The organism is Shewanella sp. MF05956 (genome assembly GCF_059758055.1).
The window spans coordinates 1-115,343 of sequence record NZ_JCAYNV010000003.1 but is presented as its reverse complement, the minus strand read 5'-3'; the positions used below and the strand labels follow the sequence as shown (position 1 = coordinate 115,343).

Annotated in this window: 95 protein-coding genes, 1 other RNA gene and 2 pseudogenes (1 of these 98 running past the window's edge); 55 read left to right on the top strand and 43 right to left on the bottom strand. The window is 42.6% G+C overall.

All coding sequences use genetic code 11. From position 1 onward, the window contains the following. On the bottom strand, positions 1–297 hold the start of the coding sequence (norR, locus tag AC19MX_RS04185; RefSeq protein ID WP_498296613.1) for a nitric oxide reductase transcriptional regulator NorR. The gene continues 1,254 nt to the left of window position 1, outside the view; the window shows 297 of its 1,551 coding nt (coding positions 1–297); the start codon lies at positions 295–297; the stop codon falls past the left edge of the window. Positions 298–631: 334 nt separating this feature from the next. On the opposite strand from norR, the gene AC19MX_RS04180 reads away from it, so the two are divergent. The 3 genes from AC19MX_RS04180 (at position 632) to AC19MX_RS04170 (ending at position 3,332) form a co-directional block, all read left to right on the top strand. Continuing rightward, the gene (locus tag AC19MX_RS04180) at positions 632–1,096 is read left to right on the top strand and encodes a MarR family transcriptional regulator (RefSeq protein ID WP_498296611.1); all 465 of its coding nucleotides are present in this window, start codon (positions 632–634) and stop codon (positions 1,094–1,096) included. A gap of 33 nt (positions 1,097–1,129) precedes the next feature. After that, positions 1,130–2,188: an HlyD family secretion protein gene (locus tag AC19MX_RS04175; RefSeq protein ID WP_498296609.1), complete on the top strand. Its 1,059-nt coding sequence runs from the start codon at positions 1,130–1,132 to the stop codon at positions 2,186–2,188. 115 nt (positions 2,189–2,303) lie between these two features. After that, the gene (locus tag AC19MX_RS04170) at positions 2,304–3,332 is read left to right on the top strand and encodes a DUF2955 domain-containing protein (RefSeq protein ID WP_432400131.1); all 1,029 of its coding nucleotides are present in this window, start codon (positions 2,304–2,306) and stop codon (positions 3,330–3,332) included. Positions 3,333–3,352: 20 nt separating this feature from the next. On the opposite strand, the gene AC19MX_RS04165 is transcribed toward AC19MX_RS04170, so the two are convergent. Genes AC19MX_RS04165 through AC19MX_RS04155 form a run of 3 tightly spaced genes read right to left on the bottom strand, consistent with a single transcriptional unit; the run spans position 3,353 to position 4,839 of the window. Then, positions 3,353–3,568 (bottom strand): TIGR02450 family Trp-rich protein, encoded by a 216-nt coding sequence (locus AC19MX_RS04165; RefSeq protein WP_498296607.1) that lies wholly within the window; start codon positions 3,566–3,568, stop codon positions 3,353–3,355. A gap of 46 nt (positions 3,569–3,614) precedes the next feature. Continuing rightward, on the bottom strand, positions 3,615–4,202 hold the full coding sequence (locus AC19MX_RS04160; RefSeq protein ID WP_498296605.1) for an HAD family hydrolase: 588 nt from the start codon (positions 4,200–4,202) through the stop codon (positions 3,615–3,617). A gap of 34 nt (positions 4,203–4,236) precedes the next feature. Then, positions 4,237–4,839, bottom strand: a complete 603-nt coding sequence (locus AC19MX_RS04155) for a CIA30 family protein (protein ID WP_498296603.1) — start codon at positions 4,837–4,839, stop codon at positions 4,237–4,239. Positions 4,840–5,233: 394 nt separating this feature from the next. On the opposite strand from AC19MX_RS04155, the gene AC19MX_RS04150 reads away from it, so the two are divergent. Then, complete coding sequence (locus AC19MX_RS04150; RefSeq protein WP_498296601.1) at positions 5,234–6,370, top strand: endonuclease/exonuclease/phosphatase family protein; 1,137 nt, start codon at positions 5,234–5,236, stop codon at positions 6,368–6,370. Between the two features lie 95 nt (positions 6,371–6,465). On the opposite strand, the gene AC19MX_RS04145 is transcribed toward AC19MX_RS04150, so the two are convergent. Continuing rightward, positions 6,466–6,915 carry a GNAT family N-acetyltransferase gene (locus AC19MX_RS04145; RefSeq protein ID WP_498296600.1) on the bottom strand — a complete coding sequence of 150 codons (450 nt, stop codon included), beginning with the start codon at positions 6,913–6,915 and terminating at the stop codon, positions 6,466–6,468. 486 nt (positions 6,916–7,401) lie between these two features. Between AC19MX_RS04145 and mdh the strand changes: the two genes are divergently transcribed. From mdh to AC19MX_RS04125, 4 genes are all read left to right on the top strand, one after another. Further along, positions 7,402–8,337 (top strand): malate dehydrogenase, encoded by a 936-nt coding sequence (gene mdh, locus AC19MX_RS04140; RefSeq protein WP_432399898.1) that lies wholly within the window; start codon positions 7,402–7,404, stop codon positions 8,335–8,337. A gap of 269 nt (positions 8,338–8,606) precedes the next feature. Next, positions 8,607–9,593: an extracellular catalytic domain type 1 short-chain-length polyhydroxyalkanoate depolymerase gene (locus tag AC19MX_RS04135; RefSeq protein WP_498296598.1), complete on the top strand. Its 987-nt coding sequence runs from the start codon at positions 8,607–8,609 to the stop codon at positions 9,591–9,593. Positions 9,594–9,823: 230 nt separating this feature from the next. After that, on the top strand, positions 9,824–12,103 hold the full coding sequence (locus tag AC19MX_RS04130; protein ID WP_498296596.1) for a TonB-dependent receptor: 2,280 nt from the start codon (positions 9,824–9,826) through the stop codon (positions 12,101–12,103). Positions 12,104–12,238: 135 nt separating this feature from the next. Further along, entirely contained in the window at positions 12,239–12,919 is a 681-nt protein-coding gene (locus AC19MX_RS04125; protein ID WP_498296855.1) for a response regulator transcription factor, read from the top strand. A 416-nt stretch (positions 12,920–13,335) separates the two neighbouring features. Here the strand turns inward: AC19MX_RS04125 and AC19MX_RS04120 are convergent, their stop codons facing one another. After that, positions 13,336–16,830: a hybrid sensor histidine kinase/response regulator gene (locus AC19MX_RS04120; RefSeq protein WP_498296595.1), complete on the bottom strand. Its 3,495-nt coding sequence runs from the start codon at positions 16,828–16,830 to the stop codon at positions 13,336–13,338. 168 nt (positions 16,831–16,998) lie between these two features. On the opposite strand from AC19MX_RS04120, the gene AC19MX_RS04115 reads away from it, so the two are divergent. Next, positions 16,999–18,171, top strand: a complete 1,173-nt coding sequence (locus tag AC19MX_RS04115; RefSeq protein ID WP_498296593.1) for an MFS transporter — start codon at positions 16,999–17,001, stop codon at positions 18,169–18,171. Continuing rightward, positions 18,171–19,109, top strand: a complete 939-nt coding sequence (locus tag AC19MX_RS04110) for an alpha/beta hydrolase (RefSeq protein ID WP_498296591.1) — start codon at positions 18,171–18,173, stop codon at positions 19,107–19,109. The genes AC19MX_RS04115 and AC19MX_RS04110 overlap by 1 nt, the downstream gene beginning before the upstream one ends. 101 nt (positions 19,110–19,210) lie before the next feature. Here the strand turns inward: AC19MX_RS04110 and AC19MX_RS04105 are convergent, their stop codons facing one another. The 3 genes from AC19MX_RS04105 to AC19MX_RS04095 all read right to left on the bottom strand — a co-directional run bounded on the left by AC19MX_RS04105 (position 19,211) and on the right by AC19MX_RS04095 (position 21,430). Continuing rightward, complete coding sequence (locus tag AC19MX_RS04105) at positions 19,211–20,011, bottom strand: 3-hydroxybutyrate dehydrogenase (protein ID WP_498296589.1); 801 nt, start codon at positions 20,009–20,011, stop codon at positions 19,211–19,213. A gap of 157 nt (positions 20,012–20,168) precedes the next feature. After that, entirely contained in the window at positions 20,169–21,029 is an 861-nt protein-coding gene (locus tag AC19MX_RS04100; protein ID WP_498296588.1) for an SDR family NAD(P)-dependent oxidoreductase, read from the bottom strand. Between the two features lie 11 nt (positions 21,030–21,040). After that, positions 21,041–21,430: a thiol-disulfide oxidoreductase DCC family protein gene (locus AC19MX_RS04095; RefSeq protein WP_498296587.1), complete on the bottom strand. Its 390-nt coding sequence runs from the start codon at positions 21,428–21,430 to the stop codon at positions 21,041–21,043. Positions 21,431–21,602: 172 nt separating this feature from the next. On the opposite strand from AC19MX_RS04095, the gene folX reads away from it, so the two are divergent. The 4 genes from folX to AC19MX_RS04075 all read left to right on the top strand — a co-directional run bounded on the left by folX (position 21,603) and on the right by AC19MX_RS04075 (position 25,030). After that, complete coding sequence (gene folX, locus AC19MX_RS04090) at positions 21,603–21,965, top strand: dihydroneopterin triphosphate 2'-epimerase (RefSeq protein WP_160052566.1); 363 nt, start codon at positions 21,603–21,605, stop codon at positions 21,963–21,965. A 21-nt stretch (positions 21,966–21,986) separates the two neighbouring features. Then, positions 21,987–22,655 (top strand): GTP cyclohydrolase I FolE, encoded by a 669-nt coding sequence (folE, locus tag AC19MX_RS04085; RefSeq protein ID WP_498296586.1) that lies wholly within the window; start codon positions 21,987–21,989, stop codon positions 22,653–22,655. 188 nt (positions 22,656–22,843) lie between these two features. After that, positions 22,844–23,572, top strand: a complete 729-nt coding sequence (gene folM, locus AC19MX_RS04080) for a dihydromonapterin reductase (RefSeq protein WP_498296584.1) — start codon at positions 22,844–22,846, stop codon at positions 23,570–23,572. 165 nt (positions 23,573–23,737) lie between these two features. Next, entirely contained in the window at positions 23,738–25,030 is a 1,293-nt protein-coding gene (locus AC19MX_RS04075) for an O-acetylhomoserine aminocarboxypropyltransferase/cysteine synthase family protein (RefSeq protein ID WP_498296853.1), read from the top strand. A 513-nt stretch (positions 25,031–25,543) separates the two neighbouring features. Here the strand turns inward: AC19MX_RS04075 and AC19MX_RS04070 are convergent. From AC19MX_RS04070 to AC19MX_RS04045, 6 genes are all read right to left on the bottom strand, one after another. After that, positions 25,544–26,239 carry a 5-formyltetrahydrofolate cyclo-ligase gene (locus AC19MX_RS04070; RefSeq protein WP_498296583.1) on the bottom strand — a complete coding sequence of 232 codons (696 nt, stop codon included), beginning with the start codon at positions 26,237–26,239 and terminating at the stop codon, positions 25,544–25,546. A 150-nt stretch (positions 26,240–26,389) separates the two neighbouring features. Next, positions 26,390–28,282: a hypothetical protein gene (locus AC19MX_RS04065; protein WP_498296581.1), complete on the bottom strand. Its 1,893-nt coding sequence runs from the start codon at positions 28,280–28,282 to the stop codon at positions 26,390–26,392. Positions 28,283–28,383: 101 nt separating this feature from the next. After that, positions 28,384–30,849: a peptidase associated/transthyretin-like domain-containing protein gene (locus AC19MX_RS04060; protein WP_498296579.1), complete on the bottom strand. Its 2,466-nt coding sequence runs from the start codon at positions 30,847–30,849 to the stop codon at positions 28,384–28,386. Positions 30,850–30,897: 48 nt separating this feature from the next. After that, positions 30,898–32,358, bottom strand: coding sequence for a glycerophosphodiester phosphodiesterase (locus AC19MX_RS04055; RefSeq protein WP_498296577.1), 1,461 nt, complete (start codon positions 32,356–32,358; stop codon positions 30,898–30,900). 295 nt (positions 32,359–32,653) lie between these two features. Then, positions 32,654–32,835, bottom strand: a non-coding RNA gene (ssrS, locus tag AC19MX_RS04050) — 6S RNA. A 45-nt stretch (positions 32,836–32,880) separates the two neighbouring features. After that, positions 32,881–33,189, bottom strand: a complete 309-nt coding sequence (locus AC19MX_RS04045) for a cell division protein ZapA (RefSeq protein WP_188953784.1) — start codon at positions 33,187–33,189, stop codon at positions 32,881–32,883. Between the two features lie 222 nt (positions 33,190–33,411). Here AC19MX_RS04045 and AC19MX_RS04040 point away from each other — a divergent pair, with 222 nt between their 5' ends. The 6 genes from AC19MX_RS04040 to gcvP all read left to right on the top strand — a co-directional run bounded on the left by AC19MX_RS04040 (position 33,412) and on the right by gcvP (position 41,613). Next, on the top strand, positions 33,412–33,987 hold the full coding sequence (locus AC19MX_RS04040; RefSeq protein WP_498296575.1) for a UPF0149 family protein: 576 nt from the start codon (positions 33,412–33,414) through the stop codon (positions 33,985–33,987). A 31-nt stretch (positions 33,988–34,018) separates the two neighbouring features. After that, a complete protein-coding gene (locus AC19MX_RS04035; protein WP_498296573.1) occupies positions 34,019–35,401 on the top strand; it encodes a UbiH/UbiF/VisC/COQ6 family ubiquinone biosynthesis hydroxylase in 1,383 nt (460 codons plus the stop codon). Between the two features lie 24 nt (positions 35,402–35,425). Continuing rightward, on the top strand, positions 35,426–36,649 hold the full coding sequence (locus tag AC19MX_RS04030; RefSeq protein WP_432399870.1) for an FAD-dependent oxidoreductase: 1,224 nt from the start codon (positions 35,426–35,428) through the stop codon (positions 36,647–36,649). A gap of 219 nt (positions 36,650–36,868) precedes the next feature. Next, the gene (gene gcvT, locus AC19MX_RS04025) at positions 36,869–37,963 is read left to right on the top strand and encodes a glycine cleavage system aminomethyltransferase GcvT (protein ID WP_498296571.1); all 1,095 of its coding nucleotides are present in this window, start codon (positions 36,869–36,871) and stop codon (positions 37,961–37,963) included. 141 nt (positions 37,964–38,104) lie between these two features. Further along, on the top strand, positions 38,105–38,494 hold the full coding sequence (gene gcvH / locus AC19MX_RS04020) for a glycine cleavage system protein GcvH (protein ID WP_432399866.1): 390 nt from the start codon (positions 38,105–38,107) through the stop codon (positions 38,492–38,494). Between the two features lie 230 nt (positions 38,495–38,724). After that, positions 38,725–41,613: an aminomethyl-transferring glycine dehydrogenase gene (gene gcvP, locus AC19MX_RS04015; RefSeq protein WP_498296569.1), complete on the top strand. Its 2,889-nt coding sequence runs from the start codon at positions 38,725–38,727 to the stop codon at positions 41,611–41,613. An 813-nt stretch (positions 41,614–42,426) separates the two neighbouring features. Here the strand turns inward: gcvP and AC19MX_RS04010 are convergent. Further along, positions 42,427–42,899 (bottom strand): annotated as a pseudogene (locus AC19MX_RS04010) (IS4 family transposase); the annotation flags it as partial. Between AC19MX_RS04010 and AC19MX_RS04005 the strand changes: the two are divergent. Both AC19MX_RS04005 and AC19MX_RS04000 read left to right on the top strand, forming a co-directional pair. Next, positions 42,898–43,092, top strand: coding sequence for a hypothetical protein (locus AC19MX_RS04005; RefSeq protein WP_498296864.1), 195 nt, complete (start codon positions 42,898–42,900; stop codon positions 43,090–43,092). The pseudogene AC19MX_RS04010 and the gene AC19MX_RS04005 overlap by 2 nt on opposite strands. Positions 43,093–43,175: 83 nt before the next feature. Beyond that, positions 43,176–43,607 carry a hypothetical protein gene (locus AC19MX_RS04000; protein WP_498296567.1) on the top strand — a complete coding sequence of 144 codons (432 nt, stop codon included), beginning with the start codon at positions 43,176–43,178 and terminating at the stop codon, positions 43,605–43,607. 194 nt (positions 43,608–43,801) lie between these two features. Here the strand turns inward: AC19MX_RS04000 and AC19MX_RS03995 are convergent. From AC19MX_RS03995 to AC19MX_RS03980, 4 genes and pseudogenes are all read right to left on the bottom strand, one after another. Next, positions 43,802–43,992: pseudogene (locus AC19MX_RS03995) on the bottom strand (hypothetical protein); the annotation flags it as partial. 129 nt (positions 43,993–44,121) lie between these two features. Then, on the bottom strand, positions 44,122–46,443 hold the full coding sequence (locus AC19MX_RS03990; protein ID WP_498296565.1) for a P-loop ATPase, Sll1717 family: 2,322 nt from the start codon (positions 46,441–46,443) through the stop codon (positions 44,122–44,124). A gap of 36 nt (positions 46,444–46,479) precedes the next feature. After that, positions 46,480–46,962, bottom strand: coding sequence for a hypothetical protein (locus tag AC19MX_RS03985; protein WP_498296563.1), 483 nt, complete (start codon positions 46,960–46,962; stop codon positions 46,480–46,482). Positions 46,963–47,398: 436 nt separating this feature from the next. Further along, positions 47,399–48,979 (bottom strand): isocitrate lyase, encoded by a 1,581-nt coding sequence (locus tag AC19MX_RS03980; RefSeq protein ID WP_498296561.1) that lies wholly within the window; start codon positions 48,977–48,979, stop codon positions 47,399–47,401. Positions 48,980–49,088: 109 nt separating this feature from the next. Between AC19MX_RS03980 and AC19MX_RS03975 the strand changes: the two genes are divergently transcribed. From AC19MX_RS03975 to AC19MX_RS03955, 5 genes are all read left to right on the top strand, one after another. After that, positions 49,089–50,039 carry a LysR family transcriptional regulator gene (locus AC19MX_RS03975; protein WP_498296559.1) on the top strand — a complete coding sequence of 317 codons (951 nt, stop codon included), beginning with the start codon at positions 49,089–49,091 and terminating at the stop codon, positions 50,037–50,039. Between the two features lie 340 nt (positions 50,040–50,379). Further along, positions 50,380–52,560: a malate synthase G gene (locus AC19MX_RS03970; protein ID WP_498296557.1), complete on the top strand. Its 2,181-nt coding sequence runs from the start codon at positions 50,380–50,382 to the stop codon at positions 52,558–52,560. 284 nt (positions 52,561–52,844) lie between these two features. Next, entirely contained in the window at positions 52,845–53,570 is a 726-nt protein-coding gene (locus AC19MX_RS03965; RefSeq protein ID WP_498296555.1) for a CBM9 family sugar-binding protein, read from the top strand. Between the two features lie 65 nt (positions 53,571–53,635). After that, positions 53,636–54,106 carry an acyl-CoA thioesterase gene (locus tag AC19MX_RS03960; protein WP_498296553.1) on the top strand — a complete coding sequence of 157 codons (471 nt, stop codon included), beginning with the start codon at positions 53,636–53,638 and terminating at the stop codon, positions 54,104–54,106. Between the two features lie 115 nt (positions 54,107–54,221). Beyond that, on the top strand, positions 54,222–54,644 hold the full coding sequence (locus tag AC19MX_RS03955) for a CBS domain-containing protein (RefSeq protein WP_498296552.1): 423 nt from the start codon (positions 54,222–54,224) through the stop codon (positions 54,642–54,644). A gap of 92 nt (positions 54,645–54,736) precedes the next feature. Here the strand turns inward: AC19MX_RS03955 and AC19MX_RS03950 are convergent, their stop codons facing one another. Beyond that, a complete protein-coding gene (locus AC19MX_RS03950) occupies positions 54,737–55,930 on the bottom strand; it encodes a serine hydrolase domain-containing protein (protein WP_498296550.1) in 1,194 nt (397 codons plus the stop codon). 566 nt (positions 55,931–56,496) lie between these two features. Between AC19MX_RS03950 and AC19MX_RS03945 the strand changes: the two genes are divergently transcribed. Further along, on the top strand, positions 56,497–57,246 hold the full coding sequence (locus AC19MX_RS03945) for a putative porin (protein ID WP_498296548.1): 750 nt from the start codon (positions 56,497–56,499) through the stop codon (positions 57,244–57,246). Positions 57,247–57,370: 124 nt separating this feature from the next. Here AC19MX_RS03945 and AC19MX_RS03940 read toward each other — a convergent pair whose 3' ends face one another. From AC19MX_RS03940 to AC19MX_RS03930, 3 genes are read right to left on the bottom strand one after another with little or no spacing between them, the layout of a single operon-like run. After that, complete coding sequence (locus AC19MX_RS03940; protein ID WP_498296547.1) at positions 57,371–57,910, bottom strand: GDYXXLXY domain-containing protein; 540 nt, start codon at positions 57,908–57,910, stop codon at positions 57,371–57,373. Then, positions 57,907–59,109, bottom strand: coding sequence for a DUF4401 domain-containing protein (locus AC19MX_RS03935; protein WP_498296545.1), 1,203 nt, complete (start codon positions 59,107–59,109; stop codon positions 57,907–57,909). Before AC19MX_RS03935 ends, AC19MX_RS03940 begins: the two co-directional genes overlap by 4 nt. After that, positions 59,102–60,232, bottom strand: a complete 1,131-nt coding sequence (locus AC19MX_RS03930) for a DUF2157 domain-containing protein (RefSeq protein ID WP_498296543.1) — start codon at positions 60,230–60,232, stop codon at positions 59,102–59,104. Before AC19MX_RS03930 ends, AC19MX_RS03935 begins: the two co-directional genes overlap by 8 nt. Positions 60,233–60,560: 328 nt before the next feature. On the opposite strand from AC19MX_RS03930, the gene AC19MX_RS03925 reads away from it, so the two are divergent. Together AC19MX_RS03925 and AC19MX_RS03920 are read left to right on the top strand one after the other, a co-directional pair. Then, positions 60,561–60,809 (top strand): DUF3297 family protein, encoded by a 249-nt coding sequence (locus AC19MX_RS03925; protein WP_432404306.1) that lies wholly within the window; start codon positions 60,561–60,563, stop codon positions 60,807–60,809. A 223-nt stretch (positions 60,810–61,032) separates the two neighbouring features. Then, positions 61,033–61,674 (top strand): LysE family translocator, encoded by a 642-nt coding sequence (locus AC19MX_RS03920; RefSeq protein ID WP_498296851.1) that lies wholly within the window; start codon positions 61,033–61,035, stop codon positions 61,672–61,674. 92 nt (positions 61,675–61,766) lie between these two features. Here the strand turns inward: AC19MX_RS03920 and AC19MX_RS03915 are convergent, their stop codons facing one another. Continuing rightward, positions 61,767–62,387: a protein-disulfide isomerase gene (locus AC19MX_RS03915; RefSeq protein WP_498296541.1), complete on the bottom strand. Its 621-nt coding sequence runs from the start codon at positions 62,385–62,387 to the stop codon at positions 61,767–61,769. Between the two features lie 315 nt (positions 62,388–62,702). On the opposite strand from AC19MX_RS03915, the gene AC19MX_RS03910 reads away from it, so the two are divergent. Continuing rightward, positions 62,703–63,506: a polysaccharide deacetylase family protein gene (locus AC19MX_RS03910; RefSeq protein WP_498296539.1), complete on the top strand. Its 804-nt coding sequence runs from the start codon at positions 62,703–62,705 to the stop codon at positions 63,504–63,506. 35 nt (positions 63,507–63,541) lie between these two features. Here AC19MX_RS03910 and nqrM read toward each other — a convergent pair whose 3' ends face one another. Then, positions 63,542–63,739 (bottom strand): (Na+)-NQR maturation NqrM, encoded by a 198-nt coding sequence (nqrM, locus tag AC19MX_RS03905; RefSeq protein ID WP_498296537.1) that lies wholly within the window; start codon positions 63,737–63,739, stop codon positions 63,542–63,544. 330 nt (positions 63,740–64,069) lie between these two features. Between nqrM and AC19MX_RS03900 the strand changes: the two genes are divergently transcribed. After that, positions 64,070–64,579, top strand: a complete 510-nt coding sequence (locus AC19MX_RS03900) for a PaaI family thioesterase (RefSeq protein WP_498296535.1) — start codon at positions 64,070–64,072, stop codon at positions 64,577–64,579. Between the two features lie 136 nt (positions 64,580–64,715). On the opposite strand, the gene trmH is transcribed toward AC19MX_RS03900, so the two are convergent. After that, positions 64,716–65,417, bottom strand: a complete 702-nt coding sequence (gene trmH, locus AC19MX_RS03895; RefSeq protein WP_432404328.1) for a tRNA (guanosine(18)-2'-O)-methyltransferase TrmH — start codon at positions 65,415–65,417, stop codon at positions 64,716–64,718. A 535-nt stretch (positions 65,418–65,952) separates the two neighbouring features. On the opposite strand from trmH, the gene AC19MX_RS03890 reads away from it, so the two are divergent. The 5 genes from AC19MX_RS03890 (at position 65,953) to AC19MX_RS03870 (ending at position 71,495) form a co-directional block, all read left to right on the top strand. Next, entirely contained in the window at positions 65,953–66,339 is a 387-nt protein-coding gene (locus AC19MX_RS03890) for a ribosome recycling factor family protein (protein ID WP_498296849.1), read from the top strand. A gap of 437 nt (positions 66,340–66,776) precedes the next feature. Beyond that, positions 66,777–66,986: a transcription antiterminator/RNA stability regulator CspE gene (gene cspE, locus AC19MX_RS03885; protein WP_160055822.1), complete on the top strand. Its 210-nt coding sequence runs from the start codon at positions 66,777–66,779 to the stop codon at positions 66,984–66,986. 242 nt (positions 66,987–67,228) lie between these two features. Beyond that, positions 67,229–67,462 (top strand): hypothetical protein, encoded by a 234-nt coding sequence (locus AC19MX_RS03880; protein WP_498296533.1) that lies wholly within the window; start codon positions 67,229–67,231, stop codon positions 67,460–67,462. A 500-nt stretch (positions 67,463–67,962) separates the two neighbouring features. Then, positions 67,963–68,979 (top strand): hypothetical protein, encoded by a 1,017-nt coding sequence (locus AC19MX_RS03875; RefSeq protein ID WP_498296531.1) that lies wholly within the window; start codon positions 67,963–67,965, stop codon positions 68,977–68,979. 329 nt (positions 68,980–69,308) lie between these two features. Then, positions 69,309–71,495 (top strand): OsmC domain/YcaO domain-containing protein, encoded by a 2,187-nt coding sequence (locus AC19MX_RS03870; protein WP_498296529.1) that lies wholly within the window; start codon positions 69,309–69,311, stop codon positions 71,493–71,495. A 102-nt stretch (positions 71,496–71,597) separates the two neighbouring features. Here the strand turns inward: AC19MX_RS03870 and AC19MX_RS03865 are convergent, their stop codons facing one another. Further along, positions 71,598–73,082 carry a CotH kinase family protein gene (locus tag AC19MX_RS03865; protein ID WP_498296527.1) on the bottom strand — a complete coding sequence of 495 codons (1,485 nt, stop codon included), beginning with the start codon at positions 73,080–73,082 and terminating at the stop codon, positions 71,598–71,600. A 362-nt stretch (positions 73,083–73,444) separates the two neighbouring features. On the opposite strand from AC19MX_RS03865, the gene AC19MX_RS03860 reads away from it, so the two are divergent. After that, positions 73,445–74,848 carry a hypothetical protein gene (locus AC19MX_RS03860; protein ID WP_498296525.1) on the top strand — a complete coding sequence of 468 codons (1,404 nt, stop codon included), beginning with the start codon at positions 73,445–73,447 and terminating at the stop codon, positions 74,846–74,848. A gap of 126 nt (positions 74,849–74,974) precedes the next feature. Then, positions 74,975–75,223 carry a hypothetical protein gene (locus AC19MX_RS03855; protein ID WP_498296523.1) on the top strand — a complete coding sequence of 83 codons (249 nt, stop codon included), beginning with the start codon at positions 74,975–74,977 and terminating at the stop codon, positions 75,221–75,223. A 114-nt stretch (positions 75,224–75,337) separates the two neighbouring features. Here the strand turns inward: AC19MX_RS03855 and AC19MX_RS03850 are convergent, their stop codons facing one another. Next, on the bottom strand, positions 75,338–76,540 hold the full coding sequence (locus AC19MX_RS03850) for an ammonium transporter (protein ID WP_498296847.1): 1,203 nt from the start codon (positions 76,538–76,540) through the stop codon (positions 75,338–75,340). Positions 76,541–76,909: 369 nt separating this feature from the next. Between AC19MX_RS03850 and AC19MX_RS03845 the strand changes: the two genes are divergently transcribed. After that, positions 76,910–78,079 (top strand): lipid-transfer protein, encoded by a 1,170-nt coding sequence (locus AC19MX_RS03845; protein WP_498296521.1) that lies wholly within the window; start codon positions 76,910–76,912, stop codon positions 78,077–78,079. Between the two features lie 83 nt (positions 78,080–78,162). On the opposite strand, the gene AC19MX_RS03840 is transcribed toward AC19MX_RS03845, so the two are convergent. Next, a complete protein-coding gene (locus AC19MX_RS03840) occupies positions 78,163–79,245 on the bottom strand; it encodes a PepSY-associated TM helix domain-containing protein (protein WP_498296519.1) in 1,083 nt (360 codons plus the stop codon). A gap of 501 nt (positions 79,246–79,746) precedes the next feature. On the opposite strand from AC19MX_RS03840, the gene AC19MX_RS03835 reads away from it, so the two are divergent. The 7 genes from AC19MX_RS03835 (at position 79,747) to AC19MX_RS03805 (ending at position 86,501) form a co-directional block, all read left to right on the top strand. Further along, positions 79,747–80,289: a carboxymuconolactone decarboxylase family protein gene (locus AC19MX_RS03835; RefSeq protein ID WP_432404359.1), complete on the top strand. Its 543-nt coding sequence runs from the start codon at positions 79,747–79,749 to the stop codon at positions 80,287–80,289. Positions 80,290–80,982: 693 nt separating this feature from the next. Further along, positions 80,983–81,267 carry a cold adaptation protein ActJcold adaptation protein ActJ gene (gene atcJ, locus AC19MX_RS03830; RefSeq protein ID WP_498296517.1) on the top strand — a complete coding sequence of 95 codons (285 nt, stop codon included), beginning with the start codon at positions 80,983–80,985 and terminating at the stop codon, positions 81,265–81,267. Between the two features lie 7 nt (positions 81,268–81,274). Continuing rightward, positions 81,275–81,796: a cold adaptation protein AtcA gene (gene atcA, locus AC19MX_RS03825; RefSeq protein ID WP_432404364.1), complete on the top strand. Its 522-nt coding sequence runs from the start codon at positions 81,275–81,277 to the stop codon at positions 81,794–81,796. Next, complete coding sequence (gene atcB / locus AC19MX_RS03820; RefSeq protein WP_498296515.1) at positions 81,793–82,548, top strand: cold adaptation protein AtcB; 756 nt, start codon at positions 81,793–81,795, stop codon at positions 82,546–82,548. The genes atcA and atcB overlap by 4 nt, the downstream gene beginning before the upstream one ends. An 11-nt stretch (positions 82,549–82,559) precedes the next feature. Then, positions 82,560–83,453: a cold adaptation protein AtcC gene (atcC, locus tag AC19MX_RS03815; RefSeq protein WP_432404373.1), complete on the top strand. Its 894-nt coding sequence runs from the start codon at positions 82,560–82,562 to the stop codon at positions 83,451–83,453. Between the two features lie 972 nt (positions 83,454–84,425). Continuing rightward, positions 84,426–85,640 carry a dicarboxylate/amino acid:cation symporter gene (locus AC19MX_RS03810; protein ID WP_498296513.1) on the top strand — a complete coding sequence of 405 codons (1,215 nt, stop codon included), beginning with the start codon at positions 84,426–84,428 and terminating at the stop codon, positions 85,638–85,640. A 330-nt stretch (positions 85,641–85,970) separates the two neighbouring features. After that, complete coding sequence (locus tag AC19MX_RS03805; protein WP_498296512.1) at positions 85,971–86,501, top strand: NUDIX domain-containing protein; 531 nt, start codon at positions 85,971–85,973, stop codon at positions 86,499–86,501. A gap of 92 nt (positions 86,502–86,593) precedes the next feature. Here the strand turns inward: AC19MX_RS03805 and AC19MX_RS03800 are convergent, their stop codons facing one another. The 4 genes from AC19MX_RS03800 to AC19MX_RS03785 are packed head-to-tail and all read right to left on the bottom strand — an operon-like array spanning position 86,594 to position 90,634. Beyond that, positions 86,594–87,841: a glutamate-5-semialdehyde dehydrogenase gene (locus tag AC19MX_RS03800; protein WP_432404388.1), complete on the bottom strand. Its 1,248-nt coding sequence runs from the start codon at positions 87,839–87,841 to the stop codon at positions 86,594–86,596. After that, a complete protein-coding gene (proB, locus tag AC19MX_RS03795; protein WP_432404391.1) occupies positions 87,838–88,944 on the bottom strand; it encodes a glutamate 5-kinase in 1,107 nt (368 codons plus the stop codon). The genes AC19MX_RS03800 and proB overlap by 4 nt, the downstream gene beginning before the upstream one ends. A 13-nt stretch (positions 88,945–88,957) precedes the next feature. After that, entirely contained in the window at positions 88,958–90,454 is a 1,497-nt protein-coding gene (putP, locus tag AC19MX_RS03790) for a sodium/proline symporter PutP (RefSeq protein WP_432404395.1), read from the bottom strand. A 3-nt stretch (positions 90,455–90,457) separates the two neighbouring features. Beyond that, positions 90,458–90,634 (bottom strand): hypothetical protein, encoded by a 177-nt coding sequence (locus AC19MX_RS03785; protein WP_432404398.1) that lies wholly within the window; start codon positions 90,632–90,634, stop codon positions 90,458–90,460. A 638-nt stretch (positions 90,635–91,272) separates the two neighbouring features. Here AC19MX_RS03785 and acuR point away from each other — a divergent pair. Both acuR and acuI read left to right on the top strand, forming a co-directional pair. Further along, positions 91,273–91,905 (top strand): acrylate utilization transcriptional regulator AcuR, encoded by a 633-nt coding sequence (gene acuR, locus AC19MX_RS03780; protein WP_498296510.1) that lies wholly within the window; start codon positions 91,273–91,275, stop codon positions 91,903–91,905. A gap of 124 nt (positions 91,906–92,029) precedes the next feature. Continuing rightward, positions 92,030–93,013 (top strand): acrylyl-CoA reductase (NADPH), encoded by a 984-nt coding sequence (acuI, locus tag AC19MX_RS03775; protein WP_498296508.1) that lies wholly within the window; start codon positions 92,030–92,032, stop codon positions 93,011–93,013. Between the two features lie 2 nt (positions 93,014–93,015). On the opposite strand, the gene AC19MX_RS03770 is transcribed toward acuI, so the two are convergent. Genes AC19MX_RS03770 through AC19MX_RS03760 form a run of 3 tightly spaced genes read right to left on the bottom strand, consistent with a single transcriptional unit; the run spans position 93,016 to position 97,677 of the window. After that, a complete protein-coding gene (locus AC19MX_RS03770; protein WP_498296506.1) occupies positions 93,016–95,070 on the bottom strand; it encodes a bifunctional diguanylate cyclase/phosphodiesterase in 2,055 nt (684 codons plus the stop codon). 4 nt (positions 95,071–95,074) lie between these two features. Next, on the bottom strand, positions 95,075–95,596 hold the full coding sequence (locus tag AC19MX_RS03765) for a YfiR family protein (RefSeq protein WP_498296845.1): 522 nt from the start codon (positions 95,594–95,596) through the stop codon (positions 95,075–95,077). A gap of 17 nt (positions 95,597–95,613) precedes the next feature. After that, on the bottom strand, positions 95,614–97,677 hold the full coding sequence (locus AC19MX_RS03760; RefSeq protein ID WP_498296504.1) for a TonB-dependent receptor plug domain-containing protein: 2,064 nt from the start codon (positions 97,675–97,677) through the stop codon (positions 95,614–95,616). An 811-nt stretch (positions 97,678–98,488) separates the two neighbouring features. Between AC19MX_RS03760 and AC19MX_RS03755 the strand changes: the two genes are divergently transcribed. Both AC19MX_RS03755 and AC19MX_RS03750 read left to right on the top strand, forming a co-directional pair. Further along, positions 98,489–101,074: an acylase gene (locus AC19MX_RS03755; protein ID WP_498296502.1), complete on the top strand. Its 2,586-nt coding sequence runs from the start codon at positions 98,489–98,491 to the stop codon at positions 101,072–101,074. Between the two features lie 227 nt (positions 101,075–101,301). Then, the gene (locus AC19MX_RS03750) at positions 101,302–102,771 is read left to right on the top strand and encodes a carbon starvation CstA family protein (protein ID WP_432404434.1); all 1,470 of its coding nucleotides are present in this window, start codon (positions 101,302–101,304) and stop codon (positions 102,769–102,771) included. A gap of 91 nt (positions 102,772–102,862) precedes the next feature. On the opposite strand, the gene AC19MX_RS03745 is transcribed toward AC19MX_RS03750, so the two are convergent. The 5 genes from AC19MX_RS03745 to AC19MX_RS03725 all read right to left on the bottom strand — a co-directional run bounded on the left by AC19MX_RS03745 (position 102,863) and on the right by AC19MX_RS03725 (position 108,598). Continuing rightward, positions 102,863–104,077, bottom strand: a complete 1,215-nt coding sequence (locus tag AC19MX_RS03745) for a 4Fe-4S binding protein (protein ID WP_498296500.1) — start codon at positions 104,075–104,077, stop codon at positions 102,863–102,865. 353 nt (positions 104,078–104,430) lie between these two features. Beyond that, entirely contained in the window at positions 104,431–105,327 is an 897-nt protein-coding gene (locus AC19MX_RS03740; protein WP_498296498.1) for a LysR family transcriptional regulator, read from the bottom strand. A gap of 29 nt (positions 105,328–105,356) precedes the next feature. Beyond that, entirely contained in the window at positions 105,357–106,943 is a 1,587-nt protein-coding gene (locus AC19MX_RS03735; protein WP_498296496.1) for a cryptochrome/photolyase family protein, read from the bottom strand. Between the two features lies 1 nt (position 106,944). Further along, positions 106,945–107,094 carry a DUF2256 domain-containing protein gene (locus AC19MX_RS03730; RefSeq protein WP_498296494.1) on the bottom strand — a complete coding sequence of 50 codons (150 nt, stop codon included), beginning with the start codon at positions 107,092–107,094 and terminating at the stop codon, positions 106,945–106,947. After that, a complete protein-coding gene (locus AC19MX_RS03725) occupies positions 107,084–108,598 on the bottom strand; it encodes a cryptochrome/deoxyribodipyrimidine photo-lyase family protein (RefSeq protein ID WP_498296492.1) in 1,515 nt (504 codons plus the stop codon). Before AC19MX_RS03725 ends, AC19MX_RS03730 begins: the two co-directional genes overlap by 11 nt. 203 nt (positions 108,599–108,801) lie before the next feature. Between AC19MX_RS03725 and AC19MX_RS03720 the strand changes: the two genes are divergently transcribed. Beyond that, complete coding sequence (locus tag AC19MX_RS03720) at positions 108,802–109,440, top strand: NAD(P)-dependent oxidoreductase (protein ID WP_432404448.1); 639 nt, start codon at positions 108,802–108,804, stop codon at positions 109,438–109,440. A gap of 105 nt (positions 109,441–109,545) precedes the next feature. Here AC19MX_RS03720 and AC19MX_RS03715 read toward each other — a convergent pair whose 3' ends face one another. Continuing rightward, the gene (locus AC19MX_RS03715; protein WP_432404452.1) at positions 109,546–109,728 is read right to left on the bottom strand and encodes a helix-turn-helix domain-containing protein; all 183 of its coding nucleotides are present in this window, start codon (positions 109,726–109,728) and stop codon (positions 109,546–109,548) included. Positions 109,729–110,104: 376 nt separating this feature from the next. Between AC19MX_RS03715 and aguA the strand changes: the two genes are divergently transcribed. The 3 genes from aguA to AC19MX_RS03700 all read left to right on the top strand — a co-directional run. After that, a complete protein-coding gene (aguA, locus tag AC19MX_RS03710) occupies positions 110,105–111,217 on the top strand; it encodes an agmatine deiminase (RefSeq protein ID WP_432404455.1) in 1,113 nt (370 codons plus the stop codon). Positions 111,218–111,330: 113 nt separating this feature from the next. Beyond that, on the top strand, positions 111,331–113,037 hold the full coding sequence (locus AC19MX_RS03705) for an amidase (protein ID WP_432404459.1): 1,707 nt from the start codon (positions 111,331–111,333) through the stop codon (positions 113,035–113,037). A gap of 1,432 nt (positions 113,038–114,469) precedes the next feature. After that, on the top strand, positions 114,470–115,343 hold an 874-nt coding region (locus AC19MX_RS03700), incomplete at its 3' end, for a reverse transcriptase N-terminal domain-containing protein (RefSeq protein WP_498296489.1).

The window sequence follows — 115,343 nt, the reverse complement described above, 5'->3', positions numbered from 1 at the left end:
ATCGTAAGGGTCGGGCAGTGTGCTGTCGGCAGGAAACCTCACCACATCGCCAGCTCGTGCAATGGCCTCAAGCCTTGGATGTTCATTTACAATAAAGCGTCGTCCGAGTACGTCTGCACTGAGACCATCGATAGCTAACGGGGTAAATTGATGACCTTGAAACGACAATAATGCTGCCGCATCACAATCTAGGGTCTCTCTAAGAGTGGTCAGTAAGCGTGAAAACCGATCGCGATTAGATAAATTTGCTGTGATATCAAGGGCGATACGAGTGAGATCTGTTTGACTTAACGCCATGACCAACTCCAATAGAAACTAAGTGGTTATCATTATGACAAATGTGAATCTAACAACAAGAACAAAGAGGTTACGTCGATCATAAAAAGGTCATCAAGGCCCTTTTTTTGTTTACTTGAGTTACTTGAGTCTAGTGTTATGCCAATCCGGCGGCTTGTTTCAGTGTCTAAATCACCGTATCCAAATGCGTCATTTAGACATTTAAATGTCTAAATGACATCACTATTAAGCTTACTCTGTTATTACAACGCGGTTTATCTTATTCGATAAAGCTATTTACTTAGCATGCTAACTAGTTATAATGCTTAGCACGCTAACTAAATAGGTGCATCTCATGTCCCCAGAATTAGAAAGATTAAAAGAACTGTCTCTTGCTGAACATTTAGGTCGATTGCACCGTTTATGGCGAACTGCTGCGGATGCAGAATTAATCCCGCTAGGTCTCACTCATCCGCGCTGGACCGCATTATGGAAGCTATTGCGCTTAGGCGACAACGTCAGTCAAAAGGTGCTTGCAGATGCGTTGGAAATTGAATTGCCATCATTAATGCGCACCCTTAATCAATTAGAAGAGCAGGGCTATGTGCAGCGTCGTTGCTGCGAAAAAGATAAACGGGCACGCATTGTCAGCTTAACCCCAGATGGGATTGAGATGCTTAAGCAGATGGAAAGTAAAATCATGTTAGTGCGACGTAATTTATTAGCAGGCATTAGCCAGCAACAACTCAACGAGTTTGAACGCACTATCAGTCAAATCAGTGCGAATGCGCTGGCAACATTAGATAAAACCTCTGCGTAGCTGCATAGGCAAAAGTGAGTAATGAGAAAGTATATGACCCCAGATCAACAATTTGCACGACTCGTTAAAATATCCATATTTCTGTTTGTATCAGTGTTTGGCTATTTTATGTTTGCCGACGCCATGATGCCAATGACCCCACAGGCAATGGCAACTCGTATGGTGACCAAAGTCACCCCGCAAGTCAGCGGTAAAATTGCCTCGATAGCCGTGGCAAACAATCAAGTGGTCGCTAAAGGTGATGTGTTATTTAGTATCGACTCCGCGCCATATGAACTGGCTGTTGAGCAAGCCAATTTAGCGCTAGAGCAAGCCAAACAAGACAATGCTGAGCTCGATGCTGAGATATTAGCTGCTCAAGCCGATGTTAACGCTAAGCAAAGTAGTGCCCAGCAAAAACGCAGCGAGGCCAAACGGCTTGATGCACTTTATGCAAGCCGTGGTGTGTCGCAGCAATTAGCCGATCAAGCACAAAGTGACGCCTCAACAGCAGAAGCTAACTTAATGGCAGCCAATGCGCGTCTAAGTCAATTGGTGGTAAGTCGTGGGCGTGATGGTGCAGAGAATCTAAAAATGCGCCAAGCTCAAAATCGTCTCGCTCAGGCCGAGTTAAATCTGTCATACACCCAGGTGCGCGCCGATCAAAATGGGGTGGTCACTAATCTACAACTAGAAGTCGGCAGTTTTGCCACAGTTGGTCAGCCATTGCTCGCTGTGGTATCTGAAAAGGTCGATATTATTGCCGACTTTAGAGAAAAAAGTTTAAGAGGAATAGAGTCACAATCTACCGCTTATATTACTTTTGACGGTCAACCAGGGCGTTTATATCAAGCCAAAGTCAGCAATGTCGATGCTGGAGTGAGTGCAGGGCAGTTTGATGCGAATGGGCGTTTAGCCACGCCAGAGGCGTCGGCGCGCTGGGTGCGTGATGCTCAGCGTTTACGTTTGCATTTGGCTCTCGATCATCAAGTGGTTAATACCTTACCCGCCGGTGCCCGCGCCACTGTGCAATTAGTCCCTAATAATGTGGTGCTAGGTTTTTTAGCCAAAGTACAAATTAAGCTGATTAGCGTGCTGCACTATATATATTAATCCCGAGCCAAGTTATTAATCCCGATCAAAATATCGATGTTGTTACTCGCCTTATTGCGCCACTAAAGTCGCGGCAAGCTTAGTATTTGTCGTGACGTATCTTGAAGGTATGCAGATGTTATTACGTCATAGTCCGTTAACTACCAATGATTTACGCCAATGTTTGCGCATTGCTACCGGTGCCACACTGGGGTTTGCGATTTGTAAGTTATTCGACCTAAATTATGGGGTGTTTTTTACGGTCACGCCGATGTTATTACTTGGATTAGTTCCGGTGATGAACGCTCATGCCATGCGACAACTGTTGGCTTCGTCGGTTATGGCTGGGCTTGAAGTCGGTATTCTCGGTGGCTTATTTGGCGGTCATCCTGGGGTCATGTTACCCATCGTTTTTTTATTGTTTTTGTATCGGTTTGCCGCCATGTCACGTGGCAGTTTATTTTTGTTCGGTGCCAATGGCGTGATTAGCTTAAGCATTATGCTGCATTTTGCCAGTTATCCGGGCATGGACATCAACAACCTCATTTTCAGTAACTTTTGGGCGACACTCGCCTCGGTGATTATTGCCTATGCGATGACAGCATTATGGCCAGACGTTGCACCAAGGCCGCCAATGGCCAGTGTGGTAAAAGCGCCTAATCGTATGCGCCACGAAGCATTATTGGGTGCCTCTATCGCTACCGCGTCATTTATTGTGTTTCAGATGTTTAATTTGCAAGATTCAATGTCAGCCCAAGCCACCACGTTATTACTGTTATTTCCCATGCATTGGAATGGGGCACTGGGCTATGCCAGAAAGCGTGCGATAGGGACCTTATTTGGCGTAATTTTTGGTTTAGTCGGCCAGGCATTGCTTTATGATTGGTCTGGCATGCTACTTTTTGTCGTGCCACTTTTGTGGATAGGTTTGATGTTATTTAGCCAGGTGCACGTTAAAGAGGCCAGCGGCTCTGGAGTCGGCTTTGGCGCCATGACCACCTTAGGCATATTATTTGGCCAGTACCTTACGCCAAATAATGATCTTGTTTTTAGTGCCTTATACCGTATAAGCAGCATTTTAGTGGCCATCGTCGCCACATTATTACTGTGTTATCTGATACATCGACTATTAAATCGTTTTGAAGCAACACGATTTGGCGTGTGATTTACTGTGCGGTGAATAATTCAATGCCAGCCTATTTTCCACTTCTGCGGGTCTTTTAAATCGCGCCATTCGATAGCAAATTCAGCGGCGTTCATTTCTGCGCGAATAATGCATTCAATGACATTTTGTTGTTCGTCATATTCCACTTTTATTACGCTAAAATGTTTGAGTTTATTAACTACCTCAATTTTGGTCCATTTACTGTGGAGTAACTTTTTAGGGTGAATTGGATTCATGGGATTCTCACATTCAAATGTAACAGACTAGGATAATAGCACCAGATTACTGGATGAAAGGCAGCAGTTGATTGAGCTCTTCAATCACAATGTCGGCAAGATCTTGATAGCGGCTTTCAACACCATGGGTAATTAAACAGGCTATCATTCCGGCATTATTGGCGGCTTGAATGTCATATAAATAGTCGCCGACATACATAATGTGCTCAGGGGCTATCTGCCATTGGTTTGCAATTGCTAATAGTGCATCTGGAGCCGGTTTTGCGGGGTAGTCTTCACGAGTGAGCACATTATCAATGGCGATAGCATTTTGTTTTACTTTCATTGTGCTGGCGGCAAGACTGTTGCGGGTGACAATCGCAGTCGGCATTTTTGCAGCTTCAATGGCACTAATTAATTCGGCCATGCCTTTAATGGGCTTGGCTGTTATGGCATCTTGGTATTCATGTTCAATAATAATGTTATTGGCATGAGCCTGGCTGGTTTGACAGCTCAGGTCGTCGACATACTTGAGCAAGTCGATACCCTCTGGGCAGCCGATTTGTTGGCGAATTAACTCAAAGTCTAAACTCGACTCAACAAGAGTGCCGTCTAAGTCGAAAATGATGCCTTTAATTTGCACAGGTAATTTCAATGTTTAGCCTTTAAATTCAGCGATACGTGGGTGATTATTGTTTATTTTCAAACGCAATAGAATGTAACTCAATTGCAAATGGTCCTTGCTGTTTTTGTGCCACGAGAAACCCAATCCGCTCGATGTCTAGCAAGTTTAATTCCGGCGCGTTGCTTACAACCCGTCCTCTAAAGCTGACAGTAAAATCTGCGGTGGTAAAAGTGTGCTCAGTAACGGTATTTTCTTGAGTGGTAAAGTTAGCCACGTACGCTTCACCATAAGACAGTTGAGGCGTTTTTAAACGCAACTGATAAACCTTACCGTCACCTTTAACCGCAATGGTGAGTGTTGATGCGGCAGATATTTGATGGGTAAAACGCGACTCTGTCGATGCAAATCCACCGTTATTGTCTAACGATACATTGCCGGTAAACAACAGGCCTTGCTGTTGATTTTGCTTGATTTGACTTTGCGATACGCCGCCCATCACGGTGTCATTATTGATCTGCCAACGTTCAAAATGATCCTTATCTGCAAAACGAAATAACATATTATCCTCACTCGCACTGTAAGCTGGGTTCATTAATAATGCCGCGACAATCACGCCGTTAATCAAGCCGCACTTAAGTAGTTTATCAGTGTTAAAGGCTAACATCATTGATCCCCTATCAGTATTGTTTGGTTTTGGTTGGGCAAATTTCGCCGTAAAAAAATGGCTTATCAGGGTGAGGGATAAGCCAAATGGTCTTACGGAGGTTGTTGACTCTTTCATACATAGGGTTAAATCGGGTCAGATTTAATGGCAACGAATGTCCTATTGATTAATCACTGGTGGTTAATCGCTATTGGTTAATCGCTATTGATTAATCAAGAATGCTTAATTCATTCATTGGTAAGTTTTACGTCGGCGATTTGGATTCGGTTCAATTTATTTTAGATTAAAATCTACAAGGCCGCGATAAGGGCTTAATAAGCTAAATCGAGTATTGTTACTCATGGTGTTCTCACTCGCAAATCAGTATCCTAGCAAGAGGTTTTATTAGGATTAACATATGTTAAACGTAAACGACACATCATCGCCTACTGCATCTGAGCTTAGCTTTAATGTGGTGAGTATTAACTTATTTAACTTTATTGAACCGCCTTATGCGTTTTATGATTTTGAAAATATTTACAGCGACAAGCAATGGCAAAAAAAATGTGCCTGGTTAAGTGATTTTATTAATCAAAGTCAGCCAGATATTATCGGTTTTCAAGAAGTATTTAGCCCAGATGCCTTAGCTAAACTGACTCAATCATTAGGCTATGAGTACTTTGTGGCCTTAGATGAGCCAGAAGTGATCAGCGATTATGTTTATCGCAGTCCTGTGGTGGCCATTGCTTCAAAATACCCGATTGTGGATTCAGTTAATGTCAGCCCAGATCCGCAATGGATTGCTCAATTAGGTTTAGCCGATACCTTTGCTTTTAGCCGCAAACCTTTACGAGCCACCATTCAATTACCGGTATTTGGACCGTGCGATTGTTATGTTATTCACCTTAAATCAAAACGCAGCGGTGTAAGCCGTGATGATATTAGCGAGAGCGGTTTACAAGGTGGACCAGACTTTGTTGCACGCCAGGTGCTTGGACGTTGGGCCTCAAGTTTACAGCGCGGCAGTGAGTCAGCATTGTTATGCCATCAAATGCTCATGAGGCGCCAACAAGCCCAGCAACCGTTTCTGTTAATGGGCGACTTTAATGACACCTTAGGCAGCGAGCTGTTAGCGGCATTTAATAATCAACTGCGGGTGTTTCGCAGTGACATTGAAGACCCGCAATTAGCCAAGCTTGGTGAAACCTCATTAATGGCAGAATTACATCAAAGCAGTTTGTTCGACAGTTATGAGTTGTTTATTGCGGCAACTAAATGCAATGCCACTTTGGCGCAAGATGAGTTTGAATCAGCTTCATTGCTTGATGACGAACCACATGCTGTAAGGCAAGCTGCGCACTATTATGGCAATACAGGATCGGTACTTGATTACATTTTAGTCTCAAGCGAGTTTAACCCGACTCAACAGCAAAATTTAGCCCATATCATTGATTATCAAACCTTCGACAGACATCTGGTTCGCCCAGATTATGAGCGCGACAGTGACAGTACCGACCACGCACCAGTGATGATGCGCTTTAACGTCAGAACTTAAATTCAATCTAGGTAACCTGAGAGCGGGTTGGTACACAATATAACCACCGGCTAAGTGCTGACTTTGCGGGTGGTTAGGTAGATATTTCAACCGTTTTACTTGGTATTTTCTTCATACATCAAATAATGACTTTGCTGCATGCCCAGAGACTCATAGGTTTTTTGAGCAACGGCGTTGTCATGTTCAACATATAATCTGAAGCTAGCTGTGCCACCATTGGCTGCGGCAAAGTCTTTAACTGCCTGGTAGAGCTTGCCATAAATACCCTGGCGACGGTTTTGCGGACGAACATACACACTTTGGATCCAGTAATAATTACTGGCGCGCCAATCGCTCCACTCGTAAGTCACCATCAGCGACCCGACAATTTCGCCATCTACTTCAGCGACTAAATAAACACCCCGTTCAGGATGAGTTAGCAAACCTTCAACTCCTAGAGTGAGTTTGTCGGCATCAAGAGTAAGGTTTTCGGTTTCCATTGCCATGGCTTGATTAAAATTAACTAAGGCGTGTAAATCGGCGTGTTGGCCAGCTCTTATTATCATGAAATTCTCGTCAGTAATTGGATATTGAGGAATGCGGCAGTGGCTATTGAATTTTTTATTTATTCGCCCGCGGCAGCTTTAGTGTACGCCAAAATGACACCGCTTAGTAAGAGTGTATGACCAAACACACGGTATAACATGCGCGTTAACGGGGGTTGATTGCGTCAGTAAGTAAACATGGCGCTGACAACAATGGCTTACCGTGCCTTTGTTAGCAGGGTAAATCGAACAGGTGGTGCATATTTATACATATAAAATGACTGGCAGTTGCCAACAAAAGTAGTGATATTGATAAGGGATTTCGCTCCATAATGAGGATGACGTTGAGCATAATTCATGCACAAATTTCAGCTTAAACCTTATTAGCGCTCACTTATTTACGGCTGTCCACTAACGTATAATTGAAATTATTGTGACGATGCAGTAATGTGACGCCACGACAATTTAGATCAATGTCACAAACTGCATAAATTGATGGAGATAATTATGAAAGTTGCTGTATTAGGTGCTGCTGGTGGTATCGGCCAGGCGCTAGCTTTACTGTTAAAAACTCAACTGCCTGCGGGCTCAAAGTTGTCTCTATATGACATCGCTCCTGTTACTCCTGGTGTTGCGGTTGACTTAAGTCACATCCCAACAGACGTAGAAGTAAAAGGTTTTGCTGGTGAAGATCCAACGGCTGCATTAGTTGGCGCAGACGTCGTGTTAATGTCTGCTGGTGTTGCGCGTAAGCCTGGTATGGATCGTTCAGATCTATTCAACATCAACGCGGGTATCGTACGTAACCTAATGGAAAAAGTGGCTGTAACTTGCCCTAAAGCATTAGTAGGTATTATTACTAACCCAGTTAACACCACGGTAGCGATTGCTGCTGAAGTATTGAAAAATGCCGGTGTGTATGACAAAAATCGTTTATTCGGTATCACTACGCTTGACGTTATCCGCAGCGAAACCTTTATCGCTGAGCTTAAAGGCTTAAACGTTGCTGACGTTAAAGTTAACGTGATCGGCGGCCACAGCGGTGTGACTATTCTGCCACTACTTTCTCAAGTTGAAGGTGTGACTTTCACTGATGAAGAAGTTGCCGCAATGACAACTCGCATTCAAAACGCGGGTACTGAAGTTGTTGAAGCTAAAGCCGGTGGCGGTAGCGCAACATTATCAATGGGCCAAGCAGCATGTCGCTTTGGTTTATCATTGGTACGTGGTCTACAAGGCGAAGCCAACGTGGTTGAATGTGCCTATGTTGACGGCGGCAGTGAGCACGCTACATTCTTCGCTCAGCCAATTCTACTTGGCAAAAACGGCGTAGAAAAAGTATTACCTTATGGTGAGATCAGCGCATTTGAAGCTAACGCTCGCGATGCAATGCTAGACACCCTTAAAGGTGACATCAAATTAGGCGTTGAATTTGTTAAGTAATTAACAAATCGATGCTCTAAAACGCGAAGCTAATGGCTTCGCGTTTTTTTTGCTTAAAATGCCTAGCACCTAGTACCTAGCACCGAATACCGAATAGCTCGCCTGCCGGTTTACTCCCATTTTATTATTCACATTGTCTAGCCCCAAAATCCTAAATCGCTCAAAGTTCCGCGTTTATTGCCCTACCTTTCATCAACATACCGACATTAATTTTCATGTGGATCTAAAGTGCCATTGCTGTTTGGCGCAAAATTCTGCAAGTTACTAATATGTTAAATTTGGAAACCGCTGAAATGATCAATAAAAAATACAGCTTCACTATGCCGCTGCTTTTACTGGGTTGTTTTCTTTCAATGCAGTCTGCTCAAGCAACCGACACGCCTTATACCCCTCTTACCGATTTTGGTGATAATCCAGGTGCGCTAACAAGCTCTTATCTTCCTGTGACGCAAGGCTCAAACGCTTCTCATGCTGGGGATTTATCTTTAGTGGTGTTACTGCATGGTTGTATTCAAGACGGTGTTGAGTTGGCCAACAAAAGCGGCCTAACATCATTAGCGATAGCGAATCAGTTTGCGGTTTTAGTGCCACAACAAAGCTATGACAATAACGTAAAGGGTTGTTTCAACTGGTTTGCAAGTCAAGATACTCAAATAGACAGTGGTGAAATGTTATCGATAAAAAACATGATAGTCACTACTCAAGAAAAACTAGGCGCAAAGCATGTTTATGTTATCGGGTTATCAGCAGGTGGCGCCATGGCGAGCGCTGCAATGGTCAATTACCCCAATCTGTTTCAAAGCGGTGCGGTCATTGCTGGTTTGCCCTATCCCTGTGCCGACAATTTGATCAAAGCCATCTCTTGTATGAAACAAGGGCCTGCGCAGTCAGTTGAAGAATTAGCCCAATTTGCCAAAGCTATACATCCTACGCAAACCCGTTGGCCTTCATTAAGTATCTGGACAGGTGACAGTGACAATGTTGTCAGTGCGAACAATGCAAAAATGCTCGCATCTCAATGGCAAGTGTTAACTCAATCTAATGCTAAGCCAACGGTGACAAATGAATCTGGTTACAGTATTTCACGTTGGAAAGATGATCAAAACAATGCGTCTATCGAACTCGTTACCATTAACAATTTTGGTCACGGCATTGCCGTAAATCCAGACATAAAACATGGCGGTGAACAAAGTGACTTTTTGCTTAAAGCGCCGATTAACAGCGTTAATGAAGTGATTAAGCTTTGGGGGCTTTAATTTACAGGTAAAATATAACGATATGTTTTTGAATGTGTTTTTGTTGTATTTGTTTAGCGAGAACAGGCAAAACGCATACTACTATAGTACCGATTCAATAAGCTTGAAAATACGATACAGTCAATATGTGAACAAAGAGTCGTCAATAAATCAAAAAGCAAAAGTGAGTTGTTAATCAAAATTTGCAGTAAGTAAAACCATTAATAATAACTATTACAACGGGGACCTGTATGAAACAGAATACGATTAAAATGAGCTGCATTGCCTTAGCCATTTCGTCAGTGTTAACCGCGCAGCATGCGATAGCCGCAGAAAATGAAAATAACAGCAGCGACAAACAACCTGTATTAGAGCGCATTGAAGTGACCGCGCGTAAAACAGTAGAGAGTTTACAAAATGTGCCTGTGGCGGTGACATCGGTGAGTGCCACAGAGTTAGCCGAAAATGGCATCAGCGTGATGACAGAAATTCAGCAGTTTTCCCCTAACACCACATTGCAGTCTAGCCGAGGCACTAACTCTACACTGACAGCCTTTATCCGCGGTGTAGGCCAGGAAGACCCATTGTGGGGCTATGAGCCCGGTGTCGGTATTTATATTGATGATGTCTATATTGCCCGTCCGCAAGGCGCAGTGTTAGACATTCTTGATGTACAACGTATTGAGGTGCTTCGCGGGCCACAAGGCACGTTATACGGCAAAAATACCATTGGTGGCGCGATTAAGTATGTCACTAAAAAAATGTCTGGTGACGGAGAATTAAGCCTTAAAGGCACCGTGGGCAGCTATGGCCAAAAAGATGCCAAAATTGCCGGTCAATTACCCATTGTTGATGACAAACTTTACGTTGGTTTTGCCTTTGCGAGTTTAAACCGTGACGGCTTTGGTGATTTTAAAACTTCAGCATTAGATGACCAAGATACCGAGAACTATAATAAAGATGTAATGGCAGGGCGCTTAAGTGTTGAGTACACACCTACAGACGACCTTTTTATGCGCTTTACTTACGATAAAACCCAAGATGACTCCAACTCAAAAGGCGGCTATAGACTGCTTCCTAGTTTATTAACCGATGCCCCAGTGCCAGACAGTAAATACGACTCTTACACCAGTATGCCTACCTGGAATAAGGTTGAAACAGAAGGCTGGAGCGCAACGGTCGAATATAATTTCAATGAGAATTGGAGTGCGAAATCGGTTACCGCAAAGCGTGAAGGCGAGTCACTCACCAACATCGACTTTGATAATACCAGCTTACGTATTTTCGATGTGCCGGCTATTTATGAAGATGAGCAATTTAGCCAAGAGTTTCAAGTTAACTATGTCGGTGATAACCTCAATGTAGTTTCCGGTATTTACTATTTTGACGGTGATTCTTGTGGCGTGTTCGATGCGATTTTAGAAGAAGCCTTTAAAGCTTATGGTGGACTCACTCGCGAAGTCAGTGGTTGTAATAATAGCGAAAGCTACGCCGCTTACGTGCAAGGTTCATACAGTTTTACCGAAAAATTGTCGATGACATTAGGCGGTCGCTATACTCGTGAATCTAAAGAGGCCACGGTATATAACGGAGTTATTTTCGATAGTATTTATCCTGAAACCGGCTGGTATCCTGGTTTTGTGCGCGATGACGCGTTAATTGAGTCGCAAATACCTAAAGTGCTTGATGACGAAGAAACATGGTCTAAATTCAATCCACGGATCGGTCTAGAGTATCAAGTGAATGATGACTTGATGGTATTTACCAGCTACTCACAAGGATTTAAATCAGGTACGTTTAACCCAAGAGCAACGGGCGCAGAGCCTGCGGTTGATCCTGAAACGGTGAATTCATACGAGATTGGTTTTAAAAGTGAGTGGAACGATAATCTCCGTTTAAATGCCACCGCATTTTATCTTGATCATAAGGACAGACAGTTTGTCACTGTGCTACCAGGCGAAGACAGTTCAGACCTTAATCAGCGTTTAGGCAATATCGGTAAATCAACCGCCACAGGCTTAGAGCTTGAGGTTGAATATGCTGCGACAGATTCACTTAACTTATTTGCTAATGTCGGCTTAATTGACGCTACTTTTGACGAAGTGATCTCTTACGATGACCTTGGAACTAAAATTGATATTAGCGATACCTACACCATTACTAATACCCCAGACACCACCGCCAACCTAGGCTTTAGCTACAACATTGAAGCCGATATTGGCAGCTTTATCATTAACGGTAATTACTACTACCGCAGCGATTACGATTTAGCAGTAGTGGATAACCTATTGAGCCAGGATGGTTACGGCTTGCTTAACTTTGGTGTTAATTGGTATAGCAATGATGGTCATTGGAATGCTGGGTTACATTGGAAAAATGTCACCGATGAAGAGTATTTGGTGGGTAACTACGCCTTTGTCACGCCAACAGGCGATGGTGATTTTACCCCTGGCTTAGGCGGCGATAATACCTTAGTGGGTTACTATGGCGACCCAGAGACTATTTCGTTAACGGTTGGCTATACGTTCTAATCCTTGTAGTCACTTATCAAAGAGACCTTCATATCAGGTCAGATAAGAATAGCCGGTCTCATCAGAACCGGTTATTCTTTTTATTGCTTATAAAGAGTGAACCATAACAATAACAACGAATGTAAGGGAGTCATGATGTCTCAAATTAAAGTGGCCATTGCAGATGACCATCCACTATTTCGTGCTGCACTCACCCAGGCTGTGCAAAAAAGTGTCAACGATGCACACGTGTTAGAGGCGGAAAACTTTCAAGAGTTAATTACCTTAGTGGAGCTACACCCCGATATTGAGCTTATTTTTATTGATTTACACATGCCGGGGAACGACGGTTTTACTGGCCTCACGTTATTACAAAATCACTTCCCTGACATTGCAGTCATCATGGTGTCATCTGACGATCAGCCAGAGATTATCCGTAAAGCGATCAATTTTGGCGCCAGTGCGTTTATTCCTAAATCGGCAAACTTAACCCAGATATCAACCGCAATAGACACTGTGCTAGAGGGGGACGTTTGGTTACCCGAGCACACCAATATCAGTGCTGATCAACACACCGCCGCTGAGCATCAACGTTTGGCAAAGCAATTAGCCCAACTCACGCCGCAGCAATACACAGTGCTGGCTAACATTGCTAATGGTCGGTTAAATAAGCAAATTGCGTATGACTTAAACATTAAAGAAACCACAGTAAAAAAACATGTCTCAGCGATTTTGCTCAAACTAGAAATCAATAATCGCACCCAAGCAGGATTAGTGTTCCAGCAATTAATGATTACCTCAACGGAAAACCAGCAGGTGGAGGTTGAAGCCTCATGATGTTGCATCAACGAATCGTTATGACCACTGATTTTGTTTAAATATTGATAATAATAGCGACTAAAGAGTTAACCCAAAAATGCCTCATTGTGAGGCATTTTTTGTGGTCAATAATGTACTAAAAATCAGTTATTCAGGGAGTAATTGTTTAGGGGCTGTTGATTTTTTCTGGTTGAATTTTGTTCGAGATAAAAACGTTTTAATCGAGGCGAATGGATTGATGCCTAGTCATCTAAGCAAAGTTCATTCAACAAAGAGTAAAACGTTTTTAGCCGAACCCTTCGGGGAGCGTTTGTTGGCCATTTTTACTGCGTTATCGACTTTTTATGTAGAATAACTACACCTCGAAGTCTCTACCGCGCAGTTGTATATGTGAGTAATGGCCAACAATTCGCTGCAAAAATAACCTTGAAAGATCAACAGCCCCTTATTATCCGCTTTAAGGCGATTGCCTTAAGCGGTTTGCGTACAAAACTAAACTGGGCACTGCTGGTGTGTTGTCTTACGGATTCCGACGGGTCGGCAGAGCAAATAACACAGGTGGGTTTGTTGCTGTCATTAACGTGATTAGCCAGTAAGTATTGCACCAGGTCGACCCCATTTTTATCGTCCTCTAAATGATAGTCAGCAATAATGAGTTTTGGTTGCGGGTGAGTGATTAATTGTTGTATCGCACTAGGTTGGTCTTTAGCGGTAATGACATTACAACCCCAATCGCTGAGCAATGTGGAGATCGCTTTTAGCATCAGGTCGTCATTGTCGATCACCATCACGGTAATATTAGTGCTGTTACTGCTTATGTCATCTTCGGCTGTTTCAGTCACTTTAATTGGCTTTTTCTGCTGTAATACACGGGGTATTTCAACACTAAAACACGTGCCTTTACCCACTTCAGAATGCAGATATATTTTGATATCCAACAACTTGGCAATTCGATCGCATATCGCCAAGCCTAGTCCTAACCCCGGAATTTCACGAGTGAGCTCTAAGCGTTCAAATTCACAAAAAATGGCTTGCTGTTTATCAAGCGGAATACCTGGACCATTGTCCCAAACTTGGATTAATAAAGCGTGCTCAAGCCGCCTAACGCCTAATAACACTTTTGGGACAAACTCGGTATTGCTAGTCTGCCCATTTGCTTTATTGTCAGGCGAAGAGGTTTGGGATGTTATATGCTGATTGCGTTTGCCCGAAGGGGAGTAATGAAACGCATTAGATAAAAAATTCTGAATAATACGGCGCAGCAGTCTTTGGTCGCTTTCTACGAAACAAGAAGATATTTGGTATTTAAAATCAATACCTTGTTGAACCGATAATGCTTTAAACTCATTGACTAAGGTCGACAGTAAGTCATCAATCGCAAATTGACTTTGCTCGGTTTTGAGCGACTTACTGTCTAAGCGTGATATTTCCACCAGGTCAGATAATAAGCTTTCAACAACGTTTAATGACTCTTCAATGTGGCTGGCTAAATCTTGCAACTCGGTCGATTTCACCCGTTGCTTTAGCATGTCGGTAAATAAGGTTAAGGCATTAAAGGGCTGCATTAAGTCATGACTGGCCGCGGCTAGAAAGCGGGTTTTACTACTGTTAGCAGCCTCGGCCTCAGCTTTAGCTTTTTCCAATTCTTGGGTGCGGCTTTCTACCCGTTTTTCGAGTGTTTCATTGGCCAATTGCAATGCTTTTTCAGCTTCAATGTGCGCGGTAATATCAGCAAATGTACTGACAAAGCCGCCACCAGGCATGGCTTGACCGCGGATCTCTAATACTTTGCCATTAAGCATGGTGCGCTGAAAATGATGTGAGCTGCCACCGCGCATATGCGCTAAACGTTTTTCCACCAACTCATGGGCTTCATCGCCGACAATAATCCCTCTGTCGATATTGAAGCGAATTAATTGTTCAATATGCAATCCGGCTTTGACAAAATCTTGCGGGTAATCGAGCAGTTCAATATAACGTTGATTCCAGGCCACTAAACGCATGTCGGCGTCGACAACACTAATGCCTTGTTCAATGTTCTCCACCCCAGATTGCAGCAGCTCACGGTTAAACTCAAAAATTTGGTTAGCTTCGTCAACAATGCTTACTACATCTTCTAACGGCATTTGTTGGCTGCGTGATGCAGCGCTCATCACCATTCTGGTCGAGGCGGAGCCGAGTACGCCAGACAATTTTAAACGAGTATAATCAACAAGTTGTTGTTGCTGATCTTTACCCGCACATTTTTTAGATTCAGCAATTAGCGCATCCGCTTCATCTTTATTAATAAAACGGTTTAATAAACTGGCTAAGTCATCGACCGACAAGTGTCTTTCTGGCTGCACCGGTTTTCTATTAACAAATAAATCGGCTTGCAACACCTCGCCAACACTTTGCTCTTTAATCAGTGAGATAATCACAAAGCAGCCAATGTTTGCCGCTAAACTGTAAAATACCCCATGGCTGATGTTATCTAGACTGGTTAAGCCAAATAAGGCTGTCGGGGTTAACCACGCAATATCAAACAAACCAAATTTAACCCAATGCGCTTCAGGAAATGTCACCGGCAACAGTAAAGTATACAGCCACACAATGCTGCCCATAATTAAGCCCACAAAAGCACCTTGAGTAGTGGCATTTCGCCAATACAAGGCACCAATTGCAGCGGGTGCAAATTGAGACAACAGCACAAATGACAGTAAACCAATGCTGGCTAAGTGATTTTGCTGATCGATAAAGCGTTCAAATGCAAAGGCCGACAGTAAAATCACCGCGATAGAAACACGGCGTAAATTTAATAAAATACCTGATAATTGCGGGGTTTGTTGCGAGCTAAATTTGGGTAGTCGTAATAGTAATGGGGTTAAAATTTCAGTCGAAATCATGGTGCTTAATACAATTGCCGCCACAATCACCATGGCGGTTGCCGCCGCGAGTCCACCGACATAAACCAATATGCCTAGCCATGCTTGTTGATAAAACAGTGGTAATGTCAGTACATAGGTATCTGCGCCAACACTGCCGCCAGGGAAACTAAGCTGTCCGGCTAAAGCAATCGGCAATACAAAAATATTAATCAATAACAGGTATAACGGCACCATCCAACGTGCAGATTTAAGCTCTTCATCATAATTGTTTTCAATCATCATCATGTGAAATTGTTGCGGTAACGCATAGATAGTAATCGCGCCCAAAATAACCTGCGATACCACAAGATAAGTCGAGTCTGATTGGCTGGTTTCTTTAATGTGTTGCCCTTGGCTGAGCAAATCACCAAAACCATCGAATATAAAGAAAGTGGCAAATATGCCCACGGCGGTCAGGGCAAATAACTTCACGATAGAGCTAAACGCAATGGCCAATACTAAGCCTTGATTATGTTTACTGGCAGACAGCTGGCGGGTGCCGAACAAAATACTAAAGATAATTAATACAATGGTCACCACAAATGCTGTGCTAATGCCTGACTGAAACGTGCCCGTGAGTAAATCAAAACTGGTGCTAATGGCTCTTAACTGTAAGGCGATATAAGGAATGGTGCCCAGTAGCGACACAATGGCAACGCTGGCGGCTATTTTAGGTGAGCGGTCAAAGCGGCAGGCAATAAAGTCGGCAATAGAAGTAAGGTTTTGGCTTTTGATTATTTGTAGCGTGCGCATTAGCATCGGCCACGCAAGCACCAAACAAATGATCGAACCAATATAAATGGGGGCAAGCCAGGCGCCCGTTGTAGCAGCTTGGCCAACAGTGCCATAAAACGCCCATGATGTGCAGCAAACCCCTAGTGAGAGGCTATAGACCCAGGGTTTTTGGGCTAACGTTGTTATGGCGCGATTTTGCCCCCACTGTGCAACCACAAATAGCATGGCAAGATAAGCAATCGAAATTGAACTGATCAACCAAGTATCAATAGATAACCAAGCCTGCAAGTTATTCCCCTATTATTTTTATTGTTTATCCTTGCGAAACTACACTAGACGCCCTGTTTGATAAAGATTTTTAACAACGCGGTGCACTAAGGTAGTACTTATTTATCCATATCCATCAGATAACATGATTTAACTCCATTAGTGTCATTTAAGGTACCGATAACGCCTATGAAAATAACCCATAGATATCTGGTCGAAGGTTTAGTCTTTACGAGTTATGTGCTCTTTGCCATGGCTTGGGTTGGCGGTACAGCCAGTATGAACAACATCATGGCATCGATGCATATCGAGAGTTTAGCCTCTGCAAGCTTTATCAGTGGTGCCGTCACACTGGCTAAAATAGTCGGTACGTTTAGCGCTGCGTATGTCGCGGTAAAGTTTGGTATCAAGTACGCCTTTTTGTTAGCCGCGTTATTAATTGTTGTCGGCATAGTGACGCCACTAGCGACGAGTTATGAATTACTGCTGGTAAGCCGTTTTTTAATGGGCTTAGGTGGAGCCTTTATGATTGTGTACTTTAATCCTATTGTGATGCAGTGGTTTGTACCAGAAGACCGCCCGGTGGTTAATGGGTTAAATGCGGTGGCATTTAACGTTGGCACTGCAATTATTTTATGGGGCATGACCAGTATTAATTCACTTACGGGCAGCTGGCAAAATAGCTTAGTGTTGTTTTCAGCCGCGAGCTTGGTACTGGCAATGGTGTGGTTACTGGTTAAGTTTGACGCTCCCGTTTCGGCTAACCACACAGCAGGATCTGAACCCACTGAATATGGTTATATGGACGGGCTAAAAGACAAATTTAACTGGGCCTATGCGTTCACTTATTCTGGTTTGTTGTCGTTTTATATTTGTTTATTCACTTTTTACCCGCAAGCGGGCATTAGTCAAAGTAAATGGGTCATTGGTTTTGGCATTGTCGGCACCATCGCGGGGATGTTATACAGCCGAAAAAATCCACTGCGCCTACCTATTATTCGTTTAAGTGGGCTGATTATTTTTATCACAGTACTCGGGTTATCGTTTAGCTCGCAGCCTTGGCTGCAAATCTTATGTGCGATTGTATTGGGCTTTTTTATCTTTTTCCCAGTAACCGCATTAGTGTCTATTCCGCATGAGTTACCGCAGATGACAGGGCAAAAAATTACCGTGGTGTTTAGTCTGTTTTGGTCAATTAGTTATCTGGTGTCGACCATTGTGCTGTGGATATTTGGCAAGTTAGTGGATATGAATGATGGCAGTTACACCAGCTCATTTTTGATGATTACCTTGCTCACCGGTACGGTATTTGTAGGCAGTTATTTTTTACCTGAAACGGGTAAACCAAAGGAGTCATTATAATGAGAGGCACAGTGTCTGCTAAGTTGACTGATTTTCTGGCTCAGGCCAATAGTAACATTGCCCTGGCTAAACAAAATAATATCCAATTTACACCAACAATATTGCGGGAAAACTTAAATAAACTGAGCGGGTTAATGAGTGACTCTCCAGCGGTGCCTTATATTGCAGATAAAACGTTGACGTTATCCGACCGTATTATTCCCGTCAGGATTTATAGCCCTGCGCCAGATAAACCTTTGCCTGTGTTAGTGCATTTTCATGGTGGTGGGCATATGTGTGGCAGCGTAGAGTTGTACGACCCCATTTGCCGTCATCTTGCCAGTATTGCTCAGTGTGTGGTGATTTCAGTTGAGTATCGCTTGGCGCCAGAGCATCCTTATCCCGCGGGGATTGATGATTGCGAACAGGTACTCATACGTTACGCTGAGTTACTCGGTGATGTTAAGCATCAAGATTCGGTCACGATTGTTGGTGACAGTGCAGGTGGCGCCATTTGCACCAGTTTAAGCATGAAAAGTTTAACGGATAACCGGCTTAAAATAGACCAACAAATTTTGATTTACCCTAGCGTCGATTACACATTAACAAGCCCATCATTAGACACAAATGGCACTGGGTTCTTACTCGAAACAACTCGCATAAAGTGGTATTTCGATCAGTATTTTCAATCGACTGATGCCGATATTATTAAACAGGCTTCACCTTTATTGGGGCCGATGTCGGCTGCATTGCCTAAAACGCTTATCTTTACAGCAGGCTGCGATCCACTTCGGGATGAAGGCATAGCTTATGCTAAGGCATTAACTGTAGCTGGTGTTGATGTTGAGCATCATTCGCTTGACGGCATGATCCACGCCTACATGTTACTGCATGATCTTGTTAACGATGAATGTATGGCAACCTATCAACATATCGCTGAGTTTATGGCCAAGACTTAACCACTGCTTATTGTTTTAGGCATTAAAAAAGCCCTTATCGATATCAATAAGGGCTAACATTTAATATGAGATTACCTGCTATAAATCAATCTCACCCAAGCTTATTGCGCTGTCCAGGCACCATCCATTGGTAATGCAGCCCCAGTAATGCCTTTTGCCGCGCCGCCACAAAGAAACAATACAAACTCACCTATCTGTCTCGGCGCTAGCATTTCTGGTAACGGTTGTTTTGCGGTAACCAGTTGATATTTTGCCTCGTCATAACTCAGGTTTTTGTCGCTTGCGATGTTGTCAATTTGTTTGCCGATAAGCGGCGTATCAACCCAACCTGGGCATATCGCATTGACCGTAATGCCTTGTTCTGCACACTCAATGGCGACCACTTTTGTTAAGCCCACAATGCCGTGTTTTGCCGCGCAATATGCCACTTTATTTGCTGAGCCGACTAAACCATGTACTGAGGCAATATTAATAATTCGCCCCCATTGTTTATTGGCCATTGCGGGCACAACTTTTTGGATGGTATGAAATGCAGAAGATAAGTTAATCGCGATAATGTCGTTCCACTTTTCAATCGGGAAGTTGGCCACATCTTGGGTATGTTGAATACCGGCGTTATTGACTAAAATATCAATACTGCCTAATTGCTCCACGGCCGCGTCCATAAACTCATGTATACAGGTAGGGTCTCTTAAATCGGCATTGCTAAAATAGGTGTTTATTTGATATTGAGAGGTAAATTCAGCGGCTAATGCCGTACCTTCATCTTGCGCCATCAAACCATGCAATACGATATGACAACCTTGTTCAGCCAGTACATGTGCGGTGGCCAAGCCTATACCGCTTGTTGAGCCGGTAATCAGTGCTACTTTCCCTTTTAGTCCCGTGTGTAACGTCGACATAGTATCGGTTCCTCAATCCAATTTAGTACTTTTAGGGTAAAGCAATTTAGGCACAATTTAATTGGCACCTTAGTACCATATGACATCAGCAACTTGGCATGTACTTAGCCATAGCCATAGCCATAGCCATAGCCATAGACATAACATCAATGAGCGCTTACCAGTTAATCGGCTCGCCTTGCCAATCTAAGTAGCTGGCTTCGCCATCGGGCTCAATGTTATCCATAATCTGCTGTAATTGGCTGGCGACAAAGGCAGGGGTAAAGAGTTTGCCTTGAGGTACGTTGGCTTGAAAAGGTTTTGATAATGGCGTGTCGGTGGTGCCGGGGTGAAACGCAATCAGCTTCACGCGTTTAAGGCGTCTAGCATATTCTACTGCCGTGGTTTTAATGAGCATGTTTAATGCCGCTTTTGAGGCGCGATAACCATACCAACCGCCGAGGCGATTATCTGAAATGCTGCCGACTCGAGCACTCAATATACTGATAACACATTTTTGTTCGGCGCTTACTTTATGACGAGGTTGCGACAACAATGGGGTGAGGGCGCTTAGCCATAACATCGGCACAATACTGTTGGCATAAAACAGCTGCTCTAACGAATGTGCATCAATATCTTCAATGCGTTTTTCTGGCATTAAGGCTGGTTCGTTTGTGCTGATGTGCTGGTTTTTACTGTGCAAAATGCCATTACACATCACTATGCGAGTCACTGTGCCTGTAATCGCCACGATATCGCTAACACATTGTTCTATTGAGGCTTGTTGATAATCACAGCTAAAGTGCTGGTGGTTAATACGTCCCGTTAGTTCACTGTCAGTTAGTTCAATGCCCATTAGTTCAGGCAATTTTATGCTGGGCTGACGGCTAACCGTGATGATTTGTAACGGCTTTGCGACAGGTAAGTTTGGCTGCTGTTGCTTTGCGTGTTGATGACAAGTTTGCTCAATAAAGGCTTGGGCAATTAGCGATGACGCCCCAATTACAATAATGGTTTCAGTTGTCGTTGAATCGCTCATGCGCTTTGCTCTTATTTAATGTTACAACTGCCATTATCACAGCGTTTTTTGCCGGTCAGTAAATACGATATCCGGTAGCGATTACGCGCAAAGGCCAAATAGGCTAGGTCTGCCACAGGTTTAATCACGGGCAGGCGCAGCAGTTTTATCCAACCGTGTTTACCTGTTAATCCCCATGCCTTAGCAGTCACGTCTAAGCCATATAGCCAACTGCCATCCGCTTGCAAACCATGCAATATGGTATTGGCTTGTTCTACATCTAAGTCAGGGAAACGCTGATTAATATCTGCCGCGTTAATGTCTTCAAGCCCGATGCGGTTTAAGCTGTCGTAGCGCTTTAATTGCTGCATTTCATTAAGACAAAGCGGGCAAGTGCCATCGTAAAATATTGTCAGTTCCATTATTCACCTCGGGTCGCTTTTATTGAGAGATTGTACGCACCAGATCCAAAGCTAGTTTACCTTTATTGTGATTAGCATTGATCATTTAGCGATCGGCGTGAGCATTTAAGATTTATGATCTTTTTATTTCACCCTGGCGTATAGATTAAAAACAATCCACTAGGGCTAAATAATGCCATTAAGCCAAGCTATTATTAACGTCACCAACTTACGTTTACGCACCTTTATTGGGTTCAACCAAGACGAACGCGAAAAACAGCAAGACGTGGTGATCAACATTGAGATCCATTATCCAGCGGATCGTTCGTTCCAAACCGATGATGTCGCCGATGCCCTAAACTACAAGATAATCACTAAAAAAGTGATTCAACATGTAGAAGAAGGCCGGTTCTTATTACTCGAAAAACTGGTGGCTGACGTGCTCGACATTTGTCGTGAACATCCAAGCGTAACCTTAGCACGAGTGACTATTGATAAGCCGCATGCATTACGTTTTGCCGACTCTGTTTCTTTGTCTTTAGAGTATCAAGCCTAACCTATTATTAAGGATGTTATTATGACCACCATTAATGACATAACTCGCGTCGAGTTGTCTGCCGAAGCACTAAAAGTTCAAAAGGCGTTAGTCGACCATGGCCTTGAAACGCCACTGATTCCAAGTGACCTGACTAGCGAGCAAAAGTATCAACGTATTAAAGGCTTAATGACAGAAGTTGTGTCGACACTTGGCCTCGATTTAAGCGACGACAGTCTAGCTGAAACCCCGCATCGTATTGCTAAAATGTACGTCAACGAGATTTTCTCAGGCCTTGATTACGCTAACTTCCCTAAAATCACCCAAATTGACAATAAAATGGGTGTTGAAGAGATGGTTAAAATCAGCAATATCAGTGTGGTAAGTACCTGCGAGCATCACTTTATTACCATCGATGGTTTGGCCAAAGTGGCTTACATCCCTAAAGGCAACATTATTGGCTTATCTAAAATTAACCGAATTGTGTGCTTTTTTGCTCAACGGCCGCAGGTGCAAGAGCGTCTCACACAACAAATTTTAGTGGCACTGCAAACCTTGCTCGAAACCGACGATGTCGCAGTTAGCATTAACGCTACCCATTACTGTGTTAAATCTCGCGGCATTATGGACACGTCATCGAGCACCCAAACCACGGCACTTGGCGGCTGTTTTAAAGCTAATCCAGCCAGTCGTGCTGAATTTTTAGCGTAACGTTATACGGTTTACTTCGATTTATTTAATGGCTTCAACCTCCCCCGAGTTGAGGCCATTTTTTTAGGCTGCAAACCTTGTATTAAAAGTTTAATCCTTAGCGGTTATTATAAATGCTTATCATAAGCACCTAATTTGCTTATGATAAGTTTTAGGGTAAGTCATTAACCAAACATAAAGAGAGCATTATGGAACGTACAATACTGATCACTGGCGTAGGTAAGCGCATTGGTTATGCACTGGCTAAGTATTATTTGGCCCAGGGTCATCATGTTATTGGCACTTATCGTACTCATTACGACAGTATTGAGCAGTTAGGCAAGCTTGGAGCCAGTTTACATTCGTGCGACTTAACAGACCCAGCGGCAATTGATGAGCTTATTGCTCACATCAATGAGCATCATGATCGCCTCGACACTATTATCCATAATGCTTCAGACTGGCTGCCAGACAACAGCGGCTTAAGCCCAAGCGAAACCATGGCCAGAATGATGCAAATTCATGTGTCTGCGCCTTATCAAATCAACCTTGCATTAGCGCCATTGTTGGTTGCCGCCGCCAAAACCAATGACGACAGTATAGGTGCCAGCAACATTATTCATATCACCGACTATGTCGCCGAAAAGGGCAGTAAAAAGCACATTGCTTACGCGGCCAGTAAAGCGGCATTGCATAATATGACCTTGTCATTTGCCAGCTTGCTTGCGCCACACGTTAAAGTGAACTCGATTGCCCCCGCGATGATTCTATTTAATGAGCACGACGATGATGCTTATAAAGTCAAAGCATTAGCGAAAGCGATATTGCCAAGGGAGGCCGGTAATAATGAAATTATTAGCCTTATCGATTATCTACAAAGCAGCCATTACGTCACGGGTCGCTGTTACGCTGTTGATGGTGGCAGACAGTTAAAATAAGCGTTAACAATCTAAAAGATTTAAGCAGCAAGCGTGCCGCGATATGGCTATCATCATTTCGCGGTATTTTGTTATAGACTTCTAGATGGCTAATTGGTAGTGTGGATATTAATCAATATCACCACAGTCAATTATCTCAAGGAAGTCGCTATGTCTGCAGAAAACATGAAACTGGAATCACTGGCATTACATTATGGCTACGAGTCAGAAGCTACGACTAAAGCTGCGGCAGTGCCGATTTACCAAACCACCTCGTACACCTTTGATGATACCCAGCATGGCGCAGACTTATTCGACCTCAAAGTCGCAGGTAATATTTATACCCGCATCATGAACCCAACCACCAGTGTTTTAGAGCAACGCTTAGCGGCTATCGAAGGCGGTATTGGCGCGCTTGCAGTGGCATCAGGCATGGCGGCGATTACCTATGCGATTCAAGCGCTCACTCAAGTGGGCGACAACATTGTTAGCACTAGCCAACTGTATGGCGGCACCTATAACTTATTTGCTCATACGCTGCCGCGCCAGGGCGTTGAAGTGCGCATGGCCGCGTTTGATGACTTTGACGGTCTAGATGCATTAATTGACGATAAAACCAAAGCATTATTTTGTGAATCAATTGGTAACCCTGCCGGTAACATCGTCGACTTACAGCGTTTGGCCGATATTGCCCATAAACATGGGGTGCCATTAATTGTTGATAACACTGTCGCGACGCCAGTATTGTGCCGCGCGTTTGATCACGGCGCCGACATTGTTATCCATTCACTGACCAAATACATTGGCGGTCACGGCACCACCATTGGTGGGGTGATTATTGATTCAGGTAAGTTTGATTGGGTCGCTAATAAAGAACGCTTTGCGATACTTAATGAGCCCGATCCGTCTTATCACGGCGTGGTATACACCGACGCCTTTGGCCTTGCAGCCTATATTGGCCGTTGCCGCGTAGTGCCATTACGTAATACTGGCGCAGCCTTGTCGCCACACAGTTCATTTTTACTGTTGCAAGGGCTCGAAACCCTTAGTTTACGCATGGAACGTCATTGCAGTAATGCACTCGCGCTGGCTGAATTTTTACAACAACACCCAAGTATTAGCTGGGTCAATTATGCTGCACTACCCAATAGCCCGCACCATGCAACCTGTCAAAAAATCACCGGCGGTAAAGCCTCAGGTATCATCAGTTTTGGCATTAAAGCCGCCAACGCAGAAGCGGGTAAAGTGGCCGGTGGTAAGTTTATTGATGCGCTGCAAATGGTGTTACGTTTAGTCAACATTGGTGATGCTAAATCGCTCGCTTGTCACCCTGCTAGTACCACTCATCGCCAGCTCAGCGGTGCAGAGCTTGCCAAGGCCGGTGTATCAGAAGACCTGGTGCGTATTTCAGTGGGTATTGAGCATATCGACGATATTATTGCTGATGTAAGCCAGGCATTAGAGAAAGCAATTGTATAGTCACGATTGCTTTTGTTGCACATAACAAAAATCGTGGCACTTCGTCCACACCCGACCAAGAAGGGAAAAACTGCTTTCCCCTCTTGGATCTCCCCGGCAGCTCCGGCAAAGTGTTGATCCTCATAGCATAATAAAAATCGCCTAACGGCTCAGATGGTACATCTGATGTGAAGGGATTCACGAATGTCGTGGTGACAGGACGTCAATGAACGACCCTGTACCCCTGAGCCTGTGCCATTTCTGCAAGGCAGGAGCCTAAATGCCTTGAAACACATGGTCAATGATGTTCCCGACATCATAATGACATTTCCCAAATCCATATGGGTCAGATGTGTGAGAAAGGGCTTGATGTCACTTCGGCATTTTTATCATGCTATTTCGGACACTTTGGACGGAGAATAGTTAGTCTGCAGGTTTTTTCACATATCGGTCATTAATAGCGGCAATAAATCATTTAACTAAAAAGCCCCATCAATAACATGTATTGATGGGGCTTTTTATTACGAAGCTATTTTAAATAGCCAATCTTCTCGTTGGGGTAATAATCACTGGCAATGGCACATCCCAAAAGTCGGTTGGTACCTGGCTCACTTCCTGACAATCGTGGGCAAAACCAACGGCTAAGGGTTTGTTGTTAACAACTTGAGCTAAGGTGCGATCGTAATAACCGCCGCCCATGCCCATACGATTACCGTGTTCATCAAATGCCACTAACGGCGTGATGATCATATCGAGTTGATTAACAGTGATCACATGTTGCACATTGAGTTTAGGTTCGCTAATACCGTATTGGTTTTTAACCATCACCGAGTCACGATCGTACCGTACAAACAACAAATGCCCTTTGCAAAATGGATGAATAAGCGGCAAGTAAACATTGATGTTTAAATCCCATAAGGCATCAATCAATTTTTGTGTGGCTAACTCGCCGTCATGGGTTAAATATACTGCCACATGCTGTGCCGATTGTGCCTGAATTTCTGCCAGCATATGACGGCTGGCAATTAAGGCTAATTGGCTTTGTTCTTCAGTGGATAAACTGTTGCGCTCTTGCCTAACATGGCGGCGAATATTGTCGCGGCTCATGTCTGTGCTATCAAACAAAGGCTCTTGAAACTCAGATGGGGTGGCAAAATAGCTAATGCGTGCCGAAGAGGTAGACGTAACAGGACGGTTGTCGTTGTTCGTCATAAAACGCGTGATACTCATATATTAGGAGTACTCCATCACTGACAAATTAAAAAACACCAAAACACAGAATGAAAGTAGGTTAGCGCTTTATGAGTCGATATGAAAGCACTGGTTAATCATCTGCTCATGTTGCAGCTGATTAACCTCGACTAACCTAAATGCTTAATCCTATTTGTCCATATTCATGGATTTTAGTAATACAGGGCTATCATAATCTGCCACCATGGTTTTTGCTTTTAACCAAAAACGTCTTCGCGTTAAGAAGTAAGTAAAGCTGATAGATAATATGCCCCATTCAAGTACATTGTTTTTCATAAAATCTATGCCAGATGCCAATAACGTTGTTACGTCACCAACATAGTGCGCATGATCTGCAATAAAACCATAGGTAGGATTTATGGCATAAAGTCCAAATTGAATTGCGCAGAAAATACCAAACCCAACCAGTAAGCCTAACAACTTGCTATACCATCTTTGTGGCCTTTTAATGCCAATAATAAGTAAATAGACACCCACTAATATTGAACCTGTAACAAGCGTGCTACCGATAGCTGGTGATAGTTCAAGTAGCTCTAACGTATTGTAATAAAATGTAAAGCCGATATGTGGCAATAATAGTGTGATGCTTATCGCTAACAACCATATTTTAGTTTTGCTGATACTTTTCCAATACCACTTTTTCACACTCTTATAGCTTAACCACAGGAGTCCAAAAATAAACACATAGTTCATATAAGCGGGGAGCCCAAATAAATCAAATCTCATCCTCAGCAACGCCATCATCCATTCAGGCACTTGTGACACGCTCATGCGATGACTTGTTTCTGCGGCAAATGAAGGAAATAACAGCGCGATTAACATTCCTAACGTGAAGAACAAATAAGTGTACTTTATTAAGCTTAAAAACATGTTGGGCGCAATACCCTTAACACTCTGCTTTTTTAACTTAGTGACTAAGTGTTGATAGTTAGAGATAACAGCATCGTTAATCTCTTTTGAAACCCAATTTTCTGTTAGTAACGCAATTTGAGTCTGGGTGGTGTGCGCTTCAATAATGTCCTTTATCGCGGGTGTTGCTAATACTTCTTTGTCGGTTTCTTTGTCATTTCCGGTCATTTTCTGCGCTACAAACCATACCGCAGGATCGTAAACTCCACCGGCATTGTGTGTTGTGTCTTTTTTACCCGCAAAACACATTGTTGTATCGACTTTATCTATCGTAGCGGTAAATTGTAACGTCGGCAGTTTAGCGGTAAAAGCATAAATAAAAGTACAACCATCAAGGCCGCCTTCAACGTCAACTTCAGCTATCTCGGTCAAATGATAAACTAAGTCTAAACCATTATTTTTAACGAATTCAGAAGTCCATTCGTGATAGTCGTTACTGTTATAAGCCCATTTAGTGCTGCGTTTAGCATTACCATCAATGGTGTAACTGTAATAGAGATATCCACCACCATTACAAGTATTGCAGGTTACTGAACCTGAGCCGTTGCAGGTATAACAGGTTTTTTTGCCACTTCCCCAGCAAGATGAGCATGATTCAGTTGTGTAAACCGTGCGATTATTATAACTGTCGAAACGTGACACACTAATGCGGCCGCTGCCACTACAACCGGTACAAGAATTCTTGCCTGAGCCATTACAATTATAACAGCTTTGTGACCCAGAGCCGCTGCAGTTGTAACACACTTTGCTGCCTACATAGGTTTCTGGTGCAGATTTTAAGTCTCTATTTCTGATCAAAAAATTGCTAGAAATATCAGGCCCAAGAATATTTATAAAACGGTCATTAAATAACGAATTTTGTCCGCTAACATACTCTTTTGCTTTGTCGTGGGCGTAATCCCTCGCATTTGATGCACTACCAGATTGGATGCCATTAGGACAATAAGATCCATGTTCGTGCTGACTCACCCCAATTTCGATCGTCCATCCAAAAGTAAACTTAAGCTGAGGTTGTTTTGTTTGTTCGTTACTTAATATTACGGGGACATCAACACCAGTGAGGTCTTTACCGTTATTACGGATAAATCGTTGGAATTGTTCTAATTTACTCACGTAATACTTCCTATAATCAATGCGTGATACATTTTGCTATTTATTGTTATTTTGCTATTTATTGTTATTGAGCTATTTATTGTTATTAAGCTAAAAGCTGTTTATTCAAAATTGATGTCAAAACTCGTTTCATCGGCCTTCAAATAAACCCACTTTCTCATCGGCTCTTGTCCTGGTGCAGAGACTTTAATGTCGTAACTGCCTGCAGGTAACATCATGCCTGCTTGATACTTGGGTTTTATGTTCATCACTGAAACCTTGGCTTTGGCAATATTGCTGTTAATGGTGAGTGGCAATAAGGCTGAGTTTTTAGGTGATGATGTAACGGTTTTAGTTGAATCATGTGTGGGCATTACTGCTAAATCAAAGCGATCAATCGATTCACTGATGGCATTAAATCCTTCAGTAATAAACAAGCGTTGATCGATAGATGAACCGATAGGCTGCACCATAGGTAGGGTCACTAATAACCATTTAAGTGTATATGACACTGTGGCGGAATCATTCTTTTCCATTTGATCAAAAAAGTAATGCATTGATGAGCCAGGCATAGTGTATTGGTTACCGCCCATTGATAACGGAACCACAAATATTGACGCGAGTAATACCGTTGATATCACCGGCTTTATCAGGCGATTAGGCTTAACGCCAGGCGTCAAGGACGCCCGTTTAGCTTGTACTAGCTCGACTGCTTTCATCGGGAGTTTTAATACGGTAAGTAACACTAATGCTAAGCTAATCGCCATAGAAATTGGCGGAATAATGGTTGAACGTAATGCCGATTTACCCGTTGATTCAAATGCACCGCCATCGGCAAATTCAACTTGTTGAGCTTCGAGCACATTCAGATACTCAGTGGTTTTACGTTTGATATTAGGTTCAATGATGTGTTGTTTAAATTCGCGATTATTCCAATCCGCTAGTGTTGGGTTGACATACAGCTCTTTCATTTCTCGTTGAATACGCTGTTGGATCATGCCTTGTTGCTGAAATGCTTGCCAACTCAAATTAGGCGGCATGTCGCTACCCTTGGCTTTCATTTTGGTTCGCCACTCGGCATCGGCTTGCTGACGCACTTTTTTAGCGACAGCAATATCAAAACTATTGCGATCAGTTATTGACCAAGAAGGGGATAACGTTAAGCCTTTTTGCTTTAGCTTCTTATTGACTTTGATGCTAGTCAGCTCATGTACTCTAAACTCATGGATTGAGTTAATTCCTAATGGGTAACCTCCTGATTCTTTACTAAAATCAGGGGCCATTTTTACCATCAGCACGCGTTTATAATGTTTTACATCGTTGGTATATACCATTCGATGATCTTTAAAGCCTGCATCACCGCCTGTTACTGCATCTGCTGCTTGCATTGCCGTGAATAGACCTAAAGTCATAATGCCCGAGATAATAGAATTACCGACATTTTCTGACGTTGAAATCTCTTCGCGAATGAGCCAATCATTAGGCGGAATATAAGGAATGCCGTATTTGGCTATTTCTTTGTCATAACCTTTTTGCAGTCGCTCAAAGCAGCTATCTTTACTACTGCCACTTTTCTTTTCAGCACATTTATTACGACGTTCAAAATAATCATACAGTTTAGGCGCAATTTTTTGTGCACGAGATTCTACTCTTGCTTCATACGCCTTGGTGCCTTTTTGATATTGTTCCCAACCTTGCTTAACTTGATTTTGGGTATCTAACCAGTACGAATCAGACCGAGTTTGTACACTGCCTAGTGCTTGATTATATTGATTCGATCCCGTGGCGTACTCGGTATATTTATTGCGAAGTGTTTGGCGGAAATCATCATAGTGACGATAGTGTTCATCAAAACGAGACATTGCCCGATCGCGGACAAATTTTTCCATTATCAGACTTTTTTTGTTTTTTAAATCGGCCACTAATTTATCGTCAGCGTAAACCAACCCACCAAATACTGAGAGAAAGGTTTTTTCGGTCGCATTGTGTTCTTTATTGGGATCGTACTCTATGCCTTCGAATTTGATTGAGTTTTCAATTAATGCACTGCGAAGTAACTGTGACAAGTAAGCTTGTTGACGTTCAGCAGGCGTTGATGCATCAATAATAAAATGATCGACTAACCATTTTTGTCCAAAAAATACCGTTGGCCACACAATGGCCGCAATTAAGGTGAAGTAACCTAAGGCGCGCGACACTTTAGCGACTCGTTTACCTTTTAATAATAAATCTGCTAACAGTAACGTCACACCAATACCGCTGATGGTTCGGCCAAAAAGCTCAACCAAGCGTAAGTCTTCCATACTGGAGTTTCGTCCTCCAGCAACATCGGTTAATGCTGCATTAAATACTGCTTCCGGGAACAAATACACTACGGAACAAACGAACATCAGCAACATCCACCAGAAGGGTTGGCCCGTTTTACTAATCTGGGCTTCAACGGCTTGTTGCTTTTCTACTTTTTTGGCGGTTGATTGCTGACTTTTTTGTACTTTTTCCAGCTGTTTTACCGCGGATTCCATTTTCTTTTGTGTCGGGGCGCTGTTCAGCAAGTTTGTTGCAAATGGGCTTTTGTTATCTTCAGTCATATTAATCTTTATCAACCATCATCTTTTTATCGTTATGCTTTTTTACCGCTATTTAGCCTGGCGCTGGGGGAGCCTTAAAATAATTGTCTCGCCAGTATCGTTATCAATTTTTTCATCTGTGATTGTAGGAAAACCATGCTCTAACAATGGGGTAGGAATATTATTAGGCACCACTTTTACTGGTGGACGGCTAATTGGAGCAAGGCCAGAATCTAATGACAAATAGTAACCTTCAGTTTGATATCCACGCATTTCGTTAAAACGGTCAAAGTCAGCATCTTGTGGTAAAGAAGCAATATAACGACCAAGATGGCTTGATGGCTCATAGCGTTTAGCCGGCACAGCCGCATTAAATAAGCGTTGGCAAATTTTATAAGGCGTTGCATCAACAATGGCGCCATCAGGTAATTGTACCGTGGTTAATTTAATTAATTGTGACTGGTGATATTCGCTGCCATTAAGTGAATAGGTGTAGACCTTCATACCCAGTTGGTGAGCGTCATGTTTAACGTTTGGATGCTGCATAAAGCTGCGTATATCCAAGTGGAGTCCTGAATTATCACCGAGCTTTTTGTGTATGGCAGAGAGTGACGATTTTGCCGTATAGTCTTTATAGCGTGAGCGGTAACGTTTGGTGCCGTATCGCCCTACGAGTTCAAGCTTACTTTGATTATCTAAGTAATAAGCATCGTTTTTGACGCCGTTACGCAAATCAGCCGTTAATTTTTCAATGCTTGTAGGGTGTCCACCCTGAATAAACCCTAAATACACCGATGGATTAATGCCTCGTAGCTTATAGAGTATTTCTTGGTCCGCGGCTGAATAATAAAATCCTCCTAAGCCAATATATTTTCGGAGCATATTATCAAGCTCAACGAGTTTTTGGCCGTTGGTATCAGATTTTATCTCTACATTGAGTTGTTGATTATTATGGCGATATGCTGCAAAGGTTTTAAAGGCTTCAACAGCGGCAATAGGGCGTTGGTCGAGCAAATTGTTAGTTTGCTTATCGCGTAGTTTGAGATTGGAAAACGCCTGAAAGCTCATGCGATTGAGTTTAAATCGTTCGCCAGTGTAATACACGGTCGCGCGGCCTGTCTGGCTATCGTGATGATTAACCCAGGTGCCATCTTTAAGCAGCATTACGTCAATTTCAACACTATTAAAGTTATCATTTAACGCCGACGCGATGGCATTTGCACTGCTTTCTGGTTGTCTAAAATCACCTCGATGGGCTGATATTTCTAGCTGACATTGGGCGGTAGACAGCATTTTGATATTGCCATTATTGGCTAGGTATAAATTCCGGTCACCTAAGCTCAACTGAGTATCAATAATATTCAAGCCCTGGGTAGCAGCATCTGTTGGTAAGTGAGTTAACTCGAGAGGAATAACATTAACCGGTTTAGCTGGAGAGGGCGTAGGGAGAGATTTACAGCCTGTTAACGAGAACAGCAGAAAAGCAATAATGATGCCGCATAACTTCAGGCTAAAGGTAAGACTTGTCATAATCCATAAATACAAGCTATTAATATATAAGGCTTTATACATTAATGTGTTTTGTAACACAACCTTATGAATAAAGTTACTAAATTTAAAAGTTTAAAATGTGAATGGATGACTGTTTTCTAAAGCGAACGGTTACTTAATATACAGAAATGGCAATGAGATGCACCAATTTAGGTCATTAGTGACAGATTGAATAACATCATAAGCGGGGGCACAAGATTGATGCTATTAAGGTAACACAGTGATTTGAGATTAAATCGCGATGTAAACGCGACTGTGAAGTACAAATGATAGGATGCTCCCCAGAACACCGCTGCCGGCGTAGCCCTTGAACCGTAGGTTCAAGGCGGGTAAATGTTCATCTCCTAAGGCTTCTCGGTACGAGCCGAGCATGCACAATGTCAACAAAAGCATTCACCCTGGGTTTGTAATTATCGGCACAGGGACATAGCCAGTTCGCGCATATCCCAGGGAGCAAAACAGGGTAGAATCAAGTATTACACTTAATTCTGAATTCTTAGTTTAGTCATCCTTGCGGCTTCGTTCAACCAATGATGTTTCCAACGTCGATTGTAATAACGAAATACGCTCATCCATTTGCGCCATATATTGCTTATTTTTTTGCTTTTCTTCAAACAACTCATTGCCAATGTTCAATGCAGCCATGATGGCTAATTCTTCACGGCTTAAATTGTTAGTACGCGACTTTAAGGTTGTCAGTTGGTTTTCAACTTCTCTGGCAACGGTGCGTAAGGCATCTTCGCGTCCTTTTGGACAGCCAATAGAGTAGGTGCGCCCTAAAAGGGTTATATCAACAGCACTGTTACTCATAATGTCGCCCCAATCCTTAGTCAGTTCGCGAACTATATAGGGCTGAATTTAAAAGCGCAAGGCAACAGCGGCCCTTTTTAACGATTTGTTGTTTGAGTGAACAAATCGCCTGCAATCATTGTATTACTATTCACAAATTTGATCACATGTCGCGCTAGTATTTGGAGCATCATAGTAACTCTGCTAGCATTGAGACAGATATCGCGCTATTAGGAAAAAACCATGGCAACCCCACCTTCTTTATGTATCGAAAATCTTAAAAAAGCCTTAGATGCGGCCGAAATTGGTCAGCACCCAGTAGAAGTGCACGGTGCACTTGTTGGGCTAATTTGTGGTGGTGTACAACAAGACAATTATGCGTGGTTAAAACCGCTGGCAGACTTAATGAATGATGGCCAACCGCTAGAGTCTAACCTACAGCAATTAATTGCTGAGCTTTACCAGGACACCGTTGCTCGTCTAGCAGATTTTGAATTTGGCTTTACCTTATTACTGCCAGAAGAAGAAGTCTCGCTTAGTCACCGTGTTGAAGCACTGGCCCTGTGGACGCAAAGCTTTTTAACCGGCATTGCGATTATTCAGCCAGAACTGGCTAAAGCATCACCGGACGTGCGCGAAGTCATTAAAGATTTAGCAGAAATTGCCCAGGTTGAATTTGATGTCGGTGATGATGACGAATCAGAAACTGCCTACGTTGAATTGCAAGAGTTTGTCAGAATGTCAGCCATTTTATGTTACTCAGAGTTTGGCCTAGACATGCCATTAAATGACACCGACCAGTCATCGACTATTCATTAATTTTTAGTTTTCATTAGCAGCGGCGCAGCGTATGACCACAGCACATCATTCAACTTCACCTCAAGCTGTCGACATTGCCATTGTCGGTGGCGCGATGGCTGGGGCGACATTAGCCCTAGGATTAGCCAAGTTATCTGCATCACTCGCACGCCCGCTGCGTATCGCCTTAATTGAAGCTCATGTTGCTGACAATAAACACCCAGGTTTTGATGCTCGCTCCATTGCCATTGCGCATGGCTCTATTTTTGAACTGACTCGTTTAGGCATTTGGCCAAAGCTCAAGCATTTAGGCACGCCGATTGAAAACATCCATGTGTCCGATCGCGGCCACTTTGGCATGACCGAGCTTAATGCCAAACCGTTAGGCTTAGATGCGCTAGGGCAGGTGGTTGAGCTGGCTAAAGTCGGGAACGTATTATTTGATGAACTGGCTAAATCGTCGGTACAGGTTTATTGCCCCGCTAAGGTCACCGCTTTACAGGCCCAGCAAGATGGCCATGTGTTGTCGTTAGATGACGGCAGCCAATTACATTGCCAATTGCTGGTGGCCGCAGACGGCGCGCACTCTGTGGTACGCCAGTATTTAGGCCAAACAACTGAGCAAGTTGATTTTCAGCAAACGGCTATCGTTGCCAATGTCACCACCAATCAACCGCACCAGCATTGGGCTTATGAGCGCTTTACCCAAACAGGCCCATTAGCCTTGCTGCCGATGCAAAACATGACCGCATTCTCAGCGCAATCTAAAGCATCATCGACGCAAGCCAAAGAGCCCTCAGCGCAATTAAAAGAGTCCTCAGCGCAATTAAAACAGTCCTCAAATCAATTAAAACAGCCATCTGCGCAATTAACAGACTCTGGCAAAGGACAATCGCGTTTTTCACTGGTGTGGGCATTGCCGCCAGCGCAAGCCGATGAATTGACAAACGTCGATAAAAGCGAATTTTTAGCCGCATTACAACATGCCTTTGGCCACCGCGTCGGCCAGTTTGTCGATGTTGGCCAGCGTGTCAGTTATCCGCTTACCTTGTCATACATGCCAAGGCCGATATATCACCGCTGTGTGTTTGTCGGTAATGCAGCGCAAACGTTACACCCCATTGCAGGGCAAGGCTTTAACCTTGGCCTGCGTGATGTGGTGGGCTTGTTAGATGTTATTGAAACCGCACTAACGCAAGCCAATAGTGAAACTGAAGTAAAAGTCGATCTTGGCAGTAGCGACATCGTGCATCAATATTTGGCCGCACGCCAACAAGACCGCGACAGCACTTTACGTAACATCGAATTTTTAGTCCGTGGCTTTTCCAATCAATATTGGCCATTAGTCGCAGGGCGCAGTATTGGCTTGCGCTTATTGTCTTGGCTGCCGCCGTTAAAACGCCCCGTAGCACAAACTGCCATGGGCTGGCGTTAACTCATTTTAAGGTAAGGATTGACCATGTTTTCAACCAAAACATATGATGTAGCCATCGTCGGCGGTGGTATGGTCGGGCTCGCAACTGCCATTGGGTTAGCCAATGCCGACCTGAATGTGGTGGTAATAGACGCAGGCACAACTCAGGCCGTCAGTGGTGAACCTAAATTACGTGTTAGCGCCATCAATAAAGCCAGCCAACAACTGCTGGAAAATCTCGGCGCATGGCAATACCTCGACGACAGTCGCATTAGCCCGTATCAAAAAATGTCAGTGTGGGACAAAGACGGCCTAGGCAAAATTGAGTTTGATGCTCACAGCATTAGCGAAACCTATTTAGGCTCGATTATCGAAAACGATGCCATTAGTCATGCCCTTGCCAAACGTGCCAGTGAAATCAGTAATCTTACCCACCTTGAAGACCAACGCCTTGAGCGTGTGGCCTTTGGCGAGCGCGAAGCCTGGCTTACGCTCGCCAATGGCGACAATATCAGCGCTGCGGTGGTGGTTGCTGCAGACGGTGCCAACTCGTGGGTGCGTCAGCAATGCAGTATTCCATTAACATTTTGGGACTACGGCCACCACGCCATTGTCGCCACAGTGCGCACCGAACTTGCTCATGATGCTACCGCCAGACAAGCCTTTTTACCCGGCGGCCCGTTAGCCATGTTGCCACTGTACCAAGATAACTTATGTTCCATCGTGTGGTCAGTGTCGCCCGAGCAAGCTGAACACCTACAAGCTTTAGACGATGTCGAATTTGGCAAAGCCTTAACCGCTGCCTTAGATGGTCGATTAGGTGTGTGTAGCGTTGAGAGCGAACGGCAATCATTCCCGCTGCGTATGCGTTATGCGCGCCACTTTGCTCGCCACCGTTTGGTGTTAGCCGGTGACGCTGCTCATACTATTCATCCGCTAGCTGGCCAGGGGGTAAACCTTGGCTTTTTAGACGCCGCCAGCATTGTCGACACCTTTACCGAACTGCACCAGCAAGGCAAAGATTTAGGTGAATATAGCCATTTACGCGCCCTAGAACGTTGGCGAAAAGCCGACGCCATGGAAATGATTGCCATCATGGAAGGCTTCAAAAGACTGTTTGCCGGCAGTAACCCGCTTAAAAAAGCCATTCGTGATATCGGTTTAACCCTGGTCGATAATGTCGCTGGGCTGAAAACAGTGTTCATCAAACAGGCTATGGGTAACAAAATGACATTACCTAAACTTTGCCGCGAATCAATTTCATCTTAGCTAATGTAGAAAGTTGTTTAATATCAGGCAATACAGCCAAATCAGTCATTTTATTGTAAAAAGTTATGTAAAAAAATTACAGCAATGGATTAGCTAAACTAATGCGACAAACCTCGGATTAGAAAAATTTTTTGTATACAAAACAGGTCTGCGGAGTATAATTTTGACCGCATTTTATCAAAGACCTACATAAGAAAGGCCTCAAAAAAAGGGATAATAATGGCTAGCAAAACTGTACTTTTTAACAAGCATTTAGAATCGAAAGCCAAAATGGTTGATTTTCATGGTTGGGAAATGCCGATTAACTACGGCTCTCAAATCGAAGAACACCATGCAGTGCGTCAAGATGCGGGCATGTTCGACGTATCGCACATGACAGTGGTTGACGTAACCGGCAACGAAGCTTGTGCCTTTTTACGTAAGTTACTTGCTAACGATGTCGCCAAACTCACCGTTGCGGGTAAAGCCCTTTACGGCGGCATGCTAGACGAAAGCGCTGGCATCATCGACGACCTTATTACCTACTACCTCACCGACACTCATTACCGTGTAGTGGTCAACTCAGCCACTCGCGACAAAGACTTAGCGTGGATCAACAAGCAAGCGGCCGCGTTTGATGTTGTGGTTACCGAGCGTCCTGAACTGGCAATGATTGCCGTACAAGGCCCTAACGCTAAAGCCAAAGCCGCACAGGTATTCAACGCCGAGCAAAATGCAGCCGTAGACGGCATGAAGCCATTTTTTGGCGTGCAGTCAGGCAGCTTATTTATTGCCACAACTGGTTACACCGGCGAAGCAGGCTACGAAATCATTGTTCCAGAAGTCGAAGCAGAAGCCTTATGGCAAGCATTATTAGACACAGGCGTTAAGCCATGTGGCCTAGGTGCACGCGACACTCTACGTTTAGAAGCGGGCATGAACCTATACGGTCAGGACATGGACGAGTCAATTAATCCATTAGCCGCCAACATGGGCTGGACTGTCGCGTGGGAACCAAGCGATCGTGACTTTATTGGCCGCGACGCACTGACCGCCATTAAAGCCGCGGGCACCGAAAAATTAGTCGGTTTAGTCATGGAAGAAAAGGGCGTTTTACGCCATGATATGGCTGTGTTCTTTACCGACGCAGACGGTGTAGAGCATCAAGGTGTGATCACCAGCGGTTCGTTTTCGCCAACGTTAGGTTACTCTATCGCTATGGCCCGCGTGCCTAACGGTATTGGCGCTACCGCCGAAGTTGAAATGCGTAAAAAGCGCGTCACGGTCAACGTGATTGCACCCAGCTTTGTGCGCAACGGTAAACAAGCCTTTTAAGTGTGAGTAAACCACTGCTGCGCTAGAGTATTACGGTGTGTTGAACATCTTCAACAGTACCGCATTTACTCAAGTCGGGTGATGGTTACCCCAAAAAATTATTGATTAAGCACTAAAACATTTGATAAAGGAACAACAGCAATGAGCACTATTCCAGCAGAATTGAAATATGCATCTTCACACGAATGGATCCGTAAAGAAGCAGACGGTAGCTACACAGTAGGTATCACTGAGCATGCTCAAGAGCTTCTTGGCGACATGGTATTCGTAGAATTACCAGAAGTAGGCGACACCGTTACTGCTGGTGAAGACTGCGCAGTAGCTGAGTCAGTTAAAGCTGCATCAGACATTTACGCGCCGATTTCTGGTGACGTGATTGCCGTAAACGAAGCATTAGAAGACTCGCCAGAGTTAGTGAACAGCGACGCATTCGGCGACGGTTGGTTCTTCCGTATTATGCCATCAGATGAGTCAGAAATTGATTCATTACTTGATGCAGACGGTTATCAAGAAGTGATTGACGAAGAATAATCGCCAACCACAGGAAGCTCCCTAGGGAGCTTCTTTGCTATGTATCTTTAGCATTGCGCTAAATGCATCGCCAAATGAAGCGCTATTGTTCGGACCTATGGCAACGATAAGCCAAGGGCGAGGGCGCAACATTTAAACCCTTAACGGGTTAGTCACGTATTACACGTTTTCACCCTTTTCCAGTTCTGTGCCCTACCGCCTTAACTGGTCGATTTGGAACAAGGTTTATCATGACCAAGCAAACCCTGACACAACTAGAACAGCACGAACTTTTCCTTACTCGTCATATCGGCCCAAATGCAGAACAACAACAAGAAATGTTGAACTTCATTGGCGCAGAATCATTAGACGATTTAACCGCACAAACGGTTCCGGGTAAAATTCGCCTTCCACAAGATCTCACCATCGGTGACTCATGTGGCGAAGCCGAAGGTATCGCTTATATCCGCGACATAGCAGACAAAAACACAGTCTTTAAAAGCTATATCGGTATGGGTTACTACGGCGTACAAGTACCAAATGTCATTTTGCGTAACGTATTTGAAAACCCAGGTTGGTACACAGCGTACACGCCATACCAGCCTGAAATCGCTCAAGGTCGTCTCGAAGCGATTTTAAACTTCCAACAAGTGTCGATGGACCTAACCGGTCTTGACCTTGCATCAGCATCATTACTCGACGAAGCCACCGCAGCAGCAGAAGCCATGGCGCTGGCTAAGCGTGTGTCTAAAGCTAAAAAAGCCAACATCTTCTTTGTGGCTGACGATGTGTTCCCGCAAACCCTAGACGTAGTGAAAACCCGCGCAGAATGCTTTGGCTTTGAAGTCGTCGTTGGCCCAGCCAATGAAGCGGTAAACTACGAATTATTTGGTGCCTTATTTCAATACACCAACCGTTACGGCCAAATTACAGACTACACCGAACTGTTTGCCACACTGCGTGACAACAAAGTCATTGTGACCGTTGCCGCTGATATTATGTCGTTAATGCTACTTAAATCACCAGGCGCCATGGGCGCAGACGTGGTATTTGGTAGCGCGCAACGTTTTGGCGTACCAATGGGATACGGCGGACCACACGCAGCATTCTTCGTTGCCCGTGACGAACACAAGCGTTCAATGCCAGGTCGTATTATTGGTGTGTCAAAAGACACCCGCGGCAACAGCGCATTACGTATGGCCATGCAAACGCGCGAGCAACATATTCGCCGCGAAAAAGCCAACTCAAACATTTGTACCGCGCAGATTTTGCTTGCCAACATGGCCTCGTTTTATGCTGTGTTCCATGGCCCACAAGGCTTAAAAACCATTGCATCACGCATTAATCGTTTAGCTGACATCCTGGCCGCAGGCTTACAAGCTAAAGGCCAAACGTTAGTTAACAACACCTGGTTCGACACCATCAGCGTAAAAGACGCCGACGTAGCCGCCATCAATGCGCGCGCTATTGCCGCACAAGTTAACTTACGTATCGACGCCGACGGAATATTGGGTATCAGCCTAGATGAAACCACTCTGCGTCAAGATATCGCAGTATTGTTCGACGTGATTTTAGGCACAGGCCACGGCCTAGATGTTGCTGCACTCGATGCCGACATCGTAGCCAATGGTAGCCAGTCAATTCCTGAAGCACTTGTGCGTCAAGATGCGGTGTTAACTCACCCAACGTTTAATCGCTACCAGAGCGAAACCGAGATGATGCGTTACATCAAGCGTCTCGAGAATAAAGATTTAGCCTTAAACCACTCTATGATTTCGTTAGGCTCGTGCACCATGAAGCTTAACGCCGCTGTAGAAATGCTGCCAGTCAGCTGGCCAGAATTTGCTAACATGCACCCATTCTGCCCATTAGATCAGGCCCAGGGTTACACGCAGTTAATCAATGAGCTATCTGAGTATTTAGTTAAAATCACCGGTTACGATGAAGTGTGTATCCAGCCAAACTCAGGCGCACAAGGTGAATACGCGGGTTTACTCGCCATTAGAAAATACCACGAGTCTCGCGGCGACGCGCACCGTGACATTTGCTTAATTCCGCAGTCTGCTCACGGCACCAACCCAGCATCGGCGCAACTTGCCGGTATGAAAGTGGTTGTCACCGCATGTGACAAGCAAGGTAACGTTGATTTAGAAGACTTACGCGCTAAAGCATCTGAGTTAGCCGACAGCTTATCGTGCATTATGATCACATACCCATCGACTCACGGTGTGTACGAAGAATCTATCCGCGAAGTCTGCGAAATCGTCCATCAATATGGCGGTCAAGTGTACCTAGACGGCGCCAACATGAACGCACAGGTTGGGGTAACATCACCAGGCTTTATCGGCGCAGACGTATCGCACTTAAACTTGCACAAAACCTTTGCTATCCCGCACGGCGGCGGTGGTCCAGGTATGGGCCCAATCGGTGTTAAAAAGCACCTTGCGCCATTTGTGGCAGGCCATGTAGTGGTTAAGCCAGGCCGCGAAAGCGACCATAACGGCGCGGTATCTGCAGCACCTTACGGTAGCGCCAGCATCCTGCCAATCAGCTGGATGTACATCAAGCTGTTAGGCACCAAAGGCATTAAGCAATCAACCCAAACGGCATTGTTAAACGCTAACTACATCATGAAAAAGCTATCAACACATTACCCAGTGTTGTTCACCGGCCGTAATGACCGCGTAGCGCATGAATGTATTATCGATTTACGTCCATTAAAAGAAACCTCAGGCGTGACCGAAATGGACATCGCTAAGCGTCTTAACGATTACGGATTCCATTCGCCAACCATGAGTTTCCCTGTAGCGGGTACCTTAATGATTGAGCCAACGGAATCAGAGTCTAAAGTTGAGTTAGATCGCTTCATCGAAGCCATGATTTCTATTCGCGGCGAAATCGCCAAAGTAGAAGCAGGCGAGTGGCCAGTAGACAACAATCCACTGCACAATGCACCGCATACGCTAGCAGACATTATGGACACAGAGTTTGATTCACGTCCGTACAGCCGCGAAGTAGCCGTGTTCCCAACAGCAGCGGTTAAGGCGAATAAGTTTTGGCCAACGGTGAATCGTATTGATGATGTGTATGGGGATCGCAACCTTATGTGTAGTTGCGTCCCACTCAGTGACTACGAATAAATGATAATGACTACTTGGCCTCGATAATACGGCGTCAGCCGACACTTTTCTCTTCTCATTGACACAAGTCAACTCCGAGGAGAAAAGCATCGGCTTCCTTGTCTTCTCATCGGCAGTAACGCCATTATCGTGGTAGTGGACTTCAGTTGAAGTTTTAGTATTTAAAAGCGACCGAAAGGTCGCTTTTTTGTGTTCGATACATCAGGTATGTTTATATTTACGTCTTTCCGGCAATGCTTTTTAGCCGGAATCCAGGTGTTTGCTTGTTGCTTTTATGGCCTGCGGCCACTAACGTCGTGGCGCTTCACCCACACCAGACCAAGAGGAAACCAACAGCTATTCCCTCTTGGATCTCCCAGCTGCCACATCAAAATTATCTGAAAAGCGATAATTTCGCGACGTGGTTGAATCCAGCTTTTGACCGCTCTTGTAACCGTCTTCGGCCTTATTCGAAAATGCTAACGCTTCCGATGGTACATCCTGTACCGCGAAAGCTAGCCTGACGTCCTGTCAGGCTCACGCATTCACTTGCAAAGAGTCTTCAACGGCCTCAAGTAAAATGGAGCCTGCAGATATAATATCTAAAGCATTAAAAAGCGGACCGGTTGGTTCGCTTTTTAATTTCCGTCATTCCGGCAATGCTTTTGAGCCGGAATCCAGGTGTTTGCTTGTACTTTTAGTGTCATACAGTTTATTTAACTATAGTTAATAACTACTACACGTGAGTGAAACACTAAAACCTATAAATGGCACAGCATTAAAACCTATAAATGGTATGACACTAAAATCTAAAAGTGGCATGAAGATATGATTAATTTTAACCTGAAAGAGCAGATGAGTTTTAGGTTTCTCTTTTTTGTTTAGCTGATGTATTTCTTCATAAAGTGTCAATGAGTGTCCTTGAGCCGCCAAAGATGCTCGAATGAGAAAATGCTGCTTACGGTCATCAAGATCTGACCAATCGATATGAATAATGGGTTGCTTCATTTTTCCGACTAGCAAGGAGGCCATACGGATATAAATGAACTCAATATCACGATGAAGATGAGGATTACGACAAAGCCTATCAACCCGCTTAATCTTATATTTTTCCTTGGCTTTGCTTTCAATATCACCGCCAAGCCCTGTGATTGATAATGCTCTACCATTCATTGAGCTTTCAATGGCAGGGAACAGACTTTGTCGGCGAGTTTTGTGCCTCTTTTGCGCATCTTTTGTGCGTCTTTAGCGATAAAAGGGCGGGTGACAAGTGAGAGGCATTTTGATAAAAGGTGTTTTGCATTCATGGCATTGACTGGTGGTAATTTTTGTTTGGCGATAAATTTGATCACCAAAGGTCATGAATGTTCCTTAGTTTTTAACCTATCTCATTATTTTTATTTATTCTTTTTTGGGGTGTCAGGCTCTGCCCACGCTTATGAACTTATGCACTTATGTGATGTCCATGATAAGTACAACAAAGTGACAGCTTTAAATTAAAAGAGTGTATGTTTTAAATTTTTTCTGAAGAAATTTTAAATAGATTTCAAATTAGTTTATTTTTAACAAGGTAATTAAGGATTATGAAGCGTATATTTGTATTTTTAATGATTTTTTTGGCTGTTTCTGGGTGCAGTAGTATACCGCTAACAACAATGTATAAAATGATGAGTGTCAATCCATTAGAACTTGAACCTGGTGAGATTGTTGTCGCTGTTCAAGCCCCAAATGGAATAGTTGTTAATAATAACGATGTAGTGATTACATTTAACTTTAAAACTAATGACCCTAACTATAGTTTTGAGCATGAATTTTTTGTAGAAGTGAATGATCAATATGTATTACCTGATGAGTTGAGACAAAAAAGCGATATTGACAGTAAATTTTTTATTTTAAAATTGACAAAAGATGATGCGTTAAAAATGCTACATGGGCAGGAAATTGTAAAGAAATATAGAATTAACAATAGCGATGGTGCTGGTAGTTTTAATCTTAGCGTCGAGTCGGCATGTTAAAACAGTCAGTTCTCCATTAATAATAATGAATTAAATGTGTATTTAAAACTTAATGACAATGATGATTTTTTTACATTTATGGAAGACCTAAACGTGTTAGAACTTGGTGAAGATAAGCCTGGTTATTTTAAACCTATTACGTTTTGTACGTAGGCACAAATAACATCACAAATAACATAGATACCCATGATTATTGCATTACTTTCAATATCACCGCCAAGCCCTGTGATTGATAATGCTCCACCATTCATTGAGCTTTCAATTGTAGAGAACAGACTTTTTCGGCGAGTTTTGTGCCTCTTTTGCGCATATTTTGTGCATCTTTTGCGATAAAAGGGCGGGTGACAAGTGAGAGGCATTTTGATAAAAGGTGTTTTGCATTCATGGCATTGACTCGTGGTAATTTTTGTTTGGCGATAAATTTGATTACCCAATGCCATGAATGTTCGTCAGTTTTTAACCTATCTCATTATTTTTATTCATTCTTTTGTGGGAATTCGTCAGACTACATTTATTATTTATTATCAATCATTAGTGAAGGCCAAAAAGCTGGGTTGATTAAATAATCTAGGTCTCCCTTGTTTTTAATTATCCCCGCCATTAACTTCATGCTGTAATTGAAATTATAGATGTATTTAGGCTCATCTTTAATTATTGGACCAATGAATCCATACCATAACAATAGCTGAAATATTTTATCAAATATTTCATTTTCGACACCATAATTACTTAAACTTGTAAATATATCCGTTTTACTTACAATAGATTTGCTACCAATGAAAGCATAGAGTATATCATCGCCATTATTTTCAACATCATTTATCTCATAACCAATATCAGTTAAGAGATCTGTTGAATAAGCCGCAAGTCCTTTTTCAATATCTTCTTCCAGAATTCTTTCATGATTAAGATTTATAGCGAAACTTTTACATTGATTTATTAGATTTAATAAAAATCTTGGTCTCATAAGCGAACGGTCAATTAGATATTGTGAGCTATCTTCTCCTGAGTAATGGCTTACACAAACCGTAGGCCATAATTTTTCGAATTTTTCATCTCCTTCTATATTGTTAGATATAATTCTTAAGCGGACTAGTTCTCTTAATAAATCAGGATCTGTCCAGTCTAGAAGTACACTAGCCTCTTTCCCCCTATCAGATGTACCTTTTACTAATAACTCGTATACATCATTACGTAAAAAAACGATTGTATTAACATGAACGTTAGATTTACTAAATTGACGTTCTATTTTTTTTGTTGCATCAATAAGTCCTCTAATTATAAGAAGGTCTTCATGTTCAAGTCCTGAAGTAGGCCAGCCTTTATCGATGTTATCGAACAGCAGCCAACATACTTCTTTTTTACCCATATAATCTACTACTTGTTTAGACAAATCTCTCATATCATGACAGTAGAGCATTTCTGTTATTTTGGATGCTGATAACCTAACATTAGATCTATTACTGTATTGAGATCTATATTCAGTAGATATTTTCTCCATTAAAGAACTCATTCTTTCTGAAAAATCACCATCGGTTTCATAACCATCTGCATGATAAAGATCGGCCAAGGCACGATAAGGTTCATATAATGTATGGTCGTGTTTGTGCTGTTCTTTATCTTTTTCAAGGATTTTATAACATATTTCAAGGAGTAAAACATATTCCCAAAAGGCCATTATTGTATGTTGAAAAGTACCTTCTTCGAGGAATGATAAAATTAGTTCCTTAAATTTTATTAATTTATAGCCGTCAGGTTTTAAATCTAAAACTATGTTGCCTTTCTTATTCCTTTCTCTGTCTCTTACTTGCAAAAATATAGCTGATTTGCCAGAACCTTTTCTTCCCACAATTATGTTTGCTTCGCCTCTGAGTGATTTTAAAAATTGGTCAGTTTTTAAATAATAACTCTCCAATGTTCGCATCTCGTTTTCTGCCGAAGTCGCTCCCAAATCGAGTGATTGGAGAAATGTATCTGTACTTGTTGGTTTTGCTTTTGTGTCTTGTTGGAAAGCTTCTGCAACTTTTCCTGCAAAATCAGCTATATGTTCATTTATGTCATCTGGATGGTATGTTGTACAAACAAAGTCACGATAATCTAAAGGAACTGGTTCATCTCCGTTTTGGAGTATACAAAGGGCTTTGGACATGCCATCAGCTAAACCAGCTATAAATGCACCTCTCATATTATGAATGTCTGAATTAACAACGGTATTAGATAGTAATGGAACTACAACTCCATGAGACTGGGATACTTGATCTATAGCATCATTAGCAGATAATCTAGGTTGCTCGTTTGGGTCGAAAGATCGAAATAAGAATCTTGCTTTTTTTATACGAGAAACAATCCTAGACGCTAAATCTGTTTTGTGTAGCCCTTCTAATAGATAAACAGGTGATTTAATATTAATTTTGCTTGAGATATTAAGAGGGCTCAAATGATTTGTTGATTCAATGAATTCAATTAGTTCATGAGAGTTTTGATATTCCTTGTACCCAAGTGTATCAAATATTCCTATTTCTCTAATAGTGGGGCTTGCTTCCTTAATACTTCTATTTTTAGTAAGTAATATACGCTTCCCTTTTCCTATCGCGTACCCAACCTCATAAGTGACATTAAAGTTTAATACAGAAATGTCCGCTATTAAAAAATCGCAGGAATTAATACTTTCTAAAACTTTTTCAGAAATAAAGTGGCCAGGTATATCAAGAGCCTTCCATGTTTCAACTTCAACTTTTGAACTAGTATGCAAAGCTTTAACTGCTTGCTCAATAGTCTGACCAATATCAAGGGGGGAAGACGCGTATGCATAAAAACCTAGCTCTTTATTTTTCACAATTAAATTCCTTATTAATTAAACTATTTTTACTTTTCACTTCTCCGCCTCACTCTTCCCTAAACACCACTGTGCCACTCGATAAACAATGGCATCAACTTGTTGTTGGTTGAGTATTGGAGTCCTGACAGATGGCAAGGTTTTAACCAACTGCATATTCTTCAGCTCTCTACTACAAACAAGTGAAAACGGTGAATTTACTTGGTTAGTGGGTTCTTTGTTGGTGAATGTTCGCCAGATAGCTAACAAATGATTGAATGGCAGTGCAGCGAGTATTGTTTGTCGCGTTATTTGTTCAGTTGGACTAAAACTGCTCCACGACAGAAAGCATAAGCGGCTGACTTTAAAATACAGTGGCTGTAAGCCAAATGCGGGAATACGTTGAAGTTGGTCTCGGTCGACAGGTAGTTTTACCGTGCTGTCGCGATGTTTCAGCAATACAAACATCACCCCAAGGGTGACGAACATGCTCGAAAGAACAATGGCTACTGATAATAAACTGGAGGATAAACTTGTCATTGTCGTCCTTGCACGTAATGTGACCTAAGTAGTTGGTCGCAATTCTAAATCCATGAATCTGCTAGATTAATATACTCCGAGTTTGGCAATAATGTAAGTGGAAATTTTCATCAATCGTTAAGCGTGCAGTTGAGCTAAATGGGCTGTTGCAGTCGTCAAAAATATCATTGCAGAATAATGGCTTGTATCAGTGTGTTTCTTAATGGGTAGCTGTAAAGAAGGCGTAGAATCAGCTGTAATGACACTGCTACTACTTTACCTGTACGTGACACATAAAAAAGGCCTGCTTATTTTAAGCAGGCCTTTTGGGTTTAGTTTTAGCTGTTAGTCATGTTCACTTCAAAAACATCGCTTAAGCTAGTCACTATTTGGGTAATTTACTTTCTACAAAAGCTATTTACAAGATCAGTCTACACAAGCAGTTATAAAAGCTGTTTTAGAACTGGTTCATTGTGTTGTCTTTACCAGACGCTTTAAGCGCTTGGTCACCAGAGAAGTACTCTTTATGTGCATCACCCATATCTGAACCAGCCATGTTTTGATGTTTAACACAGGCGATACCTTGACGGATTTCCTTACGTTGAACATTGGCAACATAACCCAACATACCTTGGTCACCGAAGTACTCTTTAGCCAAGTTGTCGGTAGACAGTGCAGCTGTATGGTAAGTCGGTAGTGTAATAAGGTGATGGAAAATACCTGCTTCACGTGCCGAGTCAGCTTGGAATGTACGAATTTTTTCATCAGCTTGGATAGCAAGCTCAGTGCCATCGTAATCAACACTCATTAATTGAGGGCGGTCGTAAGCTGATACGTCTTGTCCTGCTTTTTGCATCGCATCAAATACTTGCTGACGGAAGTTAAGCGTCCAGTTAAACGATGGCGAGTTGTTATACACAAGCTTAGCGTTAGGGATAACTTTACGGATTTCGTTAACCATGCCACCGATCTGCGATACATGCGGCTTTTCAGTTTCAATCCACAATAAATCAGCGCCATTTTGCAATGAAGTAATACAGTCAAGTACACAACGCTCTTCACCGGTACCAGCACGGAACTTAAATAAGCCATTTGGTAGACGAGCCGGTTTAACCAGTTTGCCACCTTGCTTGAATACCACATCACCGTTTTCAAGTTTTGCTGCATCAACGGCTTCAACTTCAAGGAAGCTATTGTATAAATCGCCTAGATCGCCAGCTTCTTTAGTGACAGCAATTTTTTGAGTTAAGCCAGCACCTAATGAATCGGTACGCGCAACAATCACGCCGTCATCGATACCAAGTTCTAAAAATGCATAACGAACCGCGTTAATTTTTGCTAAAAACTCAACATGTGGCACGGTGACTTTACCGTCCTGGTGGCCACACTGTTTTACGTCTGACACTTGGTTTTCTAATTGAATACAACAAGCACCGGCTTCAATCATCTGTTTTGCCATTAAGTAAGTGGCTTCTTCGTTACCAAAACCGGCATCAATGTCGGCAATAATCGGTACAACGTGGGTTTCGAAGTTTTCAATTTTGTGTTGAATCGCTGCTTTATCTGACTCTTTGGCCTTATCTAATTCGCGGAAAAGACCACCTAGTTCACGGGCATCAGCTTGACGTAGGAAGGTGTATAGCTCTTTAATCAACGCAGCAACAGAGGTTTTTTCATGCATAGATTGGTCTGGTAATGGACCAAACTCACTGCGCAGTGCGGCTACCATCCAACCTGAAAGGTATAAGTAACGACGCTTAGTGGTTAAAAGGTGTTTTTTAATCGAAATCATTTTTTGTTGGGCAATAAATCCATGCCAGCAACCTAAAGACTGAGTGTACTGCGATGAGTCTTTGTCGTAGTTGTCCATGTCTTCACGCATGATCTTGGCAGTGTACTTTGCGATGTCTAACCCAGTTTTAAAGCGATTTTGTAGACGCATACGAGCGACTGACTCTGGGTTGATGGCATTCCATGCACTACCTTCTGAATTAATCAAGGTGGCAGCTTCATCGATATTATTTTTGTAGTGAGTCATGTGTTTATTCCTTAACAAATAGATTAGCGGCAATTGATTACGTTGAAAATAATAGCTAGATTTGGTTAAATAAGCCTAATTTATACTTACTATTTTCGGTATTCACCATATGAATGTATCTCGTATCGACTTGAACCTCCTTGTTTATTTAGATGTTTTACTGCGTGAAAGAAATGTTACTAAAGCGGCAGACCAGCTTGGGATCACCCAGCCTGCAATGAGTAACGGCCTAAAACGCTTACGAAACTTGTTTGATGATCCCTTACTTATTCGCACGAGTCAGGGTATGACGCCGACCGAACGCGCAAATGAATTACAACCCATTATTAGTGAGTTGATTATTGGGCTGGAAAAGGCCGTACAACCGCGTGCCAATTTTGATCCACTCGACAGTGATAAAGTCTTCCGTGTTATGGCAAGTGATTATGCTGAAGCGACGTTAATTCCACCACTTATTGCCAAGCTTCGTACTCAAGCGCCCAACGTTATTTTAGATATCATGACCCCAAGTGATGTCAGTTTCCCTGATGTAGAACAAGGAAGAGTCGATATGGTGATCAATCGTTTCGACAGTATTCCGCAATCATTTCATCAAAAAGTATTGTGGAGTGATGATTTTAGCTGCTTGATTAGTAAGAATAATCCTGTTTTAAAGAAGTTTTCTTTAGACAGTTATTTAAAAGCTAAGCATGTGTGGGTGAGTAAAACAGGAATGGGCGTTGGGGTAGGGATGAACCCAGATGATGTTCAGCGTTTAGGTTGGGTAGATGAAGCATTAACGCGAATAGGTGTTAAACGCCAGATCACCGTTTTTACTCGCCATTATCAAGCGGCGTGTTTGTTGGCTGAGCAACAAGATTTGATCGCAACCATACCAAGTAAGATGGCGCGTCATCATATCAATAATGATCGGGTGAGCATTGTGCCGCCGCCATTTATTATCCACCCCATTGCATTAACTATGGCCTGGAGCCCTTTGCTTCAGAATAATCCAGCGCATCAGTGGATGCGTCAACTTATCACTAAAACCGCAGAAGAGATAAATAGAGGCGACGTTTAATGTTATTGGCATTATGATATTTAGTTACCTATATGTTGTAAAGTAACCAAAAAATGCCATTTTGCCATATCTTTGGTGAATAGTGGTGATAACGGGTATAAATTGGATAAATAAGATAACTTTGATATAGAGTAAAGTATTACTGCGTATGAACAGTATGCTGTTAACAGTGGAATGAGTTTGCGCTAGTGATTTGGACTAATGACTTATTGCTAATGATTTGGGGCTAATGATTTAGGACCAATGATTTATGGCTAATGATTTTGGGCTAATGATTTAGGGCATATGATTTATGGCTTAGTTTACGGTCAACGCACAAAAATTAAGGTAGGGATTAAACATGACAGCACGTATTCAAGTAGGTGGATTACAAATAGCGCAAGCATTGTGGCAGTTGGTCGACAGTGACATTTGCCCGGATACTGGTATTGATTCAGCGACCTTTTGGGCAAAATTTGAGGATATTATTAACGAATTTTCTCCGGTTAATGTGAAGCTGTTAGAAAAAAGACAACAACTACAACAGCAAATAGATCAATGGCATATTGACCATCCCACCAAAGATTTTGACCCTGCAACATATAAAGCTTTTCTGTCTGAAATAGGTTACCTGGTGCCTGAAGGTGAGGCTTTTCAAATTAGCACTGAAAACGTAGACCATGAAATTGCCGCACAAGCGGGGCCACAACTTGTAGTGCCAGTTAAAAATGCGCGCTTTGCGCTTAACGCTGCCAATGCGCGTTGGGGCAGCCTGTATGATGCGCTATATGGCACAGATGCGATATCTGAAGAAGGTGGCGCAGAGCAAACTAAACAGTACAACCCAGTACGCGGCAGTAAAGTTATCGCTTTTGCCAAACAACACTTAGATACCGCTTCGCCTTTAGCACAAGGCAGCCATGCCGATGTGACCCGTTATTACATCGACGCAGGTGTGTTACGGATGCAATTAACTGACGGCTCGACTACCACTTTAGCCCAAACCGATAAATGTGTGGGTTACCAGGGTAGTGCCGATGCACCCAGTGCTATTTTGTTAGTGAATAATGGTCTGCATATCGAAATTCAAATAGACCCAAGCAGTGTTATTGGTGGCAGCGATCGCGCTGGCGTTAAAGACTTACTGGTTGAAGCCGCGGTTACCACCATTATGGACTGTGAGGACTCTGTCGCTGCAGTAGATGCTGAAGACAAGGTTGAAGTTTATCGCAATTGGTTAGGTTTGATGCAAGGTAACTTATCTGCCTCGTTGACTAAAAATGGTAAAGAGATCGTTAGAGAACTTAACGACGATCGCGTTTATACCGCTACTAATGCCCAGAGTGCCAAAACAGTTACTTTACCCGGCAGAAGTTTGCTATTTGTGCGTAATGTAGGTCACTTGATGACCATTGATGCCGTGCTGGATAAAAATGGCAACGAAATACCTGAAGGAATACTTGATGGCATGATCACTGTGCTTGCTGCGATGCACGACCTTAAAGGTAACAATAATGGTCGTAGTAATAGCCGCAAAGGTTCGGTGAATATTGTAAAACCTAAAATGCATGGCCCTGAAGAAGTGCAATTTACCTGTGACCTGTTTACTAAGATAGAAGATGCGCTCAAGCTGCCGCGTAATACGATTAAGGTCGGCATTATGGATGAGGAGCGCAGAACGACACTGAATTTAAAAGAGTGTATTAGGGCTGCGAAAGAGCGCGTGGTGTTTATTAATACTGGCTTTCTTGACCGCACCGGTGATGAGCTGCATACCTCAATGCTAGCAGGCCCGTTTGTGCCTAAATCGGTGATGAAGCAGCAAAAATGGATTAGTGCTTACGAAGATTGGAATGTTGATATTGGGCTTGAATGTGGCTTACAAGGTCGTGCTCAAATCGGTAAAGGCATGTGGCCAATGCCAGATGAAATGGCAGCAATGCTTGAACAAAAATCGGCTCATCCTAAAGCGGGTGCAAACACCGCATGGGTGCCGTCGCCAAATGGTGCCGTGCTGCATTCTACGCATTATCATCAAATTAATGTGGCAGAGGTTCAGCAAAAAATTAAGCAACGCCCACGTGCTAGCATTGACAGTTTGTTGACCATTCCTTTACTTGCTGAAGGGGTCACACTTACCAATGAGCAAATTGCTTTTGAACTGGAAAATAATGCCCAGGGTATTTTGGGGTATGTTGTGCGCTGGATTGATCAAGGCGTAGGCTGTTCAAAAGTGCCTGATATTAATAATGTCGGCTTGATGGAAGACAGAGCAACCTTGCGGATTTCATCGCAATATTTAGCTAATTGGCTTGAACATGATTTATGCAGTGAAGTGCAAGTGATGGCGGCGTTGAAAAAAATGGCCGCGGTGGTCGATACGCAAAATGCCGGTGATCCGCTGTACACTAATATGGCGCCTCACTTTGACGGCATCGCCTTTAAAGCAGCATGCGATCTGATTTTTAAAGGTAAATCTCAACCTTCTGGTTACACAGAACCTTTGCTACATGCTTATCGAATTCAAGCTAAAGCAGGTTAATCTTACTGTTAATACTGGCTTTAAGCTTATGTCGTTACGCAATTAATAAGCCCTGATCTTGCAAAGATTAGGGCTTTTTTTGTGGTCGTTTTTTAGTTGGTGTAAGAGTGATGTCAGAGTAAATTTTTAAAGTACTAGCTAGCCTACAGGGTTTTGACCAGATTGTTTGACCGATTTATTTCAGACATCGCTAGATGCAAAGCTTTTAAGTGTGGGTCTCATTTATGATTGTTTTCAAAGCCAGATTAAGCGAGGCTATATAAAACTGACTAGAGATGAGCCTGATGAAATATTCGTTATTTGCTTTGGGGTTACTGTTAAGTAGCCAGACTCTGTTTGCTATGGATGTTGAATATACTGCAACGCCTATCGATATTGATGGGGTTGCTGATCCTGCCTGGCAGAAAGCGAAGTGGCATACGATGCCGTATTTAATGGATGGGGTATTGCCCGATTCTGCGAGTGATTTTAGCGGGCAATATAAGTTGATGTGGGATGAGCATTATTTGTATCTGCAAGCTGAAATTACCGACGATGTATTGCTTGATACCCATGCCGACCCAACGGTAAATTATTGGGATGATGACACCTTAGAAGTGTTTATTGATAGCGATGCTTCGGGTGGCGATCATCAATTTAATCACAGTGCATTTGCTTACCATATTGGCTTAGATAACCAGGCGGCTGATTATGGCCCAGACAAACAAGCTCACCTGTATACGTCGCATTTAAAGAGTCGTTGGCTGCGCAGTAGTGAGGCGCCTTACAATGTGATTTGGGAGGTGGCGATTAAGCTGTATCCTAATGATTTTAAACAAGGCCAAGAAGATAAGCCATTACTGTTAACACCGAATAAAATCATCGGTTTTATGCTCGCCTATTGCGATAATGATGGCAGCCCAGTAAGAGAGCATTTTATGGGCTCTCATGAGATTACTCCGGTTAATGGCGATAAAAACAGAGGGTTTATTGATGCCAGTGTGTTTGGCAAAATAACCCTGAAACGCTAGGGCCTGTTAATCTTTCAAGGTTGTTTGTGCGTTTAATCGATTTTAATTACCAATAGGCGAAACGAATGCCCGATCCAAATAACACTATTTCAGCTCAACAATGGCGGCATGCCGATCCTTTTATACTGAGTTGGACGGTTAGCCCAGATCAAATTGATCATTATCAACATGCCAATAATGTCGCGTATGTGAGTCAACTAGAGCAAACCTCCTGGGCACATTCTAATGCGCTAGGGTTAACGATTGAGCAATATAAATCGTTAGATAGAGGCATGGCGATTAGCCGCCATGAGATTAATTATTTGGCTGCGGCTTATCTTAATGATGTTATCGATTGTGCCACCTGGATTGTTGAGTGCGATGGCAGGTTAAAGCTGGCGCGCCATTTTGAGTTTATTCGCCGCAGCGACGGGGTATCTTTACTCACGGCCCGCACCGAGTTTGTGTGTATTGCCTTGTCTAGCGGCCGCCCAAAACGCATGCCTGAAATATTTGCTGATATTTATGGCCGAGCTAACATTCAGATTAACGAGTAGCATTCAGATTAGCGAGTAGGATCACAGTGTAGCGTTGTGCTTATTAGTTAAGGTTGTTAGCGTAACGTTTTACTTTTGACTAGTATTTAACCTATGTGAGTTAAGGAGATAGACCATGAATGTGCGCGATATTATGACCCCTAATCCGGTGTGTATTAGTCATGAGGCGAGCCTTAAAGATGCGCATCTGTTAATGCAAAGTCGAAATGTGCGCCATTTGCCGGTGATCAGTGAATCTACAGGTGAGTTTATTGGCATGCTGACACATAAAAAGATGATTGCGATGGTATTAACCATGCTTAATAAATATGGCCAAGGGGCACTTGATCGAAAAGAGCGTTACACCCCAATTGCCGAGGTGATGGATACTCAAGTGCAAAAGCTTGGATTAGATGAACCGTTAACCATTGTGGTGCAGTATTTTATCGATAACAAATTAGGCTGCTTACCAGTGGTCGATGAGCAAAATCAAGTCCTGGGGATTGTCACCTCGTCTGATTTTGTCAAACTGTGCCAGCGTTTATTGTTAACGCAATAAACGCCAGCTGGCTTTGATGATTATTTGAGGCGTTGTGAGTGTAAGGGCTTGAGTTGTCACGTTAGCGTAATACCATTAATAGCAGATACCTTTTACTCTAATGACGCGACAATCTCACGGAAAAACGCGATGGTTTCATGTTTTGATATTAGGCTATCTTGAAAGCCTAAATCGGCACTGTTTTTTACAATAACCACATTATGTTGTTGGTTCACATAGATATATTGCCCATAAACCCCAACACAAAAGAATTCCCCTTGCTGTGCTTGTGGTGGTAACCAAATTTGGTAGCCGTAGCCGAGTTTGTCTTTTTGCGGTTTAAGGTATTCAGCTTGTGGTGTGGTGGCGGCTTTTATCCACTCTGCCGAGACGATTTGCTTGCCGTTAAACGCACCATTGTTTAGTAATAAACGGCCAAAGCGGGCGTAATCACGGGTAGTGACATTTAAGCCGCCTAATGCAAATTCAGCCCCTTGAGAGTCGGTGAGCCAAAACGCATCGCTTTCCATGCCGATGGTGTTCCACAGGTTTTGTTGGATCAGTTCGACTAATGATTTTCCGCTCACCCGCCTGAGGATCATGCTAATTACGTGGGTGTCCATGCTGACATAGTGGAAAGCTTTACCTGGCTCAGATTCATTCACCAGTTCACTGGTCATGTCGTCTAACGAGCCACCAATGGCCAGCACTCGGCCCATTTTGTTAATGTCAGAATTAAAGTCTAGATAGTCTTCGTTCCACTTAACACCAGACGACATTTGCAGTACGTGTTCAACTTTAACGTTGCCATACCCAGAGCTAGCAAGTTCAGGTAGATAAAAGCCAACGGTTTTGTTGATATCAATGTTGCCGGCATCGACTTGCATACCAAACAAGATAGACACAAACGATTTGGCCATCGACCATGAAATCCGTTTGTCGTCACTTTGGGTGCCTAAATAATATTGCTCAAAGGTTATTTTATCGTCTTTGATAACCAATAATGCCGTGGTGGCTCGGCGCGCTAAAAACGCTTCGCTATTAGTGACTTTGTCTCGATAGGTGAAAGAGTCTGGCAAGGCTTTTGGTTCGACGCCAAATGCATAAGGTTGACCTTGGTGAACAATTTTTTTGTTGAAAAAGACGTCATTCATGTGGGAAAAGTTATTCACGATGAGTGCTTCATCAAACAGGCTGATGACGCTGTATAAGCGGTTTGCGCTTTGCCAATTAAATGCCAGTAAAATAACGGCAATGGTGATAAGGGCTATAAAAGAGCCTTTGATAAACTTGAGCAAAGTCGACATGAGTGTTTCCAAATAGCGTAGGCGTTAACAATAACCTAATGCTATCGAGACTATAAATCAAATAGTTAACGAATTGTTATGGTTAAATTTGGGAATGGTATGCCCTGTGTTGAATGGCTAACAAGACTCTTGGCATTAGGTTGTTGTTAATCAAAAACAGCCATTAGATTTACCATTACTTTTGTTAATTTCCGTGAGTCTTAAAACCGCTATTTTGTTTATTCTTGATGTTATTTACCTTGCTGCCATTGGCTTATCCATTAGAACAACTGTTTGAATTAACATTTATGCAACTAAATGGTTACAGGTTTATCTATTGCTAAAGTATGTGATGATGATGTTGCTTACGTTACATGTAATGTATTTCATTGATAAATATCATTAATTCTTTGTTTTAGGTTTATTTTAGCATTGTATTATTTTAGAGTATGCGCCGCTAGGAAAGCACGTTGGCCAACATTACGGTTAGGCCACGGTTGAGTTAAAGGATTAACCCATTTGGTTAACCCACTCTATTTATCTGCTTGAATCACCTAGTGTAAAATAATCAAATAAAGGAATGATTGATGAAAAACGTTACTGCATTAGCATTAGTATTAGGTTTTACTGCTTTACCTGTTATAGCAGCACAAGATGCGCCATTTCACCACGAAGCGGGTCTAGGATATTCTGCTAATACTGAAGAGTTCGGTGATGGTCAATGGGATCTAAACTACCGTTTTTATCTTGACTCAGTATCACAAGAAAAAGGCCCATATGCATTAAATGGCTTTTTAGCACAATCTACCAATGTTGGCGCTAGCTATTCAATGATTGATGATGCTGACCTTGATATTTTCAATGTCGATGGCACCTATGTTTTCGATTCTAAGTGGTTTGTTGGCGCGGCAATCCAACGTTATGACGCTGGTGCTTTTGATACTGATACTTACAAACTAGATGTAGGTTATTACTTCAACGACAGCTCAAAAGTTGCTGCATTCTATGTTGATGGTAGCGATATTGATTCAATCTATGGCCTTGAAGCGCGTAGCTTTATTGATCTTAAGAGCACCACAGGTATCGATTTAGGTGCGATGTGGACTCATACTGATGATGACGATATGTTTAACGTAAACGCTGACTGGTATGTGACTAAAGCATGGTCTGTGGGTTTAGGTTATGACGATAACGGTTTAGACGATAACTTTACTGCCAAAACAGCTTACTGGTTACGTATGTCAGATTCTTTTTCAGCGACTTTTGAGCTAGCAAAAGTACTTGATTCTGACGTAGACGGTTTGTTTGTTGGTGTAGGTGTTGTTGGCCGTTTCTAAGCTAAAACATCTCTAATAAAATGTTATCAATAAACGCTTATTGATACAGATCATCTCCCTTAAAGAAAGGAGCCTTAACCAGGCTCCTTTTTATTTTTTATTATCTTTAATCATTCGCTGTCGCTTAAATCCGCTTAAAATCTTTGTCTATCATGTTACTCAGCAGTATTTGTCCTGCTTGGTTAACTCTAAACTCGCCATATCTGGCTTCTTCAAACTCTTCAGCTCGACCTTCTTGAAAGAAAAAAGCGTTGCTGGCCAGTTTGACACTGCCGTCACGAACACGGTATTGGATTAGTCGCTGTGCTGGTGTTAGCGCTACACCGTGGTAGATGCCATCGAACTGAGCAATGCGGTTATTGTCGAGTGTGACAATAAAAAAGCCATCATGGTTATTTGGCGTGTTTGAGAGTTCATCAACTGACTGGCTAACGATTCGGGCAATGTCGTAATTTAATGCCATGTAATCGCCTTGCATTAACGACCTCGGATCGACAGGTGCGAGTTCAAACAGGATTATTTCGCCATTAGCCAACAGCTGTTCTTGCTGAAAAATCTTGTAGTTAATACCGGCGAGTATCAACAATGCTGCGATAATAGCCCAAAGTGATCGCTGACTTAGCTGGCGTGAATTGAGCGGCGCCACAGTATTTAACACCATCATAGTTGCTCCTTATTTTGCGCCGTTGTAACTGTATTTATTATGGTTTCAGCTGTCTTGTTAGTATTCATGCTCATGGCAAATCTGAGCAGGAGTAATACTATGCCGCTGGCCATTAACCACAATGACTTATCAAACAAGTCGATGTGGAGTGAGTAATAATACATGCTGATAAAGGCGAGTAGGGCACATACCGAAATGATGACTAATTTACGTTCGTTATAAAAATAGCCTAGCAGTAGCATGAGTAGTGCTGCGCTTAATCCGTTCATGACGATGGACAGTAGACCGATTAATATCGCCGTTAGGATAACCATTAACATGTTACGAGGACGCATAGTAACCATATGATCGCGATTGCTATATTTAGTGTTACCGGTATTAGCAGTGTTATCGGTATTGCTATTGGCATTAGCATTGGCATTAAAGTGGAGCTGGTTATAAATTTGATTCATCAACCATAGCGCTGATAACAAGCTGATGACGATAGCTAAGTAGTCACTGACACTAGAGCTTAGTGCCATGAGTTCGTTGGGCAATTCCATTGTGTCGCTAATTTCAGACAACATGATATTGACGAGCAGTAAACTGATAGCAACAGCGTAGCCTAGCATTCTAATGCGCTGGTAATGTTGTGGCCATCGATAAAGTTGAGTCCAGATAACCACTAAACTCAATACCAATAATGGCAATATAAGTAGTGATAAATGGTTAATCACTAAGATGGCTAATAAGCTGGGCACCATAGCGAATGCCGCGACAAATTGGTTAGCTTTGTGGGGGATGACGAGCCAGTGTATGGCAAAAGTGACCCCATAAATGACTGCGATGAGGGTTTCGTTACTCGATTCTAAGCTTTCGAAGGTTCCCCCAAGCAGCATTATTTGCCCGCATAGGCTAAACGCAAATACCATTTGTAGAATAAACTCTTGGCGATTTTGCCCTAGCCGGTAATACGCTAAGCATCCGAGAGTGAGCGTGGCGCCAAAGCCAATAAACGATTCAGTTATATCACTAACAGATGACACGCCCAGCATGACAAAGGCCAATAAGAATAGCGAGGCAACCCAACCGCCAAGCATTTGTGCTGCAATGATATACCAAGGGCTAGCTAACAAGGATTCTGGTGCGGTATCTGCGTTAACCAGGTCTTTGTTTCGCAGTGACAACCATAATGCGTTGGATGATTTTATGTTACTCATTGGCAGTCTCCTCACTGTTTAACATTGCCGTTTGAGCAAACTCTTTTTGTAATTGTTTTAGCCAATATAAACTGCCGCTGGTTAGGCCTATAACCACCATCGCTATCAGAAAAAAGCCTTCAATGGTGTCGTTACTATCAAATAGCGCTCTTGAAAGTAGCGAGACAATCGCGGTACTTATGCTGGTTAACACTAACGTAATGGGATATAAGGCTGGATCGCGGTAACGATACCAAACAAATACGCAGGCCAGAGTGACGAGATAAAGCAGTGCATAATAGGCAACATGTTCGCTGGTATCGTAATTATAGCTAAAGTCAAAAATGAGCCACACTATAAGCCAGGTAAATGCACTTAGACTAGCCAGTAAACTGCTTGCTTCTACCATGGGGCAGTTAAAGCGCCATTTTCCGCGCCATTGACAGCTTTTCGCAACAATAAATAATAGGTGAATAGCTAAGTTAGCTAAACCAAACAGGGCGATTTGCTGGATGTCTTCGAGTAAAAAACTAAATACCGATGCAAAGGATTGCAGATATAGCCCTAAACTGACGTTGAGTAACACCACGATGAGTAACCACAACAGATCAAAACCTGCAATGTAAGCAAAGGGTAAAACTAATACTGCCCAAATAGCGAATAGTTGCCATGGGTCAGCGCCTGTTTGATAGGTTTGCCCGACTAATGCCAGTAAAGCCCCAAGCATAATGCTAGCACCTAATAACATGGCGTTAGGCAGGTTCCAACCATACATATTTGAGCTAGGCTGGCTTTGCTGAAAATGCGGTGGATGCTGCTTATGTGGCAAACTGGATGGTGAAAGGTGCTTTTTTTGTGCGTGATTAGCGAGATAAAATCCGCCAATAAACAGCGCAAATAGGGTTTCGACTATGGCAAATTTATTCAGGTGCGATAGCGCATCCCAGTTAAACGCCATGAAAAATATCACACCCGCGCCCACTAATAGCACCCCGAGATACAATAATATATTGGCAATTAATTGCTGCCACTTGTTTGCATTGGGGTGAGGGTAGGCCTCTAACATTGCGGCCTTAAAGTTAGCGCGGTCTATCTTACCTTCTAAAAACCAATGCCATATAGCGGATCGTTTTTGCGTCATCATTCCCTGTCCATTATCCCTTTATTGAAGTGTCCGGCTAATTCAACCACAACAACTGTAGTCTAGCGCTTCATTCTTCCCTACTTTAATTCAAGTTAACGGTATCGATATACAATTTAAAGGTATTAATGCATAAAACGATTAATCATTAAAACACTGCTTAGGCGAAAAATTAACTGATAACAGGCGTTTTCGTGATAGTTGATCGCAGCAGTTTTATTATCGACACCGGTATATTTTGATTGGGCCTCACATTTATGATCGCCGCTATTGAGCATCTTGCTGCTATTGCCTACAATAACGCACGTTTTATTAATTACAGAATATGATCATGAACGACACTACTGCTAAACCTGCTTTACCCGATCGCCTTAGCGTTAATCCACGTAGCCCACACCATGTGGCTGCCATTTTCGAACATGAGATTGGCATTTTGTTTAATGGTAAAGAGCGAAATGATGTAGAAGAATACTGCATCAGTGAAGGCTGGGTAAAAGTTGCGTCGCACAAAGCATTAGATCGTCGCGGACAACCGCTTACGATGACAGTTAAAGGTAAAGTTGAAGCGTTCTATAAGTAAGTCACTTCAACAGACCCACGCGTAAAATAAGAGGCTAACCAATAAGGTTAGCCTTTTTTATCTGATTGATTTTCAATTAGTTCTAATCTGTTCTTTTGTAAACAATCCCTGCCAAAATTTTATGTGATAAAACCGCCCTAGCAAGCAACATGACTTTCATTCATGTTCAATCACTGTAGAATCCGCGCCGTGTTTTACCATTCTTAGAATTTGTGTATTTATGATGATTGATCTGGCGTTACTTCCTGTTTACCTGACCACTGTGGTGGCATTACTGTTAATTCCTGGCCCTGATATGTTGTTGATTGCCAGTTCTAGTTTGAGCTATGGCCGCAAAGTGGGCGTGTATGCCAGTTTTGGCAATGCGACTTCGGGGCTTATTTTAACCTTACTTGCGGCCATGGGCGTGTCGGCGCTGGTGGCGATGAATCCAATGGCATTAGAGTTATTACGGATTTTAGGCGGCGCATATTTGCTAAAAATGGGCTGGGATTGCATGCGTAGCAGTGCCAGTGAGGCGCCCGAGATTGCTCAGCAGACTAACTTAGCCAAATTACTTTATCGCCGTGCAGTAATGAGCAATTTATTAAATCCTAAAGCATTACTGTTTTTTGTGTTGTTTTTGCCCCAGTTTGTGTCGACTCAACTCAGTGCTAGTTCTGGTGAGCAAATGTTGGCGTTAGGGCTATTACTGAATGTGATGGGACTGGCGTTTAATTTATTGCTGGTGGTTTTAGTGGGGAGTTTGGGTAAGTCATTACTCAATAATGCTAAGTTTCGTACTTATCAAAACAAGTTTATGGGCGTGATATTTTTTGCGCTAGCACTTTGGTTACTGGCATCCCAAGTACAAAGTGTAAGTTAACACGATTGAGTGTTACATATATAAAAACCACGGTTAATACCGTGGTTTTTTGTTATGCGCTGTTTAACTCATTTTAACTGTGATGAGTGCGATTAATGTTTTGACTGTTTGATCGCTGCGATCTCTTGCTCTACCGCAGCAACCACCTCTTGTGGATTTTTGAGGTATTTAGAGTGGTCGATGAAGATGGCATTATCATTAACGGTCATAATTAATGCCGGAAAGCTCGTGGTGCCGATGGATTGCTGTATCTCTTCAATGGCTTCTAAAATGTATTCAGCGTCGGTACTCAGCTCGTCTTTAAACACTTTATTGGTCGGCGATAACTTAAACTTTTCGACGATGTCGTTAAAGTCGTGTTTATTGTTAAATGGATTGCCTTCAATAAAATGCGCAGCTTGAATGGCATTAAGCACTGGTAATTGTTTACTGGCTTGCTTGTCTTGCATCCAAGCCATAAAGTTTGCTGTTTTTATTGAGTTTTTTGGGCTGTTTACATAACGAATATGCTCACGTCCAAATTTAAGGCCACTGGCTTTGGCTGCCGCTTGCATTTGCTCTTCGCCGGCACTGTCTTTACCAATGTAATGCGCACTGTGCAGTAAATGTACTGTCATGTCTGGATAGGCTTGTTGCAGTGCATTCACCAACGGAGTCGTGGCGTAGCTCCAGGGGCAGTGTGAGTCGAAGATAAAATAAAGCTCAGTGGTCATGATATTGATTCATATTGGCGATCAGATGAGCCGATCCTAAATAGTTTATCGCCAATATACAATCATTGGATTTATGTTGTTTAAACAAGGCTTGGAGCAATGCATAACCCATTGGTTCTATTACGCAACAAAACGGCTACCTTATAATCGCTATTGTCGATAGGATAAAAGCTCACGGTACGTGCCAGTCTAAAACGATTGTATTTTTCAGCGAGTGAGACTTAACACATAATGGTATTGTTAAAAAAAGGGTCAGTTAACGTGACTCTTAGGGATGATAATTTAGTGGCTATAATTTAGGGATAATAAATAGTTATGATTAAATTGTTCGCTTTGATTGTCGTAGTGCTTGTTTCATTATCAAGTCAAGCAGACACGATAACTGCAGCTAATACGGTAGGCGATACCTTTACTTGGCCTGGCGGAAGCAAGTTAGCGGTTAGCCTGTCTTATGATGATGCGCTTAATAGCCAATTGGATAATGTTGTTCCTGCGCTGGATAAATATCACTTCAAAGGGTCTTTTTATGTGGTGGTAAACTCCCCTGTGATGAATTCACGATTAGATGAGTGGCGCGCGGTAGCGAGTAGTGGCCATGAGCTTGGTAATCATAGTGTTTACCATCCCTGTCGAGGGTCACTACCGAACCGAGATTGGGTCGCGGCGCATCATGATCTTGATCATTACAGCGTGACGCAGATGATTGAAGAGTTAAACGTAGCTAATACTTTTTTAAAAGCCATTGATGGTCAATCTGAGCGTACTTATACGGTGCCTTGCGGTGATACAGTTATAGGTGCAGATTCGCAGAGTAGTGAACAATACCTGAGTCAGCTTCATGACTTATTTACTGCGGTGAAAGGTCAAGGGGATGATGCTCGATTTTCACTAATACTGTATCCCGAAGGTCAAAATGGCAAAACGCTGATCGATTATATTCGTAATATTCCTGCGGACACGTTATTGGTAAACATTATATTTCATGGCGTTGGAGGAGATTATTTATCTGTTTCATCGGAAGCTCACGCTGAGTTATTAACGTTTTTAGCCGATAATCGCGATACCTATTACGTTGATTCGTACATCAATTTGATGAAATATGTTGAATCCGTAAAATAACGGTTTTAGGTTGTGTAACATAAAACCGCGAGCGTTTATTTTTTAACAGGTTCTTGTATTTGATAAAGTATTTTATGGTCTTCGCAGGTAACTTCACAATCGCAGCTCTTTTCTATCCCTACATTGGCGAGTCCGGCGCAGCTGCCTTGAATGGGCTTTCGGCCTAACAATATCCCTAATGCCATCACGGCAAAAAAGAGTATAAACACCATAAACGTCATCAAAAATTCCATTGTGGTAGCCCTCTATCGTTAGTCTCTTTTCATTGTAATGGCTTAGGTGTATGGCGGCTTATTTTCGTCATGATGCGCAGGCCATTACTCATTATGTGTGGATAGCCATTCCAGCTAGAAGAACAAGTATCATCCGTTTATCACGAGCTTAGTTTTATATAGTGTCGATTATTTCAATCGTTACCATGGCACGACATTGCATTATCATTATTACCTTAGACATCACGTTTATGAGGCCCATTCACGTTCGCAATTCGATATTGATGTGATATTCTAAATCAATAAATGGCATATGCCAATAACGGTTTATTTATATTTTTTAGGAATGTTATGAGTCTCCAGCATCAGTCTGAAAAAGCATTGTTACTTGCCCAGTTAACGTTACATTTTGCGGCTATTTGTACCGTTGAGTTATTTGAAGTGGTGAGACCATCGAGTCATCAGCATTGTATGTTATGTGGTACGCAGCCTTTATTAGGATTGCATTTGCAATTTTATAGCACTGCAGATCAGCAAGTATGGGCTCGCGCCAAAGGGTCGATTCATCAACAGGGGTATCAAGGGATTTTGCACGGTGGATTTTTATCAGCACTACTTGATAGCGGCATGTGTCAGGCCCTTTTTCAGCAAAATATAGAAGCTGTTACGGCTGATATGAATATTCGTTATTTGCATGAAGTCCCTGTAAACAGTGAGATTTTAATTAAAGGTAAAATTATCTCATCCCGCTATCCATTATATAAAGTTGAGGGCGAACTTTATGTTGCAGGCAAACTCGTGGTGAAAAGTAGCGCGCGCTTTATGGCAAAAGGTTTTGGTAAAAAGCGCAATGCTTGTTAGTACTGCTTGACGCTAGATTGATCTTTTATGCTCTAAGCAGAATAGCTTGAAGAGATAACTGCAGAGTTTGTTCACAAACACGAGGTGACTAATGTGATTAGCCACCAACATGAGTTACGGTTTTTTACCTTAGTGTTTATACTATTAAGGCTTCTGGATCGGGTGCACGCATTCTGTCCCACCATTCTTTGTTAGCAACAATTTGGCCTTGATCATCAATGGCTGGATAGGGAATTTGTTTGCGCCGACAGGCTTTGGCGTAAATGGGATGACCTTGTTCAAATAACATGGTTTGGCAATAAGCTGCATCAAGTTTACGGGTGCCGTACATATTGGCGACTTCACGTTGACGCTGGGCTTCATACATCACTAATGCCGATGCAACAGAGACGTTGAGAGATTGCACCATGCCGCGCATTGGAATAATAATATGCTGATCTGCTGCTGCAATAGCTTCGTCGCTCACACCATCACGTTCATTGCCCATGACAATCACTGTGGGCTGCGTGTAATCAATCTCGCGAAAATCAACGGCAGAGTCAGAAAACGTAGTGGTTAATACCTGCATGTTTTGCTTTTTAAACGCTTGGAGAGCTTCATCAAAGGTGTAATGTTTAACCGTACTCACCCATTGCTGGCTACCAGAGGCTGTGTTCCCTGACACCCGCATATCAATATCGGGCCACACCGCATGAATTTGGTGGATACCCACACAGTCGGCTGAGCGAATAACCGCGGCAATATTATTGGTCATATGCACTTTATCAAGGCAGATTGTGAGGTCTACCTGGCGGTTATCTAGCATTTGATTTATTCGGGCAAAACGTTCTGGGCTCATGAGGTAACTCTATTGATTCATCTATTTATTCAACGATTAATTTCACTGATGCATATCATGCTGGTCATGTGTTTGATGTTGAAGAGGTTCTATAAGGTCGAGATTATTTGAGCAGCATTATAACGCATAAATAATCTTAAATCGGTAATGATATGTTTTATGTGAAGTACTGCTTGTGGCAAGCTTGCCTATTATACCAATTCTATTAATTATGTGACCAATCAGAGTCACTCAGATTGTTCAGTTTGAGGCGCATTGTTGAAATAATGGTTATTCCCTTCTAAGACAATGCAACAAAGAAATGAACGGTCTGAGTGTCTCCTGCAAGGCGGGTTTCTGTGCCTTCTATGCTGCTTAATAGCATTTTGACGTAGAATAACTATGCCTACAATTCTATTACTTGCCTAGAAGACACAGAACTCCCGCTGAATGACCAGATAATTAATGGAATTGGTATTAATGTTTTTTGTTAAATACATTATGATTTTACTGATTTTAGATTATTTCGACATTAGAGGCGGATGTATTGGCTGGCATAAATGATGACATCACGATTCGATTACCTTCGTTAATTCATCGTATAGGTAGTGAAAAAACCAAGCAAGCGAAGCCGATAGCATTGCAATATCAATGTGAGCTTAAACGTGTCCGTCGCTCTCGCAATTGGGCATTGATTGGTGAGGCGCTCAACATTCAAGCTTTTACCATCGATTTACGTGCTCTAGATGATGATGGTTGGCGTTATCTTATTCAAAAAATTACCACGGCGCTTCTTGAACATGCTGACAAATTAGAACCGCTTGACACTAAATTAACGCGATTAATCACTGAAACCCCTGGCATTACATTAGGGGAGTTAATGCAACTGACTCAATGCAGTATTGCTGAAGCTCGCATAGCCCGTTTTAATGCTGAAGTGTAGAGCTTGTCGTCAAGACTTTCGTACAGCCGCTGCTGGAACATATGGTTAGATTGTAGTGAAATATATGGTTAGATTTCAGTGAAATAGTTGTGTAGATTGCTTTGTCGATTATCGTGTTGGGTATTGTTTAAATCGCTGGGTAGGGTGTTGACCGTTTCAGCGCGATTCTAAGACCTACAGAATTGTGTGAGATATATTATTATCATGGAAGTTAAAAGAAATGCTTTACAATATTTAAAACTCATGTAGTATCTACCTCGCTCTGACATTCAGAGTTATTAATGAACACCAAGTAAAAAGAAAGCCTTAGAATCTCTTCGTTATCGTTGTTATCCTCTGTGTTTCCCTTAGCTTCATAGTGCCATTCAATAATTCAAGCTTGAGCGCATCGCATTTTCGCGACAGATTGATTAATTTAAATATATAAGGGACATAACATGTCTAAAACTACTGGTTTAGTAAAATGGTTCAACGAAGATAAAGGTTTTGGTTTTATCACTCCTGATAACGGCGGCGCTGACGTGTTCGTTCACTTCCGTTCAATCACTTCAGAAGGTTTCAAAACTTTAGCTGAAGGCCAAAAAGTATCTTTCGAAGTTGAGCAAGGCCAGAAAGGCCCTCAAGCTGCTAACGTAGTAGCTGAGTAACTCTTACTTTGTAAGATAGCGCAAATAGTCTAGCGACTGTTTGCGCTTTTTTTTGCCTGTTTTTTGTCTGCGTTTAACATAATCAAAAACCTTATGAGTTTACTCCTTGTCGAGTTGGCTCACCCCGTGACTATTCCATTTTCTTTTCCTCGCACTTCTATATTGATCTACATCAACGCCAATTTGTCTAAAACACGCCATTATATTAGTCGTACTTAATGCTAATTTTATAGGGGCCAGCAATGACGGATGAAAAGTTAATGGTATGCCTAAAAGTCTGCATTTTTACTGGTATTAGTCTAATTTCATTAGGCATATATCTGCATAATTTTAGTGATGCGATTGAAGCGATGGCTGTTAACGGCATTATCATCAGTGCAATGTGTGTCGCTTTTGGCATGATGTTGTCTCTACCGACCAAAATGTATCTGACATTTTTGTTAGTAATGCGTGAAGCTGAAATCTGCCATAAATAGCAAACGTGCGGCCTTTAATACTTCAAAAATGGTGTTGTACACCTTATTCAATTAACGATTCTGCTTTTACGCACATCCTCATTTTCTATTGTCTTTTTTGTTATTAATGATTGTGCATTAATTTGTGCTATTTGCTGTGCTACATGTATTTCTGATGCCAATTTGGAATGAATTGTATTGCTAATCCTTCATTTTTTTTCATTAGCTGCTTTTAGGTTCGCTAATCTATTTTTAGATAAATAGCAGTAATAAAGTGATAATACAGCACTGATTATTACTTAATCGATACAACAGGTTTTTAATGCAAATTAGTTGTTAATATATTGATTTAAATAGCTTTTAAAAAATATCACTTGCAGTCATTGTGTAGTTTTAATCACTTTTTGTAACATTATTGTGTGATTTATACAGCCTTTTCATATTGAATCGGGTGACATTCAGTATGGGATCCGTTATTACTGTTAATGACACGATAAATAAATGACATTTAAGGGAAAAAAATGAGTCCATGGTTTACTAATGTTCAGCTTGGTTTTGACATGGCGACCAGCCTGACGATTGTTGGCGCTGCGATTACTTGGGTTATACGAGAAAAGAAGCAAGCGGAAGCTGAAAAAGCCCGTGGTATTAATCAACAAGTGAGATCGACCAGTCTTAAAAAAGTCCAAGATGTACTGTTTGAGATGGAAGATAAGTTTTCCGTATTGATTAATGAAACGCAATCCTTTGAAAATATGATTGATAACCGGGTGCGTAAAGTTAATGACCAATTAGACTTTACTCGTTTAAATGCGGCACTTAAACGAGACGAGAACTTTTTAGTGAAAGCCATCGACCGCCTACAAGCCATTCGTTTAGAGCTAGGTCAATTTTATGAGCTCATCCAGGTGAGACGTTATAGCTTAATACCGTTGCTTGATGCGATTGAAGAGGGCGATAAGTACATTGGTGTGTTCCAGCGTAATATTGATGAAGTGGGTGATGCATACAATCAAATGACATCGGGTAATGTGTCACTGCTTAAAGAGTTACAAGCGGTTGTCACCTTACTTAATAATGAATACGGTGAAGAGCTGGTTGACGTGACTGATGAGCTTAAAAAAGAACTGTTTCAGAAAATTTCAGCAGATGAAAAATTCATGAAACCGATTCAGTCTATTATTTATGATGAAGACTATTTTTACTGGGTTCAGCGATTTGTTCCTGCTGGCAAAGAAGAAGACTACTTAGAAAAAGTCGTTAGACCGAGTAAAATTGAAGACAAAGATTTGTGTTCTGAAGTGATGGTTCACTTTATCTTAGCCTTGATAGGCAAGAACCATGAATTGATCTCTCAAGTGCTCAGAACCGCTTCTGGCTCGGTGATGAAAGCGCGGATTGAATGTAAGGATATCTTGATTTCACTGAGTGCGATTTCACATAAGTTGGTGATGGATAATAACAGTGAATCACTCGAAAAAGTGATTGAGAAGTATGAAGCTGAAGAATATTTTGGCAGAAATGTCACGATTCGCTAACTGTGTTGATTCTTAAACCATAACTGCAAATATTGTCATACTCATAAATCGTCTAGAGAGAGCTACCTTTCTAGGCTTTTTTGCATTTAGGCTGCTCAGTTAATATAGCTGGTTGTTCATCTTACGTTTCTGAAACCGTTTAATATATGCCGTGTAACATCTATATCTGATCAATTTTGATTTGTCTCATTCGACACTTTTTGGGGCTTAATAAGTTAAATTGTATTCTTTTAGGTAATTAACCCAAGACTAATGGGGCAAAAACACCGATAATTCACGGTAATTAGACAAGCTGGCCGTTTGGCTGCGCACGACTGTGGAAATATTCAATGGAAATCAAAGTAAACTTTCTCGATAACTTGAGACTCGAAGCCAAATTTGACGACTTTACCGTTACGGCAGACCAACCGATCCGCTATAAAGGTGATGGCTCAGCCCCTAGTCCTTTTGATTATTTCTTAGCATCGTCTGCACTTTGTGCTGCTTACTTTATCAAGGTGTACTGTAAGGCTCGTGATATTTCAACTGAGCACATCAGACTGTCGCAAAACAATATTGTAGATCCTGAAGATCGCTATAACCAAATATTCCAAATTCAGGTTGAATTACCTGATGATATTTCGGCTAAAGATCGTGAAGGTATTTTACGTTCTATTGATCGTTGTACCGTTAAAAAAGTGGTACAAACTGGCCCTGAGTTTAAAATCGAAACCGTTGAAAATCTCGCTTCAGACGCCAATGCGATGTTAATGGGCCAACCCGATGGTGATAGCAATACCTTTATTTTAGGTAAAGACTTACCGCTTGAACAAACCATTCAAAACATGACGGGCTTATTAGCTGACCTTGGGATGAAGATTGAAATCTCATCATGGCGAAATATTGTACCTAACGTATGGTCTTTGCACATTCGTGATGCCGCATCACCGATGTGCTTTACCAATGGCAAAGGTGCAACTAAAGAGAGCGCCTTATGTTCTGCTTTAGGCGAGTTTATTGAGCGTTTAAATAATAACTTTTTCTATAATGATCAATTCTTTGGTGACGAGATCGCCAATAGCGAATTTGTCCATTATCCAAATGAAAAATGGTTTGCGCTTGAAGATGATGATGCGCTGCCTACGGGATTATTAGATGAATATTGCCTAGACATCTATAACCCAGATGAAGAGTTATGTGGCTCGCACTTAATTGATACTAACTCGGGCAATAAAGCTCGCGGTATTTGTGCTATTCCTTACACGCGCCAATCTGACGGTGAAACGGTGTACTTCCCGTCTAACTTGATTGAAAACTTGTTCTTAAGTAATGGTATGAGTGCAGGTAATAACTTGCAAGAAGCCCATGTTCAGTGTTTGTCTGAAATTTTTGAACGTGCAGTAAAACGTCAAATTATTGAGCAAGAAATTGTACTGCCAGACGTGCCAATGGCGGTATTAGAGAAGTACCCAAGTATTTTAGCGGGTATCAAAGGCCTAGAAGAGCAGGGCTTCCCTGTTGTGGTGAAAGACGCGTCATTAGGCGGTCAATTCCCGGTAATGTGTGTCACCTTAATGAACCCACGTACTGGCGGTGTATTTGCCTCGTTTGGTGCACACCCAAGTTTTGAAGTGGCTTTAGAACGTAGCTTAACTGAGTTATTACAGGGCCGTAGCTTTGAAGGCTTAAATGATGTGCCAAAGCCTACATTTAATAGCATGGCTGTGACCGAACCAGAAAACTTTGTTGAGCACTTTATTGATTCTACTGGGGTTATTTCCTGGCGTTTCTTTAGTAGCAAATTTGATTATGAATTTTGCGAATGGGACTTTAGCGGCACTAACGAGCAAGAAGCTAAGGCGCTGTTTGGCATTTTAGAAGACATGGGCCGCGAAGTGTACATTGCTGAGTTTACTGATTTAGGTGCATCAGCATGTCGTATTTTAGTGCCTGATTACTCTGAAGTGTATCCGGTTGATGATTTGATTTGGGATAACACCAACAAATCACTTAACTACCGCGAAGACATTTTAAATCTGCACTCATTAAGCACTAAAGCCTTATCTAAGCTTGTTAATCGTTTAGAAGAAAGCCAATTAGATAATCAAACCGATATCCCGACATTGATTGGCATCGTGTTTGATGAAAACACCGTTTGGGGCCAGTTAACCATTATCGAGTTAAAGATTTTGATTTATCTTGCTCTTGGTGAACATGAAGATGCGTTAGAGTTAGTTGAAGAGTTTTTGCAGTTTAACGACAACACAGTGCAGCGCCGTTTGTTTTATCAAGCAGTCAATGCCGTGCTTGAAGTGACTTTAGATGAAGACTTAGAGCTTGAGCACTTTATCGGTAACTTTACCCGTATGTTTGGTCAGGAAGTAATAGACAACGTGGTGGGCTCGGTTAATGGCACGGTGCGTTTTTATGGCCTAACGAAAACCAGCATTAAGCTTGAAGGTATTGACCCACATTTACGTTTAATTGAAAGTTATAAAAAGCTGCATCAAGCGCGTAAAATCAAAGCGGGTTTGTAACGTTTAGACAGATAAACGATTAACATAATAAAAAAAGCGAACCTAACTGGGTTCGCTTTTTGTTTTTTGTCAGCGGTGCTGCTGTCAGCTTGCTTACCGTAATTATTGCTTATTTAAATAAGTATCAACAGCAGTTGCTCTATCTTCAGCGTGCTGTAACAACGCATCAACAGCGCGATAAAAATCACTGCTGCTTTCTAGGAAGCTATAACCCGATACTTCAGTAGTCGCATAGGGTTCAATAAGTGCTGAGTAAGCATTGTAGCTTGCTTGCATCTTATTGGTTTCAAATGCATCACTAATCACCTCAAGTAGATACTCGTTATAACGGTCACGATATACATCATCTGCGTATAGCTTAGAGATGAGTGGCCAGCTGCTTGAGTTGAGGTCCGAGAAGTCTAATGCTAATGCACCACCTTGCTTACCGTCTTGCAATGCTTCGTTATTATCCCAAGGGATCCAGGTGAGCTTTGATGTGTCAGGATCGTTATATAAATAATAGTTGTGTGGCATTAAGCCGTAAGTATCCCAGTTTTGAATGATGCCATTAACGGCTAAGTATTTTAAAAATACATCAACATCAAATACCGCTTCTAGATTCGCTCGCCATGTTTCTGGATCTGTGGTGCGAGTATCGTCATGCAAGGTGGCAAATAGAGCTTCAATGTCTGACCAATCTTCGTCGTCTTCATTGGTTTTTTTCTCAAAGTCTGTTTGGTTAAACGAACCCTCAACAAACATTGCACCATCATCTTCGGGTTTGTATAAGTTACCTTTGTCGCTAGAAAATTGTGTATCGATTACCGTGTCATCAATTTCTTCTACAAGCGTATATAAACCAAAATATTCAGGGCCGCCTCCATGGTCAACGTATAAAGTATAAAATCCGGTGTGTGATACCGCCAATCCGGCGTCTTTAAACACATCAGCAGCGACTTTTTCACGCAATAAAGATTCGTCGTCATAGTTATTTTTTAGGCTAAATTTTTTGAAACCGTAAAAACGTTGGTTTTTAATTTGCGGGTAATCATCTTCATACTCATCAAAGTCGAGTTTGAAAGCCAGTTTTAAAATGCCTTGCTGCCAACTGGTTTGTAGTGACGAGTTTCCTTTAAAGCGGATGCCAACGCGATACCATTCAATCCCATTATAAAAGACCTCAGCGGGGACAAATATTTGGTCTTCTTCAGTATCGGTTAATCCATTTGAAGTGGTTCTTCCAAACTCACCATAGGTAGCCGTCATATCATCTAACATGCTCTGCCAACGCTCTTCGGTGACAACGATATCGAGTCGTTTGACTTCAGTATCATTAAATACTTCATCAAAGTTAGGGTCGACATTTTTACTGTGAGTTTCGTCAGTCCAATCGGTCGCTTCAAAATCAGCGTCGGTGACTTCAGTTGTCGTGGTATCGGTTTCGGTGGTGTCGGTACTTGTTACTGTTTCTACGGCATCAGTTGTACTGTCGCTTTCACCACAACCTGTCAGTAATAATAAGCTACTGAGTGTGAGTGCAAATAACAACGTAATCGGCCGGTTAAACAACCTATTGATTGGGTATAAATGATTACTGGTCACCATCAGATTCTCCTAACATTTGCTTATGCTGAGTGATACGATTAATTGAAATAATCTCGTTAACAGTATGTTAGAGAACAAAAGTGTAAAAATTGTGCAGATAGCGTGGATATCTACAGCAAGTCAATAAAAGTGAGGTGTGGGTCATTACTCATGTATTGGGTGCACTTTATTAATTGAGTCAGTACCCATTGGGGCAGTGTTTACTTATCGCAATAGAGTGACCATAAGCGTTAATCGTTTACGCTGTTTTAGCGCCTAGCAAGCTATGGGTTTACTGTGATTGCATTTTACATTAGTGTAGTGAATACAATTAAGTGTTAATAATATGTAAAAACAAAATCTTAGACACTCAAGGACGATAAATGAAATCTTCACTTTTTTTGCTCAGCTGTGCAATGTTAAGCCCTGTTATTAACGCCAATGAGCTACCGCCAATTTTAGATTTTTACCCACTTTGTACACCGAAAACTATCGATACTGCCAATGATAAAATGGTCTACGATATTGACCCAAACTTGCTGGAATCGTCTAATGATGGTGTGCTATCCCATCGTGATGTTTATGTTCAACAAGCCTTGGTGGAAATACAGCGCAAAGCCGCAGCAGCAGGAGTTGATGCGGTTATTGTTGATAGATTAACGGTAGGCGGAATTGATCGAAGTATTGACTTGCAAGATGACAGTAGCCGAGTTAAGTCGAACACCCAACAAATCCATGTGATTACCACTGTGCAATACGTTAACTTGTGTGACGATACACAGCTTAGCAGCGACCCCACACCTTATAACAGTAAGGGTAAAGCTGTTTCGTATACCCAAACCACCGTTAAGTTGACAATGCCAAACGAGGGCAATGTATTAAAGCAAGCGCAAAAACATCAAGCACCTGATGCGCTTATTACAACCGACAGTGCTTATGGCATACACATTGGTGATTCGGTTGATGATTTATTACCTGCATTAGGCCCTCACAGTATTCAATTGCAACTCGACAATGGTGCAGCCGTTTTTGGTTACGGGCGCAGTTTATGGTTTGTGATTAAAGACAGTCGTGTCGCAATGATTACCCAGAATTTAGGTCTGTTAAATGGTCATGGTCAAAACCAAATTGCCTTAAGCGAAAACTATGATAGCGATAATTGGGTGATTGCGAACCAGGTACATCAAGGTGATGAGCTTTCCAGTGTGAAATCGCATTTAGCGCTTAAAAAGCAAGGTGATGTTTACAGTGTGGCAGGTAAAAATAGCCGCTTGTTATTAACCTTTGAAGACTATAATGAAAGTCTAGATAATGCGGCTATTTCTCGGCTTAACAGTTTTGCCATTATGCCATTAACAGTAACCGATGAGCATCACGTTAAATTGGGTAATTTTGACGATATTGATATCGCAACATTGCTGACATTAACATCTAAGCAAGCTTATACCCTACAATCACAACAGCTTATCAATCAAATCCAATTGACAGACAGCGGCCCCAAAGTGCTGGTGAATAGTAATGTATTATTGGGATTTGACCGCCAAGGTGTCGTTAACTCAATCAAAATTACTGAGTCCATGTTGGGCAAGCAAACGATGAGTGAATTTAATGCAGTGCTTGCTAGTTACAACTTGCCCACTATTAAGTCCGAATTGTTAGCGCGATACCCAAATGCAGAGGATAATTTTGATAACATCATGCTGACAAAAGGGGGGGTAATGTTGTCGATTAATTTTGATTCATACGATGATGATGCGCAGTTAATTGATCTCACGTTACACTTTTAACTTAGATAATCACGAAAGAGAAAAGTGATGTTAAGAGTGAAACCTCCGCGGATAAAGAGAAGATTATTGTGGTTTAATGCGCTAAAGTAACGTCCAAGTTCTGATATAAAGTTGTTAGGAAGTGAAATGAATATTGAAAATGCTGTGATTGATAATTTGGCTGATTTAGAGCGCTTTTTAGTGTTAGTTGAAAAGGGTGGTTTAGGTTTAGAAGGCGTTGCTGGTGTAGGTATGGCAACCAGTAAAGCTGATGGTCGTCATTTTGTTGCGGTATTTGGTGATAACCATAAGCTTTTACTTGGCCGCTGGGTGACACCTGAAATTTTTGAAACGGGTCAAGATATGGTTAAGAATGGGGTTAAGTCTAAGCACTGATCACCCTAGGTCAAATCAAGATTAATACCGTTTAAACAAAAAGGCAGAATATCTATTCTGCCTTTTTAATGGTTATGATGCAGTTATTTCATCATTTAGCGTACGGTAAGTGTATTACTTGTCTGAGTTGGTTGAGCCAATTTTATGGATGGCTAAGTCGGCGCCAATAAACTCATCTTCCTGGCTTAAGCGTAAGCTGGATACTTTATTGACGATACCGTAAACAATAAGACCGCCAACTAAGGCAACAATCACACCGACCACACTGCCAATAAGCTGCGACATAATGCTCACCCCACCGAGGCCGCCCAATGCTTGCTGGCCAAAAATACCGGCTGCAATACCGCCCCACACACCACATAAACCGTGAAGTGGCCATACACCTAGTACGTCATCTATTGTGCTGCTGCGTTGTAATTTAGTGTACACCCACACAAATAAACCGCCCGCGACACCGCCGACAACAAATGCGCCAACAGGGTGCATTAAATCAGAACCCGCACATACGGCAACTAAGCCTGCTAAGGGGCCGTTATGAATAAATCCTGGGTCATTTTTACCCACAATCAACGCGATAACCGTGCCGCCGACCATGGCCATTAAACTATTCACCGCGACTAAACCGCTAATGCCATCGAGTGTTTGTGCTGACATCACGTTAAAGCCAAACCAACCGACAATGAGTATCCATGAGCCAAGTGCTAAAAAGGGAATGTTAGACGGGGCGAATGCAATACCGGGTTTACGGCCACGGCGAGCGCCGAGTAAATAAATCGCCACTAATGCAAGCCAGCCGCCCATAGCGTGTACGACCACTGAACCGGCAAAATCATGAAATTGCGCGCCAAATTGATTTTCTAACCAGGCTTGAAAGCCGTAGTTACCATTCCAAATAATGCCTTCAAATAGCGGGTATACAAAAGCCACTATCATAGCCGAGGCAAATAAGAACGGCCTAAAGCTACCGCGCTCGGCAATACCGCCAGAAACAATGGCTGGGATCGCGGCAGCAAAAGTGAGTAAGAAGAAGAATTTGACTAACTGATAGCCGTTATCAGCTCCAAGTGTTTCAGCACTGACAAAAAAGTGGCTGCCGTAAGCGATTTGATAACCAATGACAAAGTAGGCAATGGCTGAAAAAGCAAAGTCCGTTAGAATTTTAACTAGGGCATTAACCTGATTTTTGTGTCTGACGGTACCGACTTCTAAAAATGCAAAGCCAGCGTGCATGGCTAATACCATGATTGCACCAAGTAAGATAAACACCGTGTCTGCACTTTGTGCAATAACCCCAATTGCATTACTAATATTGTTCATTTCAATTGCCATATACCGATTCTCTTTGGAAATTCATGCGTTTATAAAGCAAAAGCCATTCCGTTTTTATAGTTCAATTACAATATGGCGGTCTCTTATGGTGCAAATTGCTGAAAATGTTGCTGAAATGTTTTAGGTTATGCTCAGTGTTTGTGCAATCAATAAACTTGATTATGCTAAAAAAGCGCCTTGAAACAGTGAAAAGTATTGATGATGTATCATGCTGGTGCGCTCCCGCTTTACTTTGGTGCATCGCAGTGTCGATTTAATTAACCTTACATTAACCGCTATTATTGGGATAACCTTGTGTATATCTAAGCGATATTTAAATCGTTGGCCGATGCAATTAAATGGTGTAATAGGAACTTTATGACAACAGTAAGAGTCGCTGGGGTGGGCATGATCCCATTTTGTAAACCGGGCCAACAACCGCCGTATCGGGTGATGGCTGCTGAGGCCATTAAGTTAGCATTAGCCGATGCGGGTTTACATGCTAAGACAATTGGCCAGGCGTATGGCGCTTATATCTATGGTGACAGCACTTGCGCGCAACATGCCTTTTACGATGTGATACAAAGCGGTATTCCAATTATTAATGTGAATAACAATTGTTCGAGTGGTTCTACTGCACTGTTTTTGGCTCGTCAGGCGGTGCTATCGGGTCAGGTAGAGTGTGCATTAGCGTTTGGGTTTGAAGAAATGCAGCCCGGCGCATTAGGCTCACACTGGGAAGACAGAGAAAGTCCATTCGAACGACTCGATCCCGTATTGCAACAGTTCAATGCACCACAAGGCCCTATTGCGTTACGTGCTTTTGGTGCGGCAGGGCGTCATTACATGGATAAATACCATGTAGGCGCAGATATCTTTGCTAAGGTGGCCGAGAAGTCACGTAGGCATGCCATTAATAATCCGTACTCGATGTTTTCTTCGCCATTAACTTATCAGCAAGTGCTCGACGATAAAATCATATACGACAAGTACCTCACACGTTTAATGGCGTGTCCGCCGACTTGTGGCGCCGCTGCGACGATTGTGTGCAGTGAAAAATTTGCCCGCCAACATGGCATCGTATCTAAAGTAAAAATTATTGCGCAAGCGATGGCCACTGACACCGAACTTTCGTGGCAAGATCCTATTAACGCTGTAGGTAAAGCCATGAGCCAACAAGCGGCAGAACAAGTGTATTGCGATGCCGGAATTGGCCCAAGAGATATTGATGTGATTGAACTGCATGATTGCTTTACCCCAAATGAAGTGATCACTTATGAAGCCCTAGGGCTTTGCCCTGAAGGTGGTGCGGGAGCGTTTATTGCCGATGGAGACAATACTTATGGCGGACGATATGTGATTGGGCCATCGGGTGGTTTGATGTCAAAAGGGCATCCCATCGGGGCAACGGGGCTTGCGCAATGTACCGAACTAACCTGGCATTTGCGCGGGCAAGCAGGTAAGCGACAAGTTGATAACGCGAGGCTAGCACTGCAACATAATGTTGGTTTAGGCGGTGCAGTCGTGGTGACCTTATACGGGGTCTAGCTATGTTAATGCGCCGTAAACCGCCAATACCGTGCGAAATATTTCACACTGTATTGGCGGTTTACGTTATATCTAATATCCAGCTAAGTGGTTTTTTTCGTTTTGCGACCAAATGTGCGGCGACAAAATGTGACGAGACTGAACGATAATATGCCCGTGCCAATCAATGACACCAATGTAATCAATGCCACATAACTGGCTGGCATATTCAATCCATCGTGGAGTGGGCGAACAAAGCTGGTTATTCTGCCCGATATCGGTCTGTCGCTGTGGGTTAATGCAGATTCGATAACGCCTGTAGTATGGTTAATGCTGATCCGATCTGCTTCTCGTAACCATACGCCCGGATGCTCATCGAATTGAATCGAAAATATCTGTGCTACTGGTTTATGGCTATCAGACTGCGGTTTCTTACCCGGTTTTGAGCGCGGTTTGCTTACCGAAACTAACTCCGCATTTGGCCACACTTGTTGAGCACTGGTGAGTTGGCTTAACCAATTATTGCCCTGGCTTATCGGAAACGACTGGGCAACAGGTTTTTGATTTAGCGCCCCAGTCCATAAGCTATTGTAGGTAATTAAAAAACCACTCACACACAATATAAATAACGGTATTGAGATAAACAGCCCTAACTGAATATGGCTTTTAAGCAAACTGCTTGAACGGGTGTTTTTAGGTAACGTTTGTTTTAAACGAAAACCATTACGTACTCGCCACCATAAATACATTCCGATTAAAGTCACAATACCGCCAGCCAAAGAAGCCCAGGCATTGATGTACTTGCCGCCGTTTTCGATTAAAAAATTACGATGTAACCAGAAGGCGGTTTCATAAAAAGGTAAATCGAATGAAGAGCGGCTTGCCAGTTCGTTTAGTTCGTTATCTAAGGCAATGGCCTTACCGCGTGCACTTGCTTGAACATAAGGCGTGTGTTCAGTGGGGAACCGCACCGAGCTCATTTCTGGATAGCGTTCAAAAACGGCAGTGACCGTATTGGCTTTTTGCTCCAGTGTCATTGGTGCAAATGTTTGGCCTAAATTATCTGTGCGTTTTAATAAATCAACGCTGCCTAAATAAACCCCTGTCGTGAGTACAATTAGCATCGTAATACTAACCGTAAAACCTACCCAGTTATGAAACCATTTTAATGCTGAAACTATGTTCATATTATGTGCTCAAATTACATTACAAAAAGCTGATTTTATTGTGCTTTTAGATTGTGATAATGATGAAGAGAAATTGATGGTAATGATAATTAATCTCAATAAATTGTTCAATTAAATAAGTGTAAAGATCGCTGGCTAAATAGCCGTAAAAAATATTTTTTAACTGAAATCTTGAACTGAAACTGAGTATCAATGACAGCATGGCCGTTGACGTTTTATATGGGTAGGCTGTTTGTTGAGGCATACGGACAATAAGCAAAACTAAAAAACACATCGATTAAATTTTTAATCTATTGATTATTAAGGGTAAAAAACTCCTAGTGGGCATGCTGATTAAATTATTTGAGTAATCGCTCAAAATAAACTTGAGCGATTGTTCAGTATGGTCTATAGTTATCTCAATTCGAAAACTTAATTCGAAAACTTAATTCGAAAAACTTAATTCGAAAACTTAGTTTGAAAAAGAATGCCCAAATTTATTAATCTATCCGAGGTAATATTATGACTTCATTTACTATCCATACCGTTGAAAGCGCACCACAAGAAAGTAAAGCCATTTTAGAGGGTGCTAAAAAGCAAATGGGTATGATTGCCAATTTATATGGTGTGTTAGCCGAGTCGCCAAGCACACTCAAAGCATACCAACAGTTACATCAATTATTTTCAGACACATCATTTGATGCTGAAGAGTTAACCGTAGTATGGCAAACCATTAATGTTGAAAACGAATGTACTTATTGTGTGCCAGCGCATACTGCAATTGCCCATTCAATGAAAGTTGATCCAGCCATTACTGAAGCACTTCGTAATAAAACCGCTATGCCAACGGCTAAATTACAAGCGTTACACGATGCAACATTAAGCATTGTTCGTAACCGCGGTAATATTTCGACAGCTGAACTTGAAGCTTTTTATGCAGCAGGTTACGGCCAGCAGCAAGTGCTAGAAATTATTTTAGGCTTGTCACAAAAAGTGATCAGTAACTACACCAACCATGTTGCAAAAACGCCGGTTGATGACGTATTCAAAAAGTTTGCTTGGTAATATCTGATACCGACAATCTGTTACCGACAAATCAGCCTTGATTGCTAATAGATTAAGGCATGACTCTTTAGTACCAATTTAGTACCAATGCCAGCGATATCGCAAATGGCATTGGTATTTTTTTGTGTGAATTAATTGATAAAGCCCAGCACTAACTGCGCTGGGCTTTATCATTGGTGTTGTGAAGCCAAAATATGCGGCTTAGGTAATACATTGATAATGCGATTGTCAGCAGCGGTATTGCAAAATCGGCTCAGCAGTTATTCAATCTGCATTACCGACCACTGCAAGGTATTGAGTCGGGTAATACCGTGTTTATTACCGGTAAATACAGTGTCTCAGCAGCGATGCGCGAATTTGTAAGCCTGATTGAAATAGGATGATTTTTGCGTGTGTTTTACGGGTTAAACGCCATGCTAGCAAACTCCAATAAGCGTGGATGTTGTTAACATCGCATCATTCAACTTGGCGAGTGGTATCTTAACGGCAGCAAAGATCACAGTGGTTAATGATAACGCTGCTTTTTTTTGGGGGCTTGCTGTCCTAAAATTGGTGTCTTAAATGATTGCAACATAACTTGGGTTTATGTTTGCTGCATGCCTGTGAATGTTGATATAATAACGGGTTACAAAATTACCTATTTACAGACTTTTTTATCTCGCAATCAATGCCACATCGCCTGCAGGAATACCTATGATTAACCACTTTAGCGTACTGGGCGTCAGAGCCAATGCCAAAGAAGATGACATAAAAAAAGCCTATAAACGTTTATCGAACAAGTATCACCCAGACAAATTACTTGGGGCGTCTGACGATGAGAAACAACAAGCATCAGTTCAGCTCCAACGAGTCAAAAAAGCTTACGAAGTGTTGTCAGATAAAAAGCAGAGAAATGCTTTTATCAATGATTTTAACAACGTAATTGTTACCGATCCTGCAGCCGCTATGCGCGGATTGTGGGACGAATATTATTCCTGAGTATCTCATGGCTAAACATCTTAATATCTCACGCATTAATGAGCTAAAAAATAATGCCAATGACAATATAGAATCTTACAACGACCCTGATACGCCCAATGCACTGGCAAAGTTTACCAGCCAAATCAGAGAGATATTGTTGGCCGACCCAGGGATGCTAGATTCAGTCCCTGAATATTTACCTGTCGCGCTGTATGAAAGAGTTAAGTTCTCACCTGAGTCAAAGCGCCAATGGGCGCATTGGATTAGCTTGAATATTCACCCTGGCTGGGATGAATTTAAAACGACGATTGCGTTTAATAACGCCGATCTTCCTCTGGCGCTTGCGGTACGTAAATATAACGAAGATTTGCTTATCGAAAGTTGTGCCGTGGTGTATTTGTTAGAGACTCAGGGAGATACAGCACCCAAGCCTGACGAAGATGATTCTTATGGTCTTCATGAACGTGATGAAAACGATGAAGATGACACGGACTATGATAGCGATGAAGAAGGTTATTATGACCAATATGATGAGGATATCGAATGAACAGTCTCATTGAAATAACAGCCGCTGAAATACAAGAGCTGGCAAATGTTGAGCCTAAACAGGCCAGCAAGCGATTTGAATTGATTGCGACATCAATGTCAGATGATCAGTTAGTTGAAGTTATCGAGAAAATGGATATCGTCACGCTGACACAAATTAATAGCCAACATGATATTTCGTGTCCATCGATTATGTCTGAGTTAATGTCGCCAGAACAGATCCGCGACATTGTTTGCCAGCAGCCGCTTTATTGGGAAGAGAAAATCAAAAGTAATGCCGAAGAGTTAATGCATCATACTTTTGATTTTATGACTTATCTTATTCGAATCCAAGACAGTGAAGAGAAGCAAACTGCAATTTTAGAGTGTTTGGCTGAAGATCCTGCGGCGCTGTTTTATCTATCGATTCCGTTTATCGAGCTTATTTTAGGCGGTACCAGCAGTGATGACGATGAGATAAACGACACTTTTGATGATGAAGCAGATGAAGAAACCGTGGGTTACTCAGATTGGCAAGCCGATGAAGAGGCTCACAGTCTTAGCATTGATGACCCTCGTAGTTTATTAGCATTGATCCGCGATCGCGCGCCTAATGTTGAAAAGGCGATTAAGAACATGCTGCGTAACACCGGCTCTGACTGGCAGTTAATTATCAGCCAGTTTGCCAGCGAGTTAGTGATACAGGCGAAAGAAAAGAACCAGGTCACCGACGAGTATGCTGAAGTTGATGACATGTTTAGCTTTCTTGATTAAGGGTTCTGCAAATGCAATTGGTATTACGTGACGAAAATCAGGGTCCCTATCTGAGTCGGGTGCTGGCTTATGGCCGAACCGAAGAATTGCTCAGTAATGATCAATTGGGACAGATCAAAGCGAAAGCCATTTTGATGAGCCTTAAGTTCGCTGATAAGTTTTATAACAAGTATAAAATGCATTTGCTTGAAGAAGCCGCACAAGATGTTATTGGCATTGTTAGCATTGGCTTAATGGCATTATCGGACCAAAGTCAGGCTAATGCTATTCGGTTGCTATTGACTGATGACGGCGTAGTTAAGTCGTTCCAGAAGGGCTGGGGAATGTTAACTCAAGTGAGTCAACACAGGCTTCATGGTAAATCGGTTTACGGTGATGTGGATAAAGTGTTGCTTGATCAAGTATCGAGTCCACCAGATTGTGACGAATGGCAAGGCTGGGCGTACTACCAAGAAGCATTAGCTGAGCATAATCGCCAGCAATCTATTAATGCCTTATTGGCTCAGTTCTACATTACCGGCACTTTTGATCCAATGGATTATATTAATCTAGAAAGTACTCTGGCAGAAGCTGTGTTGTATCGGATATTTTTTGACGGTAAAAAAGTCCGTCAAGATCTTAAACGACGTATGGTTAGCGTAGAACTTAAAGATGAATGGTTTGATCTCGAATTTATCGAGCAACAAACTAAGGCTGCCTTAGCTGAATTACCTAACGAGCTTGCTGATGCCATTCGTTTAGATTTAGGTAAGCATTTTAATGCTGCATTGTTACGCACGCTGCATTTCTCTCGTAGTTATCAAGAGTTGGCCATTCAAAATGCCTCTCCTGAACGATTGGAGCGCCTGGAATACAAAGAAGGCTTAATTGGTCTACTTGGTTGGCCAATTTATATCGACTTATAGTTGGGTTTTAGGAAGCTTGTGAGTGAGCAAGCTTCCTACATCCACTGGTTATTACTACGATTATTCACTTCCAAATTACCCATCACGATAAAACCTCTCATTACCGTTATGTTGTACATCATTTACCGCCACTGTGTTAAATAGCTTACTTCGAGGTTTTTGTTGCAACTCTTATCTTTCAAATTACACTCGTTGTAAACACGCCTGTTTCCCTATTCAACACTGACTTAATGGTTAACTTATTCATATATAAAACATATGTGGGTTGTATCTTCTGCTATCAGGTCGATACAGAAGTGTGGATAGTGTGGTGTAAATGGTTTTAATGTTTACTGAAGCATTGTCTCGCTTATTGAATACCAACTCATTTTTGATAATGTTTAGCTTTTGTGGTGGTTCATTGGCAGTCATGATCCCAGTAATATAAGGTATTGCTGATAAAGATAGTTAAAATCGGCTATATTCTAAAAAAGTGTTGTATGAGAATTCGCTTTGATCATTTGTATAAGGAAGAGACTTTTGGGTGTAGATATACTGCATAAAAAGTCGATAACGCAGCCGAAGGGTTCGGCTAAAAAACGTTTTATTCTTTGTTGAGCTATTACTTTGTTAAGCAACTAGTGCTTAGATTGCTTGGCTGCAATGCACTCACCGCCATGAGTACGTTTTTATTGAGAACGAATTTTAACCAATAAAAAACTATATTGAGGTCCAAGCATTTCAAAATAACTAATTTGGTTTGTAGTTGTGTATGGTATTGGTTTTGTGTCATATTTTACCATTAAGTTAAGTCGTTTTTACGTCATTGAAAGAGTGATGGTCGACAGCAATTGTTGGTAATGATATTGGCTAGCTAATTGATGGGGTTCAATTTACATCTGTTTTCCGTTAGTTGTTAACACGTTAATCGTTCTTTGGGCCGAGTCTACTGCCTATTCCACCCTTTTTATTTTATTGCTCCTAGGATCCAATATGCTGAGTAGCTTACGTGCTTATCGTTCGTCCATTATTTTACTGAGTGCCTTACTGCTGGGCGGATTGTTTGGCGGGTTATTTCCTGAGTGGGCTATTAAGCTTAAACCTATTGGGCAAATTTTCCTCAATCTATTATTTATGATCATCGTGCCATTGGTCGCGGTGAGCGTGATGTCATCTATTGCTCACATGACCGATTTAAAGAAATTAGGTGCGATATTAGTGTCTATTATGGCGGTGTCGATTGTCATGGCGATTATTCCGTCTGTGGGCGTGGTGTTGTTGGCGTTAGCATATGATCCCGCGCAAGGGGTGACATTAGACTTAGCCAATACCGTAGATGCAGCTTCTGGCAGTATGGATTTTGTCAGCTTATTAACCACCAATGATTTTGTTGGGTTGCTGTCTAAGTCGAATATTTTAGCCTTGATTATTATGTCGGTGATTGCTGGAGTTGCCATTGGCCAGTCTGGTGAAGACGGCCAAAAAGTCAGCCGCATGTTAGACAGTTTAAATACCGTTATTATGAAAGTGATTTCAATATTAATGTATGTTGCACCTATTGGTTTAGGAGCTTATTTTGCCGCAACCATGGCCAGCCAAGATACTGAGTTAATGGGCACCTTTGCCCGTGCGGTTGGATTGTTTTTTGTTGCTATGGCGCTGTATTTAACAGTGGGTTCAACCATCTATGCCTGGATTGGTGGTGGGGTAAAAGGGGTTAAGCAATTTTGGCAACATATGCTTGAGCCAGCCGTCACCGCTTTAGGCACCAGTTCATCTTTAGCCACATTACCGGTGACCATTCGCAGCGCTGCTAAAATGGGTCTAAATGAGCAAATTGCAGAGATTAGCTTGCCGTTGTTGGTTAATTTAAACAAAGGCGGTGCCGCTGCCATTACCGCGTTAAAGATTGTGTTTATCTATTCTTTATTGGGACTCGATTTCACTACTGATGTATTTATGCTGACCATTTTGATTTCGGTGTTGTCTGCATTTGTGATTGGTGGCGTACCGGGTGGGGCGTTTTTAGGTGAGATTTTTATTGTCACCACCTTAGGCTTACCAATGGAGGTTATCCCGATTTTAGTGGTGATAGGGGCGATTACCGATGCTGCATCAACAGTGATAAATGTGGTGCATGACTTAACCGCAACACAGATTATTGAGCGGATTAACGGCAAGCATTATCAAACAAATACCACTGAATAATTGATAACATATCTTGGAATACTCATCATTCCTCATGCTTGCAATAGAGCATCCAATAGCGCTTGAGCAACAATCCATTTTTGGGGGCTTGGCTAAAAATATCAATAGTCTGGTCCATTGGGTTCAATGGACGTTCTGCTATTCTCAAAAAGCGGAATAAGTGTTTAAGATTGTGTTTTTTGTCACCATGATTAGGTTGCCTGTGCAGGCCACAATGATCCAATATTGTCATTCGGTCAGCTGATTGAAAGCCCCTGATTATTGAATCGCAGTGCCTAGCAACGTATGATGCGTTTTTTGATTTAACCTCCAAGTCCTAATCCAAATACTATGCGTCATTTAACCACTAGCTATCATCCTGAAACGCCTGTCGATTTCATCAACAATAATCAATCGACCATGCTAACGCGTTTAGCTGCGCGAGCGATTGTGTTGCGTGATAAAGATATTTTGATGCTGTATACCCAGCGCTATCATGACTACTCATTACCAGGTGGTGGTGTTGATGACGGTGAGCATATTAAGCAGGGTTTAATTCGCGAGTTACTTGAAGAAACCGGCGCTCAGGTGATTGGTGATGTTATTCCGTTTGGCTTGTATCAAGAATATCGTCCGTGGCGCAGAGATGGCTTTGAGTCAGTGAACATGCTGTCTTACTGTTACGTGTGCAATATTGCTGACGAGCTGGGAGAAACCCAGTTTGAGGCTCATGAAATCAATAATGGCATGGTGCCCGTGTGGATGGATATTGATGTTGCGATTCAACATAACCTCGACACCATGGCAAACAGCAACAAAAAAGGCCTCTCGATAGAACGAGAGACCTTTTTATTAAAACTGATTAAACAAGAACTGCTATAGCGTTATGAATCTTTCATCAGTTTGTATTAATCAACTTGTATTAATCAGCTTATAACAATCAGCTCGTGTTAACTCACTGACGTTAAATAAGATTACGCGCGCACTTGGCCAACACCACTCACTAGATACTTTTCTGTCGTGAGTGACTCAAGCCCCATAGGACCGTATGCATGTAGTTTGCTGGTGGCAATACCAATTTCGGCGCCAAGTCCCAGCTCACTGCCATCAGAGAAGCGCGATGATGCATTCACCATCACTACAGAGGCATCAACGGTGCGTTGGAACCGCGCTGCAGTTACGTCATTTTGAGTACAAATCACTTCAGTATGGTGGCTACCAAAACGACGGATATGGTTAATGGCGCCGTCAAAATCATCCACTTGCTTAATGGCAATTTCGAGGTCTAAATATTCCTGACCGAAATCGTCATCACCCATCACATTGCAAGCCGTAAAGTATGATTTTGCTTGCTGACATGCATTAATCGTTACTTTATGTTCAGCCAGTGCGATGGCGACTTTTGGTAAAAATTCGGCTGCAATATCTTTATGGACAATCAGTCCCTCTAGGGCATTACACACACCGGTACGTTGGGTTTTACCGTTAAGTAGTAATGATAATGCGATATCAAGATCAGCCTCTTTATCAATGTACAGATGACATACGCCTTTAAAGTGCTGAATAACGGGCACTTTGCTGTTGTCGGTGACAAAGTTAATAAGGCCTTCACCACCACGTGGGATAATGACGTCGATATATTCACGTTGCTGCATTAGTTCGAGCATCAGTGCACGATCAGGATCTGGGATCACTGTGATTAACGCTGGCGGTAGCTGATACACTTCGAGCACTTTTTGTAAAATAGAGGCTATCATTTTGCTTGAATGTAACGCTTCTTTGCCGCCACGCAGGATGACGGCATTGCCTGACTTGAAGCACAGTGCGCCAGCATCGGCGGTCACATTTGGACGAGCTTCATAAATCATGCATACCACACCTAAAGGAACACGCATTTTACGAATGCTTAAGCCATTAGGTCTGTCGCCTAAGTCGCGTTGAATACCCACAGGATCAGGTAGCGATGCCACTGTTTCAATCCCAGCAGCCATAGACTCAATGCGTTCATTATTTAATGTTAAACGATCTAACATTGCCGCGCCCATATCGGCACTTTCAGCGTTGGCTAAATCTAATAGATTAGCTTTAATGATTTCATCACTGTGTGCCCGAAGTGCACGTGCCATGTCTAATAAAATAGTATTTTTAACTTGCTCATCTAATACTGCAAGTGTTTGTGCTGCAATAGCGGCATTTTGAGATAAGGTCTTAATCAAGCTCATATTTGCTCCAAAATGGCGATGTTTTTGTCTGAAATCAATGGTCCGGTTTTCTGTTGCGCATTATTGGCAAACTCGCGGTCATCTTTATCAGAAATAAAGTGAAGTAAGCAACTACTGTAATTTGATTTGGCTTTTGCCAATTTAGTGCCATCGCCTTTGCGCACTAGTACAGTATCACCGACGGAAAAGTTGCCTCTAACGGCGACTACATCGTCACTGGTGAGTTGCGTATCATGTTCTTCAAGGTTGGCACTAAAGTCATTTTCGACAATGAGCTCACCTTGTACTTGAGAGGTATGTGTCATCCAATGCAGATGCTCTTGCATTGGTACATCATACGGGGTGAATAACGTACCCGGGTTTTGACCTTTTAAAAGCTGGTTAAAGGTGTCCGCGTCAAAACCATCCACAATCATGGTTTCAATTCCGTGTGAAATCGCTTTTTCAGCGGCTTCAATCTTGGTTAACATGCCACCAGTACCTACGCTGCTCGTAGCGCCGCCAGCCATAGCATAAATCTCAGCATTAATTTCACTGACTTGCTTAATTAGCGTGGCATCTTCATGTAAATTAGGGTTTTTGGTATAAAGCCCTTTCACGTCAGAGCAGATAATTAACGCGTCTGCATCCGCTGCTGCGGCAACCATAGCTGATAAATTGTCATTATCACCCACACGCAACTTGGCAGCGGTAACAGCATCGTTCTCGTTGATAATGGGAAGTAAGCCATTGTCTAACAGGGTAAAAATAGTATTTTTAATGCTGATATAACGCTCACGATCACGTAAATCACCATGGGTAAGTAATAACTGCGCCGAAGGGAAATCAAATAACTTATCCCAAGTGGCCATCATATCGGCCTGACCTGCTGCAGCCATGGCTTTTTTAAGCGAAATACTTGGTTCTGCCGTCTCAGGGAATCGATGTCTACCAGCGGCAACTGAACCTGAAGATACCAATACAACTTGGCATCCTTGAGCGCGACATGTAGCTATAAATTGTGCAATACCCAATAGATAATGACTGCTACAACCTTGTTGATGAGGCGCAATAAGTGCACTGCCTACTTTAACGACAATGCGTTTCCAATGTGAAGTTGACATTATATTCTCTCGGTTATTTCTGCTCAGCTAATACGCGACCGGCTTCATGGAAGGTATCAATTGTTTTTTCGCAAGGATCGGTATCGATAGCACTAGTCACCCAAATGACAACACTGCTGACAATAAAGCCAGGGATCATTTCGTACATCACGCTCGATAACACTTTGCCGTCGGCAAGCACGGGTGCATATATCCAAAATAGCACTGTAGCAGCACCTGAAATAATGCCGGCAACGGCCGCTTTGTGGGTTAAGTTATGCTTGTATAGGCTAAATAAGATTAATGGACCAAAGGCCGCACCAAATCCTGCCCAAGCATTACTGACTAGAGATAAAATACTGTTTGAACGGTCAAGTGCTAACAAGCTTGCTACTACAGCTACGCCTGCTACACCGTAACGGCCCATTTTCACCATTTCTTGTTCTGTCGATTCTTTCTTAGACACCACACGATAAATATCTTCAGTCAGTGAGCTTGATGACACCAATAGCTGTGATGAAATGGTACTCATAATTGCCGCTAAAATAGCTGCCAATAAGAATCCACTGATCATCGGATGGAAAAGCAATTCAGAAAACACAATAAAGATGGTTTCAGGGTCGCTTAACTTCATGTCGAACTTATTTGCATAAGCGATACCCACAAGGCCGGTAGCCAGTGCACCAATAATGGTGACGGTCATCCAACTCATGCCAATTCGACGTGCAATTTTGATGTCTGATACTGAACGAATCGCCATAAAGCGAACAATAATGTGCGGTTGACCAAAGTAACCTAGGCCCCAAGATAAGCTAGAAATTAAGCCTAATAGGGTGACGTTTTGCATACCGTCAGAAAAGTGTGGAATAGACTCATAAGCAAAGTTCATCATTTTGTCTGCGCTGGAAAACTCTTGATAAGCCACTACAGGTACCAAGACTAATGCCACAAACATGATACAACCTTGAACAAAATCCGTTAGGCTCACCGCTAAAAAACCACCTAATAAGGTGTATGACACAACGACACCTAAAGTAACTACAAGTCCTAACTCGTAACTTAAATCAAAGGCTGAAACAAACAATTTACCGCCAGCAACTAAACCCGCTGAGGTATAAAGGGTAAAGAAAATAACGATAATAACAGCCGCGATGATACGCACATTGCTGTTAGGTGCGTGGAAACGCTTAGCAAAAAACTCAGGGATAGTGAGTGCGTTATTTGCAACCTCGGTATATACCCTCAGCTTAGGTGCTACGACAAGGTAGTTAACCAAAGCACCAATTAATAAGCCCAGTGCAATATAGATGGTTTCGAAACCCACCAAAAACATTGCCCCAGGTAAACCCATTAGCATCCAACCACTCATGTCCGATGCGCCAGCAGATAATGCAGTAACCTGCGGGCTAACCTTGCGGCCGCCAAGAATGTATCCAGATACGTCACTGGTAGACTGCTTATAGGCAAACAAACCAATGCCAAGCATGACCAGAAAATAGATAGCTAACGAAACGTAGGTTAAGTAATGCATGAACTACTGGCCCCCTAACGCTTTGTTATTTTGAATCCCATTAGGTTTCAACATGACAAAGAGATAGGTACTTAAAATAGCAAATAAGCACAGTAATTGTGTGGCGTCTTTCAGCTTGAGTACTGATTTATTCCAAACTTGTGTGATGAGATTTTCTTCCGTCTGAATGTCTGCTGACATTGTGCCCTCCTGAGCGTGTAAATCGTGTCGATCAATCATGTGATACTAACTAATAGGGATGAAAAGCAATAAAAAAACCACTCAATTAGTTAGTGGTCTAATTATATTAACACGATTCAGTGCTAAATTTCCAATCTAATACTCGGTGTTTAACTCTATACGAGGCTATTTAAACTTATTTTCCGAGGTATTGAGTCGAAGATAATCACAAAAAAAATAAACCTATAGGGTTATATTGGCCATTCGCAGAGTGCAGTGATAAGGCTATTATATATGATGTAAAATTGTATGAAGTTAGGTTGACACTGAGTTGTGGCGGTATGACTTAATCGTAAAGTGGATCGGTTTATGATTTTCTCTATTGCCATAAATGAGGTTTATTGGTGATTTAATTGGTGTTTTGATATCAAGAAAATACTCTAAATATGAGTGCTAAATTAAATATTCATTGACCAAATTGTTACAGTTCAAATAATTTTAATAATAACTAAATAAAATTGTCATCTTACTTTAGCGTCACAGGCTCTACGTGGGCTACAACAATATAAATAGATAAAACCGTGGGTAAATATTGTGTTCACTCACATTTTTGATATTGGTGATTGCATTTAACTAGACGGTCAGTCTAATATAGCAGTATGAATACAAATCCACTAAAACCTCGTAGAGGCAGACCGCCAAAAGTCTCTAGAGAAAATCCAGATACTCGCGCTGCATTAATCCGCAGTGGCCTCGAACAATTAACTGAGCATGGATTTGCTGCGTCGGGGATTGAACCTATTCTCAAAAAAGTAGGGGTGCCGAAGGGCTCTTTTTACCACTACTTTGCCAGTAAAGAGGTGTTTGGTCAGGTTGTGTTGCAACATTATGCAGACTATTTTTTGGTGAAACTAAAAACGCATTTGTTGGATGAGTCGAATGATCCTTTGGCTCGGATCCGCCATTTTGTTGCAGATGCCAAAGCCGGTATGACCCGTTATCAATTTAAACGTGGTTGCCTAGTGGGTAATTTAGGCCAGGAGATTGGCATGTTACCTGAAAGCTTTAGACCACAATTAATTGCTACATTTGCCAGTTGGCAAAATTGTTTAGCAAAATGCCTTGAAGATGCTGTAGCGCAGGGGCAAATCGCTGCTGATGCTGACTGCCAATTATTAGCAGAGAACTTTTGGGTCGGTTGGGAAGGCGCTGTGAGTCGCGCTAAGTTAGTTGAAGATGGTGCGCCACTGGATAATTTCAGCGACCTCTTTATGGCGGCGTTGCCAAAGTAGTTCGTTTGTTACTGAAGTAAACCTGCGTTTAGCTTGTGGGAAACTCGTGCTGGTATATGCCGCTGAAGTGAAATAAAAATTTTTTAACCATTAATATACGATCAGTCTAAATTAGGAGCGAAACATGTTTACTGCAATGTTAATTGAAAAAGATGATCAAGGTTACCGCACCACTGTTAAAAATGTTGATGAGTCTGTTTTACCTGAAGGTGATGTGACCGTTAAGGTGCTCTATAGCACGCTTAATTACAAAGACGCCCTAGCGATTACGGGTAAAGCACCGGTGGTGCGAAGCTTTCCTATGGTGCCAGGTATTGATTTAGTCGGCGTTGTTGAACAGAGTGACAGTGATAAGTTTAACGTCGGCGACACGGTATTATTAAACGGTTTTGGCGTAGGTGAAGTTCATTGTGGAGGGTTAGCGACAAAAGCGCGTTTAAAAAGCGATTGGCTTATTGCATTACCAAATGGATTTACACCGCGCCAGGCTATGGCGATTGGTACCGCTGGATATACCGCGATGCTATGCGTTATTGCGCTTGAGAAAAATGGTGTCACACCAGATAAAGGCGAGATTTTAGTGACTGGTGCTAATGGCGGCGTAGGCAGTTTTGCTATCGCTATTTTAGCCAAATTAGGCTATACCGTCGTCGCATCTACTGGCCGAGTAGATGAAAGTGAATATCTTAAAAAACTCGGCGCCAGTGACATTATCGACAGAGCGACACTGTCTGAACCCGGTCGGCCATTAGCTAAAGAGCGTTGGGCTGGCGCCGTTGATTCTGTTGGCAGTCACACGTTAGCTAACGTATGTGCCAGTACTAAATATGGCGGTGCCGTTGCCGCGTGTGGGCTCGCCCAAGGTATGGATTTACCTGCGAGTGTGGCTCCGTTTATTTTACGTGGCATTACCCTTGCTGGTGTAGATAGTGTTATGCGACCGATTGCCGATAGAGTAGAAGCCTGGCAGCGTTTGGCTGATATTATTGATCCTGCGGTATTTGACGACATCGTACAAGAAGTCAGTTTGACCGAAGCATTAAATGTGGCGAGCGAGTTAATGGACGGTAAAGTACGCGGCCGTGTAGTGGTTGATGTTAATCGTTAATCCTATGCAGTATTAGCTTTACTATTAGCAATTAAAGGTGAAATGTAACGGGTTGTAAACTTTTCGCTCGGCATAGGCTTGGCGAATAAAAAACCTTGCAGATAATCGCATGACAGCTGTTGGAGTAATAGATGTTGTCCTGTGGTTTCAACGCCTTCAGCTACTACTTTCACCTTTAAGTGACGGGCCATGGTAATAATGGCTCTTACTAACGCAATGCTACTTTCATTGGTTTCCATGTGTTGTATAAAGGATCGATCGATTTTTAAAATATCGATATCTAAGCGTTGTAAGTAGGCTAAAGATGAGTAACCTACACCAAAGTCATCAATGGCAATGTCGATACCATGATCACTTAATCGACGCAGTTGTTGTTGGATGGGAGACTCAGGGTCCATCAAGGTGTTTTCGGTGACTTCAATAATAATAGTGTCTCTTGGTAAACCACTTTTATTGCAAGCTACAATCCAATCGTCTACCCATAGTCCTGCGCGATCAAATTGTAGTGGTGAGCAGTTAACGCTCACTTGCATGATTTTTCCGGTTAATCTAAACCAGTGAGCAGCATCTTTAATGGCTTGGTCTCTTACCCAGTTTCCAATCTGTTCAATTAAGCCATTTTGCTCTGCAATAGGAATAAACTCATTGGGGCCAAGCAAGCCTTTTTGTGGGTGTTGCCAACGAATAAGTGCTTCTGCTTTTGTGACATTAATGCCATCAAGATCAAAAATCGGTTGGTAATACAATGTAAATTGATCTTCTTTAAGCGCGATGCGGATCTCTTCCAAAATCCGGCGTTTCTCTATCGCTTGCTCTTCTATGACATAGGAGAAAAACTCGTAACGATTACGTCCTTTACTTTTTGATAAGTACATCGCCTGGTCAGCATGTTTGACTAAGTCTTCAACACAGCGGCCATCGGCGGGGTAAAAAGTTAACCCGATGCTGCCGGTAATATGTGCTTGTGAGCCATTGATGTTAATGCATTGCATTAGGCTGTTTTTGACTTTTTGCGCGATTTCAGTGGCTCGTTCAACATCGTTGATGCCTTCAATGATCAAAGTAAACTCATCGCCGCCAAGCCTTGCCACAGTATCATTAGCGCGTACGCAATTTTGTAAGCGTTTGGCAACTTGATGCAGCAGTAGGTCGCCATAATCATGGCCTAATGTGTCATTAACCTCTTTAAATCCATCTAAATCGATAAAGATTAATGCAAATTGCATGTTATTAACTTCAATTAACGACTGCAGCTTTTTATAGAAGTAACGACGGTTAGGTAGGTTGGTTAATCCGTCCTTGTAAGCAAATTCATGTAATTGACCATTGGCATTCTCAAGCTCTTTGGTGCGCAGTTTTACCTGGCTTTCGAGTAACGCCTCACGTTGTTCTATGGTGTCTAACATGCTATTAAAACATGTCGTAAGCTGGCCTATTTCATCTTTAGATTGTTCTTTTGCGCGTAAGGTATAATCATTTGATGTAGTTATTTTTTCCGAAATTTCAGAAAGATAAAGAATGGGGCTTAAAAATATTCGTCGTAAAGCTAATGATAAAAATAAACTCACAGCAAAGGATGAAAGCAATAACAACAGTAAAAATTTGCCATAAAATTGTATTCTGTCGTTGATATAGCTGTCATCGGCAATAATAAATAATTCACCGTAGCTTTGGCTATCCAATGTGAGAGCTGTGGTCACCTTAGTGAGGTTATCGGTTTCCTTCAAGCTTGTGAGATCAACATTTTTTGCAGTCGATTCCGCTAAGACTTGCCCGTCGATATTGGTAACCGTAACAGAAAGAATGTCAGAGCGTGATAATACCGGTTTGATGAGCTCATTTATGGTGTCTTGGTCGTCAAATAATAAGGCCGCGGTGATGTTGGGCGACAACATATTCGATACACTTTGTAAGCTTTCAATTTGCTCACGCTTTGCTGAGTTGAGTTCATAAGCACTAAATACCAGGGCAACCGAAACCGTTGCTACAATTGCAACACTCATTAAAATGAACAGTAATTTTTTGCTAATCGTGTTGAGACTCAAAATCGACTTCATCAGGTTATAGCTCCACAACTCGGCCTAGGCGCAGCACTTTTGAACTCATGGTGATGTTAGCGGATGTGAGCCTTTTGGGGGAGACTTCAAAGCGAACTTTACCGCCGGATAAAAAGAAACGGATCTGCCCCCCTTGAGCGATAAAATCCTCTGTTTCTCCGACGATCATGACGTTATTTATTTGACCTAAAGGGGTGTTAAGCCATTGGGTTATGGTGTCTGAGGTAATAAATAATATTTGGCACTGACTGATATCGGCATCTGTCATTGATATTGTTCGTGTCACAATAGGTAAGTGATTGACTTTTCTGTTGGTTAATACGGTACTCGCAATCTCAATAAAGCTGCTATCTGGGCTACAAAGTACAAAGTCATTGAGTATTGGCGTGGTATCTGTCCATTCACTGTAACGTGCAAAATTAAATAGAAATCCTGCTTTGAGGGCATATTCGGTTTCAATCGCACTCACGCTTTGGCTGGTAGTCAGCAAAAGCGGTAGCATTAAACCGAATAAAACTCGTTTCATCATGGACATTTCGTGAGTTAAAACTTCGCGGTTAATTTAAATGTAACACTTTCATCAATGTAGTTTGGCAATGTGTAAGTTTCCCCAGTATTACTGTACTCAATGTGTGAACCTGCAAATAAATTTTTGCCCATAATGGCAGCCGACCAGTTTTGATGAAATGCCCATTGCCATGTTAAGTCCAATGCGGTGTAGTTTTCAGTGTTGTAGGCATCGCTATTTTCGACCCGCAATGAGGCAAAAAGGCGTTGATTATCAAATAGTTTTACATCGGTTTTGGCAAATAATTGTCGGCTTGTTGAGTTATAGCCAATGGCAGCAAAAGTGTTTTCTGCAAGGTCATAATTAAACGTGTTATAGCTATAGCCCAGTTCAGCATTAAAAATGTCAGTGGGTTGCCAGGTCAAAATAATATCGCCGCCATTGGTGGTCGTTTGAGCATTGGATACAATATTATAATTAATTGAAGTTGCGGTTAAGCTTTGCAATGCTAACTCAACTTGACCTGCTTGTAGTAGCCCAAATATGGGTAGAAATTGCTCGGTATTACCATCGACTGTAAGGGCGATGACATCTTTGGATATGGTCCGATAAGCCGATAAATCTAACGTCCAAGAACCTTGTGATAGTCGATAACCTGCCTCATAAGATACTGATTGTTCTGATTTTACATTGCTATTACCGTTAAGGTAGGTCCTGATGTAGTATTTATCGATAGCGTCAATCCCGGTGGTGATGGGAGACACTTCTTCAACTCGTTGACCATCAATAGCATAGTCGTCATTAAACTCGATTAATGACGGTACGCGGACACTTTTTGATATTGATGTCCATAACACATGATTTTTTTGCGGTTTCCAAACGAGTCTGGCTAAGGGTTGGTTTTCCCAACCTGTTAAATCATTGTGCTCAACCTTTGTCCCTACAATGATGTCTAGCTCGTCAGCGATTAAGCTGTACTGGCCTTGAATTAATGCGCCATATTGTTGCAAGGTATTGTAGCCGCCATCACTGTGTATAAAAGTACTTTCAGCAAAAGAGATATCGTTATAGCGATAGTTAAGACCCCAATCTAACTTTAAATCGTGATATAAAAAGTTCATTTGGTAATCAATATCAAAAGATTCAAAATGTTCTTGAAGGTATGTTTGACTGCCTGTTTGTTTTAACCAGGAGGTTTGTAACATTTGATTGGCATCAGGCGAAATGCGGTTTTCCACTCGAGCCATAATGCGAGAGTCGGTGCGGTCTAAACTGTCGGTAAAAGAGATATTGCGATTGGTTTCATCAATGACACCACGGAAATTTTGCCCTAATGTTGACTGGGTAATATCGCCTTGTATTAACCCCGACCACTCATCATTGGGGGTAAAATCAAATCGAGCACCCGCAGATTGTTGTTCAGTATAGTCAGCCGGCTCTATGTCTATTCCTTTGTCCGATTCATCGCCGTCTTTAATATGCCCGTAAACGCGGAAGCTACCTTTGTTACCCATATCGCCACCATAACGTAAATTAGCGTCATGATTGATTTGACTGCCACTGCTTACATCGACATGTAAACCACGCGTATCAATACTGTTTTTGGTGATAATGTTAATCACACCATTATTGGCATTGCTTCCCCACAACAGACCACCTTGACCACGTATCACTTCTATTCGCTCAATGTCGTATAAGGGAACATTCAGAGTTTCCCAATACACGGCGGCAAATTTTGGGGTATAAAAACTCTGACCATCAATCATCACCAATAATTTGGCTGAAAAGCGTGAGGCCACGCCGCGTGATGTAATCGCCCATTGATTATTATCAAGCTGCCTAACGGCAAGACCTGGAACCATCTTGAGCGCTTCGGGGATAGACGTTGCACCTGAGTGAGTAATTTGCTCTTTGGTTAACACATAAATAGAAGATGCTGTATCGAATGCAGATTGAGCTCTTTTCATTGCCGACGTAACTTGTACATCCATCGCCATGAGCGAGTCTAGATCTAAGTCAAGATCACTAAATGGTTCTTCTGCGATGACGTAAGGAGAAACCAGTAAAGTGCCAAGCAATAATCTTTTTACAATCTTCAATGTCATACCCTTTATATGCAAAAGCCTGATTGAATAGCACTTACAGGAGGTGTAAATGTTAATCAATACTGTACAGCATTTTGACTCAGCCGAGTTTTCTGGTTACAGAAATAAACGACCCATTTTATTGTTATATTCAGTTAATCATGCGGTGTTTCTGTACACATTGTATCAGCTAACGTTATAAAACTAGAGGGTAAGCTTGATTATAATCTTACCTTTAATCTACTTTTCAATGACTTTTTATCTACATTGTGAATTTACGCTCTATTAATGGCGATGTATTGCCATTTTGATGGACTAGAAGTTAGCGCTAACCACATTAATGAAATTGTATGTAAATGTTTTAACAAGTAGACATGTGTATGAATGATTGCTTAAATATCTTATACCCAAATAACCTGAAGATGCTCGATTTCAGCAAGAATTTACACGCGTTTAGGCAAGGCATTGATTGCGGGTAATGGTGTTCCCTTTCCAAAATCAATAACGCAGCATAAACGCGTGTACAACTTGCCCCTTGGGAGTTTCACCGTGTTTCCCTGATTATTAAATCAAGAGCGTTGTTGCGCTAATTTTTAAGGTACTTACATTACCGCATTAACGCGCCTAGTATTGAAAACACGGTGAAGCTCTGAAACACGTCTCTTCAAGTTGTTTGGGTATATATGTCTTTGTTGTATTTATGTTGATATTTGAGTTGCGGTAACTGGGGTTATTCGCACAAATGTTGATATAAATTGAGGCATAAAGGATGAATACCTCGCCCATATTAAGGGTAACAACAAGGGTAACAACAAGGATAATAATAATGGATTTCAACAAACTCCTGCTCGCTATGGGTGTTGCATCGACGGTTTTTATTGTCGGTTGTGGCGATGACACCGATTTCAGTAAAACCACTCAACCCACACCTGAACCCGAAGTGACACCGCTTTTACAAGCTTTTGCACCTAATGGCGCGCTTAAAGCACAGATCCGCCGCACCCAATATGGTGTGCCACACATTACCGCCGACAATTTAGAAAGTTTAGGTTTTGGTAGCGGTTACGCTCAAGCGCAAGATAACTTATGTGTGATAGCCGATGGCTTTATTAAAGCCAACTCTGAGCGTTCAATGTATTTTGGCCCACATGCGTCAATCGACTTTGCGACTGGCTTACCTACCAGTGAAGATAATGGCAACTTAATTTCTGATTTTGCCTACAAAGCATTAAAAATTAGGCAGCTTGCCGAAAATCAATATAGCCAATTTAGTTATAATTCGCGCGCGTTAATGGAAGGGTTTAGCGCCGGTTACAACCAATTTTTAGCTGACGTTGAAGCTGGCGAGCAAACCGCAGAACCTTTTTGTGCTGGTCAACCTTGGGTAAAACCCATCACTGGGATTGATGTCGCCAATTATCTGTTTTCGGTCGCGTTGCTTCCTGGCGCGGCTAACTTTTTAGATTTAATTTTTTATGCCAATCCTGGAGATGGTGAAGAATACTTACCGCGTATTGTTGGTCCTGCTGGCTCATCAGTACAAATCGCCTTTGTTAGCGACATGAACCGCAAACTCATTGCTCGAGCAGCCAATATCACCACGCCAGATACTAACCCTCGTGAGCTAGGTTCAAATGGTTGGGGCTTAGGTAAAGATAAAACCGAGAATGGAAAAGGTATGGTGTTGGGCAATCCGCATTTTCCGCATACCGGTAACTTACGGTTTTGGCAGTCTCATTTAACCATACCTGGGCAAATTGATGTGATGGGAGGCTCGCTGGTGGGCATGCCAGGTTTGGTGAATATTGGTTTTAATAACGATGTTGCCTGGACACATACTTTTTCAACGGCAGAGCACTTTGTTATGTATAATCTCGAGTTGATGGCAGGCGACAGACTGCAATATATGTTCGATGGTGAAGCCATGCCAATCACTAAAGAAACCGTTTCGATATTAGTCAATGCCGGTGCTGCGGGGATGTTAGTGGCCGAGAAAGACATTTATACCACAGCCAAAGGCCCAATGGTTGAAGCTCCACCAGCGTTAGCACCCTTTGGTTGGGATGACGGCCAGGCCTTTATGATCCAGGATGCCAACATGGCAAACATAGACCCACTTGATCATTGGTTAGCCATGAACCGCGCCAGCAATCTTGATGAGTTTCAACAAGCCTTTAAAAATTATGATGGGGTGATTTTTAATAACACCATGTATGCCGACAAAGAAGGTAATGCTTTTTATATCGATGATTCAACGGTCCCGGGTTTTTCTGATTTCGTTATCGGTATCCTTAAAACCACGCCAGCCATTATCGCCGCCAAAGCACAAGCCGGATTTACCATATTGCCCGGTAATACCTCAACGTTTAGTTTTAGCGAGCCGATGCCATACGAGCGCGCGCCAAAGCTTGAGCGAACTGACTTTGTGCAAAACTCCAATAACTCATTTTGGTCAACTAACTTAGCCGAACCATTAGAAAATTACTCGCCAATGTATGGCCCTGAGCGTGGCCAGTTATCACTACGTACTCGTATGGGGCTTACCCTAATGGACGATGCCGCGGGTGAAGACGGCAAGTTTTCAGTCGCCGAGTTAGAAAGTGCTTTATTGTCTAATCGTGCTTATTTAGCCGAGTTAGTGCTAGCCGATTTACTCACTCAATGTGCAGAACAAGGTGATACTCCAGTTGTTGTTAGTCCAACCTTATCAAAAGATGTTAGTGCTTCTTGCGCCGCGCTAACAGCGTGGAATGGTAAACAAGACAATGACAGTGTTGGTGGGGCGTTAATTCGCGAGTTTGCGCATCAGTTTGATCAAAGCAGTATGTTGACTCAAGAGTTTGACTATACCAACGCAGCAACTACCCCAAACACGCTTGCCAGCGATGGTAGCGCGCTAGTGGCATTGGCTCACGCAGCACTAAACTTAGAAGCTGCAGGATTTGGCGTTGATGCCAGTTTAGGTGATGTGCAGTTTGTCGAAAAATCATTACCAGATGGCACTGCCTCCGGAGTTAAATTACCTTGGCCTGGTAGTCATAATGCTGAAGGTGGCTTTAATGTGTTTTCGACCAGTTTATCTGGCGACGATTCATTAATTCCACAGCACAGTTATGCTGCCGTTATGGATGTGTTATCGGGTAAGGCTGCTGCGTCGGGTTTAACCGAGCAAGGTTATCAAATTCGCTATGGTTCAAGTTGGATGATGGCGGTGAGTTTTACTGATGATGGTCCGGTGGCAAAAGGGTTATTATCGTACTCACAATCAAGTAATGCCCTCAGCCCAAGCTTTAACGACCAAAGTGCGCTTTACTCGACTCAAAAGCAATTACGCCCGCTGCTATTTACCGAGGCCGATATACAGGCATCGCTTGAATCGACCACAGAACTGAGTTTTCAGCGAAATAACTAGTGGTAAGACCTAATAAAAAAGACTCATACTAAATGGGTCTTTTTTTTAATTTTAACTTTCTAAGTCTGTGATTAAGATACATAAAAACATCATAATAGTTAGGTTTTATCGGGCTTCCACCTTGGCAACCCCTACTTTGGTATAAGATACTGTTGCTTGACCTGTACACACAACTGAAACAAAATCGGCATTGACTATATTCTTATAATTAATGGGATGATAAAACCATGTTGATTTTCCTCATTTGTATTGCGTTGCTGTTGCTCGCATACAAGCTTTATAGCCCGTTTGTTGAAAAACAAGCCGGTATTGATCCTACGGTACAAACCCCGCAAACACGCTTTAATGATGGTGTGGATTACGTGCCTGTTCATCCTGCAAAAGCGTTTTTAATTCAGTTTTTAAACGTGGCGGGTGTGGGTCCTATTTTCGGCCCTATCTTGGGTGCCTTATATGGCCCAATTGCATTAGTTTGGATTGTTCTGGGGAACATTTTAGGTGGTGCGGTACACGATTACTTTTCTGGGGTAATGAGTATCAAGGAAGACGGTAAGAGCTTACCTGAAATTGCTGGACATTATTTTAACATTTACTTTAAAGCGGCGATGTTGATATTTACCGCGATGTTACTGTTCTTTGTTGGTGTGGTGTTCATTATGAGCCCTGCCGGTTTGTTAAGTAACTTAGACTATTTTAAAGATACTATTTTCGCTAATAACACCTTTTGGGTGTTAGTTATTTTAGCTTACTACTTCTTCGCAACATTATTACCGATAGACAAGATTATCACTAAGTTATACCCATTCTTTGGCGCATTAATGATTGTGATGACAACATCGATTGCCGTGGCATTATTAATTAATGCACCGCAGTTACCTGAGTTTGGCGATATCTTTGCTTACTTTGACCACAGCCATTACAACAATGACTTACTTGAGCCTAATCCAGACGGTTTGCCAGTATGGCCATTACTCTTTGTTACCATTACCTGTGGTGCAATCAGTGGTTTCCACTCTACACAAGCTCCGATTATGGCGCGCTGTTTAACCAATGAAAAGTATGTTCGTCCAGTATATTACGGTGCAATGGTTGCTGAAGGTATTGTGGCTTGTGTATGGGCAACTGCCGGTATTGCTGCGTTCCCGGGTGGCTATGTTGAGCTTAAGGAAATTCTTGCGCTAGGTGGCCCCGGTATGGTGGTTAATCAAGTGGCAACGACATACTTAGGTGTCGCTGGCGGTATTATGGCAATTATTGCGGTAGCGGTATTCCCAATTACATCAGGTGATACAGCATTTAGATCGCTTCGTCTTACCATTATTGATGCGTTTAAGATCCCACAAAGCATGACTAACCGTCTATTGGTTGCCGTGCCTGTATTGATTATTGCGTACTTCATGACAAAAATTGACTTCACGCTTATCTGGCGTTATTTCGCGTTCTCAAACATGTTGTTGTCTACCAGCGTATTATGGTTAGCGACTAAATACCTGTTTGACCGTGGTGCCTTCCATTGGATTGTGAGTCTTCCAGCGATTATTGGTACATGTGTTACGGTATCGTATATTTTAACGGCCGGTATTGGTTTAGGTTTACCACAAGAATTTAGCCAACCTTCGGGTATTGCGGTTGGTGTGATAGCGCTTATTGCACTGATCATTGCACACAACAAACGTAAAGTGACATCTGCTGCATAATGCGTTAACGGTGCGATTGAATGAGAGGGCTGCAATGTGCAGCCCTCTTTTTTTGCTTTTAAATGAGGTTGTTCAGCAAGCGGTTTTGATACTAATGCCCGATACGGTCGAGCTTTTGAATCAGTTCTATTTTGATGTTGTCAGGCGTTCGGCTATGCCAGTAACCACTCACATAGGCAAACAGTGGCAACATAAACATAATGGTTAACAGCACGATTAATAATCCTCTGGCCGAAAGCGTTATGCCATTTCGAGTACTAAAGTGTAGCGCTTCTTTTTTAGGGCAAGCTGACACACAACGCATACAAGCCTGACATTCATCGGAGCGAATATTCTTTTGAGTATGAACCGATATATTGGCAGGACATGCACGAGTACACTTATCGCAGCTCATGCCTTTTGATTCAATTAAGCAATGTTGGCTGTCGCGTCTAATTTTAAACGGACTTAAAAAACTCACAATACCCAGTAATGCACCATAAGGGCAGATATAGCGGCAGAACCCTTGGCGGCGCCAGGCGGCTAACGCAAAAATAGTTCCAAATCCGATTAACGCCATCATCGACGGCATCATGAAAAACGCTGCCATTTTAAGATCGGCAACTTTGTGATAATTACCAGAAAGATAATGTGGAATACTGGCCGATGGCATTGAGATAACGAGGTAAAGCAGTGCGGCTAATAACAGATATTTAAGCATTCTTAATGGCCAATCTAACCATGCCGGTGGTAATAGCTCTGCCTTAATAACGCGTTTTCTGAGTTTATAAAGATACTCTCCTGCTAATCCTAATGGGCATGCCCAACCGCAAAATGCGCGCTTACACAGCACACCAGTTAGCAATACTACACATAACATCACTACCGCAGCAGGATGGTTTTGGTCCCACAATCCTAAGGTTAAAATGGCTTTAAGCTCAATGCCGCCCGCAATCGGTAAAAAAGCGTCGCCGACATCAGGGCGCATTAACCAAGGTATTTCACCGGCATACATTAAGCCCGCATTAATGGCGTATTGCACCCCAACCAATAACATCGCAAGTGCAAAGAAATGTTGGCTAAACTCTCTAATGGTATTGGGTCGACCTTGGGCATTTGCAAATACTGGTAGGTATTGGCCTGCGGCTGTTACCACTAATACTGAGACTAATAAGATTAAGAGTAAAGGCCAAAAAAAGCTTGCTAGAGTCGCGCCAATTAATAGTCCACCGCTAACAAGTGCGCCCCATTTTTTGCCGCTCCAATAAAGTAGGCTGGTGCTGTAAACCAGCGCCAGCATTAAGGTGACCGATTCTATTGTGCTCATACTTAACTGCCTGTGGAGTATAAAAGTCTAGGTTTATGATAAATCCTGTAACTTGGCAGTGATGTGAGCTAGATCTACAAGCCTGTTTAGTTTTGTAATTATATGATCTATATTGATTTGTTTTATTTTTGTAAGCTTTGTAGCTCAGATGTTTAATAAGAGTAAATCAACTTGATTCAGCACTTAAATCTGTAGGTAAATTTTCGTGTGAAAGGAATGCCTCAGCAGCTTTTATTCTGCGTACCCGCTATTTGAAAGGGAACAACCATGACTACAATAGCGACGCTTTAATTAAAAAACGTTGGACGCATTCTAAGTAGTCATTTATTCATGCGGATTGGTATAGCGTGGGTTTAGCTTGGCCATTTATGAATATCGTCTTGCCAGGCATTGGCCGTAAAGTCGATAAAGGCGCGCACCACATTTTGTTGGTAACTGCGCGACAAATACACTGCCCATAAGGTTTTTCCCGGCGTCGTAGTGTGGGGTAATACATCAATTAACTCACCTTGTTCAAGGTAGGTGTTGGCTAAATCGGTTGGTAAACACACAATGCCATTTCCGCGCAATGCCGCTTTAATCAATACGCCCATTTCATTGGCTTGCAAGTGACCCTTTACCTCAAGTACGTGCGAGCGAGTCTCGTCAATCACTTCCCAGTGTTGTTGGCTCGAATGACGTAAACAATTGTGTTGTAACAAGTCATGAGGTGCCAAAATGGCGGCATGTTGTGCTAAGTAGTCGGGTGAGGCGCATATTACGTTGTCGATGTGCATTAAGCGTCTGGCGATTAAACTCTCATCGGGCTGATGGGTATAACGCAATGCAATATCGACTCTGTCGCTAACCAATTGCGAAATATTATCAGACAGTAATAACTGAATATTCACTTTTGGGTGTTGCAGGCAAAACGCTTCAACCACATCAAAGAGTTTATGTTGCCCAAGTCCGATTGGAGAGGCAATACGAATGCTGCCAACCAATTCATTATTGTGGCTGTTGGCGCGGCTTTCCATGGCGGCCACTTCACTTAAAATACGTTGGCAATAGTTGAGCGCTTCCTCGCCTTGTAGGGTTAAACTCACGCGGCGAGTGGTGCGGTGCAATAAGCGTAACCCCAACCATTGCTCAACATCTTTTATGTGCCGAGACACCTGCAAGCGGCTTAACCCAAGTTGCTCAGCAGCTTGGGTAAAACTGCCGCAACTGGCGACTTCAACGAAGCTGCGTATGGCTGATATCTTGTCCATGACTCTCCTGGCGGTTGGTTTACGTAAGCTTATAAGTTGTCGAGGTTTGCTAACAGCACTTCGGCTTTATGGATAATGGCTTGCTGAGTCGCAGAGTCCATCTTTTGCCAGTTTTTATACACCATCGTCATGCGTGGATTACGGCCAAATTGTTGTTGATGACGCTGAATAAAGTGCCAATATAAGCTATTGAAAGGGCACGCGTTAGCTTCTGTTTTGAGTTTGACATTGTAATGACAGCTTTTGCAATAGTCGCCCATTTTATTCAGGTAGTTACCACTTGCCGCATAGGGTTTGGTGGCAACAATACCGCCGTCGGCAAATTGAGTCATGCCGCGGGTGTTGGGCATTTCTACCCATTCAATGGCATCAATGTAAATACCTAAATACCATTGGTCGACCTCATCTGGATTGATGCCTGCTAATAAGCTAAAACAGCCCGTCACCATTAACCGTTGAATATGATGGGCATAGGCAAAGTCGAGTGACTGCTTAATCGCGTGGTGCATGCAGTTCATCTTAGTGTTAGCAGTCCAAAAATATTCAGGCAATGGCCTGTGTGCTTGCAAGGCATTTTTGGTTGCGTAGCCTGGCATATTGATCCAATAAATCCCGCGGACATATTCTCGCCAGCCTAAGATTTGCCGCACAAAGCCTTCTACTTGTGTCAGTGATATCTCGGTTTGATTGGCTTGCCAATGGCTAATGACTTTATTGATTACTTCGCCTGGCGAAAGGATTTTAGCGTTAATGGCAAACGATAAACGCGAATGGTATAGGCTCCAATCTGCCTGGCTATTTTCGGTCATGGCATCTTGAAAACGGCCAAAGCGGATCAATAAATGCTGGCAAAAATAATCAAGTAACTGCCGAGATTGGCGGCGATTAACTGGCCACAATAGTTGATTTTCAGCTTTGCCTATCGTGGCGACGTGATGCCGCTCGAGCCGGCTAATAATGTCGCTCACATCATTGGCAAATAACAAAGGCGACGGAATATCTTGAAGGTCGGCTTTTTTTAAATTTTCACGATTTTGTTGGTCAAAATTCCACTGGCCGCCTAAGGGTTCATCGTCTTGCATTAGCACGTTAAAGCGCTTGCGCATGCGGCGATAAAAGAACTCCATTTTAACATGCTTATTGGCGGTAAATTCACGTTTAATATCGTCAAAAGGCAACAAGAAATGTTCGCTGTCATGGCAGGTACTTTTAATGCCTGACAATGATAATTCGCTGAGTTGCGTGGCTAAACGGTATTCATCAGGCTGTTGATATTCAATGGTATTGAGCTGGTGCTGCGTGCAGAGATGCTCAAGCAGTGTTGGCAAATCTGTAAATGGTTGAGTTTCATCTAACGATAAGTGCATCACCTGATGGCCGCAGTGGGCTAAAGCGTCGGCAAACTGCGTCATGGCAGCAAAAAAAGCACACACTTTTTGCACATGATGCTTAACGTAGGCGGTTTCTTGCCTGAGCTCGGCAATCACATACATCACAGTCGGGTCGACGTGTTTAAACCAGCTGTGGGAGGCATTGAGTTGGTCGCCTAAAATGAGCCGCAATGTGTGAGTTTGTGGCGACAGTGAGGCCGAAATAGTGTTGTAAACGGTTGTCATTTTATTCCCTTGAATCAGCTTTGTGGCGGCGGCAACGTTCGGAACAATATTTAACATGTTCCCAGTCTTTAGCCCATTTTTTACGCCATGCAAACGGGCGCAGGCATACCAGACAGGTTTTATGCTCAAGATGTGGTTTTTTATGTGTCATGCTGCTCTCTTGTGCGTTTACGCTTTGGACGCACGTGGCGTGTTAGCACCGCAGCAATGTGTTGTTGTACTTGTGGTTTGTCGCGATAAGACCATAAACGATCGCGAGCGGCTTGTGAGGCTAAGGTGATGTCTATCATCGGCTCTGGGTAATCTCGACCTAACATCACGTCATTAAAAATCGCTTCCATTGGCGGCTGTAACCAGGGCTGGTGGATATATTCATTGGGTAAGTTGCTGAGTTCTGGACACCACTGACGAATAAAATCGCCATTGGGATCCTGGTCTTGAGACTGCTTTATCGGGTTATACAACCTAATAGTATTAATGCCGGTAACCGAGGCTTGCATTTGCAGCTGTGGATAATGAATACCCGGCTCGAAATCGAGAAAGTAATTGGCTAATGGTAGGCTGGCTAGCTGCCAGTGAATGTTTAAATGGTGGGTCACAAAGCTAACGAGCATGGCGCGCATTCTAAAATTAATGTAACCGGTTTTACTTAAACAGCGCATGCACGCATCGATAATCGGAATGCCGGTTTGCCCTTCTGCCCAGCGCTTAATATCTCGCTCGACATCGTCATCATCACGATAAGGGAAATCCTCGTAACCTGGATTGACTGGGGTAAATTCCATGCTGCATTGGCTTTCAAACTTTTGCATAAAATGACAGTGCCAATGCAATCTAGACATCATTGCCAGTAAAGGTTTTTTCCAGGCTCTATTACTGGTTTGTACCTCTTGATAACGAGTCATTGTCGCCTGATAAACCTGCCTTAAACTAATGTTACCCCATGCTAAATAAGGTGATAAGCGCGAGCAGTGGGTTCGACTCAGGCTTGGGCTTGAAATACTGCGTTGATAATCTTTACCGCGATGAGTTAAAAAACTGCTCAGTATCGCTCTAGCTTGTTTAGGGCCGCCGGGTTGAAAGTTATCGTTTGGCTCGGTTATTTCGGCTTTGAGCTCAATTACCTGACTATTTGTAAAGGGCTGAAATTGGCACTGCTGCCAATTAGGCACTGCAATAGGGCTGGCCATCACTTGTTGCCAATGCTGATCCCACGCCAGGCGATGTCGACGCCCACGAATAACCGCGCCTGTCGGAGATTGTTGCCAGTGAATGGCGTGCTGCTGACACCAATTGGCCACGGCTTTGTCGCGCTCAAAAGTGTTGTTTAGGCCGATTTCCTGGTGGCTAAATAGCGTGTTAATAGTAAAGGATTCAGCCAGCTTTTCGAGTAAAGGCAACATCGGCATGGCGAATACATGCACCTGGCCATGATAGCGGCTAAGCTGTTGATTGATATCCTGCAGCGACTGCCACACAAAGCGCCAATGGCGATCATTATAATGGGAGTCTTCCAGCATTAATGGCTCAAAGTTGTATATCAGCAAACAAGGTAAATGATGATTAAAGGCATCAACTAACGGCTGGTGATCAGACAAGCGCAAGTCGCGTTTAAACCAGACAATATTAATTGATTGCTTGTTGCTGTTGAGCATGAACCTAAAGCCTCGTGATGGATAACTAACCCTTACTCAGATTAAATACGATACTGTTAGCGGTTTAGATTGCTTTATTTGTTATTTTTACACCCAGATTAGTATCTTAAAGTGAAACAATTAAGCGCATTAATGACTATTTATCTCAAATTGTGTCATCTATAAACTGGCTCCATTGTTAATGACCAGAGTGAGACAGAAAAATGAAACTAGCAGTATTAGGCGCAAGCGGTTGGATTGGCGGAACTATCATGCAACAGGCGATTAGCCGCGGTCATGATGTTATTGCCGTGGTGCGTGACGCCAGCAAAGTGGCTCAAGATGTGCCTGTTCGTACCCTTGATATTACCCAAATGTCAGAACAAGATGTTGCTACCGCGTTTGCAGATGTTGATGTGGTTATCGCCTCTATCGGTGGCCGCACCGCACAAAATCATGAAATTGTTGCGCAAACCGCACAGCAGTTATTGCAACATTTACCGCAAGCTGGCTCACCACGTTTGTTGTGGGTTGGTGGTGCAGGTAGCCTAGAAGTTGCCCCAGGGGTGACGTTGGTATCAACACCTGAATTTCCAGATGAATACAAAGCTGAAGCTATTGCGCAAGGTGAAGCACTCGCTGTATTTCGCAGTACAGACTCTGCTGTTAAGTGGACTTACGTTAGCCCCGCAGCGATCATTTTCCCGGGTGAGTCTGAAGCGCCATACCGTTTAGGCGGCGATGAGTTCTTTACCGATGCACAAGGTCAAAGCCGTGTATCAGTAGTCGATTATGCCAAAGCTATGGTTGATGAAGCCGAAAATGCTAAGCATATTAACCAACGTATTAGTGTTGCATACTAGGACTAGTGAGTGAGATTGACGTGGTATGACAGAGCAGGCTCAAGTAGCCTGTTTTGTTTTGTTTTGTAAAATCGCTTATATGACCTTCTCTATACGGCGCTTTAGCTATTGTATTTTCCTATACAGTGAGCGAGTGCTAATACCCGCTAGCGCTGCGGCTTTGTCTTTATCGCCATCAACACTGTCAATGAGTCGCTTTAGGTAGTTAAGCTCATTGTTTTTCAAATCTGTTGTTGTTCCTGAATCCCCGCGAATTTTACGATCGATCTCAAGACTGGTTTTAATCACATGACGATCAATTATTGGGGGGGATTCTATTGACTTACCGCATGGACAAGGTGCATAAAGTTAACCGCACTACCAACAAGACAATTAACTTGGTTTGCTTGGGTGCGTTTCCATATCTTATGTCATGACACTCATTTTCCGACTCATTCCGTCATTTATTAATTTCGCAGATAGTCATTATTTCGAGCTCAATAAACTTGCCTGTTTTGTATCTTAAAAAATCTTATCAATACCCTACATACAAGTATTTAGCGCAAACAGGCATAAATGATATGATACCTGCCATATTTTGACTAAGCTCAAATTCACCCAGAATTTCGTCCTATATTAGGGCGCACAATATTATCTTTTTCAGCATTACTGGAGAGCAAAATTCATGACCAATGCAAATGTGGAAGCCACACCATTATCTACAAAGCCATCACAAGATGGTTTTCACATGCCAGCCGAATGGACGGCTCAGCAAGCTGTGTGGATGCTTTGGCCGCATCGCCCAGATAATTGGCGCGCAGCAGGGGCTTATGCTCAAGCAACATTTGCAAACGTTGCCGATGCCATTGGTGCTGTAACGCCAGTATACATGGGCGTTCCTAAAGCATTTTTAGCTCAGGCTAAAACAGTTATGCCTGCTCATGTTACCTTGGTTGAAATCGATAGCGACGATTGCTGGGCCCGTGATACTGGCCCGACGGTGGTGGTAAATGCCAAGGGCGAATGTCGCGGTATTGATTGGGGCTTTAATGCCTGGGGTGGCCATAACGGCGGTTTGTACTCTCCGTGGGATAAAGACGAGCAAGTTGCAAAACAGATGAACGCTCAACATGGTTTTGAGGGTTATCGCGCGCCGCTCATTCTTGAAGGTGGTTCGATTCATGTCGACGGTGAAGGCACCTGCATGACCAGTGCTGAGTGTTTACTTAACAGCAACCGCAACCCAGATTTGACCCGTGAACAGATAGAAGCTTATTTGTCTGAGTATTTAAATGTACAGCAGTTTATCTGGTTGGAAGACGGCGTGTACATGGATGAGACCGACGGACATATTGATAATATGTGCTGTTTTGCTCGCCCAGGCGAAGTGATTTTACATTGGACAGATGATGAAGCCGATCCACAGTATCCTCGCTCAAAAGCGGCTTTAGATGTGTTACAAAATGCGGTAGACGCACAAGGCCGTAAGTTAAAAATTCATTTAATGCCACAACCGGGTCCGTTGTACTGCACCGAAGAAGAAGCCCAAGGCGTAGAAGAGGGCACGGGTGTACCACGCACGGCGGGTGAGCGCTTAGCGGGTTCTTACGTGAACTTTTTGATTACCAATCAGCGCATTGTGTTCCCACTGCTTGACCCTGCAACCGATAATATCGCTGCACAAAAATTGCAGGACATTTTCCCAGAGTATGAGATTGTGGGTGTACCTGCCCGTGAAATCTTATTAGGCGGCGGTAATATTCATTGTATTACCCAGCAAATTCCTTCTGGACAATAAATAAAACCTAGATCAAAAACCAAAGGAAGACGGTAAGTCACTGTCTTTCACGATATTTATCTTTAAGAGCAATTAACCTTTTACACAATTGCCTTTCAAGAAGAGGTTTTAACATGTTCGAAGTTACTGAGATTTCTATTTCTGAGTTGCGTGCAGCGCTCGGATCGGGCCGCACTACATCGGTTGAATTAGTGCAGTCATATTTAGCGCGAGTTGATGCTTACGACGGCCCAGCGACAGAGACTAAACTAAATGCCTTGGTGGTACGCAATCAAGATGCGCTAAAAGAAGCCGAGGCGTCAGATGCTCGAAGGGCTCGTGGCGAAACACTGAGCCCACTTGACGGCATTCCTTATACCGTAAAAGACAGCTATTTGGTTAAGGGGTTAACGGCCGCGTCAGGCAGCCCTGCATTTAAAGATTTAGTGGCTCAATATGATGCTTTTGCCGTTGAACGTCTGCGTGAAGCAGGGGCTATATGCCTAGGTAAAACCAACATGCCGCCTATGGCTAATGGTGGCATGCAACGTGGTCATTATGGCCGTGCAGAAAGCCCATACAACGCAAACTATCTTACCGCGCCTTTCGCGTCGGGTTCTTCTAATGGTGCAGGTACTGGTACCGCCGCAAGTTATTCTGCTTTTGGCTTAGCCGAAGAGACATGGTCGAGCGGCCGTGGCCCAGCATCAAATAACGGTTTGTGTGCCTACACGCCCTCGCGCGGGGTTATTTCTGTCCGTGGTAACTGGCCACTGACACCGACTATGGATGTCGTAGTGCCTTACACTCGCACCATGGCAGACATGCTAGAAGTGCTTGATGTTATCGTTGCCGACGACCCAATCACTCGCGGTGACTTATGGCGCCTGCAACCCTGGGTTGAAATCCCAAAAGCCTCAAGTGTGCGTCCACAATCTTATTTGGATCTTGCCGCTCAAGCTGGCACGCTTAAAGGTAAACGTTTCGGTCTGCCACGCATGTTTATCAATAAAGATGAATTGGCTGGCACCAGCGAAAACCCAGGTTTTGGTGGTCCAACCGGTCAGCGCATCAATACGCGTGCATCGGTAATCGACCTTTGTGAAGCGGCTCGTAAAGCACTGGTAGCCGCTGGCGCTGAAGTCATTGAAGTTGATTTTCCGCTGGTATCAAATTGTGAAGGTGACCGCCCAGGTGCGCCAACCGTTTACAACCGCGGTATAGTGACACCAGAGTTTTTGGAAGATGAGCTGTGGGAGCTTTCTGGCTGGGCTTTAGATGAATTCTTGCGCGCCAATAATGACCCTAAACTGAACAAACTGTCTGACGTAAACGGCCATTTGATTTTCCCGCATGACTTAGGCACCTTGCCAAATCGTGAAGGGGATTTAGCCGCAGGCATGGATGAATACGTCAACATGGCCAAAAGAGGGCTTAAGTCGTATAACCAAATCGACAGCGTCCCCGATGGTTTGCGCGGCCTAGAAAAAACCCGCAAGTTGGATTTAGAAGACTGGATGGACGAGCTCAAACTCGATGCCGTGTTGTTCCCAACGGTTGCAGATGTTGGCCCTGCTGATGCGCATGTTAACCCAGCGTCGGCAGATATTGCCTGGAGTAACGGAGTTTGGGTTGCTAACGGCAACCTGGCGATTCGTCACTTAGGTGTGCCGACAGTGACCGTACCAATGGGCGTGATGGCTGATATTGGCATGCCAGTTGGGTTAACGTTCGCAGGCCGAGCTTATGACGACAATAACCTCTTAAGTTTTGCGAGTGCATTTGAATCGACGGGCAACAAGCGCGTTATTCCTCCACGCACGCCAGCGCTGAGTCAATAAGCGCTTAAGCTAATTACTCTTCATAAGCACTGAATACGCATATGCGACAACGGGATTGGTTTGTAAAAGCCAATCCCGTTTTTATCGCTCAGGTTTTGCAAATGTTTTACTTAACATGCATTTAGTTGTTTAAACTTTAATCCACAAAAAGCGTATAAGCGTATACATCGTAGGTCTATTTAGCGGTGTAATCGTCGTCCCGGCAATGCTTTTAAGCCGGGATCCAGGTGTTAGCTTTGTACTTTTGTGCTCATGGCCTGCAGCGACTAACGTCGTGGCGCTTCGTCGACTCTAGATAAAGTAGTCAGTTATCAACTTACTCAGGTTGGTGTAATCGTCGTCCCGGCAATGCTTTTGAGCCGGGATCCAGGTGTTTGCTTTTGTTGTTTTGTACTTATGGCCTGCGGCCACTCACGTCGTGGCGCTTCGCCCACACCAGAATGTTCAAACTTCGTTTGAAATAAGATCGCATGGTTCCACCCTGCACGGGCCAAAAGGGGATCAACAGCAATCCCCTCTTGGATCACCCCTGCCGTTCCGGCAACAATTTCGCTTTTTAACCAAACAAGAGCAGCGAAAAAATTGCGACGGAAATGTAATCCATCTTCTGACCACGTTTGTAGTCTGCTTCGGCCACCTCTTTATGGTAAAGAATGAAAATGCTAACGCTTCAGATGGGGCGTCCCTTCCCCTCTAAAGCTAGCTGGCTCTGATAGGCAGGATGCCTGAATGCCTTGAAGCACATGGATGTGCGTGAAAGGCCATGGCCAGCTCACGTCATTTTCTTCAACGGCCTCAAGTTCTGAGTTGAATTTAGGCATTTCAAGCTGAGGCATCTAACTCATTTTTGGATGTGCGACCTGAGGTCGTATGAAGCGCTGTTCACCGCGATAAGAGTGAACCATCTGTATCACCAGATGCCCCTAAGACTCTGAATAAAGCAGCGAGTCTGACAATGTAACGATATTCGGTTTTATACCGAATGGGAACAGAATCGTGAGAGGACGTTCCTCCTGATAACCACAAATCGGGTAAGTGCTAGGGTGTCAGTATGATGAACGTAAGTGAATCCATGTAAGGTGCGTTATGTGAGAAACAGCGGAAGTGGTTAATACGCTGTGGCCAAAAGGCAACGAGAGTAGGAAAGAAATTGTCCAGTATTCTTTCGTGATCGATACGCTCTCCGCACTATAGTGGGCATCTAACCTGACGTTGCGTGACATACGGAACAGGGTAAGCCTGTATTGCTCCCTGTGGGAAAGTGGTCTGCGAAGACTGCCGATAGTAATGCAGGTAAAGGAGGCTAGAAAAAGCAAATGCCGCATTGTAATGATGTGGATACAGGTTGTTATCTGGCGCGAAAGCGAGCTGACTTCTAGCTGGTCTCCCGTTGCAAGATGATTTGAAGAACTTTATTCAAGGAGAAACGCAAATGATGGCTTCAAACGAAGCTAGTGCCTCTTCTGACAGCACTCAATGGCAATCCATTAACTGGAAGGCTGTTAAGCAACATGTATTAAAGCTTCAAATGCGCATTGCAAAAGCAACCCGAGAAGGTAAACACGGTAAGTCGAAAGCATTGCAGTGGATACTCACCCACTCTACATCAGCAAAATTGCTTGCTGTTAAAAGAGTTTCTCAAAATAAAGGCAGCAAAACACCAGGAATTGACGGCATCATTTGGAACACTGATGCTCGTTGTATGACTGCGGTGAATCAACTGAGTCGAAAAGGCTATCATGCCAAACCGCTCAGGCGTATCTACATCCCCAAGAAAAACGGCAAACTCAGACCTTTAGGCATTCCCTGCATGATAGACAGAGCGCAGCAAGCGCTTCATCTTCTCGCTTTGGAGCCTATTTCGGAAACGGTAGCCGACCTTAATAGCTATGGCTTTCGACCTAATCGAAGCGCAGCAGATGCAATTGCACAGTGCTTCAAATGTTTATGTATGAAGCGCTCTAGCCAATGGGTTCTTGAGGGTGACATCAAAGCCTGTTTCGATAAGATTGGTCATCAATGGCTTATCGACAACATTCAATTAGATAAACGAATGCTGAAACAATGGCTTGGATGTGGTTATATTGATAAAGGATTGTTCTATAAAACAGCTGAAGGAACACCACAAGGTGGGATCATATCGCCTACGCTTATGTTGCTCACGCTGGCTGGGTTAGAACAGTTGGTTAAGTCTATTGCCCGTAAAACAGGGAATAGGGTCAACTTTATCGGATACGCAGACGATTTTGTCATCACAGGTTCTTCGCAAGAAGTCCTAGTTAATGAAATCAAGCCGCAACTCATTG

Excerpts from the sequence above, each read along its gene's own strand:
- folM (WP_498296584.1), top strand. The coding sequence starts at position 22,844 with ATGGAACGTACAATACTGATCACTGGCGTAGGTAAGCGCATTGGTTAT.
- nqrM (WP_498296537.1), bottom strand. The coding sequence starts at position 63,739 with ATGGAATTTTTGATGACGTTTATGGTGTTTATACTCTTTTTTGCCGTG.
- AC19MX_RS03960 (WP_498296553.1), top strand. The coding sequence starts at position 53,636 with ATGCCCGATCCAAATAACACTATTTCAGCTCAACAATGGCGGCATGCC.
- AC19MX_RS03730 (WP_498296494.1), bottom strand. The coding sequence starts at position 107,094 with ATGACACATAAAAAACCACATCTTGAGCATAAAACCTGTCTGGTATGC.
- AC19MX_RS03850 (WP_498296847.1), bottom strand. The coding sequence starts at position 76,540 with ATGAACAATATTAGTAATGCAATTGGGGTTATTGCACAAAGTGCAGAC.
- AC19MX_RS04165 (WP_498296607.1), bottom strand. The coding sequence starts at position 3,568 with ATGAATCCAATTCACCCTAAAAAGTTACTCCACAGTAAATGGACCAAA.
- AC19MX_RS04005 (WP_498296864.1), top strand. The coding sequence starts at position 42,898 with ATGGCATTGACTGGTGGTAATTTTTGTTTGGCGATAAATTTGATCACC.
- gcvH (WP_432399866.1), top strand. The coding sequence starts at position 38,105 with ATGAGCACTATTCCAGCAGAATTGAAATATGCATCTTCACACGAATGG.
- acuR (WP_498296510.1), top strand. The coding sequence starts at position 91,273 with ATGAATACAAATCCACTAAAACCTCGTAGAGGCAGACCGCCAAAAGTC.
- AC19MX_RS03720 (WP_432404448.1), top strand. The coding sequence starts at position 108,802 with ATGAAACTAGCAGTATTAGGCGCAAGCGGTTGGATTGGCGGAACTATC.
- folE (WP_498296586.1), top strand. The coding sequence starts at position 21,987 with ATGACCACCATTAATGACATAACTCGCGTCGAGTTGTCTGCCGAAGCA.
- AC19MX_RS04115 (WP_498296593.1), top strand. The coding sequence starts at position 16,999 with ATGAAAATAACCCATAGATATCTGGTCGAAGGTTTAGTCTTTACGAGT.
- AC19MX_RS03945 (WP_498296548.1), top strand. The coding sequence starts at position 56,497 with ATGAAAAACGTTACTGCATTAGCATTAGTATTAGGTTTTACTGCTTTA.
- atcA (WP_432404364.1), top strand. The coding sequence starts at position 81,275 with ATGGCTAAACATCTTAATATCTCACGCATTAATGAGCTAAAAAATAAT.
- AC19MX_RS03975 (WP_498296559.1), top strand. The coding sequence starts at position 49,089 with ATGAATGTATCTCGTATCGACTTGAACCTCCTTGTTTATTTAGATGTT.
- AC19MX_RS03870 (WP_498296529.1), top strand. The coding sequence starts at position 69,309 with ATGGAAATCAAAGTAAACTTTCTCGATAACTTGAGACTCGAAGCCAAA.
- AC19MX_RS03745 (WP_498296500.1), bottom strand. The coding sequence starts at position 104,077 with ATGAGCACAATAGAATCGGTCACCTTAATGCTGGCGCTGGTTTACAGC.
- AC19MX_RS03920 (WP_498296851.1), top strand. The coding sequence starts at position 61,033 with ATGATTGATCTGGCGTTACTTCCTGTTTACCTGACCACTGTGGTGGCA.
- AC19MX_RS04125 (WP_498296855.1), top strand. The coding sequence starts at position 12,239 with ATGTCTCAAATTAAAGTGGCCATTGCAGATGACCATCCACTATTTCGT.
- cspE (WP_160055822.1), top strand. The coding sequence starts at position 66,777 with ATGTCTAAAACTACTGGTTTAGTAAAATGGTTCAACGAAGATAAAGGT.
- mdh (WP_432399898.1), top strand. The coding sequence starts at position 7,402 with ATGAAAGTTGCTGTATTAGGTGCTGCTGGTGGTATCGGCCAGGCGCTA.
- atcC (WP_432404373.1), top strand. The coding sequence starts at position 82,560 with ATGCAATTGGTATTACGTGACGAAAATCAGGGTCCCTATCTGAGTCGG.
- AC19MX_RS03705 (WP_432404459.1), top strand. The coding sequence starts at position 111,331 with ATGTTCGAAGTTACTGAGATTTCTATTTCTGAGTTGCGTGCAGCGCTC.
- AC19MX_RS04040 (WP_498296575.1), top strand. The coding sequence starts at position 33,412 with ATGGCAACCCCACCTTCTTTATGTATCGAAAATCTTAAAAAAGCCTTA.
- AC19MX_RS04070 (WP_498296583.1), bottom strand. The coding sequence starts at position 26,239 with ATGAGTATCACGCGTTTTATGACGAACAACGACAACCGTCCTGTTACG.
- AC19MX_RS04145 (WP_498296600.1), bottom strand. The coding sequence starts at position 6,915 with ATGATAATAAGAGCTGGCCAACACGCCGATTTACACGCCTTAGTTAAT.
- atcB (WP_498296515.1), top strand. The coding sequence starts at position 81,793 with ATGAACAGTCTCATTGAAATAACAGCCGCTGAAATACAAGAGCTGGCA.
- proB (WP_432404391.1), bottom strand. The coding sequence starts at position 88,944 with ATGTCAACTTCACATTGGAAACGCATTGTCGTTAAAGTAGGCAGTGCA.
- AC19MX_RS04030 (WP_432399870.1), top strand. The coding sequence starts at position 35,426 with ATGTTTTCAACCAAAACATATGATGTAGCCATCGTCGGCGGTGGTATG.
- AC19MX_RS03875 (WP_498296531.1), top strand. The coding sequence starts at position 67,963 with ATGAGTCCATGGTTTACTAATGTTCAGCTTGGTTTTGACATGGCGACC.
- AC19MX_RS03880 (WP_498296533.1), top strand. The coding sequence starts at position 67,229 with ATGACGGATGAAAAGTTAATGGTATGCCTAAAAGTCTGCATTTTTACT.
- AC19MX_RS04000 (WP_498296567.1), top strand. The coding sequence starts at position 43,176 with ATGAAGCGTATATTTGTATTTTTAATGATTTTTTTGGCTGTTTCTGGG.
- AC19MX_RS04155 (WP_498296603.1), bottom strand. The coding sequence starts at position 4,839 with ATGATGTTAGCCTTTAACACTGATAAACTACTTAAGTGCGGCTTGATT.
- AC19MX_RS03925 (WP_432404306.1), top strand. The coding sequence starts at position 60,561 with ATGAACGACACTACTGCTAAACCTGCTTTACCCGATCGCCTTAGCGTT.
- AC19MX_RS04055 (WP_498296577.1), bottom strand. The coding sequence starts at position 32,358 with ATGACAAGTCTTACCTTTAGCCTGAAGTTATGCGGCATCATTATTGCT.
- AC19MX_RS03965 (WP_498296555.1), top strand. The coding sequence starts at position 52,845 with ATGAAATATTCGTTATTTGCTTTGGGGTTACTGTTAAGTAGCCAGACT.
- AC19MX_RS03765 (WP_498296845.1), bottom strand. The coding sequence starts at position 95,596 with ATGAAACGAGTTTTATTCGGTTTAATGCTACCGCTTTTGCTGACTACC.
- AC19MX_RS03865 (WP_498296527.1), bottom strand. The coding sequence starts at position 73,082 with ATGGTGACCAGTAATCATTTATACCCAATCAATAGGTTGTTTAACCGG.
- AC19MX_RS03930 (WP_498296543.1), bottom strand. The coding sequence starts at position 60,232 with ATGATGACGCAAAAACGATCCGCTATATGGCATTGGTTTTTAGAAGGT.
- AC19MX_RS04060 (WP_498296579.1), bottom strand. The coding sequence starts at position 30,849 with ATGACTGAAGATAACAAAAGCCCATTTGCAACAAACTTGCTGAACAGC.
- AC19MX_RS03810 (WP_498296513.1), top strand. The coding sequence starts at position 84,426 with ATGCTGAGTAGCTTACGTGCTTATCGTTCGTCCATTATTTTACTGAGT.
- AC19MX_RS03940 (WP_498296547.1), bottom strand. The coding sequence starts at position 57,910 with ATGATGGTGTTAAATACTGTGGCGCCGCTCAATTCACGCCAGCTAAGT.
- AC19MX_RS04110 (WP_498296591.1), top strand. The coding sequence starts at position 18,171 with ATGAGAGGCACAGTGTCTGCTAAGTTGACTGATTTTCTGGCTCAGGCC.
- AC19MX_RS03860 (WP_498296525.1), top strand. The coding sequence starts at position 73,445 with ATGAAATCTTCACTTTTTTTGCTCAGCTGTGCAATGTTAAGCCCTGTT.
- putP (WP_432404395.1), bottom strand. The coding sequence starts at position 90,454 with ATGCATTACTTAACCTACGTTTCGTTAGCTATCTATTTTCTGGTCATG.
- AC19MX_RS04105 (WP_498296589.1), bottom strand. The coding sequence starts at position 20,011 with ATGTCGACGTTACACACGGGACTAAAAGGGAAAGTAGCACTGATTACC.
- folX (WP_160052566.1), top strand. The coding sequence starts at position 21,603 with ATGCCATTAAGCCAAGCTATTATTAACGTCACCAACTTACGTTTACGC.
- AC19MX_RS04135 (WP_498296598.1), top strand. The coding sequence starts at position 8,607 with ATGTTAAATTTGGAAACCGCTGAAATGATCAATAAAAAATACAGCTTC.
- AC19MX_RS03840 (WP_498296519.1), bottom strand. The coding sequence starts at position 79,245 with ATGAACATAGTTTCAGCATTAAAATGGTTTCATAACTGGGTAGGTTTT.
- AC19MX_RS03740 (WP_498296498.1), bottom strand. The coding sequence starts at position 105,327 with ATGGACAAGATATCAGCCATACGCAGCTTCGTTGAAGTCGCCAGTTGC.
- AC19MX_RS03955 (WP_498296552.1), top strand. The coding sequence starts at position 54,222 with ATGAATGTGCGCGATATTATGACCCCTAATCCGGTGTGTATTAGTCAT.
- AC19MX_RS04130 (WP_498296596.1), top strand. The coding sequence starts at position 9,824 with ATGAAACAGAATACGATTAAAATGAGCTGCATTGCCTTAGCCATTTCG.
- gcvP (WP_498296569.1), top strand. The coding sequence starts at position 38,725 with ATGACCAAGCAAACCCTGACACAACTAGAACAGCACGAACTTTTCCTT.
- AC19MX_RS03910 (WP_498296539.1), top strand. The coding sequence starts at position 62,703 with ATGATTAAATTGTTCGCTTTGATTGTCGTAGTGCTTGTTTCATTATCA.
- AC19MX_RS03725 (WP_498296492.1), bottom strand. The coding sequence starts at position 108,598 with ATGCTCAACAGCAACAAGCAATCAATTAATATTGTCTGGTTTAAACGC.
- AC19MX_RS04175 (WP_498296609.1), top strand. The coding sequence starts at position 1,130 with ATGACCCCAGATCAACAATTTGCACGACTCGTTAAAATATCCATATTT.
- AC19MX_RS03805 (WP_498296512.1), top strand. The coding sequence starts at position 85,971 with ATGCGTCATTTAACCACTAGCTATCATCCTGAAACGCCTGTCGATTTC.
- atcJ (WP_498296517.1), top strand. The coding sequence starts at position 80,983 with ATGATTAACCACTTTAGCGTACTGGGCGTCAGAGCCAATGCCAAAGAA.
- AC19MX_RS03950 (WP_498296550.1), bottom strand. The coding sequence starts at position 55,930 with ATGTCGACTTTGCTCAAGTTTATCAAAGGCTCTTTTATAGCCCTTATC.
- AC19MX_RS03770 (WP_498296506.1), bottom strand. The coding sequence starts at position 95,070 with ATGAAGTCGATTTTGAGTCTCAACACGATTAGCAAAAAATTACTGTTC.
- trmH (WP_432404328.1), bottom strand. The coding sequence starts at position 65,417 with ATGAGCCCAGAACGTTTTGCCCGAATAAATCAAATGCTAGATAACCGC.
- AC19MX_RS04095 (WP_498296587.1), bottom strand. The coding sequence starts at position 21,430 with ATGGAACTGACAATATTTTACGATGGCACTTGCCCGCTTTGTCTTAAT.
- AC19MX_RS04180 (WP_498296611.1), top strand. The coding sequence starts at position 632 with ATGTCCCCAGAATTAGAAAGATTAAAAGAACTGTCTCTTGCTGAACAT.
- acuI (WP_498296508.1), top strand. The coding sequence starts at position 92,030 with ATGTTTACTGCAATGTTAATTGAAAAAGATGATCAAGGTTACCGCACC.
- AC19MX_RS03755 (WP_498296502.1), top strand. The coding sequence starts at position 98,489 with ATGGATTTCAACAAACTCCTGCTCGCTATGGGTGTTGCATCGACGGTT.
- AC19MX_RS03980 (WP_498296561.1), bottom strand. The coding sequence starts at position 48,979 with ATGACTCACTACAAAAATAATATCGATGAAGCTGCCACCTTGATTAAT.
- AC19MX_RS03835 (WP_432404359.1), top strand. The coding sequence starts at position 79,747 with ATGACTTCATTTACTATCCATACCGTTGAAAGCGCACCACAAGAAAGT.
- AC19MX_RS03800 (WP_432404388.1), bottom strand. The coding sequence starts at position 87,841 with ATGAGCTTGATTAAGACCTTATCTCAAAATGCCGCTATTGCAGCACAA.
- AC19MX_RS04075 (WP_498296853.1), top strand. The coding sequence starts at position 23,738 with ATGAAACTGGAATCACTGGCATTACATTATGGCTACGAGTCAGAAGCT.
- AC19MX_RS03845 (WP_498296521.1), top strand. The coding sequence starts at position 76,910 with ATGACAACAGTAAGAGTCGCTGGGGTGGGCATGATCCCATTTTGTAAA.
- AC19MX_RS04100 (WP_498296588.1), bottom strand. The coding sequence starts at position 21,029 with ATGAGCGATTCAACGACAACTGAAACCATTATTGTAATTGGGGCGTCA.
- gcvT (WP_498296571.1), top strand. The coding sequence starts at position 36,869 with ATGGCTAGCAAAACTGTACTTTTTAACAAGCATTTAGAATCGAAAGCC.
- AC19MX_RS04150 (WP_498296601.1), top strand. The coding sequence starts at position 5,234 with ATGTTAAACGTAAACGACACATCATCGCCTACTGCATCTGAGCTTAGC.
- AC19MX_RS03915 (WP_498296541.1), bottom strand. The coding sequence starts at position 62,387 with ATGACCACTGAGCTTTATTTTATCTTCGACTCACACTGCCCCTGGAGC.
- AC19MX_RS03855 (WP_498296523.1), top strand. The coding sequence starts at position 74,975 with ATGAATATTGAAAATGCTGTGATTGATAATTTGGCTGATTTAGAGCGC.
- AC19MX_RS04045 (WP_188953784.1), bottom strand. The coding sequence starts at position 33,189 with ATGAGTAACAGTGCTGTTGATATAACCCTTTTAGGGCGCACCTACTCT.
- AC19MX_RS03970 (WP_498296557.1), top strand. The coding sequence starts at position 50,380 with ATGACAGCACGTATTCAAGTAGGTGGATTACAAATAGCGCAAGCATTG.
- AC19MX_RS03985 (WP_498296563.1), bottom strand. The coding sequence starts at position 46,962 with ATGACAAGTTTATCCTCCAGTTTATTATCAGTAGCCATTGTTCTTTCG.
- AC19MX_RS03935 (WP_498296545.1), bottom strand. The coding sequence starts at position 59,109 with ATGAGTAACATAAAATCATCCAACGCATTATGGTTGTCACTGCGAAAC.
- AC19MX_RS04170 (WP_432400131.1), top strand. The coding sequence starts at position 2,304 with ATGTTATTACGTCATAGTCCGTTAACTACCAATGATTTACGCCAATGT.
- AC19MX_RS04035 (WP_498296573.1), top strand. The coding sequence starts at position 34,019 with ATGACCACAGCACATCATTCAACTTCACCTCAAGCTGTCGACATTGCC.
- AC19MX_RS03735 (WP_498296496.1), bottom strand. The coding sequence starts at position 106,943 with ATGACAACCGTTTACAACACTATTTCGGCCTCACTGTCGCCACAAACT.
- aguA (WP_432404455.1), top strand. The coding sequence starts at position 110,105 with ATGACCAATGCAAATGTGGAAGCCACACCATTATCTACAAAGCCATCA.
- AC19MX_RS03785 (WP_432404398.1), bottom strand. The coding sequence starts at position 90,634 with ATGTCAGCAGACATTCAGACGGAAGAAAATCTCATCACACAAGTTTGG.
- AC19MX_RS03900 (WP_498296535.1), top strand. The coding sequence starts at position 64,070 with ATGAGTCTCCAGCATCAGTCTGAAAAAGCATTGTTACTTGCCCAGTTA.
- AC19MX_RS03750 (WP_432404434.1), top strand. The coding sequence starts at position 101,302 with ATGTTGATTTTCCTCATTTGTATTGCGTTGCTGTTGCTCGCATACAAG.